This is a genomic window from Reyranella massiliensis 521 (assembly GCF_000312425.1).
In the GTDB taxonomy this organism is placed as follows: domain Bacteria; phylum Pseudomonadota; class Alphaproteobacteria; order Reyranellales; family Reyranellaceae; genus Reyranella; species Reyranella massiliensis.
The window spans coordinates 5,221,711-5,332,652 of the sequence record NZ_HE997181.1 but is presented as its reverse complement, the minus strand read 5'-3'; the positions used below and the strand labels follow the sequence as shown (position 1 = coordinate 5,332,652).

The window sequence follows — 110,942 nt, the reverse complement described above, 5'->3', positions numbered from 1 at the left end:
CGCCTTCCCCACCGTGGTCTGGGCGCTGGCCCACTTCCACGACTCGCGCGGCAAGGCCGACTTCGCGACCTATTCCAACCCTACGGGCGATCTCGCCCGCATGTGGCCGCCGCGCAAGCCGAACGGCGTCTAAGGAGAAGCCTCAGCTTCCGCGGGCGAAGGGATTGTCGTCGCCGTCCCAGTAGCGCTTGAGCAGTGGGATCTGGAAGAAGGCGAAAGCGAGCGTGAGCGGGAAGCTCAGGAACATCTTGCTGGCGATCCAGGTCTCGGTCGGGAAGTTGCGCCACATCACTTCGTTGACCGCGGCCAGCACGAAGAAGAACACCGTCCAGCGCAGGGTAAGCTGATACCAGCCTTCGTTGGTCAACTTGAAGGCGGCACCGAACAGCGGCTTCAGCAGCGGCTTCTTGAACAGCAATAATCCGCCACCCAGGATGACGCCGAACAGGCAGTTCACGATGGTGGGCTTCAGCTTGATGAAGGTGTCGTCCTGCAGCCAGATCGTGAGGCCGCCGAACACCAGCACGAAGAAGCCGCCGACCAGCGGCATGATCGGCCAGCGCTTCTCGAGCATGCGGTAGCAGGGCAGCGCGATCGCGGTCGCGACGATGAAGACGCCGGTGCCCCAGTAGATGCCCCAGCGGCTGTTGGCGACGAAGAACAGGATCAGCGGCCCCAGCTCCAAAGCCGTGGCGTAGAGCTTGCGTGCGCCGTTTTCCTCACCTGCCCGTTCGTTGCTCATGCACGCTGCCTCATGCCTGTTGCCTTAAGCCGGCAGTCCCATCAATCCGCGGGCAAAGGCCCGCGCCTCGAACGGCCGCAGATCGTCGATGCCTTCGCCGACGCCGATGGCGACGACGGGCAGTTTGAATTTCTCGGCCAACGCCACCAGGACGCCGCCCTTGGCGCTGCCGTCGAGCTTGGTCAGTACCAGCGCATCGACCGGCGACATGGTCTTGAAGGTCTCGACCTGAGCATGGGCATTCTGGCCGGTGGTGGCATCGAGCACCAGCAGGCAGGAATGCGGCGCGTCGGGATCGAGCTTGCGGATCACGCGCACGATCTTGGCCAGCTCTTCCATCAGATTGGCCTTGTTGTGCAGGCGTCCGGCCGTGTCGATCAGCAGCACGTCCGTCTTCTCGGCACGCGCGCGCTCCAGCGCCTCGTAGGCCAGGCCCGCGGCATCGGCGCCGGTAGGCTTCGAGATGACAGGCACACCCGCGCGATCGCCCCAGACCTTGAGCTGCTCGACCGCGGCGGCGCGGAACGTATCGCCCGCGGCCAGCATCACCGAACGGCCCTCGCCCCTGTAGAGACTGGCGAGCTTGGCGATGGTCGTGGTCTTGCCGCTGCCGTTCACACCGACCACCAGGACGACATGCGGCTTGCGGGCCGCGTCGATGGCCAGCGGCACCGCGACCGGCTGGAGGATTTCGGCGATATCGTCGGCGAAGGCGGCGCGCACCTCCTCGTCGGTGACTTCCTTGCCGAAGCGCTCCTTGCCCAGCTTCTCGACCAGCCGCGCCGCGACCGTCACACCGAGATCGGCCTGGATCAACGCATCTTCGAGTTCGTTCAGCGTCTCCTGGTCGAGCTTCTTCTTGGTGAAGAGGCCGGTGATGCTCTCGGTGACGCGCTTGGTCGACTTGGCGAGCCCGTCGCGCAGCCGCGACAGCCAGCCCTTCTTCTCGACCTCGGGTTCCTTCTCGACCTCGGGCTTCTCGACCTCGGGCTTCTCAACCTCGGGTTCCTTCTCGGCCACCGCTTCGACAGGGGCCGTCTCGGGCTGCGGCGCCGTCCGCACCGGCTCGCTCGGCGACGGAGCGACCTGTGTCTCGGGCTCGGCCGCGACGGCCGGCTCTACCGGCTCGGTTTTCTCGATCTCAGGCTCGGCCGGCTTGGGCGTCTCGACGGCCGGGGTCCCCCGGGAGCGAAACCGCGCAAACCAGCCCTTCTTCTCGGGTTCCGTCTCGCTCATGCCAACAGCCCCGGCGAAAGCTCGCCCGTGTAGGCGACTGCGATGCCGCCGGTCATCATCACATGTCCGTCGCGCAGCCACTCGATACCGAGCGTGCCGTGTTCCATCACGACATCGACCGCGCGGCCGGTGAGGCCACGCCGCGCCGCGGCGACGCCGGCGGCACAGGCGCCTGACCCGCAGGCCAGCGTCAATCCCGCACCACGCTCCCAGACCCGCAGCCGGAGCCGGTTCTCGCCGATCACCTGCGCGACGCCGATATTGGCGCGCTCGGGAAAGAAGCGGTCATGCTCCAGCTTCGGCCCCAGTTCGGTGATTGCGATCGCGTCGAGATCGTCGACGAAGAAGGTGGCGTGCGGATTGCCCATGCTGGTGCCGACGGGATCCTGCAGAGGGCCGAGCCCCACCGGCATGTGGTTGGTGTCGCATGCGGTGGCGACCGGGATCTCGCGCCAGTCGAGGCGCGCCAGACCCATGTCGACCGAGATCACCGGCAGGCCGTTGCTGCCCTTGCCGGTCTTCTGCGACTCGAGCAGGCCGGAGATCGTTTGCACCGTCACCTGGTCGGTCTTGTGCTCGTCCATCACGACGGAGGCGACGCAGCGCGTGGCGTTTCCGCAAGCGCCGGCCTCGCTGCCGTCGGGATTGTAGATGCGCATGAAGACATCGGCGTCGCTGTCGGTCGGCGGCTCCAGCACGATGAGCTGATCGCAGCCCACGCCCAGCCGCCGGTCGGCGATGGCGCGCCGACGCGCCGGCGTCAGATCGAGCGGCGTGGCACGCGCATCGAGCACAACGAAGTCGTTGCCCAGTCCGTGCATCTTGAGGAACGGTGTCCCGGTCATTTGCGCGCTATATGGCGGTTCGTCCCGGCCAGCGCAACGCGCGCGGCCGGACCTGGCCGGCGTGCGGCCCGCCGATTTCGCGCACATCGAGCGTCGCCAGGCGCTTGGTGTAGATCGTGAGATGCAGGATACCCAACGCCTCGTAGGGCATCGCAGGCTCCACGAACAGGCCGCGTGCCGCGTCCCAGGCTGGCGTGGCGTGATGGACCGGCCAGTTGCAGCGGCTGGGCAGCGGCTCGTGACGGAGGCCCTTGTCGTAGACCAGCACGTTGAGCGCGAGCTGGTCCGTGAGATCGGTCGAGCGCTGCAGGGCTGCGTCGTAGACGTCGGCCCAGCCCGCCCAGTGCGGCGCATCGGCGGCAAGCGCGAAGACGCCGGCATTGATCATCGGATAGCGGATCAGCCGTTCCGCCGTCTCCTTGTCGAAGCAGGCCTCGTAGGCCGCCCCGCAGACCGCGGAGAATTCACCCCACGCATGATGATAGTGACGCATCGAGCGATGGATCTCCGGCGCGACGGCCAATGCGCCGGTACGCGCTGCGGTCAGGAACAGGTCGATCGCATCCCCCTGCTGCACCCAGCAATCGGCGTCGATCCAGAAATAGAGATCGAAGCCCGGGAAGTAGCGCGGCAGGAAGGGCCGCGCCGTCAACGCCTTGTAGCCATCCTTGAGTGCGGCACGGCCCGGGAACGCGAAATCCCATTGCGGCACGACCAGTTCGGCGCCCTGCTCTCGACACCAGGCGCGCTGCTCGTCCGTGAGACCGCAATCCAGCACGCCCAGCGCCAGGGCACGGCCTCCCGGCGTCGCCCGCAGCGAGGCGATGCAGTCGTGCATCAAGTCGAAGTAGGCGGCGTCGCCGCCCGTCAGGGCAATCGCTCTTTCGCTCACCGGAGGGACCTTGGCCGAACAGGGCTTTGCTGTCGCCTGCCATTCCGCCACAGTCGCGGCAACGTCGAATCGATGGGAAGAAACCGATGGCCAAGCATGTCGACTACTATGTCTCGCTGAACTCGCCCTGGACCTATCTCGGAGCCAAGCGCTTCGAGGCGATGACCAAGAAGTACGGCGCCGAAGTCACCATCTGGCCGGTCGATTTCGGTTCGGTGTTTGCGGTTTCGGGTGGCCTGCCGCTGCCCAAGCGCGCGCCGCAGCGTCAGGCCTATCGCATGATGGAGCTGAAGCGCTGGCGCGATCATCTCGGCGTGAAGACGACGCTGGAGCCCAAGTACTTTCCCGCCAACGAAGTCCCGGCCGCCAAGTGCGTGATCGCCCTGCGCGAACAGGGGCGCATGGCCGATGCCATCAAGCTGGCGCATGCCGTGCTGACCGGCCTGTGGGCGGAGGAGAAGAATACCGGCGATCCCGCGACACTGAAGGAAATCATCGCGGGCTGCGGCCTCGATGCCGACGCCGTCGTCGCGGCGAGCGAAGCGCCGGCGCTTGCCGACAAGCGCGAAGCCTATACCAAGCACGCCATTTCCCAGGGTGTGTTCGGCGCGCCGTCCTTCGTGATCGACGGCGAGATCTTCTGGGGCCAGGACCGTCTCGACTTCGTCGACCGCAAGCTGGCGTCTTAGGTTCTAGGTTCCCGCGAGGTACGCCGCGCCCAGCACCGCGAAGGCATTGTTGATCATGTGCGTGATCAACGTCGGCCACAGCGAGTTGGTGCGCCAGCGCAGCCAGCCGAACCAGAAGCCCAGGGGAAGAACGAGGACGATGTGGGCGGGTTCGGCATGGGCCGCGGCGAAGGCCAGCGAGCTCACGAGGAAGGCCGGCAGCGGCCCCCATCGTCCGGCGACCCAGCCGTAGAGCAGGCCGCGGAAGACCAGCTCTTCGACCGCAGGCGCCAGCACGGCCAGCACGAGAAGCGTCGGGATCAATACCGAAGGATCCCGCACGGAGTCGGTAACTTGTCTGACCCCTTCGGGCTGGACGCCGGTCTGGCTGACGGCAAAGGACAGGACCGTCGTACCGACCACGCCCAGCACGACGGGCCGCCAGCCCACCGGGCGCAGCCCCAGCGCCCGGGCGCCGTCTGCAAGGCCGAGCGGGGATACCGAAATCAGGACAGCCGCCAAGCCTGTTCCGAAGAAGACCGTCAGCAGCGGCAGCAGGGAACGATCCGGCAACAGCCAGATCGCCGCCGTCCCAATCAGGGCCCCGACCCCCAGAAAGGTCAGGATCGACCATCCGGGGACCGGATATAAATCCTTCTGGAACAAAGAGTTAGAAGAGCCGCTCAAGCGTTTTGACTCCTTCCGCGGCAGGCCTTATACCCCGCCCGCTCAATCGGTCGTGCCGATTTACAAGGTTCCCCCTCCGGGGAGCTCCGCTGATCCGCGAAGGTTCGCGCATCGGCGCGATACGTCTTTGAGCGAACAGGAGCGCGATGTTCGAGGGTCTGAGTAAACGCTTGGGCGATGTGTTCGACCGGCTGCGGGGGCGTGGAGCGCTCACCGAGGCCGATGTCGACGCGGCCCTGCGCGAAGTCCGCACCGCCCTGCTCGAAGCCGACGTGGCCCTGCCCGTTGTCCGCCAGTTCATCGACGAAGTCCGTCCCAAGGCCATCGGCGCCGATGTGATCCGCTCGGTCACGCCCGGTCAGATGGTGATCAAGATCGTCAACGACCACCTGGTCGAGATGCTGGGCGGCACCGTCTCCGACCTCGATCTCGGCGCCGTGCCGCCGGTCGTGATCCTGATGGTCGGCCTGCAGGGCTCGGGCAAGACCACCTCCTCCGCCAAGATCGCCTACCGCCTGAGCCAGGGCCCGCAGGGCATGGCCGCCGAAATGTTCGGTGGCACCTTCGCCACGCGCCGCAAGGTGATGATGGCCTCGCTCGACACGCGCCGCCCGGCCGCGCAGCAGCAGCTCAAGATCCTGGGCGAGCAGACCGGCGTGCCGACGCTGCCCATCGTGCCGCTCGAAATGCCGCTCGCCATCACGCGGCGCGCGCTCGAGACCGCCAAGCGCGAAGGCTTCGACGTCCTGATCCTCGACACGGCGGGCCGGCTCTCGATCGACGAGGAGCTGATGAAGGAGGTCGCCGACATCAGCGACCTTTCCAAGCCCAAGGAAACGCTGCTCGTCGCCGACGCCATGACCGGCCAGGATGCGGTGAACGTCGCCAAGGCCTTCAACGAGCGCCTGGCCGTCACCGGCATCGTGCTGACCCGGGTCGATGGCGACGCCCGCGGCGGTGCGGCGCTCTCGATGCGCGCCGTCACCGGCCGTCCGGTCAAGCTGATCGGCGTCGGCGAGAAGTTCGACGCGCTGGAGCCGTTCCATCCCGACCGTATCGCCAGCCGCATCCTCGGCATGGGCGACATCGTCTCGCTGGTCGAGCGCGCCGCCGAGACGATCGACAAGGAAGACGCCGAGAAGCTCGCCGCCAAGGTCCGCAAGGGTCAGTTCGACATGGACGACCTGCTGAACCAGCTCCGCCAGCTGCGCAAGATGGGCGGCCTGTCAGGCCTGATGGGCATGCTGCCGGGCGCCATGCAGGCCAAGGCCGCCATGTCCAAGGCCAAGATCGACGAAGGCCAGCTCAAGCGCCAGGAAGCGATCATCCTGTCGATGACGCCCAAGGAACGGCGCAACCCCGACGTCATCCACGCCTCGCGCAAGAAGCGCATCGCCAAGGGCTCGGGCGTGCAGGTGCAGGACGTCAACAAGCTGCTCAAGCAGCACGCCGACATGCTGAAGATGATGAAGCGCGTCAACAAGCTCGGCGACAAGGGATTCATGCGCAGCCTCGGAGGCATGGGAATGCCGCCGGGTTTCCCGCGCTGAAGAATTAGTGAACGCAACGTATCCGACGAATCGAAAGACAAAGAGAGGATTTGAAGAATGCTAGCAATCCGCATGACCCGGCACGGCACCAAGAAGCGGCCCTACTTCCACATCGTCGTGGCCGACTCGCGCAGCCCGCGCGACGGCCGCTTCATCGAGAAGGTCGGGACCTACAATCCGCTGCTGCCGCGCGAGCATGCCCAGCGCATCACGCTCGTCACCGAGCGGATCGCCCATTGGCTGAAGGTCGGCGCGCAGCCGTCCGACCGCGTCGCGAAGTTCCTGTCGCAGGCCGAGCTGATGCCGCCGCGCGAGCGCCGCGAGCAGACCAAGAAGAACCAGCCCCGCGCCAAGGCGCAGGAGCGCATGAAGGCCGAAGCCGCCGCCAAGGCAGCGCCGGCGGCCGAGGGTGAAGCCGCCGCGAGCTGATGAGCGCGTGCTCCGATGAGTGAGGGGCGCGTCCTGCTGGGCGTCGTCGCGGCACCACACGGTGTACGCGGCCTGGTGCGCATCAGGAGCTTCACCGAGGACCCGATGGCCATCGCCTCCTATGGCGAGCTGTCGGACGAGACGGGGAAGAAGCGGTACCGGGTCGAGGCTCTCAGCGCCGTCAAAGGCGCGGTGCTCGCCCGGATCGAGGGCGTAGCCGATCGAACGGCGGCCGAGGCAGTGCGGGGTTTGCGGCTCTATGTGGAGCGCGAGCGGCTGCCGGCGACGGGCGAGCGGGAGTGGTACGAGGCGGACCTGATCGGTCTCGCCGCGGTCGGCCGGGACGGCCGGGATTGGGGGAAGGTCATGGCCTTCCACGATTTCGGCGCCGGGCTGACGATGGAAGTGTCGGGAGGCAGCGCATCGAGGCAATCGGTGATGCTGCCCTTCACCGACGAGGCGGTGCCCGAGATCGACGTCCCGGGCGGCAAGATTGTGGTCGATCCACCGGCGGGAGTGCTGCCGGGCGGGTCAACGAAGGAGGCGTAAGGCAACGTGTGGCGCGCAACGGCGCTGACGCTCTTTCCGGAGATGTTCCCGGGGCCATTGGGCGAGAGCCTGGCCGGACGGGCACTGAAGGAAGGCGTATGGTCGTTGCAAGCGGTCGATATCCGGCGGTTCGCCAAGGATCGCCACGGCACGGTCGACGATGCGCCCTTCGGGGGCGGCGCCGGCATGGTGATGAAACCGGACGTGCTGTCGGCGGCGATCGAGGCGGTCGCCGAGCCGGGAGTGCCGAAGATCCTGCTTTCGCCAAGAGGCGCGCCGTTCAGTCAGGCGCGCGGGCGGAAGCTGGCGGCGGGGCCGGGCGTGTTGATGGTGTGCGGGAGATTCGAGGGCGTGGACGAACGCGTCATCGAGGCTCATGCGCTGGAGGAGATTTCGGTCGGGGATTTCGTGCTTTCGGGCGGCGAGATCGCGGCCATGGCGGTGATGGATTGCTGCGTGCGGCTGCTGCCCGGGGTGATGGGCGCGCCGGACTCGGCGAGCGAGGAGAGTTTCGAGGACGGATTGTTGGAGTACCCGCACTACACCCGGCCCGCGACCTGGGCGGGGCCCGATGGAACCGAACGGCGCGTGCCGGAGGTTCTGGTCTCGGGGCACCACGGCAAGGTCGCCGACTGGCGGATGAAGCAGCGGGAAGAGATCACGCGGCGGCGCCGGCCCGATCTATGGGCAGCGCGCCGGACCGCGGCGGGAAACGAAGAGAAGTGACGAAAGGATGGATGCGATGAACATTCTCGATACGCTGGGCCAGGCCCAGATGGAAAAGGTGATCGCCGAACGGCCGGTGCCGCGCTTCGAGCCGGGCGACACCCTCAAGGTGCACGTGAAGGTGCAGGAAGGTAACCGCGAGCGCATTCAGGTCTACGAAGGCCTGTGCATCGGCCGCAAGAACGACGGGATCAACTCCTCGTTCACCGTGCGGAAGATCAGCTTCGGCGAAGGCGTGGAGCGCGTGTTCCCGCTCTACAGCCCGGGCATCTGGGAAATCGAAGTCGTCCGCAAGGGCATCGTGCGCCGCGCCAAGCTCTACTACCTGCGCGATCTGCGCGGCAAGGCCAGCCGCATCGCCGAAGACGTCGAGGCCCAGCGCGAGCTGGCCGAGCTGAAGACGCCGCGCCGCGAGAAGCTCAAGAAGGAAAAGCCCAAGGAAGAGAAGAACGTCCGCGCCGCCAAGGGCGGCGGCAAGAGGTAGGTGCACCATGGCGTCCCGCAAGAAGGCGGCTACGCCGCCTGTTGAGCCCCCCAAGCCGCGCACTCTTTTCGAGAAGATCTGGGATGCCCATGTCGTCGATCGTCAGGACGACGGCACCTGCGTGATCTATATCGACCGTCACCTCGTGCACGAGGTGACGAGCCCGCAGGCCTTCGAGGGCCTGCGCATGGCCGGCCGTCCCGTCCGCCGGCCCGACGCCACCATCGCCGTGGCCGACCACAACACGCCGACCACCGACTTCAGCCAGGGCATCGAAGACGAGGAGTCGCGCATCCAGGTCGAGACGCTCGAGAAGAACGTCGCCGAGTTCCATGTGCCCTACTTCGGCCTGAACGATGCCCGTCGCGGCATCGTGCATGTGATCGGTCCGGAGCAGGGCCTGACCCTGCCCGGCATGACGATCGTGTGCGGCGACAGCCATACCTCTACGCACGGGGCCTTCGGCGCGCTGGCGTTCGGCATCGGTACGTCCGAGGTCGAGCATGTGCTGGCGACGCAGACGCTGATCCAGAAGCCGGCCAAGAACATGCGCGTGTCGGTCGAGGGCAGCCTGCCGCTGGGCGTCACGCCGAAGGACGTGATCCTCGCCATTATCGGCAAGCTCGGCACGGCCGGCGGCACCGGCTACGTGATCGAATATGCCGGCCGCGCCATCCGCGAGATGACGATGGAAGGCCGCATGACGGTCTGCAACATGTCGATCGAAGCTGGCGCTCGTGCCGGCCTGATCGCGCCGGACGATACGACCTTCAAGTATCTCGCCGGCCGGCCCTTCTCGCCCAAGGGCGGCGCCTGGGATCTGGCTCTCAGCCAGTGGCGTCGCCTGCCGAGCGACAAGGGTGCGCACTTCGACATGCAGCTCGACCTCAACGCCGCGGACATTCCGCCGATGGTGACCTGGGGCACCAGCCCGCAGGACGCGCTGCCGATCACCGACGTGGTGCCGGACCCGGCTAATGCGCCGGACGAAAACCGTCGCGAAGCCTGGGCCCGCTCGCTCGCCTACATGGGCCTGACGCCCGGCATGAAGCTGGTCGACGTTCCGATCGATCGCGTCTTCATCGGCTCGTGCACCAACGGCCGCATCGAGGATCTACGCGCCGCGGCGGCAATCGCCAAGGGCCGCAAGGTCGCCTCGAACGTTTCGGCGATGGTCGTGCCGGGCTCGGGCCTGGTGAAGGCCGAAGCCGAGAAGGAAGGTCTCGACAAGATCTTCATCGAGGCCGGTTTCGAGTGGCGCCTGCAGGGCTGCTCGATGTGCCTCGCCATGAACGCCGACCGTCTCGATCCCGGCCAGCGCTGCGCCTCGACCTCGAACCGCAACTTCGAGGGCCGTCAGGGCCGCGGAGGCCGCACCCATTTGGTGAGTCCGGCCATGGCCGCGGCCGCCGCGATCAGGGGCACGCTCGCCGACGTCCGCGACTTCCAGTAAGTCGCGCAACGGGAGACAGAGTATTTCGTGGGCGGTGCAGCGATGCACCGCCCATTTTCTTTGTTCACGGGCAGCGCTTCCTTCGCTGTGGTAAGATGATGCCGCAAAACCAAGGGGAGACTGCCATGGCAAGCGTTCCTGACTCAGGTCCTGCCGCACCGCCGCCGCCACCCGTATGGAATGCCCAGCCCGCGGGACAGGGCCAGGTTGCCTATGGCGGCTTCTGGGTGCGTTTTCTAGCCTACATCATCGACAGCATCCTGCTTAACATCGTGATTGGCATCATTGCCGCGATCATGGGCGTGAACATCTTCGATATGAATCCCGAGGATGCCGCCGACTTCAATCCAATGTTTTCTGTAGTCGTGGTGGTTATCGTCTGGCTCTACTTCGCTCTCATGGAAAGCTCCGAACGCGGCGCAACGCTCGGCAAGATGGCGCTCGGCCTGCGGGTGGTCTCCAACAGCGGTCAGCGCCTCAGCTTCCTGAATGCCACCGGCCGCTACTTCGCCAAGATCCTGTCGGCCATCATCCTGTGTATCGGCTTCCTGATGATCGCCTTCACCGATCGCAAGCGCGGCCTGCACGACATGATCGCCGGGACTCTGGTCGTCAAATACCCCTAAGTACCGCGTCCTGAAGGTCGATATGGCAAGCGTTCCGAATTCGGGTCCCACGGCGCCACCGCCGCCAGTCTGGGACGCCCGGCCGGTCGACCTGCAGGTCCACTATGCGGGATTCTGGATCAGGACGGCCGCCGCCATCGTCGACGGCCTCATCCTGGGCGTCATCGCCCAGGTCTTCGGCTACTTCGCCGTCGAGCCGAAGGCACTCCCCGCTCTCCCCAGCGCCCAGAATACCCAAGCCTTCTACAATTACATTCAGGCCACCGTGCAGGCGGCCGCCCCCGTCCAGCAGATCGTCTTCTCCGCGGTCCTGTGCTGGGCCTATTTCGCCTTCCAGGAGAGTTCCACCGCGCAGGCGACCCTCGGAAAGCGGGCCCTGGGGCTTCGCGTTTCGACAGTCGAGGGCGGGAGACTGAATCTCGCCAAGGCAAGCCTGCGCGCCTGGCCGATCTACCTTCCAGGTGCGGCCCTCCTGCTCGGCACCGGTATCGCCTCCCTCGTTTATCTGGTGGCCATCGTAGCCTGCCTGGTGGTCGCGTTTTCGAGCCGCAAACAGGGCATCCACGACCGGATGGCCGGAACGATCGTCACCCGCATCTGAGCTTTCCGGGCGTTCGCGGCCCGCGACCCGCAAGCGCTTGACCCAGCGGGCGAAAGACCGTTAATTCCGGCCTTTCGCGAGGGAAACTCATGGAAAAGTTCACGACGCTGCGCGGCGTGGCAGCGCCGCTGCCGATGGTCAATGTCGACACCGACATGATCATTCCCAAGCAGTTCCTGAAGACCATCAAGCGCACCGGCCTGAAGGAAGGGCTGTTCTACGAAATGCGCTGGACGGCCGACGGCCAGAAGAAGGACTTCGTCCTCGACCAGCCGGCCTACCAGAACGCCAAGATTCTTGTGGCCGGCCCGAATTTCGGCTGCGGCTCGAGCCGCGAGCACGCGCCCTGGGCACTGCTAGACTTCGGCATCCGCTGCATCATCTCCGAAGATTTCGCCGACATTTTCTATAACAACTGCTTCAAGAACGGCATCCTGCCGATCAAGGTCTCCAAGGAGATCATCGCCAAGCTGATGGACGATGCGAGCCGCGGCTCCAACGCCGTCATCGAGGTCGATCTCGAGAAGCAGGAAATCAAGGGTCCCGACGGCGGCACCGTCCGCTTCGAGATCGACGCCTTCCGCAAGCATTGCCTGCTGAACGGCCTCGACGACATCGGACTGACGATGGAGAAGAAGTCGGAGATCGACGATTTCGAGCGCCGTCAGCGCGAAGACCAACCCTGGTTGCACGGCGCCGCCTAAGTCGCGCCGCACCTCCGACCACGACGAAAAGAGAAACAGGACAATGGCGTCAAATCGCAATCTGCTCGTGCTGCCCGGTGATGGCATCGGCCCCGAGGTGATGAACGAAGTCCGCAAGATCATCGCCTGGATGGGCAAGAAGCGCGCGGTAGGTTTCGACATTACGGAAGATCTGGTCGGCGGCGCCGCCCTCGACAAGCACGGCGTGCCGCTCACCGACGACGCCATGAAGACCGCGCTGGAGGCCGATGCCGTGCTGTTCGGCTCGGTCGGCGGCCCGAAGTGGGACAATGTCGAGTTCGACAAGAAGCCCGAGCGCGGCCTGCTGCGCCTGCGCAAGGAAATGGACCTCTTCGCCAACCTGCGCCCGGCCAAGGTGTTCGATCCGCTGGTCGATGCCAGCTCGCTGAAGCCCGAGATCGTCAAGGGTCTCGACATCATGATCATCCGCGAGCTGACGAGTGGCGTCTATTTCGGCGAGCCGCGCGGCCGCACCAAGCTCGCCAACGGCGACTTCGAAGCCTTCGACACCCAGCGCTACAATTCGAGCGAGATCCGCCGCGTCTGCGCCGTCGCCTTTGAGCTGGCGCGCAAGCGCAGCAACAAGGTCTGCTCTTCGGAGAAGGCCAACGTCATGCACACCGGCGTGCTGTGGCGCGAGGAAGCGACCAAGCTGCACAAGGAGAAGTATGCCGACGTGCAGTTGAGCCACATGTATGCCGACGCGCTCGCCATGCAGCTCCTGCGTTCGCCCAACCAGTTCGATGTGATCGTGACCGACAACCTGTTCGGCGACATCCTGTCCGACGAAGCCTCGATGCTGACCGGCTCGCTGGGCCTTCTCCCGTCGGCTTCGCTCGGCGCTGCCGACGCGACCGGCCGGCGCAAGGCAATGTACGAGCCGATCCACGGCAGCGCCCCCGACATCGCGGGCAAGGGCCTGGCCAATCCGATCGCACAGGCGCTCTCCTACGCCATGATGCTGCGCTACTCGTTCGACCTCGACAAGGATGCGGACCTCGTCGAGAAGGCGATCGAGAACGTGCTGGCCGCAGGCTACCGTACCGGCGACCTGCTCGTGGGCAACACGGACGGCGTGAAGAAGGTCGGCACCCAGGAAATGGGCGACGCGATCATCAAGGAACTCGACCGGCTGGCCTAAAGGCCTACCGGCCGCCGTCGATCGCCTGATCGACGGCCGATGCGAACAGACTCATATCCTTCGGCGCGAGATCGGCCACGGCGCGCATCTCGAAGCCGGCATGGCGCCAGCGGGCGATGGCAAAGCCATCGCGCTCGCCGATCTGGGGCGCAGCGTCGCCCGGCGTCGAGGCCGGCCACAAAGACAGCGCCACACGATGCTGGTTGCGGCGATAGACCAGCACGGCGATCCGGCGACCGCCCAGAACGTCGACTCTGCCGCCCAGCAGTGGAAAGCCCGATGCTGTAAGGTCGTAGACTGGCGGCGCATAGTCGATGCGGCCGGCAAACCACGGCTTCACCGTGTGCTGATCCGACGAGGCAACCTCGACCGGGCGATCGCCCAGGCCGACGCGAAGATAGCCGGCGATCAGTTCGTCGGTCTCTCGACTGCCTTCCCGCCCGATGAACCGGCCGCCCATCCAGCCCACGCCCACCGCCAGCAGAAGGCTGGCCGCGAGCGCCATGCGGCGCGGCCAGACGCGCGGAACCGGAACGGGGACCGGGACCGGCGTATCGACGCGGAGTTCGCGCTCGATGCGGGCGCGCAGCAGGTCCGGTGCGCGGGCCGTCGGCAGGTCGCGGATCAGCGCCCGCTGCGTTTGAAGGCGTTCGAGTTTGGCACGACACTCCGGGCACTCCGCAAGCGCCGCCTCGAAACGCGCGCTCTCGCCGGCCGGCAGTTCGCCATCCAGGTAGGATTCGACCATCGCCTCGCAGGTCGGGCAATCCATGGTCACTCCTTTCCCAACCGGCCGCCGAGTTCGACGGCCAGCTTTTCGCGCGCCCGCGACAGGCGCGACATGATCGTGCCGATCGGCAGATCGAGGATCGCAGCGATGTGCTTGTAGGAAAGCTCCTCGATCTCGCGCAGTACCAGCACTTCACGTGACTCCTCGGGCAGCGCCGCCAGCGCCGCCGCGATCTGACGCCGCCGATCACCGGCCAGCGCGCTTTGCTCGGGATCAGGGCCGGCATCGACGACGCTCTCGGCTTCATCGAGCGGCACTCTCTCGCCGCGACGGGCGAGCCGCATGTCGCTCCAGGTGTTGCGTACGATGCGCAGCAGCCAGGGCCGCGCCTCCTCGCCGCGAAAGGCGTGGAAGTAGCGCAGCGCCCGCAGCATCGCTTCCTGCGCCACGTCCTGCGCCTCGACCGGATCGCGTGTCAGCCAGCGCGCAAAGCCGTAGGCAGCATCGAGATGCGGCAGCATGACGATGCGGAACCGCTCCAGGGCTTTGCCGTCCGGTTTCGGCGCCTCCGACATGCGACCCATAGGACATCAATACCGGCGTACCGTCGATTTTATTCCCGCGGGAATAGCGCCCCTCCCCGTCCGGTAGGTCGGGTATGGCCCTTCGAGATCCAGCCGAGCCGGGAGGTCCTCCATGCAGCCGCAAGATCGTCGCGCATTCCTGAAACTTTCCGGCCTCGCCGGTGTCGCCTTTGCCTCGGCGCTGTTCCCCGGACATCCGGCGTCGGCGCAGGCCGCCGACTTTCACTTCATCCAGTTCTCCGACACCCATTGGGGCTACAAGGGCCCGGCCAATCTCGACGCCGAGCACACGCTCGAGAAGGCCGTCGCCACGGCGAACGCACTGCCCAACCAGCCGGACTTCATCGTCTTCACCGGCGACCTCACCCATACGACGGACGACCCGGTGGAACGGCGTGCGCGCATGAAGCGGTTTCGCGAGATCGTCTCGGCGCTCCGGGTCAAGGACGTGCGCTTCATGCCGGGCGAACACGATGCGTCGCTCGACAAGGGCGAGGCCTACAAGGAGTTCTTTGGCGCCCCCTACTACACGTTCGACCACAAGGGCGTGCATTTCGTCGCCCTCGACAATGTCTCGGACCCGGCCGCGAAGCTCGGCGACGAGCAACTCGCCTGGCTGGCGGCCGATCTGAAGCAGCGCCATGCGGACGACCGGATCGTCGTGCTGACGCATCGTCCGCTGTTCGACCTGATGCCGTCGTGGGACTGGACGACAGCCGACGGCGCCAAGGCCATCGACCTACTGATGCCCTACCAGAACGTCGTAGTGTTCTATGGCCACATCCATCAGGAGCACCACCAGAACACCGGCCATATCGCCCATCACGCGGCGAAGTCGTTGATCTTCGCACTGCCCGCACCCGGCTCGCAGCCCCGGCGCGCGCCGCTGCCCTACGATGCGGCGAGCCCCGGCAAGGGACTCGGGGTGCGCGATGTCGCCATGGCACAGACCGCCAAGCTCACCGAAGTCGGCATCAGCGGAGCGTGAGATGATGGGGCGTCGCGTATTCCTGCTGGCCGCGGTGGCAACTGCGGCCAGCACGGCAAGACTCGTCCAGGCCGGAACGAACGAAGTCCGCATCTCGGCCAAGAAGTTCGAGTTCAATCCTGCGGAAGTCCGGCTCAAGCTCGGACAGCCGGTAGTCCTGATCCTCACCTCGGAGGACCGCATTCACGGCTTCAAGGTGCCCGACCTTGGCCTGCGTGCCGAGATCGTACCCGGCCAGGAGACCAGGGTTGCTCTAACTCCGGACAAGCCGGGTCCTATCGTATTCTTCTGCGACGTCTTCTGCGGCGAGGGTCACGAAGAGATGGGCGGCACGCTCATCGTCGAGGCGTAACGCACCCCGACCTCATTTCAGGAGCGATCCGAGCACGCCACGCAGCACGGCGCCCCCGACACTGGCGCCGATGGTCGCTGCCTTGCCTTTGCCGAACACGGCCTTCGCGGCCTCGCGTGCCACCACGGTCGTGACGCTGCGGCCGGCGGCCTTGGCGATCGTGACACCGACCGAATCGCGCGGCCGACCGACCGGCCCCCGCGGCTTCGGCTCGGGCGCCGACGCTTCCGTCTGGGCCTTCTTCAGGCGTGGCTCTGGTCGCGGAGCCGGTGAGGACTCCGCCGGAGGTGGCGGCGGCGGCGGCGGCTGTGGCGACTGCGAACGCGGCCCCCACGGACCTGTAGTTGCTGGCACAGTAGGCGGCACCGACCCATATTGCCCGCGCCGCTTCAACACCTCGCCGCTCGCCGGTGCGGACGGAGCGGCCGTTTCATCGGCAGGGGCCGTCTGCGCACCCGCCGTGACGCGGCCCGTCAGCACCTCGTAGGCCGACGCACGGTCGACCACCTTGTCATACTTGCCGGCAATCGGGCTGGCCGCGATTACGGCCGCGCGTTCGGCGTCCGTCGCCGGGCCGATGCGACCGCGCGGCGGTGCAACGAAGCAGCGCTCCACCGGCGTCGGCACACCCTTGGCATCGAGGAAGGAAACCAGCGCCTCGCCGACGCCCAGCTCGGTGATCGTCTGCGCCGCGTTGAATTTCTTGTTGGGGCGGAAGGTCTCGGCTGCAACCTTCACGGCCTTCTGGTCCTTGGGCGTGAAGGCGCGCAGCGCGTGCTGCACCCGGTTGCCGAGCTGGCCGAGGACCGATTCCGGAATATCGAGCGGGTTCTGGGTGATGAAGTAGACGCCCACGCCCTTGGAACGGATCAGGCGCACCACCTGCTCGATGCGGCTGAGCAGCGCCTTGGGCGCATCGTCGAACAGGAGGTGCGCTTCGTCGAAGAAGAAGACGAACTTCGGCTTGTCGAGGTCGCCGACCTCGGGAAGCGTCTCGAACAGTTCCGACAGCAGCCAGAGCAGGAAAGTGGCGTAGAGGCGCGGGCTCTGCATCAGCCGATCCGCTGCCAGCACGTTGATCGCGCCGAAGCCCGACGGGTCGCAGCGCATCATGTCGGCCAGCGTCAGGGCCGGCTCGCCGAAGAAGCCGTTCCCGCCCTGCTGATCGAGGGTCAGAAGCTGGCGCTGGATGGTACCGACCGTCTGCTTGCTCACATTGCCGAATTCGGTGGTGAGGCTGCCGGCATTCTCGGCGACCCATTGCAGCATCGCCTGCAGGTCCTTGAAGTCGAGCAGCAGCAGGCCCTGTTCGTCGGCCACCTTGAAGACGATGTTGAGTACGCCTTCCTGCGTGTCGTTGAGCTGCAGCAGGCGTGCCATCAGCACGGGGCCGACCTCGCTCACGGTCGTACGGATGGGATGGCCCTTCTGGCCGAACAAATCCCAGAAGATCGTGGGAAAGGCGTGCCCGGTATAGCCGTCGATCTTGAGCTGTTGGGCGCGCTCCACGGCCTTCGGATTGTCGCCTCCCTTTTGGGACACGCCCGACAGATCGCCTTTGACGTCGGCCATGAAGACGGGCACGCCGAAGGCGGAGAACCCCTCGGCGATTGTCTGCAGGGTCACGGTCTTGCCCGTGCCGGTCGCGCCGGCGATCAGGCCGTGCCGGTTGGCGTACTTCAGCAGGAGATATTGATCGGCATCGCTTTCGCCTACGAAGATCGCCGCATTCTCACTCATGCCGTCTCCCTCGCTTGTAGACGCGACTTTAGCTAAACAGCGCGCTCCATTGTAGGTTAGTCCGCATGTCCCTGCCCCGTCTCGCCCTGGCCGTCATCGGTGATGAAATCGGCCCCTCGCTCGATGAAATGATCTCCTTCTGCCAGGAGCACGAGGTTCGCCGCCTCGATATGCGCACGGTGGGTGGCCGCAATCTGCTGAGCATGACCCTCGAAGAGGCGAGCAGCATCGCCCGCGCCATCGAGAAGGCCGGGCTCCAGGTCCCGACTTTCGTTTCGCCGCTGCTCAAGTGGCCGGCCCAGGGCAAAGGGACAGAGGACGGTGGCAAAGTCGACTTCGCCTTCGATCCGACGGATTGCCCGGCCGACGATCCGCTGGTCCATGCTTTCGATCTCGCGATCATGCTGGGCGCCAGTCGCATCCGGGTTTTCAGCCATCTGCGCTATCCCGGCTACAAGCCGCAGGACCTGTTCGGCCGCTTCGAACGGTTGATCGATCTCGCCGCGACCTACTCCGTCACTGTCGAGCTCGAGAACGAACCTGTGTGCAACATCGCCACCGTGACGGATCTGGCCGAGCTGTTCGCGTCCATGGCCGACGCGATAGCGCCCAATCCCATGCCCCTGGCGTTTCGCCCCTTGGTCGATATCGGCAATGCCTGGGCAGCGGGCAAGCCGCCAACCGATGCCGAGATCGCCGCACTCGCGCCGCGCACCGATCTCATCCATCTCAAGGACCGGGACTCGGCGGCCAAACGCACCGTGCCGCTGGGCGACGGCGACATTCCCTGGGCCCGCGAACTCCAACGCCTTCTCACGGCAGCGTCGGAGGGGCCCACGCGCGAGATCGTGGCCAGCATCGAGACGCATTGTCCGCAGGATGGCCGCAATGCCACCGCCCGCTCGGTCGCGGCCCTGCGCCGGATTGCGAGCGAGATCGGCGTCGAAATCGTCTAAGCCGGCGTCACGATGAAGCCGGCGCGCGGGAAATGGACGACGACGTCGCCTGCGCGTTCGTCGTTGCGGCCGATCGAAATGCGGTCCGGCGTCAGGCCTACCAGCGTTCCCGTCACCGGCACCTTGCCGGTATCGTCCGGCGTGACGCTGATCGTCTGACCAGCCTTCAGGCCGCTGGGATCGCCAGCATCGACACTACAGGCTGCGGGCTTTGCCGCTTTGGCAACGGCCAGCGCATCGGCCGAGCTCATCTCAGTCGGGTTGCCGCTGCCGATTGCTTTCATCCGCTCCGACCAGGCCGTAAGGCGCGGCAGGCGGTCGAGCGGCGGTACGACCTTGCCGCCGCCCAAGCGCTCTTTGATGAACCACACCGGATTGTAGAGCGCACAGTCCGCCAGGCTCGGCGCCGCTCCCAACAGATAGGCGCGGCCATCGCCCAGCATTTCCTCGGCCAGCACGAGCTGGGCATAAGTCTGTTGCGCCGCGAACGGCGCCGCGGCCTTGAGCTTTGCCGGCTCGAAGGAGCGGCCGGAGAATTCGCTACGATCCCTATGGAAGGCCTCTGGCAGCTTGTCGCCGATCGCGCCCATGACGACGCCGACTGCGGCCCAGAAGATGTTGCGGTCGATCCACATGGCGAGCGCCCGCGCTTCGCCTTCCTTGCCGGGCGGCAGCAACGGCGGCGTGGGCACGCGCTTCTCGATTTCCAGCATGATGAGCTGCGTATCGCAGTAGATATCGGCGCCGACCTGCAGGACCGGCGTCTTGCGATAGCCGCCGGTAAGCGGCATCAGGTCCGGCTTCGGCATGATGTTGGGGATGGTGACCGACTTCCATCCCAGCTTCTTGAGGCCGAAGGCGACCCTGACCTTCTCCGAGAAGGGCGAGGTCGGATAGTGATGCAGGATCAGGTCGGCCATGTCATCTCCCTAGGAACGCAGCGCCTTTATGTTGGCGGCGTACTTGTCCGGCCCGCCGCCGAATACCGCGGTGCCGGCCACCAGCACATCGGCGCCGGCCTTGATGCAACGCTTGGCCGTCTCGACATTGACGCCACCATCGACTTCGAGATCGATCGACTTGCCCAGCGCATCGATCGCCTTGCGCAGGGCGGCAATCTTGGCGAGCTGGCTTTCGATGAAGGCCTGGCCACCGAAGCCCGGATTGACGCTCATCACCAGCACGAGGTCGAGATCGCCCAGCACATGCTCGATGGCCGACAGCGGCGTCGCCGGATTGAGGACGGCGCCCGCCTTCTTGCCCAGGCTCTTGATGAGCTGGATCGTGCGATGGATGTGCGGCCCCGCCTCGGGATGGAAGGAGATCACGTCGGCGCCGGCCTCGACAAAGGCTGGCACCAGCGGGTCGACCGGCGAGATCATGAGATGCACGTCGAACGGCTGCTTGCTGTGCTTGCGCAGCGCCTTCACCACCATCGGCCCGATCGTCAGATTGGGCACGAAGTGGCCGTCCATCACGTCGACATGGATCCAGTCGGCGCCGGCGGCGGTGATCGCCTCGATCTCGCGACCCAGGGCCGCGAAGTCGGCGGAGAGGATCGACGGAGCGATGCGGACAGGCTGTTGCGGCATTGAGGCCTCGAAGTCGCGCTCAGGTGCCGGGACGCGTCGGCGCGTCCCAGCCCTTACGGCGGAAGGGGTTGGTCGGGAAGGTGCCGAGCAGCTTCAGTTCCTCGGAGAAGAAACCCAGCTCCTCGAGCGCGAGATGGACGCTGCGCTGCTCCGGATGGCCTTCGACCTCGGCATAGAACTGCGCCTGCTCGAAGCGTGCGCCGGAGAGATAACTCTCGAGCTTCACGATGTTGACGCCGTTGGTCGCAAAGCCGCCGAGCGCCTTGTAGAGCGCCGCGGGCCGGCTCTTCACCCGAAAGAGGAACGCCGTCATGCACTGCACGGTGCGCCAGTCGAGCGTGGCGTGGTCGCGCGAGAACACCAGCATGCGCGTGGTGTTGTGATCGGCATCCTCGATGTTCTTGGCCAGAACCTTGAGATTGTAGATCCGGGCGGCCAGCGACGAGGCGATGGCGCCGACGGTCGGATCGCCGATCTCGGCAATCTCGCGCGCCGCACCCGCCGTGTCGGCATGCACCAGCGGCTCGAAACGATGCTTCTTCAGGAAGTTGCGGCACTGCGCCAGCGCCTGGACGTGGCTCTTGACGGTCTTGATCGACTTCAGCGAGGCGCCGGGCAGCGCCACCAGGCAGTGCTCGACCCGCTGGAAGTGCTCGGCCACGATCTTGAGCTTGGTGTGGGGCAGCAGGCTGTGCAGGTCGGCGACACGGCCGGCGATCGAATTCTCGACCGGGATGATGGCCAGCTCCGCCTTGCCGGCCTGGACCGCCCCCATGGCCGTTTCGAAGGTCGGGCAGGGCAGCGTGGTCATGTAGGGAAAGGCCGCTCGGCAGGCCATGTCCGAGTTGGCGCCGGGTTCGCCCTGGAAGGCGATGATGTTGCTGGCGGCGGCTTTGCCGCCGCGCGTTTTGGCTGTCTGCCGGGCCATATGCCGAAATTCTCCCCGCGTTCTGAGGCTCCTCGATAGGCGAAAAACCTTGTAGTTTCCGGTACTTGCGACGTTCCGCCGCGCGAGCCTGCCGGTGCGATGGGATACTACTGGCGGCGTCGCGGGCGTGCTACAGCAGCGTCCGAAGAATTTGCCGTTTCGGGATTTGATTATGGCCAGTTTCAATACGATTGCGGGCTGCGTTTTGGCCTCGGCCCTCTTCGCAATGGTGGTGGGCAAGGTTTCCAATGCCGTCGTCCATCCGCACAAGCTGGACAAGCCGGCCCTCGCCGTCTCCAACGACGCACCGACGCAGACCGCCGCGGCGCCGGCAGCCATCGAGATCCCGCCGATCGGCCCCAAGCTCGCCAGCGCCAATGTCGACGCCGGCAAGGCTATCTTCATGAAGCAGTGCTTCACCTGCCACACGGTCGACAAGGGCGGCGCCAACAAGGTTGGCCCGAACCTGTGGGACGTCGTCGACCGCAAGAAGGCGAGCCACGCCGGCTTCAGCTACTCGTCGGCCCTCACCGCCAAGGGCGGGGAGTGGACCTACGAGGATATCGATCACCTGATCTTCAAGCCGAGCGCCTATGCACGCGGCACGAAGATGGCCTTCGCCGGTCTGCCCAAGGAGCAGGAGCGCGCCGACGTGATCGCCTATCTGCGCACGATGGCCGATACCCCCAAGCCGCTGCCGTAAGCAGGAATAGGACGTGGCCGGGTCGGTTCCCGCCGAGCTGGTCGCGCTCGCCAACAGCCTCGCCGACGCCGCGCGCCCGATTGCGGCACGCTATTTTCGCACCCCCGTTACGGTCGACGACAAGTCCGACCAGAGCCCCGTCACCATCGCCGACCGCGAGGCGGAGACCGCCATGCGCGAGCTGCTGGCACGCCATGTGCCGGAACATGGCGTGTTCGGCGAAGAACACGGCGCGGTTCGGACCGACGCCGAGTATGTGTGGGTGCTCGATCCGATCGACGGCACCAAGGCCTTCATCACCGGCCTGCCGATCTTCGGCACGCTGATCGCCCTCTTCCATCGCGGCAGGCCCGTGCTCGGCATCATCGATCAGCCGATCCTGCAAGAACGCTGGCTTGGCGTGAGCGGCGAGCGCTCGACCTTCAACGGCAAGCCGATCTCCGTTCGCCCCTGCCCGAAGCTCGCCGACGCCTACATGTATTCGACGGCGCCCGGCATGTTTCCGGCGGGCTATGCCGGACCGCACCGCACCCTGACCGAGAAGGTGAAGTACTTCCGCTGGGGCGGGGACTGCTACGCCTATGGCCTGCTGGCATTGGGCCATGTCGACCTGGTCGTCGAAGCGAGCCTCAAGCTCTACGATTTCGCAGCCCTCATTCCGGTCATCCAGGGCGCCGGCGGCCTGATCACCGACTGGAAAGGCGGCGAGCTTGGCATGCGTTCCGACGGCGCCGTGGTGGCGGCGGGCGATGCCGCGCTTCACCGCGCCGCCATCGAGGTCCTCTCGGCATAGGTTGCGCGATCGATATCGAACCACGCGATATCGGTGAAGCCCTTGTAATCGACCCTCTTGCGATAGGTGAGGCCGATGCGCCTCATCACGGCTTGCGACGCCGCATTGCTTTCGAGCGTGATGGCGAAGATCGAACCGAGGTCGAGCGCGCCGAAGCCATAGTTGAGCGCCGCCTCGGCGACTTCCGTTGCATAGCCCTTGCCCCAAGCCTCGGGGTGGAGCGCCCACAGCACCTCGACGGCGTCGAATTCGGGAACGTAATTCAGCCCCCCGTGGCCGATCAGCTTCGCGTCGAGGAAGACCCCCCAGGGCGCCAGCCGCCGCTCCTGCCAGGAGGCGGCGAACCGGTCGATCGTGGCGCGCGCCGCGGCGAGGAGAGCGCTTTCATCCTGCTTGCCCGGTGCAGATGGCAGCCATTTCGCCACCTCGGGGTGAAAGCGCATGGCGGCGTAGTCTTCGGCGTCGTCGGGTAGCAATGGGCGCAAAGCGAGACGGTCGGTTCTGAGAATCGTCATGATGGCTGACTTTACACAACTTTACCGCTGCGCCACGCGGCCGATACGGCCGCCCTCCATATCGGTGGCACGGGGAACCCCCCGAACCGAAGGAGACAGACATGACGACCCTTTCCCTCAAGACCGTGATGGCCGCCCTCCTCGCCGGCAGCCTCGCCGTCACCGCCGGCGCTCCGGCCTTTGCGCGTGGCGACGGCATGTCGTCCGATCCCGCCAAGTTTCAGGAGCGCATCGAGAAGCGCGTCGACAAGGCGCTGAACGGTACCGATGCCACGCAGGACCAGAAGAAGCAGATCACCGGCATCCTGCAGGCTGCCTTCAAGGACATGAAGTCCCTGCACGAGAAGCGCGCCGAAAACCGCAAGGCGATGCGCGCGGCGATGGAAGCCGCCACCATCGATCCGGCCAAGATCGAACAGATCCGCCAGGACCAGATGAAGGTGGCCGACGAAAGCTCCAAGCGCTTCACCAAGGCACTGATCGACGCCGGCAATGTGCTCAACGCCCAGCAGCGTCAGGCCTTCTTCAAGACCTGGGGCGATCATCACTGGGGCGACCATCGCGGCCACAAGAAGGGCTAACGCGCGATGATGACATCAGGGTCGCGCCGGCCCGATACTGAAGCGATGGCCGCGCGAATCCTGATGATCGACGACGACGACCGCCTCGCCGGGATGGTTCAGGACTATCTCGGCGGGGCGGGCTTTCGTGTGACGGTCGCCGGCACGGCGAGCAACGGCGAAGCGTTGCTGAAGCGCGAAGCCTTCGACGCATTGATCCTCGACCTGATGCTGCCCGATGCCGACGGCCTCGATTTCTGCCGCCGGCTGCGCCAGTCGAACGACGTACCGATCCTGATGCTGACGGCGCGCGGCGAGCCGATGGATCGCGTGGTCGGCCTCGAACTCGGCGCCGACGACTATCTCGCGAAGCCGTTCGAGCCGCGAGAGCTGCAGGCACGACTACGCGCCATCCTGCGTCGCAGGGGCACGACCGTGGCCGCGGATGTGCTGCGTTTCGGTCGACTCGAGATCGACAAGGGCTCGCGTGTCGTGAGGATCGACGGCGAGGAGCGGCCGATCACCTCGTATCAGTTCGCGCTTCTGCTGGCGTTGGCCGAACGCGCCGGCCGCGTGTTGTCGCGCGATGCGCTGATGGATCTGTTGAAGGGCGAGAAGCTCGAAGCCTTCGACCGTTCCGTCGACGTCCACATCTCGCGCATCCGCGCCGCCATCGAAGACGATCCCAAGAAGCCGCGCCGCATCCTGACGTTGCGCGGCACCGGCTATGTCTTCGCCAAGGACCAGGACCGTTAGTCCGTGCAGCGCCTCTATCTCCAGTTCTACGTCACCATCCTCGTCGTGCTGGCGGTGTTCGTGGGAGCGGCGGTGCTGCTGTGGCGCTTGGCCGACGACGACAATCGCACGCCGCAGTATCTCGATGTCGCCGCCGAGCTGACCGGCGCGCTGCTGCCCGACATCGCCGCGCCCAAGCAGGATCAGCAGCGCGCCATCGAGGTACTGCAGCGCAAGCTGCGCTTCGACATCGCCCTCTACGAACCCGATGGCGATATGATCGCGATGGCCGGCAAGCCGCCGCCGCGCTTCAATCCCATGCACGCGCGCACCGGCTGGCGGCGTGGCCCGGGCGGCCCCAACTTCACCTTACAGCTTCCCGACGGACGCTGGCTGGTCGCCCGCCAAGTCCGTGAACGGCCCAACCCGGCGCTCTGGATCGCCGCGGCGCTCGGCTTGGTGGCCATTGCTGTCGCAATCGCCGCCTATCCTGTCGTGCGTGGCCTGGGCCGCCGCCTCGAACGCCTCAAAGCGGGTGTCGAACAGTTGGGAGGCGGCGATCTTTCGGCGCGCGTGCGAGTGGAAGGCCGCGACGAAGTCGCCGCATTGGCAGCGAGCTTCAATCGGTCGGCCCAGCGTATCGAAGAGCTGGTGGCCGCCCATCGCCTGTTGCTCGCCAATGCCAGCCATGAATTGCGCACGCCGTTGGCGCGCATCGCCGTCGCAGCCTCTCTCCTGGGCGAGAATGCCGACGCCAAGACGCGCGATTCCCTGAAACAGGACGTCGCCGAACTCGATCAGCTCATCGAACAGATCCTGCTGGCGAGCCGTCTGGAGGCGCTGCCCAACTTGGAGCGGCGTGAATCCGTGGACCTGTTGGCGCTCGCGGCCGAAGAAGCCTCGCATTACGACCTCGAAGTCGACGGGGAGCCGGTGACGGTGTCGGGCGATCGCCTGCTGCTGCGTCGGTTGATCCGTAATCTGGTCGAGAATGCCCTACGCTATGGTGGCAGCGGTCCGGTCACCGTCACCGTCACGCGAGAAGGCCACCGCGCCGTGCTCGATGTCTCCGACCATGGCCCCGGCGTGCCGGAAGCCGAGCGCCAGCGCATCTTCGAACCTTTCTATCGACTGGCCGGCGGGGCCGAGACGGGCCGCGGCAGCGGGCTGGGTCTTGCCCTGGTCCTCGACATTGCCCGCCGTCATGGCGGCGACGCCGTATGCCTCGCCGCAGAGGGTGGCGGCAGCCGCTTCAGGGTCGACCTGCCAGCAACTGGTGAGGAAGAATAAGAGTTTCCGTCGCGCTACACAGGACGTCCGGCCGTTGTCGTTGCAGGTGACCGAGTATTTTCATTGGCGAAGCCGCAGGTCGAAAGCGGCCTTCATGGCACCGCCGTCAAAGACGCCCTAAGATCGCCGGTGAACGATCGTTTACCGGAGGAGCGGCCCTATGGATTTCAACATTCCCGCCGATATCGCGGCGTACCTGACCGAACTCGACGCCTTCATCGAGCGCGAAATCCGGCCCCTGGAGCGCGAGAACGACAATATCCGCTTCTTCGACCATCGCCGCGAGCACGCGCGCACCGACTGGGACAATGACGGCCAGCCGCGCCACGAGTGGGAGGAGCTTCTGGCCGAGATGAAGCGCCGCGCCGACAAGGCAGGCCATCTGCGTTTCGGCTTGCCGAAGGCGCTGGGCGGCAAGGACGGTTCCAACCTCGCCATGGCGATCATCCGCGAGCATCTCGCGCACAAGGGGCTCGGCCTGCACAACGACCTGCAGAACGAGAGCTCGATCGTCGGCAACTTCCCGGTGGCCCTGCTGCTGCACCGCTTCGGCACGCAGGAACAGAAGGACCGCTACATCGAAGGCATGTTCAAGGGGACGGAGCGTATCGGCTTCGGCCTTACCGAGCCGTTGCACGGCTCCGACGCCACGTTCATGGAAACCACCGCCGTCAAGCAGGGCAGCGACTGGGTGATCAACGGCATGAAACGGTTCAACACCGGCATGCACACCGCGACCGTCGATCTCGTGTTCGCCCGGACCTCGGGCAAGGCAGGCGATGCGCGCGGCATCTCGGCATTCCTCGTGCCCGTGAAGTCGCCCGGCTTCAAGATCGAGCACATGTGGTGGACCTTCAACATGCCGAGCGACCATGCCGAGGTGTCTCTGACCAACGTGACGGTGCCGAATTCGACCATGCTGGGCGATGAAGGTCGCGGCCTCGACGTGGCGCAGACCTTCGTGCACGAGAACCGCATCCGCCAGGCCGCCTCCAGCCTCGGTGCCGCGCAGTACTGCATCGACATGTCGGTGGCCTATGCCAAGAACCGAAAAGTTTTCGGCAAGGCGCTGGCCACCAACCAGGCGATCCAGTTCCCGCTGGCCGAGCTGCACACCGAAGCCGAGATGACGCGCGGACTGGTGCGCAAGACCGCCTGGCATCTCGACCGCGAGCACCACATGAACGTGAGCGAGTGGGTGGCAATGTCGAACTACCGCGCCAACCGGCTGGTATGCGACGCCGCCGATCGTGCCATCCAGGTTCACGGCGGCATCGGCTATTCGCGCCACACGCCGTTCGAACACATCTATCGCCACCACCGCCGCTACCGCATCACCGAAGGCTCGGAGGAGATCCAGATCCGCCGCGTCGCCGGCGCGCTGTTCGGCTTCTGGGGCGCACAGAAGGCTTCGACGGCGCCGCGCTCGTAGGTGACGTCCGTCACTAGAGGCGTCGGATGAAGGGACATCGCTACACCGGCGATGCCCTGATGCTTGGCACGGCGCTGCTCATGGGCTCGAGCTATCCCTTCGCCAAGGATGTGCTCGCGGTCATGAGCCCGCTGCTCTACAGCGCCTCACGCTACCTGATCGCGGCTGTCTTCCTGTTCGCTGTACTGGCGCTGCGGCGCCGGCCCATGGCCCTGTCCCGGCGCGACTGGGTGCCGATGATCCTGCTGTCGATCATCGGCGTCACGATTTTCCAGGCCTGCTGGGGGCTCGCCATGGCGCGCAGCGCGCCGTCGGTCGGTTCGATCGTCATGACCACCACCACGGCCTTCTCGGCCATCCTTGCCTGGTTCGCCGGCCGGCGGCTTTCCGTGCTCGGCTGGGCCGGCATCGCCGTGGCGTTTGCGGGCGTCGTGCTGGTGGTGAACAACAGCCTGACCCGCTTCACCCTCTCTTTCGGCAGCCTCGACGGCACCCTGCTCTGGATGGTCTCGGCCTTCGCCTGGGCGCTCTATGTCGAGCGCGGGGCGCCCTATAGCCAGCGGCTGGGAGCCCTTCAGGTCATGGCCTGGACGACCCTGATCGGTTCCCTGATCCTGATGCCCTTCGCCCTCGCCTTCGACTCCCTCCGTGAATTCGCACGGCTCGACGACCGGCTCCTGGGATTCTGGCTCTATACGGCGATCTTTCCCGTGGGCGTCGCCTTCCTCGGCCTCACCGCCGGGCTGGAGCGGCTGGGGGTCAGCCGGGTCATGGTCTACATGTACCTGATCCCCGTGGCGGGTGTGGGCTTGTCGGCCGCCTTCTTCGGCGATCCCCTCACCGCAGCCCGCGTGATCGGCGGCCTGATCGTGTTGCTGGGCGTCATTCTGACGCGCGTCGCGCTCGACCGTGCCGCTCGCGTTCCTGTATGAACGGGGCGCAACCGAGAGGACTCACGATGGCCCCCAAGGCCGCAAAGAAAGCGCCTGCCAAGGCTCCGGCCAAGACCACGCCGCCGTCCCAGCCCCTCACGACACCGGGCACCGGCGGGCGGCGGGCCTATGTCGCGCGGGCCACGAAGGAAACGAGCATTGCTGCCGCCATCAATCTCGACGGCACTGGCAAGTACGACATCAAGACCGGCATCGGCTTCCTCGACCATATGCTGGAGCAGCTCTCGCGCCACAGCCTGATCGACATCACGCTGCGCGCCGAAGGCGACCTGCACATCGACTACCACCACACCACCGAAGACGCCGGCATCGTGCTGGGCGAGTGCCTGAGCAAGGCGCTGGGCGACCGTGCCGGCATCCGCCGCTACGGTTCGGCACACATCCCGATGGACGAGACCCTGACCGAGGTAGCGCTCGACGCCTCGAACCGGCCGTACCTGATCTGGAAGGTGAACTTCTCCAAGCCCAAGCTCGGCACCATGGACACCGAGCTGTTTAAGGAGTGGTTCCAGGCCTTCGCCCAGCTCGGCGGGCTGACCCTGCACGTGTGGAACCATTACGGCGACAACAACCACCATATCGTCGAAAGCTGCTTCAAGGGCCTCGCCCGGGCGTTGCGGGTCGCGGTCGAACTCGACCCGCGCCAGCTCACCGCCGTGCCCAGCACCAAGGGCGTACTTTAAGCCTCATGACCGTCGCCATCGTCGACTACGGCTCCGGCAACCTGCGGTCCGCTGCCAAGGCCTTCGAACGCGCCGCCCGCGAAGCCGGGACGCACGAACGCATCCTTGTGACCGCCTCGACGCGCGACGTGATCGAGGCCGCTCGCATCGTGCTTCCAGGCGTCGGTGCTTTCGCCGACTGCCGAGCTGGCCTCTACGGCGTGCCGGGCATGGTCGAGACGTTGCAGCGCGAGGTCATCGAGCGCGGCAAGCCCTTCCTCGGCATCTGCGTCGGCATGCAGCTCATGGCCACGCGCGGCGTCGAGTACGGTGTACATCCCGGACTGGACTGGATCGCGGGCGACGTGGTGCGCATCGAAGCCAAGGGACAGACGGGCAAGGACCATCTCAAGATCCCCCATATGGGCTGGAACGAGCTGGACGCCCTCAAGCCGCACGCCCTGCTCGAAGGCATCGCCCCTCGCGACCATGCCTATTTCGTGCACTCCTTCCAGCTCGCCGCCAGCAGACCCGAGACAGTCCTTGGCCAGACCGACTATGGCGGACCGATCACGGCCATCGTCGGTCGCGACAATCTCGCGGGCACGCAGTTCCACCCCGAGAAGAGCCAGGCTACCGGCTTGCGCCTGATTGCCAACTTTCTGCGCTGGCAGCCCTGAGCCGGTAACCGATCACCCGCGGCGGCATTAGTCTTCTGCATTCCGGAAAAGCAGGAGAAGCCGATGCATGTCCGCGCGATGTTCCTGAGCCACCCGCATCCCAGCCGCAGCCCTGCCGGCGACGCGCTGATCAGTTGCATCGAAGCCTGCTTCGATTGCGCCCAGACCTGCATCTCCTGTGCAGACGCCTGCCTCGGCGAGAAAGGGGTAGCAGGATTGAGCCAGTGCATCCGGCTCAACCTCGACTGCGCCGATGCCTGCACTGCCACCGGGTCGGTTCTCACCCGCCGCACTCACACCAATCCCGCCCTGATCCGTCGCATGATCGAGACCTGCGCCGAGCTTTGCCGGGCCTGTGCCGATGAATGCGAGCGGCATGCCGAGGAACACGGGCATTGCCGCCTCTGTGCAGAGGCCTGTCGCGACTGCGAGCGCGCCTGTGCTGCGACGGCCACGTCGCTCGGCGCTACGGGCCCCTAGTTCGAGGGAAGCCGAGCTTCGATTGCTCTACCCCGGCACGGTCGATATCGTCGGCCTGTGTCGAAGTCGGTCTTCTCTTCTACCGCCCTGCTGGTAGCTCTTTGCCTCTTCTCGATCCCCGCCGAAGCGCAACGGCAACAGCAGCAGGCCGCGACACCGAACTTCCAGAACGGTGCCGTTTGGCTGACGCCGGCTATTGGTCTGCGTTATCGCATCGACGATCGCTGGTCGTTCCAGATGGACACCCAGTTGCGCTTCGACAGTGCAAACGGCGTGTTGCGCGACGTCCAGGTGCGGCCGGGCTTCGAATACACTCTGTCCCCCAACTGGGCGGTTGCTGCGGGCTATGTCCAGTTCCAGCGCTATCTCACGGGCCAAACCGCGTCGCGCGGCCCCTTTCAGGACATCCTCTATCGGGCGCGCATCGACAATCTGCCCATCGCCGGCCGCTGGCGCTGGGAGGAGCTGTTCTTCGACAACGGCACCTACCTGATCCGCACCCGGCTGCTCGCTGGCGTGCGCATTCCGATCAAGGACACGCCGTGGGAGCTGGCCTTTTCCGATGAGGTCTTCATCAATGTCGGCAACAACGGGCCAGGCCGGGTGCAGGGCTTTGCTCAGAACCGTGCCTATGCAGGCTTTGGTCGCCAGCTCACGCGCGGGAGCAAGGCCTCACTGGGCTACGAGCTCGACACGTTCAACGCGCCGGGCATCGTCCGCAACGTGCACAATATCAAGCTGAACGTGGTCTTTGACCTGAACTGAGACCGAGCGCAAGAGCCCGCTCGGCGGCCCGGGGCCGAGCCGGACGATGCGCATTTTGTGCAGCAGCATCCCACATCAGGCGCGGATCGAAAGCCTCGGCAGCAAAGATGGTGACGATCACGACGGCGCAGAAGGCCAGGGCGCCGGCACCCGGATCGATGGTGACGGCGCTGCCGAACTGCACCAAAGCCCCCAGCAGGGACTCCATGAAAATGTCGACCATCGACCATCGGCCGATCCAGGCAACGATGAAATAGAGACGCGTGCGCTGACGCAGCAGGACTCCGGCCGCCTCGGCAGTGCCCGTCAGCTTGGTCGCCGAGATCATCGCGGCCAGTCCGAGCAGCTTGAAAAGAGGCACCAGTACGCTGGCAAAGAACACAAGCAGCGCCAGCGGATACATCTTCGAGGAGACCAGTTCCTCGACGCCGCCCATGATGGTGCTGGGCGATCCGGAACCGAGCTGGATGACCGTCAGCACCGGATAGACGTTGGCGGGCACGTAGAGGATGGCCCCCGCGACGACGAGGGCGATGGTACGGCCGATGGCGTCGGGCTTGCGCTCGTGCACGATGGAACCGCAGCGCGGACACCGGCCGCCATACTCGGCCGGCATGCATACCAGGTGACAGTTCTCGCACCCTGCGGCGCCCGGGCGATGCTCCATGGGTGCAACGGCCGGCATCGGGGCATGGGTCTGGCCGCGCCGCTCGATTTCTTCCCAGACCGCCTGCGGATCGAGAGCCAGTTCGGCCCAGACGATGACGACGGTAAGGATGCCAAGCGCATAGACGGCCGGCCCGAGGTCGATCGTCACCATATCGCCGAGCTTGGTGTAGGCCACGAACACGCCCAGCAGCAGCACCTCGAGCATCGACCAGGTGCCGAGCTTGCGCGAGATCAGAAAGACGCCGCGCAGGTTGGGCGGCAGCGTCTTCATGCGCAACCCGACCAGCACGTAGAGCGTGCCGGCGAACTTGCCGAACGGCGCCAACGCCGTCGTGAAGGCAACCGCGATGGCCAGCGGCCACAGCCCATGACGTACCAGTTCGCCTGGCCCCGAAAGCAGGGTGGTCTCGTGCACGATGCCGGCGGTCGAGACCTTCATCAGCATCGCAAGCCAGAGCACAGCGAACAGAACCAGCGACGCGAAGGTCAGCGCCAGGCAGTGGCCCGTCGGATCTGCACGCGTGGCCCTGAGCGGCGTGCCGCAGCGCTCGCAATCGGAGCGCATGTTGGCTTCCATCGCCGGCACGATCTGGAACAGCCCGCAGCCATGGCACTCGCGCAGCTGCGGTCCGGTGACCAGGGCCGTCGGGCCGGAGGGGACCATCTACTGGAGCATCGCCGCAATGCCGTCCGCGAGCTCGCCCAGGGCGTCGCTCATGGCGGCGACATGGCCCGCGGTGTCGGGAGTCGGCACGGGCTTGCTGATCGAGAAGCTGCGCACCGCCGAGCGGGTCGGCCGGTTGAACTGCACGGCGACCTGGGCCAGCAGGATCACCGAGCCGGCCTTGTCGGCATCAAGGCGCTGGAGATCGACCCCGACGGTGGCATTGGGGTCCAGCGTGATCGAGCCCGCCTCGCCATAGACCTTCGAGTTGGGCAGACGCTGTGAAAGGTCGAGCACCAGGATACGGCCCAGCATGCCGCCGAGCGGCTCTCCCCACCAGGAATTGGCCCGGACATCGAGCTTGAAGTCCTCCGTCGACCGCACGATTTCCTTGCGGTCGAGATAGCCCGGCAATCCGATGTCGCGCACCTGCACGATAGCGGGGCCTCGCGACAGGGTCGAACCTGGCCGCACGGCCAGGGTATAGAGCCCCGGTTCCGGCGAGGCGCCGCAGGCCGCAAGCACGGGTGTCGCGAGAACGGGCACGACAAGAGCGCCGAGGCGGCGGCGGCCGAGGTAGTGGGTGGTCATTCCTTGCCCGTGTTGGTGCGGCCCTGGATCAGGGCTTCAGGGTGGCGCGTCAGCAGATCGCTCAAGGCCCTGATCGAGCGGGCCGCGTCGGTGAGCTGCGGGATCAGCCGGTCGAGATCGCGGTGGAACTTGGACTGGTCGCCATAGCCCTTGTCCACCGACCCGATCAGGCGATTGGCCTTGGTGACGGCGTCCTGCAACTGCTGGGCGATTTCGGGCAAGCGCCTCAGGGCGGGCGTGGCGTCCTTGTCGAGCTTGCGGGCGATGTCCTGCACGTCGAGCATCGCCTTTTCCAGCGCCGCCAGGGTCGCCTTGATCTGCGGTCCGTTCACCGTGTTGTCGATGCCAGTGGCCGCGTTGACCAAGCTGTTGCCGATGCGGTCGAAGTCGATCCGGTTGATCTTGGACAGCAGCTCGGATGCCGCCCGCGTGATGCTGTCGAAGCCGCCGACCTCGGCGCTCGGGATCACATAGTGATCGCCGACCTTGCGCAATTCGCCGGGCTTGGCGTCGGGCACCACCTGGAAGGCCACGATCTTCGCCCCGGTGATCAGGCTCGGCGACTCCAGCGTGGCGCGCAGGCCGCGCTGGATCATCTGCTCGGCAATCTTCTCGGGTTCCATTCCCTGCGCCTTGGCGAGATTGGCCACGCGGCCGGCCTCGACACGGTAGCGGACAGGAGCCAGGACGCGGTCGGTCTGCTGATCGAAGACCAGCCCGACATCGGTCACCTCACCGATCTTGAGACCATGGAACGTGACATCGGCACCCGGCGTTAGGCCGGCCACAGATCCGGGGAAATAGGACACCAGCTTGATCTGCTCACCGAAGCCGGCCGCTTTGGCCTGATCGAGATTCTTGAAGAGCTCGAAGGCCTGATCGGCCTTGGCGATCGGCTGTGTCGAGCCCTGCGGCGTATCGAAGGCGATGCCACCCAGCAGCACGGCGCGCAGCGATTCGAGCTGGACGTCGATACCGTCCGACCCGAACTTGATCGAGACGCCCGAAGCATCCCAGAAACTCGAATCGTTGCGTACGTACTGGTCAAACGGTGCACGGACGAAGGCATGGATGGTCACGCTGTTGGCGAGATCATGCAGGTCCCAGCCCAGGACCGTGCCGACGTCGATATCGCGGAAGAAGACCGGCGCGCCGAGGCTGATCGAGCCGAGCCGCTTGGTGTTGAGCCGAAAGGTCGTACCCTTGGCCGACGCCTGCAGAACCGGCGGGTCCTGCTGACCTACGAAATCGTGCTGCGGGTTGCCGCCTCTAGCGTCTGGCCGCATGCCGATATAGGAGCCGGAGAGGATCGTATCCAGGCCCGACACGTTGCCGGCGAAGAGCTGCGGTTTCACCACCCAGAAGATCGTCTTGTCGGTGAGCAACGACTCGGCCTCGCGCACCGTCTCGATGGTGACCAGCACATTCGCCAGGTCGGGCGCTATGGCGATGCTCTTGACGGTACCCATCACGACATTGCGGTACTTGAGCTGCGATTGGCCCGGCGTCAGGCCCGCCGCCGTATCGAACGAAATGGTGATCGTGGGGCCACGCTTGGAAAAGGTGTCCCAAGCGAGATAGAGCGCAATCAGTGCCGTCAGGAACGGCACGATCCAGACTAGAGGTATGCGGCGGCGGTGGCGGACCGGGGCGGCTGGAAGGACTTGGCTACCGCCAGAGGCGGTCGATGATGGTCCGGACGGGGCTTGCTCGCTCATCGTTCCTCGACTGCCCCCTGATCGTTCGAGCGGGCCTTTCAGCGCTCGCGATCGTCAATATCACGAGCCAGGACCTCGCGCTTGCCGACATGGTTGGCGGGGCTGACGACCCCCTCGCGTTCCATGCGTTCGACAATGCGGGCGGCCCTGTTATAGCCGATCTGGAGGTAACGCTGGATAAAGCTTGTGCTGCACTTGCGCTCGCGGGCGACCAGGGCAATAGCCTGATCGTAGAGCTGGTCGCTCTCGCCTTCCTCGCCGCCACCGGGCAGTCCGGCCGCCTCGGCCTCGCCTTCGGGGTCGTCGGTAACGGCGTCGATATAGGCCGGCGCGCCCTGCGCCCTGAGATGGCGCACCACCTCCTCGACTTCACCGTCACTGACAAACGGGCCGTGCACGCGGGCGATCTTGCCGCCGCCGGCCATGTACAGCATGTCGCCCTGGCCCAGCAGCTGCTCGCCGCCCTGCTCGCCCAGGATGGTGCGGCTGTCGATCTTCGACGTCACCTGGAATGAAATGCGGGTCGGGAAGTTGGCCTTGATGGTGCCGGTGATGACGTCGACCGAGGGGCGCTGGGTGGCCATGACGACGTGGATGCCGGCGGCGCGCGCCATCTGCGCCAGGCGCTGGACGGCCGCCTCGATCTCCTTGCCGGCGACCAGCATCAGGTCGGCCATCTCGTCGATGATGACCACGATGAAGGGCAGCGGCGTGAGGTCGATCTCCTCGTCCTCGAAGGTCGGGCGACGGGTCTCGGGATCGATGCCGGTCTGGACCTTGCGCGTCAGCGCGCCGCCCTTGCGGGCCGTCTCGACGAGCTTCTCGTTGTAGCCCGCGATGTTGCGCACACCGACCGAGCTCATGGCGCGATAGCGGTCTTCCATCTCGCGCACCACCCACTTCAGCGCCACGATCGCCTTGCGCGGCTCGGTGACGACGGGCGTGAGCAGATGCGGGATGTCCTGATAGACGCTGAGTTCCAGCATCTTGGGATCGATCATGATGAAGCGGCAGCGATCCGGCGGCAGCCTGTAGAGCAGCGACAGGATCATGGTGTTGACCGCCACCGACTTGCCCGAGCCGGTGGTGCCGCCAATCAGCAGATGCGGCATGCGGGCCAGGTCGGCAATGACCGGATCGCCGCCGATATCCTTGCCCAGCGCCAGCGGCAGGCCGAGACGGTTGTCCTCGTAGTTGCGCGTCGAGAACAACTCGCGCAGGAACACCGTCTCGCGCTTGGCGTTGGGCAGCTCGATGCCGATTACGTTGCGGCCCGGCACGGTGGCGACACGCGCCGACACCGCGCTCATCGAGCGGGCGATATCATCGGCGAGGCCGATAACCCGGCTCGACTTTGTGCCCGGCGCCGGCTCCAGTTCGTAGAGCGTCACGACCGGGCCCGGCCGTACTTTCACGATCTGGCCCTTGACGCCGAAATCCTCGAGCACGGTCTCGAGCAGGCGGGCGTTCTGCTCCAGCGCTCCCTCGTCGATCTTGGGCTCGTTGGTGACGCGCGAGGGCAGCGACAGGATATCGAGCGGCGGCAGCTTGTATTCGTTGCCGAGATCGAGCTCGCGCTGGCCGGCCTTGGCGGCGCGCTTGCCCTGAGCGGCAGCCGACTTGCGCGGCACGATCTTCACGCCGCTGGGGGCTGCCGGTCCTGCCTGGACGGGCTGCTCGGCTTCGAGCGCATCGGGAGCGAAGGGATTTTCTTCGTCGGCTTCGGAGGGCGCTTCGTTAGCTGGAGCAGCCGTGCCCTCGTACGCCTGCTGCTGTGGCTGGGCTGCAGGAGCAACGGGTATGGCCGTGGGCTGCACAGGCTGCGCAGGTGCCTCGAACGCCGCCATCACCGGCTCGACACGCTCCGCCCCCTGCGGCGCCACTGTCGTGGAACGGCGCATGAACGGCTCGATGCGCAGGCCCGAAAGCCGGCTGAACAGGGTCCGCTCCTTGACCGACTCCACCACGGGTTCCACCGGGGCTTCGTGCGGCGCAGTCGCATACGCCTCCGGCGACACCGGCGTCTGCGGGATATCCGGCGTAGGCCGTTCGATCGGTGCATAGGGCGCATCGACCATCAGCGATTCGCGCGACGGGATCGGCGCACCATCCTCGGGAATCTGCTCGTAGCGGGTGTCGAAATCGCCGGGCTTGTAGTGGCTGGCGTCGATCTCGCCGGGAATCTCGGCATAGCCGATAGACGGCGACGGCAGATCGGCCTCTTCGTCGAGCGGCTGCGGCTTGCCGCGCCACAGGCCGACCGCGGCCCGCACGCCCCAGACGCCCCACAGGAAGGGCGCGCGCAGGATGCGGAAGATCAGCGGCAGGTCGGTGCGGTTCATGCCCAGCGCCGGCGCCATGGCAATGAAGGCGAGCGCCGCGCAGGCCGGCTCGATCAGGGTGAGCGTACCGCCGCTCGAATGGGTCAGCACCAGCTCGCGGAAGCGGCCGACCAGCGCCAGGCCCACGAGCCCCCCGGGGCCGGCATGGGTGGCTGCACTCCCGACGTCGCCCAGGCCGACGCAGGCCACGCTCATCATCAGGAGAGCCAGCAACAGCAGCGACAGTCTCAGGCCGAAGAAGCCGAGATGGTGGGTACGCACCATGCGCACGCCCCACGTGATGAAAGCGACCGGCGCCAGGATGATGGCGAGGCCGAAAGTCTGCAGCAGCAGATCGGAAATGTAGGCGCCGGGCAGGCCGAGCAGATTGTTGGGGGGGCGCGCCGTGGCGTGGTTCAGCGAGGGGTCGCCGGGGCTATAGGTGAACAGCGCGATCATCAACGCCAGGCCGAAAGCCGCAGTGGCCACGCCGACGATCTCCATCATGCGGCGACGCAGGAAGTCGCGCCCGCCTTCCGGCAGGATCGACGTTCTGGGCTGCAACGCTGACGACAGACTCAGCATGGCCATACGCGAAAGCGCTCCCTAGAGAACGGCCGCGAGGCGCGACAGGCCCTCGCGGGTGGTCTTTTCGTCGTGCACCAGCGCCACGCGGATGTAGCGCTGCGCGGTATTGATCCCGTTAGTCTCGCGGCAGGCATAGGCGCCCGGCAGCACTTTGACGTGTGCCTCGCCCCACAGCTTGCGCGTCGCGGCCTCGCCGTCACCGACGTCCAGCCACAGGAAAAAGCCGCCGCCCGGCGTGTAGTAGGCGAAGCGGTTGTGCAGAATCTGCTCGGCGACTTTGAAGTTCTTGCGATACCACTCGCGCGTCTCGACCGGATGCGCCTCGTCGCGCCACAGAGCGGCCGATGCCTTCTGTACGGCAAAGGGAATCTGCGGTCCGCCATAGCTGCGCCAGCGCAGCACCATCGCCACCAGCTTCGGGTCGCCCGCCAGGAAGCCGGAGCGCAGGCCTGCCGCGTTCGAGCGCTTGGAGAGCGAATGGAAGACCGCGAGATTGCGGAACGGATCCTTGCCGCCGGTTTCGTCGATCTGCACCGCAACTTCGAGGGCGCCCGGCGGAGCATCGCCCGTGTAGATTTCGGCATAGCACTCGTCGACCGCCAGCACGGTGTCGTACTTGCGGCAGAGACGCAGCAGCTTCTTCAGATAATCTTTGCTCGCGATCGCGCCCTGCGGATTGGCCGGCGAGCAGAGATAGACGACCGACAGGCGCTGCCACGTCGCTTCGTCGAGGCTCTCATAGTCTGGCAGGAAGCCGTTGGATTCCTCGGCGTTGACCAGCAGCGGCTCGCCGCCCGACAGGACCGCACCGCCGAGATAGGCCTGATAGAACGGGTTGGGCAGCGCCACGATCGGCTTGCCTCCGCCCTTCTGCTGCGGCGTCGCCACCGTCGAGATGATGTAGACGCCTTCCTTGCTGCCGGCCGTCGGATGAACATGCACGTCGGGATTGAGCAGGCCCTTGGGCAGGCGATAACGGCGGGTCAGCCATTCGCAGATGGCGAGATTCAAGTCGGGCAGGCCCTGATTGGGCGGATAGCGGTTCCAGCCGTCGATCTCGTCGTTGACGATCTGGCGCGCGAAAGCGGGCATCGCGCCCTGGGGCTCGCCCACCGACATGTTGATGAGAGACAGGTGCGCCGGCGGCGCGATCGGGGCGATGAGGCTATTCAATCGCGCAAACGGAAAATCGGTCAGCGTCTCAGTCAGGCGCGGATTGAACATCTTGCCATCCAATGGGGCCGGGGCCCGGCCAAACAAACCAATAGCGCCGCCGGGAGGGGACCCGGACAGCTTAAACAGCCCCTATTCTATGAAACAAATTACCCAATAACAACAAGGGAATAGGTCATTTTCTTGAGATGATGGAAGGGGTTGGGTGGGAGACCCGCTCCCACCCACCATCTCTAGGTCGGTCCTCTCACCTACCTTGCTCAGATCCCGGCCGGCATGGTGCCGAAGCGGCCCTTGTTGAAGTCTTCGACGGCCTGCCTGATCTCGGCTTCGCTGTTCATCACGAACGGACCGTAACCCACGACGGGCTCGTCGATCGGCTCGCCGCTGAGCAGCAGCACCGTGGTGTCGCTCTCGGCCTCGAGCGTGAGGCTGGTGCCCTTAGGGTCGAGCACGACCAGCTTGGACTCCCCGACGGGCTGTCCGTCGTTGACCCTGAGGCTCCCCGTCAGCACGGCGAGAGCCGCCGTATGGCCGTCGGCAAGGTCGAGCGTCACGCGCCCACCCCTCGCCAACCGCACGTCCCAGACGTCGATCGGCGTGAATGTACGCGCCGGTCCGCTCTTGCCGGCGTAGCTGCCGGCGATCACGCGGACCCGACCGGCCCCCTCGGGCAGCGGCACCGACGGGATGTCGGCATCGACGATCGCCTGATAGCTGGGCGGGGTCATTTTGTCCTTGGCCGGCAGATTGACCCAGAGCTGGACCATCCGCAGCGTGCCGCCCTTTTCGCTAAAGGTGGGCGAGTGAAACTCCTCGTGCAGGATGCCGCTGCCCGCGGTCATCCACTGCACGTCGCCCGGACCGATGACGCCGCCCTGGCCGGTCGAATCCCTATGCGCGACCTCGCCTTCGTAGACGACCGTCACGGTCTCGAAGCCACGATGCGGATGCTGGCCGACGCCGCGCGGGAGCAAAACCGGCTCGAAGTGCGTCGGCCCGGCATAGTCGAGCAGCAGGAACGGGCTCAGCCGCGCGCCAAGGCCATCGTACGAGAACAGCGAGCGTACCGGGAAGCCATCGCCCACCCAGTGCTGATTCGGGTTGCCATAAACACCCAGAACTTTCTTCATGATCCTCTTCCTTGCAGGTCGGCGCCTGCGGTCTGTGTGGACTGAAGATGGGTCCGCCCCCTAAGCGCCAGTAGATTGCCTGGCGGCACGCAGCGTCCTACGAATCGGACGATGGAAGACCTCAACGACCTCTACTACTTCGCCCAGGTGGTCGAGCATGCGGGCTTCGCGCCGGCCGCGCGGGCGCTGGGCATGCAGAAGTCGAAACTCAGCCGCCGCATCGGCCTGCTCGAGGATCGGTTGGGGGTTCGCCTGATCCAGCGGTCCAGCCGCAGTTTCTCCGTCACGGAGATCGGCCAGGAATACTATCGTCAATGCCGCGCCATGCTGGTCGAGGCCGAAGCGGCACAGGCCGTGATCGATTCCGTACGCTCCGAGCCGCAGGGCGTGATCCGGATGAGCTGCCCGCCCGAATTGCTCGACTACCATTTCGGCGATCTGATCGCGCGCTTCATGGCTGGGCATCCAAAGGTCCAGGTCCACCTCAAGGCGTTAAACCGCAAGGTCGACCTGATCGCCGAGGGTTACGATCTCGCCATCCGGGTCGGCGCCGAGGCACAGGACCAGTCCGACCTCGTGATGCGCAAGCTCGGCGAGAATGGGCAGGGGCTGGTGGGCAGCCCCGCGCTGCTGAAGGGCTGCCCGCCCACGGTGGCCCCGACCGACCTCAGCACCATTCCCAGCCTCGATCTCGGGCTGCCGCAGGATGCGCACATCTGGCACCTCGAACATACGGACGGCCGCACCGTGGAGGTCCACCATCAGCCGCGCCTCATCACCGACGACCTGGCCACGCTGCGCGCCGCCGCCCTGGAAGGCGTCGGCGTGGCGCAGATACCGACCCTGATGGTCGAGGGCGATATCGCCGCGGGCCGGCTGATCGACGTGCTGCCGCACTGGCGGCCGCGCAACGAGATCGTCTATGCTGTCTTCCCGTCGCGGCGCGGCCTGCTGCCCTCGATCCGCGCCCTGCTCGACTTCCTTTCCGACGAATGCCGGCCTCACCGTCCGTAGCCGGGCGCGACCGTCTTGCTACTGCACGCGCTCGCCGTGCAGCGCAGTGTCGAGGCCCTCGACCTCTTCGTCGCGGGTAACGCGCAGGCCGATCGTGGCGTCGATGACCTTGAGGATGATCCAGGTCGCCACGCCGCAGAAGATCCCGATGGCCACGACGCCATAGATCTGAATGAGGATCTGTCCGCCGTGGCCATCGACCAACCCGACCGGCTGGCCCTTGGCGACATCGTTGATCGCCCTGGTGGCAAACACGCCGACCAGGATCGAACCCAGGATGCCGCCGACGCCGTGGACGCCGAACACATCGAGCGAATCGTCGTAGCCCAGGCGGGTTTTCAGCACGACGGAAGCCCAGTAGCAAACCGCGGCCGCCGCAACGCCGATCACCATGGCCGCCCACGGTTCGACATAGCCGGCGGCTGGCGTGATGGTGCCGAGGCCGGCGACAGCGCCTGTGAGGATGCCGAGAACCGACGGCTTGCCGCGCGCCACCCATTCGATCGCCATCCAGACCAGCGCCGCCGAGGCCGCCGCGACATGAGTGTTCAGCATGGCGCTGCCCGCCAGCTCGCCCGAGGCCAGCGCAGAACCGGCATTGAAGCCGAACCAGCCGACCCACAGCAGCGACGTGCCGATTAGGGTGAGCACCAGATTGTGCGGCGCCATGTATTCCTGGCCGTAGCCCACGCGCTTTCCGATCACCAGGCAGCAGACGAGTGCGGCGATGCCGGCGTTGAGATGGACGACGAGGCCGCCCGCGAAGTCGAGCACGCCCGCAGCGCCGAGGAAGCCGCCACCCCATACCCAGTGCGCTACCGGCACATAGACGAACAGCAGCCACAGGCCCATGAACCACATCATCGCCGAGAACTTCATGCGCTCGGCGAAGGCACCGGCGATGATGGCCGGCGTGATGACGGCGAAGGTCGCCTGATACATCAGGAAGACGTTTTCGGGCACGGTCTTGGCGAGATCGTGGACGCTGCCCAGCAAGCCCTTGCCGAAGGCGCGCGACAGGGAGCCGATGATGCCGTTCAGCCCCCCGCCGTCGGTGAAGGCCAGCGAATAGCCGACCACGAACCACAGCACCGTTACCAGGGCCGCGACGGCGACAGCCTGCACCGCCGTCGCCAGCACGTTCTTCTTGCGCACCATGCCGGCATAGAAGAGCGCCAGGCCGGGGATGTTCATCATCAGCACCAGCACCGTGGCCACCAGCAGCCAGGCGGTGTCGCCCGTGTCAATCTGGGGCTTGTCCGCCGCCGACACCGTGGGGGCGGCCGCCAGCACGCACACCAATGGCGCGCCGATGCGCAGGACAATCTTGTGCATGCGTCCCCCCCCGTGTCTTCGATCTTTGTTGTCTTTGTCTTGCCTGTCCTTGTCCTGCGCGACGTTCGGGCCTTCTGTCTCCGCCTAGAGTGCGTTCGAGCCCGATTCACCCGTGCGGATGCGCACGGCCTGTTCGACAGGAGTGACGAAGATTTTGCCGTCGCCGATCTTGCCGGTATGGGCGGCCTTCTGGATGGCCTCGATGGCGCGCTCGACCTGACTGTCGTCGACCACGATCTCGATCTTCACCTTGGGCAGGAAGCTCACGAGATACTCGGCGCCGCGATAGATCTCGGTCTGCCCTTTCTGGCGGCCGAATCCCTTCACCTCGCTCACGGTGAGGCCCGAAACCCCCACGCCGGTCAGCGCGTCGCGCACTTCGTCGAGCTTGAACGGCTTGATGATGGCGGACACGAGTTTCATCTGCTTCCCCTTTGGATTTTCCGGCTGTCGGGCACAGACTGGCGTGGGACGTCGGCGGCGTCAATTTCACGTAAAAATAGGCCCGGCGAGGGACTCGCCGGGCCCAGGGCGCCGCCGCGACACGGAAGCGGCGGAGGATGGGGAATCAGGAGGAAAGGTGGTTCCCTATCACTGAGAGTGAGAGGACTAGTGGATCGTCTCCCCGTGTTCGTTGATGTCGAGACCTTCGATCTCTTCCTCGGTCGTGACGCGCAGACCGATCAGGGCATCGACGATCTTGAGGATCACGAACGTTGCCACGGCACACCAGGCGATGCAGACCAGCGTACCCCAGAGCTGCGTCAGCACCTGCCCCGCATTGCCGTCGATCAGGCCCTTCTTGCCGTCGCCGCCGATCGCCTCGAGGGCGAACACGCCGGTCAGGATGGCGCCGACGAATCCACCGACGCCGTGTACGCCGAAGGCGTCGAGCGAGTCGTCGTAGCCCATCGCCTTCTTGAGCCCCGTAGCGCCCCAGAAACAGACCAGGCCGGCGACGATGCCGATCGCCAGTGCGCCCATAGGATTGACGAAGCCCGAAGCCGGCGTGATGGCCACCAGGCCGGCAACCGCGCCGGAGATGATGCCGAGAACCGACGGCTTGCCGCGCGTTACCCACTCCGCAAAAATCCAGGCGAGTGCCGCAGCGGCGGAGGCGAACTGCGTAACCGCCATCGCCATGCCGGCATTGACGTTGGCGCCGACGGCGGAGCCGGCGTTGAAGCCGAACCAGCCGACCCACAGCAGCGAAGCGCCGATCACCGAGTAGACCAGGTTGTGCGGCGCCATGTTGTCGGTGCCGTAACCCTTGCGCTTGCCGAGCACGAGCGCGCAGACGAGGCCCGCGACGCCCGCATTGACGTGCACGACGGTGCCGCCGGCGAAGTCGAGGACACCCCAGTCGCCGAGGAAGCCGCCACCCCACACCCAATGGGCGATCGGCGCATAGACGATCAAAGACCACAGCGCCATGAACCACATCATCGCGGAAAACTTCATGCGCTCGGCGAAGGCACCGGCGATCAGTGCCGGCGTGATGATGGCGAAGGTGAGCTGGAAGCAGAGGAAGACCGTCTCGGGGATCGTCTTGGCGAGGTCATGAACGCTGTCGAGGCCGAGACCTGCCATGAAGACGCGGCCGAGGCCGCCGACGATCGTGCTGCCCGGCGTGAAGGCGAGGCTGTAGCCCACGATCAACCAAAGGACCGAGATCAGACAGGTGATGGCGAAGCTCTGCATCACAGTCGACAGCACGTTCTTCTTGCGCACCATGCCGCCGTAGAACAGCGCCAGACCCGGAATCGTCATCATCAGAACGAGTGCCGTCGAAGTAAGCATCCATGCCGTGTCGCCCGTATCCAGCTTCGGCTTCTCGTCGGCCGCCAGTGCCAGCACCGGCAGAAGGAGCGCAGCCGTCGCCCCCAGGCCGGCAAGCACTGAATTGGTCTTGAACTTCATCTTTGTCCCCTAGGCTTTTTCCGTTGGATTTCGAGTTGTCGATGTCGGCGTGCGGATCACAGCGCTTCGGTGCCGGCCTCTCCGGTGCGGATGCGAACCGCCTGCTCGACCGGCAGGACGAACACTTTGCCGTCGCCAATCTTTCCCGTGCCGGCAGCCTTGCAGATCGTCTCGACGGCGCGCTCGATCATGGCATCGTCGATCACGACCTCGATCTTCACCTTGGGCAGGAAGCTCACGGCGTATTCGGCGCCGCGATAGATTTCGGTCTGGCCCTTTTGCCGCCCGAAACCTTTCACTTCGCTCACCGTCAGGCCCTGGATGCCGAGGGATGTCAGTGCATCGCGGACTTCGTCCAGTTTGAACGGCTTGAAGATTGCCATGACCATTTTCATCTGAATCTGTCCTCCACTGGGAGTCCGCCCCAAAGCTCGAGAGATGGGCAGCAAGAGTCGTGCCAACCTCGCAGACGGTCCAAATGGCGCGTGGCATGGTGTTTGCGACACACGATTCGAAATGGGTCTTTCAGCTTTTGGGGATGGTCGTGTTGCTTAAAAAGATTGCTGTCGTCGGCGTGGCACTGTTCACAATCTGCGCATCGGCCGCCGCCTATGCCCAAGGCACGCCGGATCCGGCGGCGCCGGCGGCACCGGATACGCCGCCCGAGAAGGAAGTCTGGAAGGGCCCGTTCGGCGGAACCTTCACCGCAGGCTTCGCCTTCCTCAACGACTATTCCTATCGCGGCATCTCACAGACCCAGCGGCAGGTCGCCGTCCAGGCCTCCTTCGGATACGAAACCGCCCCCGTCTCCGAAAAGGTCCCGCTGTCCGCCTATGTCAGCGCCTGGGGGTCCAACATCAACTTCCCAAACACCGGCGCCTCCGTCGAAATCGACCTCAATGCCGGCCTCCGCCTAAAAGCCCTCGACGACAAGCTCACCTTCGACCTCGGCTATATCCGCTACAACTATCTCGGCGCCCCCGCCGACCTCTACTTCGACTTCAACGAGTTCGGCCTCGTCGCCGGGTACGATTTCGGCGTCGCCCAGCTCCAGGCCGCCGTCCGATACAGCCCCAACTTCTTCGCCAACTCCGGCAACGCCTGGTACAAGTGGGCCCAGCTCACCGTTCCCCTGCCCTTCATCCGCGTCAACGAGAACGTCGCCTTCAAAATCGTCGGCAGCATCGGCAACCAGTATGTCGAGCGCTACGCCAACTACGGCATTCCCAACGACAACTACTGGGACTGGCAGGCCGGCATCGTCGTCAACGTCTACGGCTTCGACCTCTCCGCCATCTACACCGGCACAAACCTCTCCGTTCAGGACTGCCTCGGCACCCAGAACTGCGCCTCCCGCGTCATCGTCGGCATCTCAAAGTCATTCTAAGGAACGTCGATCTCCGCCCTAGAGGGTTGCCGCCCCAGCGGGCGGCTGCCATCTATGGTGGATGAATAAGGATCGGTTCGATCTTGCGATAGTGGGCGCCGGCCTCAACGGTAGCCTGCTGGCGCTGGCCGCCGCCGAAGCGGGGCTCTCCACCGCCCTGATTGATCGCGTGGCGCTCACCACCATGAGCCAGGCCGCGTTCGATGGCCGCACCACGGCCGTGGCGTATACCAGCCAGCGCCTGTTCGCCGCACTGGACGCATGGGAGGAGGTCGCGCCCGAAGCCGAGCCAATCCTCGATATCCGCATCTCCGATGCAGGCCACGACGGCCGTGCCAGTCCGCTGTTCCTGCATTTCGATCATCGCGAGGCGGCAACCGGAGGATCCGAACCGGCCCCGATGGGCTGGATCGTCGAGAACCGCTTCCTGCGCGCCGCTCTGCTGCGGCGGCTGGCTGCCTGCCCGCAGGTCGAGCTGATTGCTCCCGACGAAGTCATCGACAGCAAGCGCGACCTCGACACGGCCGAACTTACGCTGAAGAGCGGGCGTCGCATCGCCGCACGGCTGATCGCCTCTGCCGAAGGCCGCTTCGGCTCGATGCGCGAAGATGCAGGCATCGGCGCGCGCGCCTGGTCGTACAATCAGATCGCCATCGTGCTCGTGGCCAAGCACGAACGGCCGCATCGCGGTGTGGCGCAGGAGAAGTTTCTACCCGGCGGCCCGTTCGCCATCCTGCCGATGACCGATGGCCCTTCGAGCGACGGATCGACCGTCGAACATCGCTCGTCGATCGTCTGGACCGAACGCGCCGATCTCGCGCGCCGCCTGCTCGAACTCGACGCACCGCGCTTCCAGGCCGAGTTCGCCCGCCGCTTCGGCGATCATCTCGGCGCCGTCGCGCCCATTGGTCCGCGCTGGTCGTATCCGCTGAGCCTCGTGCATGCCGAGCGTTATGTCGACACGCGGCTGGTGCTGGTGGGCGATGCTGCCCACGGCATCCATCCCATCGCGGGCCAGGGCTACAATCTCGGCGTCCGCGATATCGCGGCCCTCGTCGAAGTCCTGGTCGACGCCAAGCGGCTCGGCCTCGATGTCGGCGGTGCGGACACACTGGAGCGCTACGCGCAGTGGCGCCGCGCCGACAACTTCGCCATGGTCGCCGCCACCGATCTCCTGAACCGGCTGTTCTCCAACGACATCAAACCGCTGCGCTTCGCGCGCGACCTCGGCCTTGCCGCCGTGAACCGCGTGCCGTCGTTGCGCCGCTTTTTCGTTCGCCATGCGATGGGTCTGGTCGGCGACCTGCCCAAGCTGATCCGGGGCGAGCGGCCCTAGACTTAACGGGTTCACAGCCCTATCTCAGGGGCCACTTTCGAGGATTTCGCATGGCCAATCCCCAATCATCGGCGCAGGTGCCCGTCACCGTACTCACCGGCTATCTCGGTGCCGGCAAGACCACCCTTCTCAACCGCATCCTGAGCGAGCAGCACGGCAAGAAATACGCCGTCATCGTGAACGAATTCGGCGAGCTTGGCGTCGACAACGACCTCGTGGTGAACGCCGACGAGGAAGTGTTCGAGATGAACAACGGCTGCATCTGCTGCACCGTGCGCGGCGACCTGATCCGCATCATCGAAGGCCTGATGAAGCGCAAGGACAAGTTCGACGGCATCCTGGTCGAGACGACCGGCCTCGCCGATCCGGGCCCTGTGGCGCAGACTTTCTTCACCGACGACGACGTGAAGGCCCGCACCCGGCTCGACGCCATCGTGACAGTGATCGACGCCAAGCACTTCTTTGGCCAGCTCGAACAGGGCTCCGAGGCCGAGCAGCAGGTGGCGTTCGCCGACGTCATCCTGCTCAACAAGACCGATCTCGTGAGCGCCGACGAACTCAAGAAGGTCGAAGACAAGATCCGCGGCATCAACCGCTATGCTCACATCTTCCGCACGCAGAAGAGCCAGATCGAGCTCGACGCCATCCTCGACAAGGGCGCGTTCGATCTCGGCCGCATCCTCGAATTCGAACCGGACTTCCTGCACGCCGGCCACGACCACAATCACGGCGACGAGGTGGCCAGCCTCTCTATCTCTGCTGACCGGCCTGTCGATCCCGACAAGTTCCAGAAGTGGATGGGCGCGCTGCTGCAGATCAAGGGCCCCGACATCTTCCGCAGCAAGGGCATCCTGGCGATCGACGGCGCACCGCGACGCTACGTCTATCAGGGCGTCCACATGATGATGGACAGCGACTGGGGTTCGCCCTGGAAGGACGGCGAGGTGCGTTCGAGCAAGCTGGTCTTCATCGGCCGCAACCTCGACGGCGACAACCTGAAGCGCGGCTTCGAAGACTGTCTGAAGTAGTTTGATTCCGTGAAGCTCGATCTCGCCAATCCGGCCTGGCAGCAGACGCTGCCACCGGCCCGTTCGCTTGCGACCGACGCGCCAGTCGCCGCCTGCGCCTTCAGCCGCGACGGCAACACGGTGGCCTTTGCCTTGGGCGATGGCCAGGTCCGCCAGATGCCGGCCGACATCAAGGCCTCCGTGCCCGATGCCACGCCGGCGCTGCACAGCGGCGTGGTGATGGCGCTGATCGGCGATCCGACCGGCGACGGCTTTATCAGCGGCGGCGACGATGGCCGCGTTCTGCGCGTGGCGCTCGACGGCACGGCGACCGAACTGCTGGCCCAGAAGGGAAAATGGGTCGAGCACCTCGCCGCCCATCGCAACGGCGCGGTCGCCGCCGGCGTCGGCCGCGCGATGTTCGTGGTCAGGGACGGCGAAGTCCGCGAGTTCGGTCCGCACCAGAGCACGGTGGCCGGCCTCGATTTCAGCAAGGACGGCGGCCGCGTCGCCTGTGCCCACTATGACGGCATCACCGTGTGGAGCATCGGCCAGGTGGTCCTGCCGCCGCGCCGCTTCGCCTGGCGTGGCAGCCACGTCGCGTTGAAGTGGAGCACCGACGGCAAGTTCATTGCCACGGGCACGCAGGAGAACGACATCCATGTCTGGCGCGTGGCACAGGCCACCGACATGCGCATGCAGGGCTACCCTGCCAAGGTAAAGTCGCTTTCCTGGACTGCCGACGCGCGCTTTCTCTACACCTCGGCGCAGCCGGTCTTCACGGCCTGGCCGTTCTCCGGCAAGGGACCCGAGGGCAAGCCGCCGCTGCAGTTCGGCGACGAAGGCGCGGGCTTGATGACCGTCGTCGCGGCCCATCCCACGGCTGAATTCGTGGCGGGCGGCTACGACTCCGGCGAGCTGCAGCTCGGCGACATCAAGGCCAAGCGCTCGGTCGTGCTCAAGATGGCCGATGGTTCGGCAATCACCTGCCTCGCCTGGGCGCCCGACGGCTTCCGTCTCGCGGTCGGCAACGACCGCGGCGATCTTCTGGTGATCGACCTCAGGCGTTAGCTAGCCGCGCCGCACCAATACACGGTGCGACAGGAAGCAGAGCACACCCGCGACACCCATCGCCGTCGTCATGGGCGCAATAGTGCCGTCGAAGGTCTGGCCGACGGCGGCGCCGAACGCCGCTCCGATGCCGAAGGTCAATACGCCCATCAAAGACGATGCCGTGCCGGCCATGTGCGGATACCGCTGCAGCGCGAGCGCCGTGGCGTTGGGACCGATCAAACTAAGCGTCGCGATCTGGGCAACGAAGCACACCAGAAACGGAATCAGGCCGATCGTGCCGTAGGAGGCTTCGATCCACCCCAGCACGGCGGCGGTCACGCCGGCGAAAGCGGGCGCAAGCACGCCGTAATGCAGGATGCGGCTGGCCCCGACCTTGGGCACGAAGCGGGCATTCAATAGACTGCCGACGGTCATGAAGACGACCATGCCGCCGAACACCAGGCCGAAGTCGCGCGGCGCGATGCCATAGCGCTCGATGAACACGAACGGCGAGCCCGAGATGAACGAGAACAGAGCGGCGAACATGAAGGCGCCGGTGAAGGCGTAGCCCATGAAGGCGCGATGGCGCAGCAGCTCGCCAAAGCGCTTGACCACCAGCAACGGTTTGAGCGGCTGACGGTATTCCGGCTTCAGGGTCTCGGGCAGGCGCCACCAGGCGATCAGGAACCCGAAGACGCCGACGCCCGCCAACGCCCAGAAGATCGCGCGCCAGCCGGCGAACCACAGGATCTGGCCGCCGATCAGCGGCGCCAGCATCGGTGCAATCGACGTTGCTGCCAGCATCAACGACATGGCGCGCGCCGCCTCGTCGCGTTCGGCCATATCGCGCACCATGGTGCGCGCCAGCACGACGCCGCCACAGGCCGCCAGCCCCTGCAGGAAACGCAATGCGATCAACTGCCCGGCAGAGGCGGCGAAGGCGCACCCGATGCTCGCCAGTACATAGACGACCAATCCCGACAGGATGACCGGCCGCCGCCCGAAGCGATCGCCGGCCGGACCGTAGAAGATCTGGCCGAAGCCGAAGGCCACCATGAACATCGACAGGGTGAGCTGGATGTCGCCAACGCTGCCTCGCAGGTCGACGGCAATCACCGGCAGCGCCGGCAGATACATGTCGATCGAAAGCGGCGTGAAGGCCGACAACAGCGCCAGTACCGCCAACAGCAACGGGGTGAGGGTCGGGCGGGTGGTCGTGGTCATTTTGAGGAGATCATGTGCGCGGTGGCTCTAACGGCAATTCCCGCCCGACACCATGCTATAAGCGGACCATGTCTTCGCTGCCTGACCTGTCAGAAACGCAGATCCGCCGATATGCCCGTCATATCGTGCTGGCGGAAGTCGGCGGCATCGGACAGTCGCGGCTGATTGCCGCCAAGGTTCTGGTGATCGGCGCCGGCGGCCTTGGCACACCCCTCCTGCAGTATCTCGCGGCGGCCGGTATCGGCACGCTGGGTGTGATCGACCATGACACGGTCGATCTTTCCAACCTGCAGCGACAGGTGATTCACCGCACCAGCGACGTGGGCATCTCGAAGGTCGAGAGCGCCCGGCGTGCGCTGGGCGACATCAACCCCGAGGTCCGGGTGCAGGTCCACGACGAACGCCTCACCGCCCAGAACGCCGAGCGCATCATCGCGGGCTACGACGTCGTGGCCGACGGCAGCGACAACTTCGCCACGCGTTATCTCCTGAACGACACCTGCTATCGCCTGAAGAAGACTCTGGTCTCGGCGGCGATCCTGCGCTTCGACGGCCAGGTTTCGACCTACAAGGCCTGGCAGGGCGCAGGCCATCCCTGCCTGCGTTGCCTCTTTCCGGTGGCGCCGTCGGAAGATGCCGTCCCGAGCTGCGCCCAGGCCGGCGTGCTGGGGGCACTGGCCGGCACGCTGGGCACGCTGCAGGCGACAGAGGTCGTAAAGGAAATCCTCGGCGTCGGCCGTTCGCTCTCGGGCCGGCTGCTGATGTACGACGCGCTCGGGGCGTCCTTCGACGAAATGACGATCGCCAAGCGTCCGGACTGCCCGACCTGCAGCATCGAGACGGGCGGTGCCGCATGAGCGACGGCGGCATCTCGGTCATCCTGCGCACCGGCGACTATGAAAGCGCCCACTATGCGCTCGCGCTGGCTGCGGCTGCGCTGGCCGTGAACAAGCCGGCCGTACTTTTCTTCACCATGGCCGGCATCCGTGCCCTGCAGAGCCCGCCCCCTCCCCTCGACGACTGGGATCGCGATGCCCGTAACCGCGCGCGCGGCGTCGGCGACTTCGAGACCCTGCTGCAGGCCTGCGTCGAGCTTGGCGCGCGCTTTATCGTATGCGAAATGGGTTTGCGGTCGCTCGACATCGACCGTGCGAGCCTCAGGGCCGACGTGCCGTTCACGGTCGCCGGTATCGTGACCTTGCTGGAACAGACCAAGCCGGGCATGCACCTCGTTTCACTGTGACGTATCGGGAGAGTTCATGACATCCGCCGCCTTCGACGTGCTGGGAATCGGTAACGCCATCGTCGACGTCCTGAGCAGAGCCGACGATTCCTTCCTCGGCCAGCATGGCCTGGTGAAGGGCAGCATGATGCTGATCGACGAGGCACGAGCCGAGACGCTCTATGCGGCCATGGGTCCGGGCGTCGAGATTTCCGGCGGCTCCTGCGGCAACACCATGGCAGGCGTCGCCTCGTTCGGCGGCAAGGGCGCCTATATCGGCAAGGTCCGCGACGACCAGCTCGGCGCCGTGTTCGGCCACGACCTCAAGGCGACCGGCGTCTCCTTCGAGACGGCTGCCGCCACCTCGGGTCCCGCGACCGCGCGCTGCCTGATCCTGGTGACGCCCGACGCGCAGCGCACCATGAACACCTATCTCGGCGCCTGCACCGGCCTCGGCCCCGCCGATATCGACGTCGCGCGCGTGGGGTCGGCGCAGGTGACCTATGTCGAGGGCTATCTGTGGGATGCGCCGGCTGCCAAGCAAGCCGTGCTCAAGGCGTTCGACGCCGCCCACGCGGCCGGCCGCAAGGTCTCGATCACGCTCTCGGATTCCTTCTGCGTCCATCGCTATCGCGAGGAGTTCCGCGACCTGATCCGCACCAAGGTCGACATCCTGTTCGGCAACGAAGCCGAGATCAAAGCGCTCTACGAGGTCGAGACGTTCGAGGAGGCCCTCGAAGCCACCCGCAAGGAAGCCAAGATCGCCGCCCTGACGCGCAGCGAGAAGGGGTCGGTCGTGATCAAGGGCAGCGAGACCTACGCCGTACCGGCGGCTCCCGTCGCCAAGGTCGTCGATACGACGGGCGCAGGCGACCTCTACGCCTCCGGCTTCCTGTTCGGCTTCACCCAGAACAAGCCGCTCGCCGAGTGCGCCCGGCTGGGCGGCATCGCCGCCGCCGAAGTGATTTCCCATGTCGGCGCCCGGCCCGAGCAGGCGCTGAGAAGCCTCATTTGAGCGGTCCCGCCGCCGCCGACACTCGCGCCGACAAGGGTTGGCGCGAGTCGCTCGCGACCTACACGCATCCGCGTGTCGTCACGTTCCTGTTCCTCGGCTTCTCGGCCGGGCTACCGTTCCTGCTGGTCTTCGCCACGCTGTCGGCCTGGCTGCGCGAGTACGGCATCAGCCGTACCGCCATCGGCTTCATCAGCTGGATCGGCATCACCTACTCCTTCAAGTTCGTATGGTCGCCGGTGGTCGATCGCGTCCCGCTGCCGCTGCTCACGCGCTGGCTGGGACGCCGCCGCTCCTGGATGCTGCTGGCACAGGCGGGTATCGCCGGCGGCCTCCTCGGCATGTCCTTCTGCGACCCGCGCACAGATCTCTGGGGTCTGGTCGTGCTGGCGCTGGTCGTGGCTTTCTCCTCGGCCACACAGGATATCGCCCTGGACGCCTTTCGCATCGAGGCGACTGACGCCAGCCTGCAGGGCGCCACGGCCGCCACCTACCAGCTCGGCTACCGTATCGCTGTGCTCGCCGCCGGCGCCGGCGCGCTCTACATCGCCGAGTTCGGCTCCTGGCCCATCGCCTACCAGTCCATGGCGGCGCTCGGCCTCGTTGGCATCATCACCACCCTGATCGTCAGCGAGCCGGAAAGGCAGGTCGCCGCCGGTACCTCGGAACTCGAAGGCAAGGTCGCGACCTTCGCTGCCGGTCTCGGCACGATGCCCATGTGGGTGCGCAAGGCGCTGATCTTCGTCTACGGCGCCATCGTCTGCCCGTTCGTCGATTTTTTCGCACGCTACGGCTGGATGGCGGTCGTGCTCCTGTTGTTCATCGGCCTTTTCCGCCTTTCCGACATCGCCATGGGCGTGATGGCGAACCCATTCTACATCGACATGGGTTTCTCGCTGTCGCAGATCGCCAACGTCTCCAAGATCTACGGCTTTGTGATGTCGATCCTGGGCGCGCTGCTGGGGGGCGTGCTGGTCTTCCGCATGGGCGCAGCGCGGCTGCTTGCGCCCGCCGTCTTCCTGATCGCGGTGAGCAACCTGACCTTTTCGTGGCTCGCGCTGGTCGGCCAGCCCGACACCCTGATCCTCACGGTTGCGATCAGCGTCGACAATCTGGTCGGCGGCATGTCGGGCTCGATCTTCATCGCTTTCCTGTCGGGCCTCACCAACACAGCCTACACCGCGACGCAGTACGCGCTCTTCACTTCCATCATGACCCTGCCGGGCAAGCTGATGGGCGGTTCGTCGGGCTGGATCGTCGACAAGCTGCAGGCGGAGTTCTCGTCGGCCCACAAGTTCGGCGGCTACGCGATCTTCTTCCTCTACACCGCGCTGCTCGGCCTGCCCGCGCTCGTGCTGGCGATGATCGTCCGGCGTCGCTTCGAAAAAGAAACCCCTCCTTCCTGAAGAAGGAGGGGCTAGTCGTTCGGCCTCGGGTGTCGTCCGAGCCGGGGGAACCGACCCATTCCGAAGCGGAGGCGTGGGGCGCCGGACTTGGAACGGGCGAGCCTCGTGTAAGGCGTGGACGCTACAAAACCGTTACCGCCCATGTGGAAAACCCTTGCTCGAAGGGTCACCCGGCGGGTCAGCCCGGCGTGGCGTCCAACGCGTAGCCGGCGGCGCGAACGGTACGGATCACGTCGACCTGGCTCTCGCCGTTCAAGGCAATGCGTAACCGGCGAATATGCACGTCGACCGTGCGGGCCTCGACATAGACGTCCTTGCCCCAAACCGCGTCGAGAAGCTGCTCGCGCGAGAAGACGCGACCGGGATGCTCCATGAAGTGGCGCAACAGGCGGAACTCCGTCGGCCCGAGATGGATCGGCTTGCCCCCCCGTGTCACGCGATGCGCCACGAGATCCATGACGATATCGGCATAGGACAAGGCCTCATCCGCCAACGCGGGCCGGATGCGCCGCAACACGGCACGAATGCGCGCCACCAGTTCGGTCGGCGAGAAGGGCTTGGGCACATAGTCGTCGGCGCCGGCATCGAGGCCGCGCACGCGATCGCCCTCTTCGCCGCGCGCCGTCAGCATGATGATCGGCACGTTGGCGGTCGCGGTCTGGCGGCGCAGCTGACGGCAGACTTCGATGCCCGACATCAACGGCAACATCCAGTCGAGCAGGATGAGGTCGGGCACGTCTTCCTGGACCGCCCGGAGCGCTTCCTCGCCATCGAAAGCAACATCGACCTTGAAGCCCGACTGTTCGAGATTGTACCGCAGCAACTCGACCAGCGCGGTCTCATCTTCGACGATCAGCACGCGCGGCCTCATCGTGGCGGCCTGAGCGTCGCGGCGGGCAGGAGTCACGGCGGTCATGCTCACGATGCGTTACTCGTCGTGTAAAGGGAGGCACTGCCCTTCGGCCGCGCCTCGTCGAAGCCGTGGCCGGTGGCACGGAAGCTCACCAGCTCGGCAATATTGGTCACGTGATCGCCGGCGCGTTCGATGTTCTTGGCCATGAACAGAAGATGCGTGCAGGCGGTGATCGTACGCGGATCTTCCATCATGTAGGTCAGCAGGTGGCGAAACAGGCCGGTGTAGACCTGGTCGATCTCCTCGTCGCGCTGCCAGACATCGTAGGCCTTGGCGACATCGCCATGCGCAAAGGCGTCGAGCACATCCTTCAGCGCCGTGCGGACAAGGCGACCCAGTCGCTCGATGCCGGTCACGGCCGAAGGCGGCGCAACGCCCTGGCTCAGCACGATGCTGCGCTTGGCGGTGTTCTTGGCATAGTCGGCGATACGCTCCAGCGCTGCCGCGATCTTGATCGAGGACAGGATGACGCGCAGGTCGACCGCCATGGGTTGACGCAGCGCGAGAAGCTGGACCGTCTGCTCCTGCACCGCCACGTCGAGGGCGTCGACGCGGGCGTCCTCGGCGATCACCCTTTCGGCAATCTCGGTATCGCGGTCGCGTAGCGCCACGAGAGATTGAGCAAGCTGATTTTCGGCAAGACCACCCATCTCGCTGATGGTGGCGCTCAACCGCTCCAGCTCTTCGTCGAAGCGCTTCAGAGTATGTGCGGGCATGTTCTATCCCCTCTTCTGGTCTTGTCCGATCCGCCGGCCCAACTCAGCCGAAACGCCCGGTGATATAGGCTTGGGTGCGCTTGTCCTTCGGTGTCGTGAATAGCGTCGCCGTGGCGCCGAATTCGATCAGCTCGCCGAGATACATGAAGGCGGTGAAGTCCGAGACGCGCGCCGCCTGCTGCATGTTGTGGGTGACGATGACGATCGTGTAGTCCTGCTTCAGCTCGTCGATCAGCTCCTCGATCTTGGCCGTCGAGATCGGATCGAGCGCCGAACAGGGCTCGTCGAACAGGATGACCTCGGGCTTCACCGCAACGGTGCGCGCGATGCACAGGCGCTGCTGCTGACCACCCGACAGGCTCTGACCGTTGGCTCCGAGCTTGTCCTTTACTTCGTCCCACAGCGCGGCACGGCGCAGCGCCTGCTCGACACGGCCGTCGAGCTCCGAGCGCGGCAGGCTTTCATAGAGCCGGATACCGAAAGCGATGTTCTCGTAGATCGACATGGGAAAGGGCGTCGGCTTCTGGAACACCATGCCGATACGGGCGCGCAGCAAGTTGATGTCCTGGTCGGCGCGCAACAGGTTGTCGCCGTCGAACTGCACTTCGCCGGCGGCGCGCTGGCCCGGATAGAGGTCGTACATGCGGTTGAGCACACGCAGCAGGGTCGACTTGCCGCAGCCCGACGGACCAATGAAAGCGGTCGTCTTATTGGCATAGAGCGACAGCGTGATGCCCTTCAGGGCGCGGCTGTCGCCGTAGAAGAACTCGAGGTTGTTGATCGAGATCTTGGGCGTGAGCTTCGACGTGTCGAGGCTTGCATGGCTGGCGACGGGAGCGGCAAGGCTCGGCCCGCCGGAAGAAGCAATGCTCATTACTGTTTCCTCGTGGAGGTGAGGGATCGGGCAAAGATGGAGAGGGCGAGAACGGTGGCGGTGATCAGGAGAGCGCCAGTCCAGGCGAGCTTCTGCCATTCTTCATAGGGTGACAGGGCAAACTGGAAGATGACCACCGGCAGGCTGGGCATCGGCGCGTTCATGTTCATGCTCCAGAACTGGTTGTTCAGAGCGGTGAACAGGAGCGGCGCCGTCTCGCCGCTGATGCGGGCGATTGCCAGCAGGATACCCGTCACAATGCCGGCTTGAGCAGCGCGGTAGGCGATCCGCATGATCATGAGCGAGCGCGGCAGCCCGATCGAGGCGGCCGCCTCGCGCAGCGTGTCGGGCACCAGGCTCAGCATGTCCTCGGTGGTGCGCACCACGACGGGGATCACGATGACGGCCAGGGCCACGGCGCCGGCATAGCCGGAGAAGTGGCCCATCGGCGCCACCATCACCTCGTAGATGAACAGGCCGATCACGATGGAAGGGGCGCTGAGCAGGATGTCGTTGATGAAGCGCACGACGTTCGAGAGCTTGTCGTGGCGCCCATATTCGGCAAGGTAGGTGCCGGCCAGAATGCCGATCGGCGTGCCGATGATGACCGCCAGCACCGTCATGATCACACTGCCGACAATGGCGTTCGCCAGGCCGCCGGCAGCGCCGGGCGGCGGCGTGTTCTCGGTGAAGACGGAAAGCGACAGGCCCGACAGGCCGTGCACCAGCAGCACGCCCAGGATCAGAACGAGCCAGCCGAGGCCGAAGATCGTCGCAGCCACCGCCAGGCCTTTGGCGATGGCGTTGCGGCGGCGACGGCCGGCGTAGAGCGAATTCGCAGTAGCGGACATGGCGTTACCCCACCCTGTTCAGGCGCGCCAGCAGGTAGCGGGCAATGGCGAGCACGATGAAGGTGATGAAGAACAGGATCAGGCCGAGGGCAATCAGCGACGAGGTGTAGAGATCGCCGACCGCTTCGGTGAATTCGTTGGCGATCGAGGCCGAGATCGTCGTGCCCGGCGCCAGGATCGAGGCGGAGACCTTGTGGGCGTTGCCGATCACGAAGGTCACGGCCATGGTTTCGCCGAGCGCGCGACCCAGGCCCAGCATGAAGCCGCCGATCACGCCGACCCTCGTGTAGGGAAGGATGACGTTGCGGAACACTTCCCAGGTCGTGCAGCCGACACCATAGGCCGCTTCCTTGAGCACAGGCGGTACGGCGGAGAAGACGTCACGCGAGATCGAGGTCACGAAGGGCAGCACCATGATCGCGAGAATGAGGCCCGCCGTCAGCACGCCGATACCGTAAGGAGGCCCTTCGAACAGCGTACCGAGGACGGGAACGCTGCCGAAGGTGTCGATCAGGAAGGGCTGGACGTACTTCTGTAGAAAGGGCGCGAAGACGAACAGACCCCAGATGCCGTAGATGATGCTGGGAATGCCGGCCAGCAGCTCGATGGCGATGCCGATCGGGCGGCGCAGGACCATCGGGCAAAGCTCGGTCAGGAAGAAGGCCACCATCAGACCGACCGGCACGGCGATCAGCATGGCGATGAAGGACGTGACCAGGGTGCCGTAGATCGGCGCCAGTGCCCCGAATTTCTCTGTGACGGGGTTCCAGGATTGGCTGGTGAAGAAGGAGAAGCCGAAAGTGCCGAGCGCAGGCGCGGCACCGATGATCAGGGCGATGATGACCCCGCTCAGCAGCGCCAACACTGTGAGGGCCGCGCCACGCGTCAGGCCATGGAAAATCCGGTCGTTCAGTCTCAACCGTCGCAAGACGGCGGCACGCGACGACGACGCTCGGGTCGTCATGCTCGTGTCTGCCAGAGCCACTTCGCTCACGTCACGCCCCTTCGAATCCATGCCCCTCCCCCTGCCGCTCCGTCCGGGCACGCTCGGATGGAGAGGACGAATGGAGGGCGGATGGGAACCACCCGCCCCCCGCGAGCCTCAGTTGGTCGGCGAGAACAACGGCTTGCCGCCAGCGTCCTTGATCTCTGCAGACCACATCTTCTGAATATCGGCGACGACGTTGGCCGGCATCGGCACGTAGTCGAGCTCTTCGGCCGACTTGTCGCCCTTGGCGTAGGCCCAAGCAAAGAACTTCAGCGCCTCGCCCGTGGTCGCCGCGTCAACCGGCTTCTTGTAGATCAGGATCCAAGTCGCCGCGGTCATCGGCCAGGACTGATCGCCGGGCTGGTTGGCCAGGATCACGCCATAGCCGGGCTGCGACTTCCAATCGGCGTTGGCAGCGGCCGCCTGGAAGGTGGCCGACGTCGGCGCAACCGTCTTGCCCGCCTTGTTCACCATATTGGTGTGGGTGAGCTTGTTTTGCTTGGCATAGGCATACTCGACGTAGCCGATCGAGCCCTTCGTGTTGGCCACGTTGTTGGCGACGCCTTCGTTACCCTTGGCGCCGATGCCGACCGGCCATTCGAGCGCGGTGGCGACGCCGACTTTCGACTTCCACTCCGGGCTGATGTCGGCGAGGTAGTAGGCAAAGTTGAAGGTCGTGCCCGAGCCGTCCGAGCGGCGCACCGGCACGATCGCCTGCTTGGGCAGCTTGGTGTTCGGGTTGAGCTTGGCGATGGCAGCATCGTCCCAGCTCTTGATCTGGCCCATGTAGATCTTGGCGAGCGTCGCACCGTCGAGGGTGAGTTCGCCCGGCTTGATGCCGTCGAGGTTCACGACCGGCACGATGGCGCCCATCACCATCGGGAACTGGGCGAGGCCCGACGCATCGAGGTCCTTGCCCGGCAGCGGCGCGTCGGTGGCGCCGAAGGTCACGGTCTTGGCCTTGATCTGCTTGATGCCGCCGCCCGAGCCGATCGACTGGTAGTTGAGACCGACGCCGGTCTCCTTCTTGTAGGTATCGGCCCACTTGGCATAGATCGGGTACGGGAAGGTCGCGCCGGCACCGGAAATGTCGGCGGCGTACGCGGCAACCGACGAGAACGCGAGCGCCGCGGTCGTCAGGGCAATTTTGGCGAAGTGCACAGGGTTCTCCTTCGATGAATTCCGAAGCGCCTTTCCCCTAGGAGCCGCACGTCACTGTCATATGACTCTTATATGACACTTCAATGACACCGCCGGCCACGAACTGGGGGTGAATGCTGCAGACACCCGACAACACACTGATAAATAACGATATTCCATTCTGTCGGCGACGCCACGCTTTGTGACAGAAAGACGACTGGCCGAAACGCTTGCCATCGTTAGCGTCGCGCTTCTGCTGCTAGCGGGCCGGCCGTTGGGGACAAACCAGCACCCGTCACAGGATCTTAATCCCATTCCCTCGGAACGGTAACGTACCCTGCCGATGGTGCAGCTCGTTTCAAGAGCACACCATGTCTTGCAGAGAATCCGACACCGAGGCCGTCGATCGCCGCCGCCGGTGGCTTTCCATTTTGGCAAAAGCCCCCGAGGCCCGTCTCGACACGCTATGGCAGGCGCTGGGCCCTGTCCCTGCCTACACCATCCTTCGACGACCCGAGACCGGGCTCGTCATGCTGCACGGCCGTATCTCGGGCAATGGCGCCCCTTTCTGCGCCGGCGAGATGACGGTGACGCGCGCCGCCGTCCGGTTGGAAACAGGTGAAGTCGGCTTCGGCTATGTGGGCGGCCGCCATGTCCGTCAGGCCGAGATCGTGGCCGCCATCGATGCGTTGGGCCAGCGCGAAGCGTGGCGCGACAGGCTCGAGACCGGGATCGTGTCGCCGCTCACCGACGAAGTCCAAGCACGGCATCGCCTGATCGCGGCACGCGCCGCGGCGACCAAGGTCGAATTCTTTACCGTCGCGCGCGAGGCCGGCACATGAGCGGCACGCTGAGCTCCCTTTCGCCGGGCCTCGCCGATCCTTCGCACGACGCCCAGCAATTCTTTCGCGGCGTGCTCGACGCTTTCAGCCATCCCGGCCGCATCGTGACCCTGGCTGATGCGCCGCAAGGTCCCGGCATGATCTCGCCCGCCGTCGTGGCCTATCTGCTGACCCTGGCCGATCGCGATACGCCGCTCTGGCTGATGCCTGCGTTCGACACGGCAGAGGTCCGCGACTACCTGCGCTTCCATACCGGCGCGCCGATTGTCGAAGATCGTGCAGCCGCGACCCTGGCCGTTCTACCTTGCGACGATGCCGATCCCTTCGAGGGCTTCGCGATCGGCACCGACACCTATCCGGATCGTTCGGCCACCTTGTTGATCGAGGTGCCGGCTCTCGGTGCCGGCCCGCGCCGCACGGCGCGCGGTCCGGGCATCGATGGCGAGACCGAACTCGTCATTGCCGGACTGGATGACTGGTTCTGGCGGCAATGCGCCACCAATCACGCGCTCTTCCCCTGCGGCGTCGACCTGGTCTTCACCTCAGGGTCCCAGCTTCTCGCGCTGCCGCGCAGCATCTCCGTGGAGGTCTCGCCATGTACGTCGCGGTGAAGGGTGGCGAGACCGCCATCGCCCATTCGCTCGACCTGATTGCCGACCGGCGCCGCGGCGACCGCGACCTCGCCGAGCTTTCCCTGGAGCAGATCGACCAGCAACTTGGTCTCGCCGTCGACCGCGTGATGACCGAGGGCTCGTGCTACGACCGGCGCCTGGCGGCGCTGGCCATCAAGCAAGCGCGCGGCGATCTGATTGAAGCGATCTTCCTGCTGCGCGCCTACCGCACGACCTTGCCGCGCTTTGGTGATTCCGAGCCGCTCGACACGGCGCGCATGGTGGCGGAGCGGCGTATCTCGGCCGCCTTCAAGGATGTGCCCGGTGGCCAGGTGCTGGGGCCGACTTACGACTACACGCACCGCCTCCTCGACTTCTCGCTGGCTGTTGCCGCAGACCGTCCAGCGGCACCGACCGCGCCTGCCGATACCGCGCACGCGCTACCGCATGTTGGCGACATCCTGGCCCGCGAAGGCCTGCTCGAACCGCCCCCGGAAGCCTCGGGCAAACGGCCCGATGATCTCACGCGCCAGCCTCTCAGCCTGCCGGCGGACCGGCCGCTGCGCCTGCAGAACCTGGCGCGCGGCGACGAAGGCTTCCTGCTGTCGCTCGGCTATTCCACCCAGCGCGGCTACGGCAACAATCATCCGTTCGTCGGCGAGATCCGCTACGGCCATGTGCCGGTCTCTTTCGTGCCCGAGGAGCTGGGCTTCGCCATCGAGATTGCCGAGATCGACGTCACCGAGTGCGACATGGTCAACCAGTTCGCCGGCTCGCACGACGTGCCGCCGCAGTTCACCCGCGGCTATGGCCTCGCCTTCGGTCACGCCGAGCGCAAGGCGATCGCCATGGCCCTGGTCGACCGCGCGCTGAGGGCTCGCGAACTTGCGGAAAGCGCTGACTCGCCGGCCCAGGACGAAGAATTTGTTCTGGCCCACTCCGACAATGTCGAGGCTTCGGGCTTCGTGCAGCACCTCAAGCTTCCGCACTATGTCGACTTCCAGTCGGAACTCGTAGTGGTGCGGGCTCTGCGCGCCGAGGTCGAAGCGCGCAAGCAGCGCGCGGCCGAGGATCGCGCGGCTCTCAGCCAGGCGGCGGAGTAGGCCATGCCCGACATCAACATGACCGAGGGCGCGTACAACTACGCCTATCTCGACGAGCAGACCAAGCGGATGATCCGCCGCGCCATCCTGAAGGCGGTGGCCGTGCCGGGCTATCAGGTGCCGTTCGGCGGGCGCGAGATGCCCCTCCCTTACGGTTGGGGCACCGGCGGGATCCAGGTGACGGCCGCCATCATCGGTCGCGACGACACGCTGAAGGTGATCGACCAGGGCGCCGACGACACGACCAATGCCGTGTCGATCCGGCGTTTCTTCGCGCATGTGGCTGACGTCGCTACGACGACTCGCACGGAAGAAGCCACCATCATCCAGACGCGCCATCGCGTGCCGGAGACGCCGCTCAAGGACGGCCAGATCCTGGTCTTCCAGGTGCCGATCCCCGAGCCGTTGCGCATGCTGGAGCCGCGCGAGACCGAGACGCGGACGCTACACGCCCTGTCCGAATACGGCGTCATGCAGGTGAGCCTTTACGAAAGCATCGCCCGGCACGGCCGGATCGCGAAGTCCTACAGTTATCCGGTGATGGTGAACGGGCGCTACATCATGAGCCCTTCACCCATCCCGAAGTTCGACAATCCCAAGCTCGACCGCAGCCCCGCCCTTCAGCTCTACGGCGCCGGCCGCGAGAAGCGCATCTACGCCGTGCCGCCCTACACGCCGGTGAAGAGCCTCGACTTCGACGATCATCCCTTCGAGATCGAGCGCTGGAGTGAGTGCTGCGCCTTCTGCGGCTCCACCGAGAGCTTTCTCGACGAGATGATCGTCGACGATGCCGGCAAGCGTCTGTTCGTCTGTTCCGACACCGACTATTGCGAGGGACGGCGATGAACACGCCGGCGCTTTCGCCTCCCCTCCTCTCGGCCCGCAACATCACCAAGCGCTTCGGCGGCCGCATCGCCTGTCACGATGTGAGCTTCGACCTGTGGCCAGGCGAGGTTCTGGGCATCGTGGGCGAATCGGGGTCGGGCAAGACGACCCTGCTGAACTGCCTGGCTGGCCGCCTCTCGCCCGACGAAGGCTCGGTCACCTACGAGACAGCATCGGCCGGCACCGTCGATGTCCATCGCCTCTCCGAAGCGCGCCGCCGCCTGCTCACGCGCACGGAATGGGGCTTCGTGAACCAGGATGCGCGCGAGGGATTGCGCATGGGCGTGAGCGCCGGTGCCAATATCGGCGAGCGGCTGATGGCCGTGGGCGCGCGCCACTATGGCGAAATCCGCGGCACCGCCGCTGATTGGCTGGGGCGCGTCGAAATCGACGCCGACCGGCTCGACGACCGGCCGACCACTTTCTCCGGCGGCATGCGCCAGCGTCTGCAGATCGCCCGCAACCTCGTGAGCGGGCCACGGCTCGTGTTCATGGACGAGCCGACGGGCGGCCTCGACGTCTCCGTACAGGCGCGCATCCTCGATCTTCTGCGCGGCCTCGTCGAACGGCTGCATCTGTCCGCCGTACTGGTGACCCATGATCTCGGCGTGGCCCGGCTGCTGACCCATCGGCTGATGGTGATGCAGGGCGGTGCCGTCATCGAGGAGGGCCTGACCGATCAGGTCCTCGACGATCCGCAGCACGCCTACACGCAGATGCTCGTCGCCTCGATCCTGCCCGTATGAGCCACCCCGAAAAGAGTTGCGAAGACCCAACCATGCCACCCGCTCTGCGCGTCTCCGGTCTCGCCAAGTCCTTCGTCGTCCACGCGCACGGCGACCTCGCCCTTCCCGTGCTGCACGACGTATCGCTTGCCGTGTCGCCGGGCGAATGCCTGGCTCTCGTCGGCCCCTCCGGAGCTGGCAAGAGCACCCTGTTGCGCTCGCTCTACGGCAACTATCGCGCTGATGCCGGCTCCATCCGCGTTCGACAGGACGATGCCTGGACCGAACTGGTAGGCGCCGAACCGCGCACGGTACTCGACGTGCGCCACCGCACCATGGGCTTCGTCAGCCAGTTCCTGCGCGTGATCCCGCGCGTTGCCGCCGTCGACGTCGTGGCCGAACCGCTGTTGCGTCGGGGCGTCGACGCGACCGAGGCGCGTCACCGCGCCGAGTTCCTTTTAGGCATGCTGGGCATTCCCGCCCGCCTGTGGGCGCTGCCGCCTGCCACCTTCTCGGGTGGTGAGCAGCAGCGCATCAACATCGCGCGGTCGCTGATCGTCGACTATCCGATCCTGCTGCTCGACGAGCCTACGGCTTCGCTCGATGCCGCCAATCGCGACGGGGTGGTCGAGCTGATCTGCCAGCGCCGCGATGCCGGCGCGGCCGTCGTCGGCATCTTTCACGACACCGGCGTGCGCGATGCCGTGGCTACCCGCATCCACGAAGTCCTTCCCCCTGCGTCCCCGGCTGGAGCACCGCCATGCGTAGCGAAACCGTCCTGACCAACGCCCGTGTCGTCACCGCCGACGCCGAGTTCGACGGCACTGTCGTGCTGCACGACGGGCGCATCACCGAAGTCGCGGCAGGCCGCAGCCATATCGCCAGTGCCATCGACCTGGAGGGCGACTATCTCCTGCCCGGCCTGGTCGAGCTGCACACCGACAACATGGAAAAGCACTTCGCGCCGCGGCCTGGCGTGAAGTGGCCGAGTGTCTCGGCCGTCATGGCGCACGACACACAGATCAGCGCCGCTGGCATCACCACCGTCTATGATTCGCTGGCGCTGGGCGACGTGCACGGTAACTCGGACCGGGTGCAGAATCGCGAACGCATGATCGAGGCGGTCTGCGTCGCGGCCGACCGGCAGATGACTCGCGCCGAGCATCGCATCCACCTGCGCTGCGAGATCTCCGCCGACGACGCCGTCGAGGCCGTCGACAAGTGGATCGACCTGCCTCTGGTCGGCCTCGTCTCGATCAACGATCACACGCCCGGGCAGCGTCAGTTCCTCGATCCCGAGAAGCTGAAGCAGTATTACAAGGGCAAGCACGCGATGACCGACGACCAGTTCGAGGAATTCGCGATCCGCGTCACCGAGCTGCATCACCGCAATGCCGCCCGGCACCGCGGCGAGATCGTGAGCCGCGCCCACGCACGTGCCCTGCCGATCGCCAGTCACGACGACGCCACCGAAGCCCACGTCAAGGAAGCCGTCGCGAACGGCATGACCATTGCGGAGTTCCCGACCACGCGAGAGGCGGCCCAGGCGTCGCGCGATGCGGGCCTCGCCGTACTGGTCGGCGCACCCAACCTCGTGCTGGGCGGTTCGCACTCCGGCAACATCGCCGCCATCGACCTGGTGCGCGCCGGCCATGCCGAGATCCTGTCCTCCGACTATGTGCCGGCGAGCCTGATGGAAAGCGTCTTCAAGCTGCCTGCCGCCGGCGTCGGCATCTCGCTGCCGCAGGCGGTGCGGTTGGCATCGCTCAATCCCGCCAAGGCCGTCGGTCTCGGCGACCGCGGCGAGATAGCCGCCGACCGCCGCGCCGACCTTGTGCGTGTCCGCGCCGTCGACGGTGCTGCCGTGGTCCGTGCCGTCTGGCGCGAAGGCGACCGCGTCGTCTGAGGGTGCCCGACATGGATGGCACCCTCGTCTACGTCATGGGCCCCTCGGGCGCCGGCAAGGACTCCGTGCTGGGGCGCGCCCGCGCGCTGCTGCCGGCGGACGCGCCGGTCGTCTTCGCCCATCGCTACATCACGCGGCCGTCGGACATGGGCGGCGAGAACCATGTCTCGTTGAGCCGTGCCGAGTTCGCGACACGCCTCGCCCACGGCCTCTTCGCCTATCACTGGCATGCGCATGGCAACGACTATGGTGTCGGCCGCGAGATCCACGACTGGCGGCGCGCCGGCATGGCCGTGGTGGTGAGCGGCTCGCGCGATCACTTTCAGAAGACCGGCGGCCTTGATTCGCTGGCCCGCCCGGTACTGATCACCGCCTCGCAGAGGCGTCTTGAGCAGCGTCTGGCCATCCGGGGTCGCGAGACCGCAACTCAGGCGGCGGCCCGGCTCGACCGCGCCGACGCCTACAGGATCGACGATCCGCGACTGACGACGATCGTCAACGATGGCCCTCTGGACGAAGCGGCAACCCGCTTCGTCACGCTGCTTGCCACACTTGCGTACTCAGGCGACGTCCTCCGCCGAGCCTGAAGCGCGCCAGCACCGAGAAGGGCCGGCCCTGGCCAGACTGGCGGAAGACACAAAGGTCGCGCACCGCCAGCGGCCGGTCGATTTCACCACCAAAGCGGCGGCGCAGCTCCGCGAGAACCATCTGGCGTTCTCGCTCGTCGGGCAGACGGCCGCTCAAGGTGAGGTGGAAGCGCCAATGCTCCAGCACATAGGGATAACCCCAGCGCACCAGTAGATCGTCCTGGCGCTGCGACAGGCCCGAGCTGCGCCGGCGCGCCAGTTCGGCCTCGTCGGCCGGCCGGCGGAGCTCGTCGAACTCGACGACGCATTGGTCGGCAAGATCGTGAAGCTCGGTACAGCGCGCGCCCGGAACCAGGGCAAGGAAACCCGATAGCTCGGCCAGCTCCATCGTCGGCACGGTGATTGGCCGCTGGCCCACGGCGAAACGCCCAACGGCGTCGAGCAGGTCGCGCTCCGTGGCGCCGTCAGCGAGCGCGATCGGGGCTTTCAGGGTGCCGTGAAACCCGTAGAGCCGGGGTTCGGCAACGATGGCGGCCAGCCGCTCGTAGGCGATGCCGGCCACCGGAACGAGAGCGCGGCTCTGGCCCGTTTCGGCATTGCGGCCCAGCCATTGAGTTGCGGCGCGGGCCAGCGGTTCGTCGGCTCGCGGCGCGTAATAGAGGGCGTATCGGGGCGTTTCGGCCGGATCGGAAGGCAGATCGGTCAAACGGCTCCTCCTCCACGCCGGCCGATCATGGCAAAGCGCAGCTTGCTCGAAAGGAAGTCGATAGCGGCCACAGCCACCAGGATCATCAGGACGATGAAGGAGGTCTGTTGCAGCTCGAGGGTTCGGATTGCTTCGGCGAGATGCAGGCCGATGCCGCCTGCTCCGACGATGCCGATGATCGAAGCCGACCGCGTGTTGGACTCGAAGTAGTAGAGGATCTGGCTCATCAGCACCGGAAAGACTTCGGGCAAGATGCCGAAGCGAATGCCGAGGATATGGCTGCCGCCAGTCGAGGTGATGCCTTCGACAGGCTTGCGGTCCGCAGCCTCGATCGCCTCGGAGAAGAGCTTGCCGAAGCTGCCGATGTCGGCGGTCATGATGGCGAGCGCTCCGGCGAAGGGTCCGAGGCCGACGACGTTGATCCAGATCAGCGCCCACACAAGGATATCGACGCTGCGGATCGTATCGAGAGAGCGGCGCGACAGGAAACGCACGACACGTTGAGCCGTCACGTTGCGCGCCGCCAGCAGGGCGACCGGCAGGGCCACCACGGCCGCCGACAAGGTGCCGAGCAGGGCAATGGCCACCGTCTCCAATAGCGAGATCGAGTAGGTTTTGACGTGAGCCCACGAACCTGGGTCGGGCGGCAGCATGAGGCTCACGATCTCGAACAGCCGTCCCAGGCCGGAAAGCAGGGTGCCATCGAAGAAGCCGAGACGCCCCATGGCGTAGATCAGCAGAGCGAACAGGCCCAGGCCAATCGCTGCCATGGTGAAACGGTTGCGGTCGAAGCGCTGGAAATGTTCGGGATAGCGCTGGCGCATGGGCGGCGTCGGGGACGACATCAGGACTTCCCTTCCAGACCAATCAGGCGATGCCGGGCCTTGGACGTAAGCATGTCGATCACCGCCACCGTCAGCAGGATCAGCACCAGAATGGCGGAGACGTCCGAGTAGTAGAACTTGCGGATGGCCTCGACGAGGTCCTGGCCGATGCCGCCGGCGCCGACGAACCCCATGACGGCCGCCTCGCGCACGTTGATCTCGAACCGCAGCAGCGTGTAGCTGGTGAAGTTCGACATGACCTGCGGCAGCGCGCCGAAACGCATGGCGACATGCCAGGACGAGCCGGTCGACGACACACCCTCGACCGGCTTCATGTCGATATTCTCGATGACCTCGGCAAAGAGTTTGGTGAGCACGCCGAATGTGTGGACGATGACGGCCAGCACACCCGCCATCGGGCCGAGCCCGAAGGAAATGACGAAGATCAGCGCCAGCACCAGGGTCGGCACGGTACGGCAAACTTCACCGAAGCGGCGCACGACGACGCGCAGCCAGCGCGACGGCGCCACGTTGGCCGCAGCCAGAAAGGCCAGGACAAGGGCCACGCCCGCCCCCAGCACGGTGCCGACATAGGCCATGAGCAGGGTTTCGCCGAGCAGCCTCAGCCAGCGCGGCAGACCCCAGAACCACTCGCCGAGGTCGGTCCAGACCGGCTGTCCACTTTCGAGAAAGAACAGCCGTACGATGTAGCTCGGGAAGCGATGAATGTTCGCCGCGAGCTTGGAGAGCGAAACCTCGGCCGAGACCGAGGCCAGCAGAATTGCCACCACGACACACGCCAGGATCAGCAGCGTGTGCCGGCGACGGCTGCGAACCGACGCATTGTAGGCTGCCAGCAAGGGCTGGAGCTGCGCCTCGGGCAGCCGGACGACGTGCGTACTCACTCGAGCGATGCGCCCGGGACGACGAACGCTTGGTTCAGCTCTTCTGCTTGCGCAGCTGGTCGACGAACTTGATCAGCTCGACCACCGGCTCATAGGTCTTGGCGTCAACCTTGGCGAAGCCGCGGTCCTTGCCGTCGGACAGCTTGTCGAAGGCGGCCTTGGCCTTGGTCGGCGCCTCGTCGAACGCCTTGACGATGGCCGCCTTGAGATCGGGCGGCAGGCTGGCGAGGTAGGCGAAGGGCGAGTTGGGGATCAGGTCCGACTTCGAGATGATGCGGAAGTCGTCCAGTTTCGCGAGGCCCTTGGATACCATGCGCGTCAGGTTCGAGTCGTTCTCCGCATTCCACCAGTTGGCGGCGGCATCGACCGTCTTCTGCTGCAGCGCGATGATCGCATTTTCGTGGCTGCCCGTATACGTGACGCGCGCGAAGAACGTGTCCGGGTTGATCTTGAGCTTGTTCAGGGTGAAACGCGGCACGTTGTTGCCTGAGGTCGAGTTGGGATCGACCAGGCCCAGGTTCTTGCCCTTGAGGTCTTCGATCGTCCTGTAGGGGCTGTCGGCGCGCACATAGAAGACCGAGTGGTAACCCATCGTGCCGTCGTTGTTCACGGTCGTGACGAAGGGCTCGACCTTCACGCCGGTGACGATGGCGCGAGCGTAGGAGGCGGGGCCGTAGCCGGCGAGATGGATGCTGCCGTTGCGCTGGCCTTCGATCACCGCGGCATAGTCGTTGGCGATACGAAGAGTCACCTTCGTGCCGAGTTCCTTCGACAGATACTCGATGAACGGGCCATAGCGCTCGGTGACGCCCGACGCGTTCTCGGCCGGAATGACGGCGAACACCAGTTCGGGATAGGCGCTGCGCCAGCTTTGGGCATGGGCGGCACCGGCAAACGAAACAGCGGCGAGGGCAGCGCCTAGCGCGAGACGACGGGTAAGCATGATTGTTCTCCTTGGAAAGACGCAGCAACGCGAGAGAGATCAGGAGCCCGCGAGGGCAAAGCCCGGCCGGATGCCAGCCGGCAACATCGGGGGCGGAGCGGCATGGCCGACCACATCGCCCGCCTCGAGCCCATAGAGATCGCGGGCCGTGGCATCGGTGAGGGCGGCCGGAGCACCGTCGAACACCACCCGGCCGCCGGACATGCCGACCAGCCGGTCGCAGTAGCTGCGCGCTAGATCGAGGCTGTGGAGGTTGCAGATCACGGTGATGCCGAGATGGCGGTTGATGTGCTGCAGCGCATCCATCACCACCTGCGTGTTGCGCGGATCAAGCGAGGCGATCGGCTCGTCGGCCAGCACGATGTCGGGTTCCTGGACCAACGCGCGGGCGATGGCGACCCGCTGCTGCTGGCCACCGGACAGGGTCTCGGCGCGCTGGCCGGCCAGCCGCGCCATGTCGAGGCTCTCGAGTGCCGACAGCGCCTGCGCCTTCTCGTCGTCGGTCCACATCTTCAGAAGCGCGCGCGAGGGTGGCATATGGAAGGCGCGACCCATCAACACGTTGGTCAGCACATCGAGCCGGCCCGCAAGGTTGAACTGCTGGAAGATCATGGCGCATCGCGCCCGCCAGGCCCGCAGCGGGCGACCACGCAGGGCTGTGATATCAGTGTCGCCGAACAGGATGCGGCCGGACGTCGGCTCGCCCAGGCGATTGATCATGCGCAGCAAGGTCGACTTGCCGGCGCCGGACCGGCCGATCACGCCGACAAGCTGACCAACGGGCACGGTGAGAGACACGCCGTCGACGGCATGCTTGCCGCCAAAGCTCTTGGTAATCCCTTCCAGTCGCAGCACCGTACCCCCAACCTGCCCAAGGCGTTGCCCAGTCGGTGGGTAGCGGCCACAGGCTGCGATGGCGCTACGGTTCGATTACAAAGAAAAGACGATCGGTGGAGAAGAGCTATCGCACGGCGGGCAAAGTCACCGTAAACGTCGAGCCCTTGCCGGGACTGCTCTGGATGTCGAGCCGGCCGCGATGGCGGTTGACCACATGCTTCACGATGGCCAAACCGAGACCCGTTCCGCCGAGCTGGCGCGAGCGCGCGGTATCGACCCGATAGAAGCGCTCGGTGAGGCGCGGCAGATGGGTAGCGGGAATGCCATCGCCCTCGTCGCTCACGGCGACAGCCACCCGATCCGGGCCAACCGGACGCACCGCAATCCGTACGGCCGTGGCCGGCCGTGCATACTTCACGGCGTTGTCGATCAGGTTCTGAAACACGATCGTGAGCTCGTCGAAATCGCCGACGGCCGGCGGCAGTGCTGGGTCGAGGTCGAGCTCGATCTTCACGTTGCGCGAGGAGGCCTTGAGCTGCAGCAGATCCATTACCGAATGCAACACACGGCCGAGATCGACGGCGGCATCCGGCCGCGCGTGCTCGTGCTGCTCGATGCGCGACAGCATCAGGAGATCGTCGACCAGCCGGCGCATCCGGTCAGCCTGCTCGGCCATGATGCCGAGGAAGCGCTCGCGCGCCGCGGCATCGTCGCGCGCCGGCCCGCGCAGGGTTTCGATGAAGCCCGCGAGGCCCGCGATCGGCGTCTTGAGCTCGTGACTGGCATTGGCCACGAAATCGGCGCGCATGCGCTCGGCGCGGCGCAACGCCGTCGTATCGTGCAGCACGATCAGCGCCAGCGAGCCGTCAGCCGCGGCGCGCGGTAAGCGGCGCAGATGGGCGATGAGGTCGAGTTCGGGCGGTCCAGCCAGCGCCAGCTCCACCGCGATCTGGTCGGCCCTGGAGAAGTTGCCGTCGGCGCCCGTTTCGAGCAAGGCATCGACGGCCGCAAGAAGTTGCGGCTGGCGCAACACCGTCGATAGATCGCGTTCGGGGCCAACAGCGCCGAGCAGCGAAGCAGCCGCAAGATTGGTGCGCACGATTCGGCGCTGGCGATCGACCGAAATCAGCGGATCGGGCAGGCCGTCGACGATCGCCTGGGCGGAAGCCGCCAGATTGTCGATAGAAGCGCGTTGGCGGCGCCAGCCGACCGCCAGGGTCGCCGCCGCCGTTGCCAGTTCCTCGGTGGCCGGCGCGAACGAGAGCCGCGGCATGACCGGCTCGCGCTCGTCGGAGAGTTCGCCGACGAAGCGGGCAAAGCGCGCCAGCGTGCCGAGATAGCGCTGCACCAGCAGCCCGGTGAGGAGGGCGATGCCTGCCATGGCAATCAGCGTGGCGCGACCATTGAGCTCGCCCACGCCGTAGAGAATGACGAGCGCGCCCCAGGATGGGGCCAGCACCACCGCGTTGGCGAGGAGCGTGCGGCGCAAGGGAATCGCCTGTTCGGCCATGCCCCGACTATAGCCCGGTTTGTTAACCGGCTAAGTCGGTCCGTTCGTTAGGCGAGGTGCAAAGAAGCGGATGGCCAGGAGGCCAAAGACAAAACCAGCGATATGCGCCACCCAGGCAATCGACTCGCCGCCAGCTCCGGGCGCACCACCGAACAGGCCAAAGAAGACGTTGAGACCAATCCAGATGGCGGCAACCGGCAACAGCGAGGTCAGGCTGCCGACGTAGCGCATCAACATGAGCACGGCGCCGAAGACACCGCTGATCGATCCCGAAGCGCCGACCACGGGATCGGGCGAGCCCGGATAGACCAGGATGTGCACGAAGCCCGACACCACACCGCACACCAAGTAGAACAGGACAAACCGCTTCACGCCCAGCAGCCGCTCGACCGGCGCGCCGAAGGCCGCCAAGGTCAGCATATTGATGCCGAGATGCATCCAGCCGCCATGCAGGAACTGATAGGTGATGGGCGCCACGATGAGCGAAAGGAGATCGTGGTTCGGGTCCGACGTATAGGCGGCGGGGACCAGCCCGAACCGCAGGATGATCTCCTGGTCGGCCTGTTCACCCAGCAGTTGGCGCAACAGCTGGACGGCGACGTTGATGCCGATCAGCCAGAGTACGGCCGGCGGCAGGTTTATCGCCCGCTCGCTCGTGCCGCGCCCCCGTCCCGGACGGTCGCCGTCATCGAAAGGCATCAGAGACTCCGTAAGAAACAACGTCGTGCAACGGCTTGCTTAGCGGTTTAGCCGGCGTGAGCCCAGCCCAAGAAAAGGACCGCCCGGTGTCAAAGCTGGCAAGCCGCACAGGGTTGCCGCACTCCTCATTTCACAGAATGGATTACCCGCCGCCGCCGCGGTCCGACCGAAAAACAGCAAGATTTCGTCCGGAACGGCGAAAAACCGGGCATGCTCGGTGTTTTTCGGCCCCCGGAGGAGAGGGCGGATAGTCAGCCGGAACGCTGCCATCGATGTCACCCAGGCGATGACATCGAAGGACGAATTGACCTAGGGGAGCCCGAAGATCAGGTCTTCGGTCCGCCCTGGCCCAGGGCCCGCAGCCTGAGGCGCAGTGCGTTCAGCTTGATGAACCCTTCGGCGTCGCGCTGATCGTAGGCGCCCTGGTCTTCCTCGAAGGTCACGTGCTGCATCGAGTAGAGAGACTTGGGCGACTTGCGGCCGACGACCGTGGTGTTGCCCTTGTAGAGCTTGAGCCGCACCGTGCCGGTGACGTTCTCCTGGCTCTTGTCGATCAGGGCCTGGAGCATCTCGCGCTCCGGCGAGTACCAGAAGCCGAAATAGACCAGCTCGGCATACTTCGGCATCAGCTCGTCCTTGAGGTGCCCCGCACCGCGGTCGAGGGTGATCGATTCGATGCCGCGATGCGCCGCGTAGAGGATCGTACCGCCCGGCGTCTCGTAGATGCCGCGGCTCTTCATGCCGACGAAGCGGTTCTCGACCAGGTCGAGGCGGCCGATGCCGTTGGCCTTGCCCAGCTCGTTCAGCTTGGTGAGCAGGGTCGCGGGCGACATCTTCACGCCGTCGATGGCGACAGGATCGCCCTTCTCGAAGTCGATGGTGATGTAGGTCGCCTTGTCGGGCGCGGCCTCGGGCGAGATGGTGCGCTGATAGACGATCTCGTCGGCCTCCTCCCAGGGATCTTCCAGGATCTTGCCCTCGCTGGAGGAGTGCAGGAGGTTGGCGTCGACCGAGAACGGCGCCTCGCCGCGCTTGTCCTTGGCGATGGGAATCTGATGCGTCTCGGCGAACTCGAGCAGCTTGGTGCGCGAGGTGAGTTCCCACTCGCGCCAAGGCGCGATCACCTTGATGTCGGGCTTCAGCGCATAGTAGCTGAGCTCGAAGCGGACCTGGTCGTTGCCCTTGCCGGTGGCGCCGTGACAGACGGCATCGGCGCCGACCTCGCGCGCGATCTCGATCTGGCGCTTGGCGATCAGCGGCCGGGCGATCGAGGTGCCGAGCAGGTACTGGCCCTCGTAGAGGGCGTTGGCACGGAACATCGGAAAGACGAAGTCCTTCACGAACTCTTCGCGCACATCGTCGATGAAGATGTTCTGCGGCTTGATACCCAGCAGTTCCGCCTTCTGACGTGCCGGCCCGAGCTCCTCGCCCTGGCCAAGGTCGGCGGTGTAGGTCACCACCTCGCAGGCATAGGTGGTCTGCAGCCACTTCAGGATCACCGAAGTGTCGAGGCCGCCGGAATAGGCCAGGACGACCTTCTTGATGTCGCCCTTCCTGTGGGGGCCGGTATAAGAAACGCTCATGCTGGCGGCTTTCGTGTCCGTTCGGTGAAGGCGCGCGAATATAGCGGCCGACCCCGTTGGGGCAAGGGTGCCGCAAAGTCGCTATAATGGGCAGAACAGTTCCGTCGCACATGGTTTCCGCCCTCGACCGCCTGAGCTACGCCGCCCGCCAGACCGCGCGGGTCGCTTGGTATGCCGGCCACTATGCGGCCGGCCGCCGCCTGCTGAAGCCCCTGCCGAAGCCTGATTTTCCCATAGGGCCGACCCCGACCCGGGCCGAGCTGACGGCCGACCTGCGTGGCCTGTTCGAGCGGGAATGGCAGGATATCGCGGCCGGACTGTTTGCCGCCCCCACCCTGCCCGGCCCCGATCCGGCCGAGCTGTTGCGCCGCAGCGCGCTCTATTTCCGCGACCTACCCAAGGTCGACGCCCGCCGCCACGGCCGCATCAACGACGAGCCGAACCACCACGAAGCCAATGCGCACCTGCCGCGCTACTACCGGCAGAATTTCCACTTCCAGAGCGGCGGCTGGCTCACTGAGGAGTCCGCGACGATCTACGACACGCAGGTCGAGGTGCTGTTCACCGGCGCCGCCGACGCCATGCGCCGACGCATGCTGCGGCCGATCGCCGAATGGATGAAGGGACGCCGCCAGCGCGAGGTGCTGGGTCTCGATATCGGCTGCGGCACCGGTCGGCTGCTCGCCTTCCTGCATGGCGCCTGGCCGGGCATGAGGCTTACCGGCATCGACCTCAGCGCGCCTTACCTGGAGGAAGCCCGCCGTCTCATCGGCCGCACCGCGCGCGTAAAGCTTCTCGAGGCCGCGGCCGAAGCGTTGCCCTTCGACGATGCCAGCCTCGACCTCGTGGTCTCCTCGTTCCTGCTGCACGAGCTGCCGAAGAAGGTTCGCGCCGAGGCCCTGGCAGAGATGGCGCGCGTCGTGAAGCACGGCGGGCTGGTCGTGATCGTCGAGTCGATCCAGAAGGGCGACAAGCCGGACTGGGACGGCCTGCTCGACCTCTTCCCCTACTACTTCCACGAGCCGTATTACGCGGAGTATGCGAACGGCAGCATCGACGCCTGGTGTAATGCGGCAGGGCTGAAGCCGGTCGCCAGCGAGCGGGCCTTCCTCGCGTGCGTCAACGCTTACACGAAGGGCTGAGGCCCGATTAGAGAACGACCTTTTCGCGCCGGCCGCGCTGGCTCGCGCTCTTGAGCTGGCCGCAGGCAGCGAAGATGTCGCGGCCACGCGGCGTGCGCACCGGCGCGCTGAGGCCGCCGTCGTTCACGATCTCGGCGAAGCGATGGATGCGATTGTTGGAGCTGCACTCGTAAGGAGCGCCCGGCCACGGGTTGAACGGGATCAGGTTCACCTTGGCGTGGATCGGCTTCAGGATACGCACCAGCTCTCGGGCATCGGCGTCGCTGTCGTTGACGCCTTTCAGCATGGCGTATTCGAAGGTGATGCGCCGGCTGTTCCGGGCGCCGGGATAGGCGGCGCAGGCGGCCAGCAGCTCGGCGATCGGCCACTTCTTGTTGATCGGCACCAGCGTGTCGCGCACCTCGTCGTTCACGGCATGCAGCGATACCGCGAGGTTGACGTCGAGCACGTCGCCCACCTTGGGAATCATCGGCACGACGCCTGAGGTCGAGAGCGTGATGCGACGACGACTGAGCGCGATGCCCTGCTCGTCCATGACGATCTTCAGCGCGGTCGCCACATTGTCGAAATTGTACAGCGGCTCGCCCATGCCCATCATGACGATGTTGGAGAGCATGCGCGTCGTCTCGGTCGGCGTCGGCCATTCGCCGTAGCTGTCGCGCGCCACCATAAACTGACCGACGATCTCGTCCGGCGCCAGGTTGCGCACCAGCGGCTGGGTGCCGGTGTGGCAGAAAGTGCAGGTGAGCGTGCAGCCGACCTGGCTGGAGACGCAGACCGACCCGCGATCCTGCTCCGGAATGTTGACCGTCTCGGCCTCGTTGCCGTCGGGGAATCGCAGCAGCCATTTGCGCGTGCCGTCGACCGAACGCTGCTCGGTCACGATCTCGGGGCGCGCGATGACGAAGAGCTCGGCCAGCCGGTCGCGCGTCTTCTTGGCGATGTTGGTCATGCGCTCGAAATCGGTGACGCCATGCCAGTAGATCCACTGCCAGACCTGACGCGCGCGGAACGGCTCGAGCCCCGCCTCGACGAGCGTCGTCTTCAGATCGTCGCGCGACAGGCCGATCAGGTTGCGGCGCAGGTCGTTGCGGCCGTGCGCGGGGCGCGGCTCGACGATTTGCAGCGGTTCGGAGGGCAGAATGGCCATGGAGCGCGTGAGATAGTCGCGCCGCCCCTCCGGCGCAACTACGCGAGAGCATTTCTCAGCCAGCCAAGCTCGGCAGGCTGAAAAATGCTTGGGCCAATCTATTGTTTTGCCTCGGCTTTTTGCCGCAGGCGCTGGCGGCGCTTGTACATCGGCTCGCCGAATACCGGCAGCTCGACCGCCTCCGTGGGCGCCCCCTCGGCAACCGGGCGCGGGGCGTGGCGGCCAAGGCTCACCAGCCGGTCGTACATGACCAAGGCCCCGGCGACGCCGAGATTGACCGAAAAACGCATCGGAATCTTCACGATGTAGTCGCAGAGAGACTGCACATCCTTCGACAGCCCCTCCCGCTCGGCGCCCAGGATATAGGCGGCCTGGCGCGGGTGCCGGAAGGTCGGCAGTTCGATCGCATCGTCGGTGATCTCGATGCCGATCAGCCGGCAGCCCACAGGCAGGCGGAAGCTTTCGAGGTCGCCGAAATGGTAGGTCGGCACCGAGCGTGGCGTGTCGGAGGTATCGCTATGGCCGCCTTCCCGCCGGTTGTACTGGGCGCGAAGCGTGAACACGAAGGCTGCATCGAAGGCATGGGCGGTCCGGAACAAGGTCCCCACGTTCACAGCCTTGCTGATGCCTTCCACACCGATACCGAAATAGCCTTTCATGGCCCCCTGATTTGTTGCACTAATGATTCGCTGGCGCCGCCGCCCTCCCGGTAGCGCCCCGCCCGTCGTCAAACAAGGCCCGAATGACCGTACCGTCGCCGTTGGATGAAGTCCGCGCCCAATACGAAGCGTTGCCCTATCCGGCGCGCGACCCGCGCGACGAGGCAATCAGGCTGGTCACGGGCACACCGAGCCACATCCTCGAAATCAACCACTACCTGTTCTCGGGCCGGCTGAATTTCATCCGGCCCTTTCGGGCGCTCGTGGCCGGCGGCGGCACCGGCGATGCCTGCATCATGCTGGCCCAGCAACTCGTCGACAGGCGCTGTCCTGGCGAGGTGGTCTATCTTGACCTTTCTACGGCGTCGCGGCAGGTCTGCGAGGCCCGCGCCAAGGCCCGCGGCCTGCGCAACATCCAGTTCCTGACCGGCTCCCTGCTCGACCTGCCGTCGATGAAGATCGGGCAGTTCGACTACATCGATTGCACCGGTGTGCTGCATCACCTGCCCGACCCGACAGCCGGCATGCAGGCACTGGCGAGCGTCCTGCACCCCGAGGGCGGCATCGGCGTCATGCTCTATGGCGAATACGGCCGCAGCGGCGTCTATCCCTTGCAGCAGATGCTGCAAACCCTGGCGCCGCTGTCGATGGCGCTGGAAGACCGGCTGGCGATGGCCAAGCGGCTCATCCGCTTCCTGCCCACCACCAACCTGTTCCGCCGCAATCCCTACCTCAACGATCACGTGACCGGCGGCGACGCGGGCCTCTACGACCTGCTGCTGCACAGCTGCGACCGGGCGTTCACGGTGCCGGAGATCAGCGCGATGACCGCCGCATCCGGCCTGCGCGTTGTCGCCTTCCTGGAGCCGGTGCGCTACGAGCCGGCCACCTACATGAGCGATCCGGTGATCGCCCGGCAGACCAGTTCCCTGCCGTTGATCGAACGCGCCGCCTTCGCCGAACGGCTGGCCGGCAACCTGCGCACCCATATTTTCTATGCTACGCGCGCCGGCTTCGACACGGTGGCACGGCCCGAAGACACGTCGGCGATCCCGGTCCTGCGCGAAATGGATGCGCAGAAGCTCGCCGCCGGCCTGCAGCCGGGCGCCCCCTTGATCGCCAACCTCGATGGCTTCCCCTGGCGGGCCCAGCTTCCGTCGCTGGCGCCGCGCATCGTCTCGCAGATCGACGGCCGTCGTACTGTTGCCGAGATCTACACGTCGCTCGGCGCCCAAGGCGGGCTGCCGCAGTGGGAGGATTTCTACACACAGTTCGAAGACCTCTACGTCAAGCTGAACGGCGTCAACCACCTGCTGCTGCGCTTCCGCACCTAGGCGCCCATCATGACCGGCCCGATGAGCGGCAATGTCCTCGCCATCGCGCTGGGCAACTCGTTCCTCTGGTCTACCTATCTCCTGTTCACACGCCATGTCGTCAGCGGCGCCCATCTCGACGCCTGGGCCTATACGCTGGTGCAGCTCCTGAGCGCCGGCCTTGCCATGCTCTGGGTCGGACGCCGGACGCCCGGAAGCTGGCGCGACCTGCTGGCGCCGTGGACGATCAGCTACGCCTTCATGCGCGTCGTCATCAACGGCGCCACGTCGGCCGCCATCGTCTGGCTCGCCGTCACGCAGAGCACCCTGATATCGACCATGAGCGTGCTGATCGGCGCCGCCGCCGGCTGGCTCCTGACCCGCCAAGCCCCCGCGAGGCGCGACTGGCCGGGCCTGCTGCTGCTCGCCGCCGGTATCGTGTCGTTCGTGCTGGCGCTGGCTTCGGACACGGCTTGGCGGGGCGTCGCCTGGCTGGTCCTTTCCGAGACCGTCGCCGTCGCGGCCTCGTGGATGATTGCCTACCACCCCCGCAATCGCGAGACCGACCCGGCCGCGCGCAGCCGTTTCACCGGCGAGATCCTGGTCGCCGCATCGCTGGCGTTGATCTTCGTCTGGTCGCTGGCCGGTCTGCTGGGCGTAATCGCCTCGCCCTGGGCCGGTGGCGGCGACGCCTTCGGGCGCGTCGAACTCTGGGTCTATGCCATCATCGCCGGCGTGGTGTTCCGCGCCCCTGGAACCTGGCTCGGCTTCTGGACCATCAACCGCTCGGGCGTTCAGACCTATCTGATTGCGCTGACCGCCATGCCCTTCTTCGCCATCGTGCTGGAAGCCGCCGCCGCCCAGGTCGGCTGGCTATCGCCCCCGAACCTGTCGAAGGGCGAATGGCTCTCCGCCGCCGTAATTCTCGGCGGCGCCGTATGGCTGATCGCAGCCCGCCTGCGCGCACCTACTTCTTGAGGGCATCCGGATTGAGGACGTTGATCGGCTTGCCGTCCAACCAGGCTTCGATGTCCTCGATCGTGCCCTTGTAGAAGTAGCGATAGCTGTCCTCGACCACGTAGCCCAGGTGCGGCACCAGGGTGACGTTCTCCAGCTTGGTCAGCGGGTGCCCGGCCGGCAGCGGCTCCTTGTCGTAAACGTCGAGGCCGGCGTGGGCGATCGTGCCGTTCCTGAGGGCCGCGATCAGCGCCGCCTCGTCGACGATCGGGCCGCGCGACGTGTTGATCAGGATCGCCGTCTTTTTCATCTTCGCCAGCTCGGCCGCGCCGATCAGCCCGCGCGTGCGATCCGACAAAGCAAGGTGGATCGAAATGAAGTCCGAGGTCGAAAGCAGCTCGTCTTTGCCGACGTACTTGACCCCGATGGCGCCGGCTTTCTCCGCCGTGAGATTCTGGCTCCAGGCCACGACCTCCATGCCGAAGGCCTTGGCATAGCCCGCGACGCGACTGCCAAGCTTGCCGAGGCCCAGAATGCCGAGCCGCTTGCCCTCCAGCACATTCATCTGCTGGATGCCGTCATGCCAGCCACCACTGCGCATCAGCCGCTCGGCCTTGGCAAGGTCGCGCGCGCAGGACATCAGAAGCGCCCAGCCCAGCTCCGCCGTGGGCGCATTCGAGCCGCCGCCCGGCGTCGTGGAAATCGGAATGCCGCGCTCGGTCGCGGCCTTGTCGTCGAGGCTTGCCGCCCGGGCGCCGGTCAACACCATGAACTTAAGGTTGGGCAGCTTCTCGATCAGCGCCCGCGGAAACGCCGTGCGCTCGCGCAGCAAGCCGAGAATTTCGAAGGGCGCCAGCTTTTGCGCCGCGTCATCGACCGACGCGAAAGGTTCGTTGAAGACGGTGATCTCGATGCCGCGCTTGCGCAGGCGGTCCCAGTCGCCCAATCGCAGAGCGACCCTCTGATAGTCGTCGAGCAGGGCGAGCTTCATCGTTTGCGGCATGGCGTTTCCTGGGAGAGAATATCGTTGCTGGCACTATAGCCGCAGGAGGCGGTTGTGAGCATCACGGTTACGCCAACGCATCCCGAGTTCGTTGCCGAGATTGCCGGCGTCGATCTCGGTGCCCCGCTGGGGCCGGCCGATCGCGACGCTATCGAAGCTGCCATAAACCGCTACGCTGTCGTCATCTTTCACGACCAGAAACTGGACGACGAACGGCAGGTCGCCTTCGCGCGCCACTTCGGCCCCGTCGAGGCCTCTGCCGCGAAGCTCCGGCAACGCGACATCAAACACCGCCTGTTAGCGGACGAGATCGCCGACATTTCCAACCTCGACAGCAACGGCAAGGTGCTCGAAGCCGATTCGCGCCGCCGCCTCGACGGGCTGGGCAACCGGCTCTGGCACACCGACGCCTCATTCCGCCGCGTGCCGGGCGCCCTTTCCATGCTCTATGCCCATGTCATTCCGGACGAAGGTGGCGACACGGAATTCGCGGACATGCGCGCCGCCTATGACGCGCTGCCCGACCGGACCAAGCAGGAGCTGGAAGGTCTCGTCGCGGAGCATTCGATCTGGCGTTCGCGCGAACAGCTCGGCGTCGTGAAGTACAGCGCGGAAGAACTTGCCTCCCTGCCGCCGGTGCCACAGCGCGTCGTACGCACCCATCCCGGCTCGCATCGCAAGACGCTCTACCTCGCGTCGCACGCCTCGCACATTCTCGGCCGGCCCGTCGCCGACGGTCGTCTGCTCCTGATGGACCTGATCGAGCACGCAACCCAATCCAGGTTCACGTACTCGCACGCCTGGAAGCAGGGCGATCTGGTGATCTGGGACAATCGCTGCACCATGCATCGCGCCCGGCCGTTCGACACGAGCAAAGTGCGCGACCTGCGGCGGGTCACGACGCGCGACGTCGCTTCGACACTCGAACAAGCCGCTTAGGCTTTCCCGATGAAATGCCCGACCGGCGTCCGGTTAGCGGCGAGTGGGATGCGGTCAGTCTGCTGAAAACGGTCTAAGCCGCGATGTTGTCGATCAGGCGGGTGCGGCCGAGCCGCACCGCGGCGATGACACGAGCCGGCCCTGAAACCTTCTCCAGTGGCTCCAGGCTTTCGGCATCGACGACCGTCAGATACTCGATCTTGTCGAAGCCGCCGGCCAGCAATGCCTTGGAAGCCTCAGCCGTGGCTGCCGTACAGGACGCCCCCGCACGAACTGCCTTCGCGACCGCATTGAGCTCGCGATAAAGGCCGGTGGCGACAGCGCGTTCCGTCGGATTCATGTAACGGTTGCGCGACGACATCGCGAGGCCGTCCGCTTCGCGCACGGTCGGCATGCCCACGATCTCGAACGGCATGGAAAGATCGCGCACCATGCGCTTGATCACCTGGAGCTGCTGGTAGTCCTTCTCACCGAAGAAGGCCCGATCGGGCATCGCCATCAGCAGCAGCTTGGAAACGACGGTCGCGACACCTTGGAAATGACCGGGACGCAACGGACCGCAAAGCCCGTCCGTAATACCTGTCACCGTGACGGTCGTGAGCTGTTGCCCAGGATACATCTCGTCCTTGGACGGCGCGAAGACGATGCGGCAGCCAGCGTCGCGCAACTTGTCGAAATCACCCTGCTCGTCGCGGGGATACGCTGCGAAATCCTCGTTGGGGCCGAACTGCGTCGGATTGACGAAGATGCTGGTCACGGGAATGTCGCCGCGCTCGAGCGCGCCCTTCACCAGGCTGATATGGCCTTCGTGCAGGGCACCCATCGTCGGAACCAGACCAACCGTGCGGCCAGCCTTGCGGAAGGCGGCAACGGTGCGACGCAGATCCGCCACCGTACGGACGACGGCGAGGCCCTGTTCCAAAGTAGGATCGTTCGAGCTTTTCACGCTCGTGGTTAAGCACACCGTGCCGAGACCGCGCAACCTGCGCCGTCAGTCGAGTTTCGCCTTCAGGGTATTCCCGACCTGCTCGGCAATGCGATCCGCCGCCAGACTCTGGCCATACTCGGTCCAATGCGCATCGGACTTGCGATAAGTATCGACCCGGCCGGCGAAGGCCGGCCGCAGATCGACAAACGGTACATCAGTGCCACGAAGGGCCTGCACGAGCCGCTCATGCATCGCGTCGCAATGCAGATACCAACTGTAGTAATGCGGCCAGGGTGACCAGAAATCGACGAAGGCCGGATCGACTCCGCCCGTTGGGATGACGAAGAGTGAAAACGGGACACCGCGCTCGCGCGCCAGACGATGCATGGCCACCAGCCACGACAGAGTCCCGTCGATAACGCTCTCGTGGAGGGCGGCATCGGCTTGCTGAATTGTCGTGATGCTGTTGAACGATGTCGGCTTAAGTTCGGCACGCAGAATGAGATTGGGCAACCAGCCAGCGAGATATTCCTGATCGTCCAATCTGGCTGCAAACAGATCAAACAGCCGCCCATCGCCCCGCGCCAGAATCTCTCTAAGTTTCTGCTCCGGCACATTCGGGTAGTAGTGCCGCTTCATGTGCTGCGCGAGCTTCGTCAGCCCCTGTTCCTTGGGTTCCTTGACGATCTGCTGCAGGGTCGCGAACTCACCTTCAATCGGCTCGTTGCTGTTCAGCACCTCGGACAGGCGCAACCGATTGACCAGCAGCCAGTTGGTATGCGGCATCACGCGGCCGACAATCGAACGGCCAGGCGATTCGTCGAGCAGCGGCGGCAGCCATTCCCACCGGAAGTTGCTGTCGAACAGGAAATCGTTGCCCGAGAAGAAGAACACCGACACGGCGTCCGGCGACAGCGGAAGCGCCACGTCGCGCAGGCGATAGTAGTAGCTTTTCGGATTCGTCCCGCTGATCCCGAAATTGACCGCTTCGACGGTCTTCTTGCTTTGCCTCAGAAGACGCTCTTCCACGGCCTCCGGCAGGCTTTGCCGCAGCGACTGGAATTCCACAAAGCTGTCGCCGACGAAGACGGTCCGCACCGTTCCGGCCGGCGCCGGGCCAAAGACATGCTCGCGGTCCCGCATGCCCCACGAGTTGAACGGCGCCACCATCCACGCCGGCAGATCGGCGCCCGGCGGAAAGCTGTTGACCGGCGGTATCGACCGGAGCGCATAGGCCGGCCAGGACGGGCTAAAGAAAGTGGCGATAACCTCGATGCCCACCAGGGTCACGGCGGCCAGGATTGCGAAGTAGATCGAGCCGAAGACCAGCGTCTTGGTTCTCATGCCCATCGCCATCTAGCGGCCGTTACCGAAGAACTTGCCCAGCCGGACCAGCACGCCACGGTTGTCGTCCTGGTTTTCCTCGCCGATCGTATCCTTGTCCTCGCTGCGGTTCATGTCGGCGATGCCGGCCTCGAACAGGGCGAGTGAGTGATTGAAATGCCCTGTGCCTATGGCGGTGCAGAGCTCGTCCTGCCGGGTCAGCATCTCCTTGTGAATGAGCTGCAGGATATCGCGGTTGATCGCCTTCCAGTCGTTACGCGACGTCGCGAAGGTGCCGCCGACGACCGATCCCGTGGAGTGATTGTTCTTGCCATGCATCCGATACGCATAAAGCGACTCGTGAATGGCGATGCCGCCGGCGATGAGCACACCGAATGTCGAAAGATAGTGATCGAGGTAGAGCCGCAGGGCTTCGTCGGTTTCCGGGTAAATCAGGTCGATCAGGCCGCGCCGAAACATCATGGAGGCCATGCTGTTGCAAGACCAGGTCGGCGACCATTCAGCATGGAGCGTCAGGCTGGACTTGAGCGGAAAGCTGGCCGCCCCCTTCGCTGCGTCGATCGCCGGCGCAGCCCCCGGCTCGATCGGACGATGGGGCGGATCGCCCACCGGCCGCTCGAACCACCAGGCCGTTCCGGCCAGCAGCTCGCCGTCGCCATTGATGACATGGGAATCGCAGTAGGTGAACCCGACAGGGAAGTCGGTGTTGAGGTGGGCGGCCAGATGTCGTTCGACGAATGTCTCGTGCCAAACATCGTCGCCGTCGAGAAAGCAGATGAAGGGCGTGCCGAGTTCGCCGAGACCGCGTCGAGCGGCTCCGGTCTGCCCGAGATTCAAAGCCAGCGGCACGAAACGAAACCGCCGGTCCTTCAACCTCGCCAACGTTTCCTGGATCGCGTCGACAGTGCGGTCTTGCGACGCGTCGTCGACGATGACGATATCGAGATTGTGGACTGTCTGCCGCGCCACCGATTCGATGGCTTGGGCGATATAGGCCGCACAATTGTAGCTCGTGACGACGACGCCGACCGGCGGCAGTTTCACTTCGGGCATGATGACGGGCGCAATCAGGCGGCCTTGGCGAGAACATCCGGCGTCCGCTCACGGGGGACGGCCACGATGTTGGGCGAGACGGCCGCTCCCTCTTTCATGATCTCGACACCACCCGTATGCGCCGAGAAGACGAGAATGTCGTAGCCGAATTCGGAACGGAGCAGAGAGAGAAGCTCTTGCACGCTGGTGCCCTGCGCCTGCAGCGCCGGTTCGTTGGCTTCGAGGAGAAGAAGCGGCCGCGACGACATCAACACCTGCCGGGCGCCCTGCAGAACGCCCACTTCGGCACCTTCGACATCGACCTTGATGAAGTCGACACGCGGCAGGGCGCGACGCTGCACGACGTCGTCCAAGGTTTCGACGGCGACCAGTTCGGAATCGACGGCCAGCACGTCGTCATAGGCGAAAGTGCCGAAGGTATTGTGACCGGCATGCAATCCATGGGCGATCTTGAGGTTTGCCTGGCCTGCAACGGCACCGAGCGCCGACGGCCATACCGTGACATTCGACAGTTTGTTGCGCTCGATGTTGCGCGTGAGATTTGTGCGCTCGCGCGAACTCGGCTCGACGGACAGCACACGCCCCGACGGGCCAACGCGGCGAGCGGCGAAGACGGTGTAGAGACCGTCATTCGCCCCGACATCGACGACCGTCATGCCCGGCGCAAGCACGCGGTCGATGAAGGCAAACTCGTTGGGCTCGAAAGATCCGCTGACATAGAGGCAAAGGCTCTGGTCGTTGCCCAAGGTGACGTCAACAGTCGTGCCGGCGTACCACGGCACACGCAGCGGCACGCGGAGCTTTCGCTCCAGCGCGAAGTCCCACAGCGCCGCGCGGCGCAGCGCCGTCCAGCGGCGCTCGATGAAATATTCGGCGGCGAAGGTCCACCCTGGATACCGTTCGAGCCGCGGCCGGCCACGCGACCACAGGCCCGCGTAGAGCTTCCCCACCGTGGGCGCATTGACGAGAAGCCAGCACCCCAGCCTGTCGAGGGAATTGCCGACTTTCCACCGATAGTCGGACCAGACTTTGGCAAAGCCCCGAGGGGGATCGGCAAGCATCATCACTTCAACAACCAACGGGCAGAGCGGCGCGAATGCGCAATGATATTGGTTCGGGCACGGCGGCAAAAGCGGTCTCGGCCCGACAATACGCAGCCCATCGAGCAAACCCAGAAATTCTTTTGCAGCGCACAGCTACTGCGGCCACGTCAGGGAACGCTTGAAACACGATTGTGGGAAAATTCGGATGATTCGCGCCCAATGCGCCAGCGGGGGGCTTCGATCAAGACCCCTGGTACCCTTAGATCAATGGAGCGGGCGAAGGGATTCGAACCCTCGACCCCGACCTTGGCAAGGTCGTGCTCTACCCCTGAGCTACGCCCGCGCTCCGATCCGGCTGGGTAGGTCGCCGGAAGGCGGCGTTGATAGGGCTTTTCCACCGTCTTGGCAAGAGCCCGACACGACCTCAGCCGCGTGCCAGCAGCCGCTGCAGATATTTGCCGTATTCGCTTTCGCGGATCGGCTGGATCAGCTTCTCGAAGGCACCATCGTCGATATAGCCCCTGCGCCAGGCGATTTCCTCGGGGCTACCGATCTGCAGGCCTTGCCGATCTTCAACCGTCTCGACGAACTGGGCGGCGCGCAACAGGCTCGACGGCGTCCCGGTATCGAGCCAGGCATAGCCGCGGCCCAGCTTCTCGACCGTGAGCCGGCCTTCCTTCAGGTAATGTGCGTTGATGTCGCTGATCTCGAGTTCGCCACGCGCCGATCGCGGAATCTGGCCGGCGACATCGCAGACGTCCGAATCATAGAAATAGAGGCCCGTGACCGCCCAGTTCGACTTGGGCTGCTTGGGCTTTTCGACGATGTTGAGGGGCCGGCCTTGAGCGTCGAACTCCACGACGCCATAGGCCGAAGGATCGGCCACCCAATAGGCATAGACCACTGCCCCCTTTCCTTGGGCGCCACGCTCCGCGACCGCCGGCAGTGAATCGCCGTAGAAGAGATTGTCGCCCAGGATCAGGCCGACGCGCGAGCTGCCGATAAATTGGCGGCCGATCAGGAACGCCTCGGCGATGCCGCCAGGCTTGGGCTGCGGCTCGTAGCTGATATCGATGCCCCATTGACGGCCGTCGCCGAACAGCCGGCGATAGGCCTCGACGTCGCCCGGGTTGACGATCAGCAGAATGTCGCGGCACCCCGCCAGCATCAGCGTGGTCAGCGGGTAGTAGACCATCGGCTTGTTGTAGACCGGCAGGAGCTGCTTGTTGGCCGCCCGCGTCATGGGGTAGAGCCGCGTGCCGCTGCCGCCCGAGAGAATGATTCCCTTCATTCGAGCCATGTAAGACGAGCCCATGCACACCCCGCAACAGTTATTCGACCGCCTCGAAGCGCTGGGCATCGCCCACCGTACCGTCGAACATCCCCCCGTCTTCACCGTGGAGGAGGCAAAGGCACTGCGCGGCAACCTGCCCGGCCATCACATCAAGAACCTCTTCTTGCGCAACAAAAAGGAGGAGATGTGGCTGGTCGTGGCCCTCGAAGACCGTGCCGTCGACCTCAAGCGGCTGGGCGAAGTGCTGGGCGCCGGCCGCCTCTCCTTCGGCAGCCCCGACCGGCTGCGCCGCCAGCTTGGCGTCGAACCGGGTTCGGTGACGCCTTTGGCCCTGATCAACGACGGTTCGCGGAGCGTGCGCCTGGCGCTGGACCGCGGACTGGTCGAAGGTGGGCCGGTGAACGCCCATCCGCTGGTCAACACCATGACCACGGCGATCGCGACCGAGGATCTGCAGCGGTTCTTCGCGGCCACCGGCCACGTGCCGCTGTGGCTCGACTTTCCGCCGTAGTGTTATATCATAACATAATGCTGATCCGTGCTCTTTCCCTGGCTCTCTGCCTGGGCGCTCTCCTGTCCGGTGGACCACCGGCCTCCGCCCAAACCAAGATCAAGGCCGTCGCGACCTTCTCGATCCTGAACGACCTCGTGGCCGAAGTGGCGGGAGACCTCGCCGAAATATCCACTCTCGTCGGCGCCGATGTCGATGCCCACACCTACCAGCCCCGTCCCGCCGATGCGCGCGCCCTCGCCGAAGCCCGCGTTCTGGTGAGCAACGGCCTGGGTTTCGAAGGCTGGATCGACCGGCTGGCCAAGGCAGCTCCCTTCAAGGGACGGGCCATCGTCGCAACAGTCGGCGTCCCGACGCTCGAAGCGGCGCCGACGCCGGGCCATAGCCACGCCCACGGTCCCGATCCGCACTGCTGGCAGGATGTGGGCCGTGTCCGCGTCTATGTCGCGAACATCGCCAAGGGCCTCTCCGAAGCCGATCCCGCGAATGCAGCCCGCTATCGCGAGCGCGCGGAACTCTACGACAAGCGGCTGGCCGAGCTCGATGCCTGGGTGAAGCAGGAGATCGCCAAAGTACCGGCCGAGAAACGCAAGGCGATCACCGGCCATGATTCATTTCGTTACTTCGCCGCGGCCTATGGCGTGCAGTTCAGGTCGCCGCGCGGCTACAACACCGGCAGCGAGCCCTCCGCCAAGGATGTCGCGGTACTCATCCGCCAGGTGCGCGACCAGGGCATCAAGGCGCTGTTCGTCGAGAACATGACCAACCCCGGCCTGATCGACCAGGTCGCGCGCGAATCAGGCGGCGTCGTGGGCCCGCGCCTCTACAGCGACGCGCTATCGGGCCCCAATGGGCCGGCGCCGACCTACGAGAAGATGATCCGGCACAATGTGACGGCGCTGGTCGCCGGCATGCTGAAGAACTGAGAACGGTGGTTCAGACCGCCACGTAAGGCAGGCCGGCGACACGACGCGCGGCTTGCAGCGTATTGTACATCAGGCAGGCCACGGTCATCGGCCCGACGCCGCCCGGCACCGGCGTGAGATAGCCGGCCACCTTCTGCGCTTCGGCAAAGGCGACGTCGCCGACCAGGCGGCTCTTGCCGTCGGCGGTCGGGATGCGGTTGATGCCGACGTCGATCACAGCGGCGCCCGGCTTGATCCAGTCGCCGCGTACGAACTCCGTCCTGCCGATGGCCACCACGAGAATGTCGGCCTGTCGGCAGAGCGCCGGCAGGTCGCGCGTGCGCGAATGGGTGATCGTCACCGTACAATCGAGGCGCAACAGAAGCTGCGCCACCGGCCGGCCGACCAGATTCGAGCGGCCGACGACGACGGCGTTAGAGCCAGCCAGGTGCCCTAGCGCATCCTGCAGCAGCATCGTGACGCCGAGCGGTGTGCAGGGAACGGGGAAGTCCAGCGGTGCGCCCGGCGCGATGGAGCCCAGCCGTCCGACATTGACCGGGTGGAAGCCGTCGACATCCTTGGCAGGATCGATGGCCAGCAGCACCTTGGCCGTGTCGATATGCTTGGGCAGCGGAAGCTGGACCAGGATGCCATTGACCGCCGGATCGGCGTTGAGCTCGGCGATCACCGCCAGCAGCTCTTGCTCCGTGGTCTCCGCCGGCAGCTTGCGGTCGAAACTCGCCATCCCCAGTTCGACGGCCAGTTTGCCCTTGCTGCGCACGTAGACCTGGCTGGCCGGATCGGCGCCGACCAGCACTGTCGCCAGCCCAGGCTTGGGACCGCCCCCGCCAACGTAATCTGCCACGCCAGCCCCTACGCGCTGGCGCAGGCCCATAGCGAACGCCTTGCCGTCGATCAACTTTGCATCAGCCATGCTTGCGCACCCATTCGGCTATCCGGTCGGCGAGCACGGCGACATCGCCTGCCACACTCACGGTCTTGTCTCGCGCCGTCACCCCGCGCACCACATCGAAGCTGGACTTCGGCAGACGCCATGCTTCGGCGAGCAGCGCGATCACGGCGGCGTTGGCTTTGCCATCCTCGGGGGGAGCCGTCACTGCGGCCTTGAGCGCACCCTCGGCAGTCAGCTGAAGCGCAGAGCGGCGGGCGCCCGGCTGGGCGCGCAGCTGGATCGTGACGCCGTCCCTGGCACGCCGCAGGAAGGTCGGATCGCTCAGCGGATCAGGGCCGGCCAGACATACTCCCACAGCAGGCTGCGCAGGAAGAACAGGCCGAGCAGCAGGATCACCGGCGAAATGTCGACGCCGCCGAGATTGGGGAGCATCCGCCGAATCGGACGCAACACCGGCTCGGTCAGCCGAAACAGCATGTCGACGACCACCCGGATGAACTGATTGCGGACATTCACCACGCCGAAGGCCACCAGCCAGCTCATGATGGCGCTCGCGATTACGACCCAGGTGTAGATGTCGATTACGCTATCGATCAGCTTCGCCAGCGAGATCATCGGCTCCCCGTCTGTCAAAACCGGCGAGCCGCCGGCCGCGCGCACCCTACTCGGGTGAGATTGTCGATCACAAGCCTATTTCAGGCTCGCGTCAGGGCGAGTTCGACGCTGCCGAGGCGGATGGTGCGGGCTGCGCTGATGTCGCGCGGACCGTGCTCGGGCAGCAATCGGGCGCCGTCGATGAAAGTGCCGCCGGGACTGCCGAGATCCTCCAGGCCGAGCCGCTGACCCGCCGTCATGAGGCGGGCATGCGGTTGCCCGACCGAGGGGTCGGGCACGCTGAGATCAGTCGGCGCCGCGGCAAGCGCGCCCGTCAGGGCGTAGGTCGCGGGGCCGCCGTAGACGGCCAGCGAGACCGTGCTGCCGTTGGCGAGCACGCCGGTAAGTTTCCAGCCGCGGCCGTCGGGCAAGGCGGCCAGCGGCGGCGCCAGGGCAGCCGGCCCGGCCGGCGGCGACGATCCGCGCGGCGGAGACGGTGCATAGCCCTGCGAGGCGGACGCAGGTTCGTCGCGCGGCCAGCGCATATAGGCGAACACCCAGAGAAGGATGAGGGGGATGATGGCCCCGACGGCGGTCAGGCTGAGCAGGATGGAGCCCAGCCCGGTCCAGCCCGGCAGGCCGGCCTTCTCGACGATCCGCCACGCCATCCAGCCGGCCAGCACGGTGCCGATCAGGGCAAAGGCGCCCGTGATTCCGAAAAAGCCCATCAGGGCCGCAATCTCGGCGCCCATCTATCGACCTAGCGGAAACACTTGCCGCCGTGCTTCGCCGTTCGGCCAGTCGCTGAAGGCCAGCACGCCCATGACGATGAACGAGCCGATCAACGGCACCAGATGGAACAGCGCCAGCGCGCCGGAGAAGCCCGCGCGCTGGCAGATGCGCCAGGTCGGGATGATCAACAGCAACGCCACCAGAATGTGGCCGATCACGACCGAGAACAGCAGTACCGCGCTCAATCCCAGCAGCCAGCTCACGGGATCACCCATGTTCGTCCATCAATCTTCTTGGTTCACAGGCAGCGGCCGATCAAGCCAGCGCCACGACTTCGATCTCGACCATGACGTCGCGCGGCAGGCGCGCCACTTCGACGGTCGAGCGTGCGGGCGCCGCGCCGCCGAAATATTCCGGCCGGCCGTAAACCTCGTTCATGGCGACGAAGCTGTCCATGCTCTTCAGGAACACGGTGGTCTTCACGGCGCGGTCGAGCCCGCTGCCCGCCTCCTTCAGCACCGCCTGCAGGTTCTTCAGCACCTGATGCGTCTGCTCCGCAATGCCGCCCTCGACGATGTCGCCGGTCTTGGGGTCGAGCGGGATCTGGCCAGCGCAGAACACCAGGCCGTTGGCGACGATGGCCTGCGAATAGGGGCCGAGCGCCTTGGGCGCCGCTGCCGTCTGTACTACTTTCTTGGCGTTGGCCACGGGTCTACCTTTCGATTCGATACGCGGGAAGATGTCCGGGCCGGACGCTAACACACGCCGGTTTGCTTGACAGGTGGCCCCGCAAGCCTTATCCGCGCGGTTCTCCGGGTCGGAGGGGGCTGTAGCTCAGCTGGGAGAGCGCCTCGTTCGCAATGAGGAGGTCAGGGGTTCGATCCCCCTCAGCTCCACCAACCGCCTTGACCCGCGTCGCTGGCCACATTTTCTGGCCTGCCGCACCCCGCCGCGGCACTATTGCAGTAGATGCGCAGACGCAAACGTCCCACTCCTGCCGATCTCGGCCTTACCGCTGATGAAGGCCGAATCCTCGGAGCCTTGAAGACGCCGCAGCGCATTCAGGAATTCGTCGTGGGTCTGCATGCCAATTTCGAGCACAACGGCGACACGCTGCGTTCCGTGCGCGGTGCGCTGCGCCATCGCGAAGCCCATTGCCTCGAAGCGGCCTTCGTGGCGGCCTGCGCGCTCTGGCTGCAGGGCGAACCGCCGTTGGTCATGGATCTGACGGCAGCCAAGGACGATTCAGACCACGTCGTCACCCTGTTCCGGCGCAACGGCTGCTGGGGCGCCATCTCCAAGAGCAACCATGCCTGGCTGCGTTGGCGCGACCCAGTCTATCGCAACCTGCGCGAACTCGCGATGTCGTACTTTCACGAGTATTTCAACAATGGCCGCAAGACGCTGCGCACTTATTCGGTCGCGTTCGACCTGCGCCGCTTCGTGCCGGAGACCTGGATCACCGGCGAGGAGAATTGCTGGGACGTCGGCGCCGCCCTGGACGATGCACGCCACTATCGCCTGATCAAACCGGCCCAGATGCGTTGGCTGATGCCGCCCGACGCCACCGTGCTGCGGGCCGACGACCTCGTTCAATACGAAAGCCGCGATCGCAAGACGGCCCGCAAGTACTAGGGAGCGCCACCATGAGACGAACCATCCTGATATTGTTGCTGGTCCTGTGCGGCGTCACACCGGCGGCCGCGCAGATTCCCCCTGAATGGCAGGCTGGCGCGCAGGCGGTGATCGGCGAACTGGAACGCGATCAACCGCAGATCGCCGCCAAGCCGTGGGGATCGGAACTGACGCAGGGCTGGCACCTGGCGCGCGCCTGGCGCAAGCACAACAATGGCAATGTCGAGATCATTTTGGCGGAGTATCTGACATTCGTTGCGCTTTGCCGCCGCGGCTGCGCCGGCAGCACGGTCGAAGGCCAAGGCTATATCGGCGTCGCCGAGCAGGTGAAGGGCCTGCGCAGCCAGAATGGCGGCCCCTATGCGCTGGCGAGCAACGCCCATGCCTGGCTCGCCGCCCTGCCCGATCCCACGGGTGCCGCGAAGAAGAATGCCGCGATGTGGGACAAGGACCCCGACGTGGCAGCGGCGGATTTCGCGACCGGCAACATCTATGCGCTGGCCTGGTTGCTCGCGCGCAACCGTCCGACCCCCGCGGAACAGGCCGACACCTTCGCGCGCTTTGCCCTCTTCGTGCAGGGCAAGGCCTGGATCGGCGAGCGTTGCCTCGACATTTCTAAGGTGGCGACCGTGCTCGACGCACCGCCACGCATCGATACGTGCAAGTGAACCAGGGCCAATAAGAAAGGGGCGCCAATGGCGCCCCTTTCAAATTCCACGGATCGCGCCGCTATTCGGCGGCGATCGCGTCCTTCACGAACTTCTTGGCGTCGAAGTCTTCGGCGACCTTCATGTCGTTGCCGATCAGCTTCTCGACGTCGATCTTGGCGTATTCCATCACACCCATGTCGCCCAGTGCCTTCTGCACCTTCGGTCCGAACAGGCCGATCTCCTTCAGGATCGGCACGATACGGGTGAAGAGACGCGAGCGGAACGCCTGCATGGAGCCCGAGTTGTAGGCGTATTCCATGAGCTTATCGACCGGCAGGCCGGAGCGCATCCAGACCTCGGCCTGGTTGAAGCGATCGCGCATGAAGTAGAGCGCCTCGACGGTGAACTCCTCGCGCTCCGCCCGTTCGTGGTCGGAGAGGTGCGGGTAGTATTCGCGCAGCGCCATGCGGCCGAAAGTGACGTGCCGCGCTTCGTCCTGCATGACATAGGCATTCACCGCACCGGCCAGATTGTTCTTGGCGGTGTCGCGAATGCGCTGGAAGGCGGCGAGCGCCAGACCTTCGATCAGCACCTGCATGCCGAGATAGGTCATATCCCAGCGGCGATCGGTCAGCGTCTGCTCGAGCAGGTTCTTCAGCGAATCGGTGATCGGATAGGCCGCCTTGAACTTCTCATGGATCAGTCGCTTGTAGCTCTCGACGTGGCGCGCCTCGTCCATCACCTGCGTAGCCGCATAGAACTTGGCGTTCATGTCCGGCACGGTGTTCACGATCTTGGCGGTCGCGATCAAAGCGCCCTGCTCGCCGTGCATGAACTGGCAGATCGAATGGCACTGCAGGTTGAAGCGCAACCAGTTCTTTTCCTTCTCGGTCATCTTCTCCCAGAAGGGAGAGCCGTAGATCGGAATCGACTCGTCGGCCATGCCCATCGGGTTGTCTTCGAACAGCTCCTGACTCCAGTCGATACGCGTGCTGGTGTCCCACTGCTGCTGCTTGCCCTTTTCGTAAAGATTCAGGAGGTCGGCCGAACCGTCTTCGTATTCCCAGTTGAAGGCGATCTCGGTAGCGCCATCGAACTTCCAATTCGTGACTTCGACCGGCAGCTGATAAATCTTTTGCGTCGTCATGGGCTCTTGACCTCCTGGCGCTGAACCTAGTCCCATCCCCTGACGGAGCAGTAAACATGACGCTCCGTTCATTTTTCTGAGCGGAACCTATCACAGTCTGCTAGGAGAGTCCCGCACGGAAATCGGGGTTTTTGAGAACGGATTTATCGATGTCCTACAACAGCCTGCGCATCGCCAAGATCATCCAGGAAACGCCCGATGCGCGCTCCTTCGTCTTCGAAATTCCGGCCGATCTGGCCGAAAAGTACCGCTACAAAGCCGGCCAGTTCCTGACCTTCCGGGTGCCCCACGCGGACGGCGCCTTCAACCGCTGCTACTCGCTGTCGAGTGCCCCTGAGACCGACGGCCTGCCCAAGGTGACGGTGAAACGCGTCAAGGGAGGCAAAGGCTCCAACTGGTTTCATGATTCGCTGAAGGAGGGCGGCACGCTCGACGTGCTGCCGCCGGCCGGCCGCTTCGTGCTGGGCCAAGGCGAAGCCCCCCTGCTGCTGTTGGGCGGCGGCAGCGGCATCACGCCGATGATGTCGCTGATCAAAAGCGCCCTGAAGTCGGGCAAGCGCCGTATTCGCCTCTTCTATGCCAATCGCGACAAGCCGTCGGTGATCTTCGACGCCGAGTTCGAGGCGCTGGCCCAGGCTCACCCCGGGCGGCTCGAAGTCATCCATCACCTCGATGCGGTTCAGGGCCTGACCAAGCCCGAGGAAGTCGTCGCCGCCGTCAAGGGCTTCGAGAACGCCGAGGCCTATCTCTGCGGTCCCGGCCCCTTCATGAACATGGTCGAGGCGTCGCTCCTTGCTGCCGGCATGCCGCGCGAGCGGGTGCTGATCGAGCGCTTCGAGGCATCGGGCAACGACGCCGTTCCGGTCGAGCCGCCGGCAGAAGGCGACGTGATCCCGAGCGAGATCGTCATCCATTTCGAGGGCAAGGTGCACAAGGTGCCCTACCGCAAGGGTCTCACCATTCTCGAAGCGGCGCGCGGCGCAGGCCTCAATCCGCTCTCCTCCTGCGAGGAGGGGTTCTGCGCCTCGTGCGCGGCCAAGCGCATCAAGGGCAAGGTCGTGCTGGCCAAGAACGACATCTACACACCCGACGATCTCGCCAACAACTGGATCCTGACCTGCCAGGGCCATTGCTTCGGGCCCGAGGTCGAGATCACCTACGACGTGGTGTAGCGATTCGCATCGAACCCGTTACCCAGGCGGCTCTGCTGACGGTCGTCGCCGGCATCGCCGACGCCGTTGGCTACATCACCATGGGTGGCGTGTTCGCCGCCAACATGACCGGCAACACGGTCCTGGCCGGCATCGATCTCGCCCGGACCGACTATGTCGGCGCCTGGCATCACCTGACGCCGTTGGCCGCTTTCCTTGTCGGCGCGATGATGGCGCGCGCGCTGCTTCGCCTGCGGCGATCGCCGGTAGCTGGCCTATTGATCGAGGCGGCCATCATCGCAGGCGTAGGCTTCTTCGATATCGGCGAGGAGGCTGCCGTGATGATCGTCGCGCTTGCCATGGGTATCCAGGCCTCGACGATCACCAGCTTTGCCGGCAGTGCCATCAGCACCGTCGTGGTGACCAGCACGCTCGCCCGAACCGCCGATGCCATCGTCGACTGGATGTGGCCGGGCGCCGACGTCAAGCCGCCGTCGGCGATCAACGCCGTGCTGATGACGCTCACCTGGAGCGGCTATCTCGTGGGCGCCGTGATCGGCGCAATGCTGGTCGCGCACGTGGCCTATCCGCTGCTGGTGCCCGCCGGATTGCTGCTGATTGTCCTGCTGTTCGACCTGACGAAGCCGCGACCTACATCGGCGGCATGAGGCCGTTCTTGCCGTAGGCGATGCGCGAAGCTGCCAAGGTGCCATCGGTCCGCATCTCGGCAGCGCCGATGAAGATGCCTGTGCCGGGCTTCAGGTCAGCCTTGTCGCCCGGTGCGTAGACGACCACGACGGTCTCGGGCGTCACCACCACCTTCTTCTCGCCGTCCTTGTACTTGACGGTGAGCGTGTCGCCGTCGGTGCCAGTCACCATCTGCTCGACATTGGCGTTGGTCATGGTGGCTTGTGGCTGCAGATCCCACGGCCGATGGCCTTCGCCCGCACCACGCATCGACTCGGGAAAGATGTGCACCTCGATTGCGTGCAGGCTGCCGTCAGCCTGCGGCAACGCACTCGCCCCCACATAGGTGCCCGGCTTGATGTCGGTGACGTCGGCCTTGACCATCGCAACGACCGAGAGCGCGTCGCCTGTCACGATCTTCAGATCTGCCCCGTCGCGCGACTTTACGAGGAGCAGCGGCCCCTCGACCTTCTCGATCGTGCCACGCACGCGCATGGTCTCCTGCGCCTGAAGCGGCAGGGCGAAAGTGCAGACGGAGAGAAGCGAAATCAGGAAAGGACGGCGCGATACACTGGACACGGCGGCCTCCTGAAAGGAAGCCGCACGCTAACGCATCGCCCGCGTCGCGGGAGATCAACAGGCGGTGACTGGATAGTTACTCCGCCGCGATTGCCCGCTCGACAAACATCTTCTTGTCGAACTCCTCGGCGACCTTGCCGTCGTTGGCGAGCTGCTCGGCGACGTCGACCTTGGCGTATTCCATCACGCCCATCTCGGCAAAGGCCTTCTGCACCCGCGGCCCCCACAGGCCGATATCCTTGACCGTGGGCACGACGCGGCTGAACAGCCGGCCGCGGAAGGAATTCATCTGCTTGGAATTGTAGTGGATTTCGTCCAGCACCTTGGCCGGCAGGCCGAGTCGCTCCCATACTTCGGACTGATTGAAGCGATCGCGCATGAAATACAGCGCTTCGACCACGAACTCCTCGCGCTCGTCGCGTTCGGCCTCGGAGAGGTGCGGATAGTACTCGCGCAGGGCAAGACGGCCGAACGAGACATGGCGCGCCTCGTCCTGCATCACATAGGCGTTCACCGCGCCGGCCAGCGTATTGCCCGACTTGTCGCGGATCGACTGGAAGGCCGCGAGGGCTAGCCCTTCGATCAGCACCTGCATGCCGAGATAGGTCATGTCCCAGCGGCGGTCGGTCAGCGTCTGCTCCAGGAGCTTCTGCAGCGCCTTGTTGATCGGATAGGCGAGTTGGAACTTCTCGTGCAGCAGGCGCTTGTAGGCCTCGACGTGGCGGGCCTCGTCCATCACCTGCGTGGCGGCATAGAACTTGGCGTTCATGTCCGGCACGGTGCCGACGATCTTGGCGGTCGCGATCAGCGCGCCCTGCTCGCCATGCATGAACTGCGAGATCGAATTGGCCTGGAGATGCTGGCGCAGCCAGCCCTTCTCCTTGTCGTTCATCTTGTTCCAGTAGTCGGTGCCGTAGATCGAGATCGCCTCGTCCTTGAGCTCCATCGGATTGTCCGGATTGAGTTCCAGCGACCAGTCGAGCCGCGTGCTGGCATCCCACTGCTGCTGCTTGCCCTTCTCGTAAAGCTCGAGCAGCGGCGCGGACCCGTCGTCGTATTCCCAATTGAATTGGAGATCCGTCGCGCCATCGAACGTCCACTGGGTCACGTCGACGGGCAAGGCGTAGATCCGTTGCGTGGTCATGGCGCTGTCCCTCCCGGGCTCATTCTTGGGTTCCTGTCTCCCAGAAAGATGACGCCTTGTTCAATTTGTGGCAAGTCCCCTCTCGCATTAGGCAAATAGCGGCCGATCAGGGCTGGAGGCGGTAGCCGCCACGGTCGGTGATCAGGATGGCCGCACTGGCCGGATCCTTCTCGATCTTCTGCCGCAGGCGATAGATATGGGTTTCCAGCGTGTGGGTGGTGACGCCAGCGTTGTAGCCCCAGACCTCGTTCAACAGGATGTCGCGCGCCACCGGCCGATCGCCAGCGCGGAAGAGGTATTTCAGGATCGAGGCTTCCTTGTCAGTCAGCCGGACCTTCTTCTTGCCGCCCTTCTCCATCAGCATCTTGGCCGCTGGGTGGAATTCGTAGGGGCCGATGGTCATCACGGCATCTTCGCTGCGCTCGTGCTGGCGCAGATGGGCGCGCAGCCGGGCGAGCAGGACGTTGATGCGAAACGGCTTGGTCACATAGTCGTTGGCGCCCGATTCGAGGCCAAGAATGGTGTCGGCATCGCTGTCGGCGGCCGTGAGCATGATGACCGGGGCCCGCACACCCTGCCGGCGCATCAGCTTGCAGAGTTCCCGCCCGTCCATGTCGGGCAGGCCGATGTCGAGCAGGATCGCGTCGAAATGCGCGAGCTTGGCCTTTTCCAGCCCTTCCGCCGCCGTGCTGACCTGGATGGTCGTGAAACCATCATAGAGGTCGAGTTGCTCCGCCAGCACCGTGCGCAGCGACTGGTCGTCGTCGACCAGGAGAATCTTCTTGCCGCGATTGTTTACGGACATGCTTGTGCCACCTGCCAGCCATCCCAAAGTCACTCTATCCGGTACGATTTGGACACAAAAGCGGCCCGCTTCAGTAAAATCCCGCCGGCATGGTAGATAGAAGCATGAGTCCCGGTTCCGTTCACTCTCGCACCGCATCTGCAGTCGCCGCCGTCGAGCGCTCCATGGCCGAGCTGCGCCGCGGCGGCATCGTCGTGCTGCGCGGCGAGGACGGCAGCGGCGGCCTTGTCATTGCCGCCGAATCCTGCGGCCCGCGCGCCCTGCAGCGCCTGCAGGGCCTGGCCCAGAACGCGCCCGTACTGGTCACCACGCGCCGCCGCGCCGAAGCGATCGGCATGGATATCCCGCCGCATATCGCCGGCGGCATGGGCGAAACCAACAAGCCGATCACGCTCGACCTGCCCGAAGGCGTGCCGGTCGACATCATCCTGCGGCCGCACGAGACCGAGAATGCCGGCCGCCATGTCGCGCTGCGCCACCTGTCGCGGCCGGTCGCCAGCCACGCGCCGCAAATTGCCGAGACGGCGATCGAACTCGCCAAGCTCTCTCGTCTGCTGCCCGCCGTCGTGCTGGGACCGCTCAGCCGCGATCCCGGCAACAAACGGCGCGAGTGGGCGCGCGAACAGGACATCGTCTATGTGGATGCCACCGATGTCGCCGCCTACGAAGAGACGGCGTCTCGCAACCTGCAGCAGGTGGCGCAGGCGCATGTGCCGCTGGAAGGCGCCGAGAATGCCCGCATTCTGGCGTGGCGGCCGAGCGACGGCGGCAAGGAACATCTCGCCATCGTAGTGGGCGAGATCGACCCCACCGAGCCGGTGCTGATCCGCCTGCATTCGGAATGTTTTACCGGCGATCTTCTGGGATCGCTGCGCTGCGACTGCGGCGTGCAACTGCGCGGGGCCATCGCCCAGATCGCCCAGCATGGTTCGGGCGTCCTTCTCTATCTCGCGCAGGAGGGGCGCGGCATCGGCCTCGTCAACAAGCTGCGCGCCTACGAATTGCAGGACGACGGCTTCGACACGATCGACGCCAACGAGCAGCTGGGCTTCGATGCCGACGAGCGTATCTACGCACCGGCCGCCACCATGCTCACCCGCATGGGCATCAAGCGCGTCCGGCTGATGACGAACAATCCCGAGAAGATCGCACAGCTCGAACGCTACGGCATCGAGGTCGTCGCGCGTGTGCAGCACTCATTCCCATCGAACGGCCATAACGAGAATTACCTTCGCACCAAGGCTGAGCGAGCAGGCCATCTGCTCTAAACAAGCGACTGGAGGAAACGGTAATGGTCAAGATGCGTCGCCGCGATTTCGCGGCCGTCAGTGCTGCCCTCGTTTTCGCGCCATCTATCGTACGTGCGCAGAAGAAGTACGATCCGGGCGTCAGTGACACCGAAATCAAGCTCGGCCACACCAATCCCTATAGCGGGCCGCTTTCCGCCTACGGCGTCATCGGCAAGGCCGAAGCGGCTTACTGGCAGATGGTGAACGACAAAGGCGGCATCAACGGCCGCAAGGTCAACTTCATCACCTACGACGACGGCTACTCGCCGCCCAAGACCGTCGAGATGGTGCGCAAGCTCGTCGAGGACGACAAGGTCTTCGCGATCTTCCAGCTCCTGGGTACGCCTACCAACACGGTGGTGCACAAGTATCTGAACCAGAAGAAGGTCCCGCAGCTCTTCGTCGCCACGGGTGCTTCGAAGTGGGGCGATCCGAAGAACTTCCCGTGGACCATGGGCTGGCAACCCGACTACGCGACCGAGGGCGGCATTTACGCCAAGCACATGCTCAGCCAGCACAAGGGCGAGAAGATCGCCGTCCTCTGGCAGAACGACGACTCGGGCAAGGACTATGTCGCTGGCTTCATGAAGGGCCTGGGCAAGGAGAACGAGAAGATGGTGGTCGCTTCGGTGAGCTACGAGGTCACCGACCCCACCGTGGACAGCCAGATCATCCAGCTCAAGAATTCCGGCGCCACCGTGTTCTTCAACGATGCAGCGCCCAAGGCGGCCGCGCAGGCGATTCGCAAGGTAGCCGAACTCGGCTGGAAGCCGGCGCATTATCTCACCAACGTCTCGGCTTCGGTTACGTCGGTGTTGAAGCCTGCAGGCTTCGACGCCAGCCAAGGCATCATCACGGCAGCCTACCTCAAGGATCCGACCGATCCACAATGGGCCAGCTCCCCCGATTTCATCGAATGGAAGGCCTGGATGGCCAAGTACCACCCGACGGGCAATCCGTTGGACTCCTTCAATGCCTACGGCTACGCCGTTAGCGCCACCATGCACGACTGCCTGAAGCGCTGCGGCGACGAGCTGACGCGCGCCAACCTGATGAAACAGGCGGCCAGCATGAAGCGCCTCGTCGTGCCGATGCTACTACCAGGCATCACCATCAACACCAGCCCCACCGACTACTATCCCATCCAGTCCGTGCGGCTGCAGCGCTTCAAGAGCGAGACGTGGGAGCTGTTCGGTAATGTGCTGAGCAACGAGAGCGTCTGACCGGCGGGTACGATCCCGCCACGAGATTGAATGCACGGACTGTGCGTCGGACTGACGCGCGCACGATTATTTTATGATGAGAATGGCATGGCGGATGCTTAGTTCGGTCCATGACTGAACGAGATGTCCGGGCTCAATGCCATTCCGCCTGACTCGCCGAGCCTGGATGACGGGCGCCGGCGCCGCCGCCCTTGCAGCAACGGCGTATGGAACGGCGCACACGACGGTCCGGACATCGCCGCCCACTCGCCGAGCCGCAACGGGTTTCCCGGATGGCTTTCGCTGGGGAACGGCGACGTCGTCCTACCAGGTCGAGGGTGCCACCCAGGTCGACGGCCGCGGTCCTTCGATCTGGGACACGTTCGCTCGGGAGCCCGGCCGCATTCGCGACGGCTCGAGCGGCGAGACCAGCGTCGATCACTATCACCGCTACAAGGAAGACGTCGCGCTGATGAAGTGGATGGGGGCGCAAACCTATCGCTTCTCGATCGCCTGGCCGCGCGTGTTTCCCGACGGCCGGGGCAAGGCCAATCCCAAGGGCTTTGACTTCTACGACCGCCTGGTCGACGAGCTGCTTGCCGCGGGCATCGAACCCTTCGCGACGCTCTATCACTGGGACCTGCCGCAGACCCTGCAGGAGCGCGGCGGTTGGGAGTCGCGCGACACCGCCGAGGCCTTCGGCGACTACGCGTCCCGTGTCGCCAGCAAGTTGACGGATCGCGTGCGTCAGGTTTTCACGATCAACGAGATGCAGACCTTCGTAGAGCAAGGTCATCGCAGCGGTGTGTTCGCCCCAGGCCTCAAGCTCGACGGCGCCCGGCTCAACCAGGTCCGCCATCACGCCGTACTGGCGCACGGCCTCGCCGTCCAGGCGGTGCGCGCCAGCGGCCGGCGCGGCACCAGGGTCGGGCCGGCGGAGAACATCGCTACGGCGGTCCCCGCGATCGAAACGGTCGAGAACATCCGCGCGGCCGAACTGGCAACACGCGAACTGAACGCGCCCTACCTCACGGTGATGATGGAGGGCCGCTACACCGATGCCTATCTCGCCGCAGCCGGCGCCGACGCGCCCCGCTTCACGCCGCAGGACCTGAAGACGATCTCCAGCAAGGTCGATTTCGTCGGCCTGAATGTCTACGCCCCCAGCAAGTACGTTTTGGCCAGCGAGGCGGCGCCCGGCTTCGTCGAGGTGCCGCTCCAGGCGTCGCATCCACACATGGCGTCGCCCTGGCTGACCCTCGGACCGGAGGTGCTCTACTGGGCGCCGCGGCATGCCGCCAACCTTTGGAAGGTGAAGGACATCTTCATCACCGAGAACGGTGCATCGGCCACCGACGAGCCTGCCACCGATGGTACGGTCTACGACGTCGATCGCGTGATGTACCTGCGCAACTGCCTGATGCATTTGCAGCGCGCTACCGACGCAGGCGTCCCGGTGCGGGGCTATTTTCTATGGAGCCTGCTCGACAACTTCGAGTGGGCCGACGGTTACGCAACGCGCTTCGGCATCGTCCATGTCGACTATGCGACCCAGAAGCGGACGCCGAAACTCAGCGCTTCGTTCTATCGCGAGGTCATCGCCCGCAACGCACCCGCGTAGGAACCGGGAAAATCAGCTCCGCCGCGGGACCGCGGTGGCACCGCTCAGCAGGGCATCCATCATGAGCCGCCGCGAGTTCTCCAGATGCCGGCGCGCGACGCGCTCGGCGGCCGCCCCATCGCCGCTGCCCAGCGCCTCGATCAGGTCGCGATGATCGCCGCCGATCGACTTGACGCGTTCGATGACGAAGGTGAGCAGATGCATTGTTCTCTGGCTCTCCTCGAGCAGCGTCGCCACGATCTGGGTGAGCCGTTCGTTGCCGGCCGCCCGTGTGATCTCGATATGAAAGGCGTTGTTCACCTCGATCCAGCGGCGTTCGCTGCGGCGGTCGCCGGCCCGGATCCCGGCGGTGATGCGGTCCTGCAGCTGGTTCAGAAGGGTGATGTCGGCACGACCGGCCGCCAACCGCGCCGCCACCGGCTCCAGGATCAGGCGCACGCCGAAGACTTCGTTTAGCGATTCGATGGAGAGCGGCGCCACCGTATGGCCCTGACGCGGCCGGGCGATCACCAGTCGCTCGCGCGACAAGGCCGCCAGCGCCCAGCGAACTGGCGCCTTGCCAACGCCATACAAGTCGGCAAGCTGGCTTTCGCTGCAGGATTCACCCGGCACGAAGACGCAACCGATGATGTCCCGCCGGATACGCCGGTAGATTTCCTCGCCGAGCGAACTGGCTGCGGCGGTCATCTTGCGCTTGCCGCGCAGCTTCGACGCCATAGACACCATCCTTGCCCGGAAATCTCGCCTTGAGGAACGACCGGCCCGTGACATGTCACAGGTCGGTCGTTCCATCAACTATAATACCCATTAGACAACCATCTTGGACCGGCGAAACGAGTGCTACCAACCTTTCCTTGACTCGTGACATGTCACGATGCTTTCGTTCGCGACAAGCAACTTCTGGTGCGAAACGGTGATACCGTCATGCAAGGAGCCTGCCGACGGATATCACTCTCGCCTGGAGGCGGGAATTTGGACATTCATTCTACGAACATGATGAAGGTTGGAAAACGTTTCCTCTCATGAGCCAAACGACCGGGAATATAAAAAAAACTGACGTGAGCGGCGTGCCAAGATACGCCACATCAGTCGGCAAAAGGGGTTCTGCATGACATTGCCAGCGGCGACGCTCGATCACGTGGTCATCAATGCGCGCGACGATATGGATCGCGCGGCCGACATCTATCGCCGGCTGGGTTTCACCCTTACCGAGCGCGGTTACCATTCGCTGGGTTCGATGAACCATCTCGCGATGTTCGGCACGGATTATCTCGAGCTGATCGCGATCCCCAAGGGCGCCACTGGCGGCCGCCTGGACCTGCTCGACTTCTCCTATGGCTTGAATGGCCTGGTTTTCGGCTCCGAGGACTCCGCCATCACCTACGGCGCCCTGGCCAAGGCCGGCGTGCCGGTCGAACCGCCGGTCGAGTTCACGCGCCCGGTCAAGGTCGACGGCGCCATGCGCGACGCACGCTTTCGCACGGTGCGCATGAAGGCAGGTGTCGTACCCTACGGCCGCGTCTACTACTGCCATCACTTCACCCGCGATCTCGTCTGGCGCGATGAGTGGCGCCACCACGCCAACGGCACGGTGGCGATCGCGCGTGCGTTGATCGTCGAGGCCGACCCGGCAGCGGGCGCCCAGCTCTATGCTGACATGTTCGGAAAAGAGTCGGTGCGCGACATCGAGGGCGGCAAGACGGTCGTCGTCGGCAATTCACGCTTCGACATCGTCACAGAGGCCCGTCTCAAGGCGGAATTCGGCGATGCGGTTCCCGAGTCCGATGGCCGCAAGGCTTACATGGCCGGCCTCACCTTCCGCACGACGTCGGTCGCCAAGGCGGCACGTGCCTTGCAGGAAGGAAAGATCGGCGGCGTGACCGAGAGTGCCGGCCGGCTCGTCGTACCGGCAAAGCAGGCGCTGAATGCCGTGCTGGAGTTCATCGAATAGCCGGAAAGCGCGATCAACAAAGCCGCGCCGAGCCGTTGAACGGGTCGGTCGGCGGCCGAGAAAGGGCACATGGAATACTACGATTGCTTCGCGGCGAGCTATGCCAACGCGCGCGCGAAATTCCTGAAGGCGGCGACGGCGGCGAAGGCCGACGTCCGCTCCTATATCCATCCCGCGAAGAAAGCCCCGGACGGCGGACCGCTGGCGATCGACGTTGCCTGCCTCGGCGATCGCAAAGCGCCGCGGCAAGCCCTGTTCGTGAGCGGCACGCACGGCCAGGAAGGCTTCTCCGGCTCGGCAGTGCAGATCGGCTGGTTGATGAACGGCGGCGCCGAGCGCCTGCCCGACGGCGTCGGCGTCGTGCTGGTGCATGGCCTCAACCCCTACGGCTTCGCCCACTTCACGCGCACTACCGAGAACAACGTCGACCTCAACCGCAACTTCGTCGATCGCGATGCGGGGGCCACGCCCGACAATCCCCACTACGAGACGCTGCATGACGGCCTACTGATCCGCGACTGGACCGATGCCGAGAATGCCAGGGTCAACAGTGTCCTCGAAGGATTCGCGAAGGCCAACGGCCAGGACACGTTGTTCGACACTCTGGCGCGCGGTCAGTACCGGCACCAGGACGGGCTGATGTTCGGTGGCAAGGACCGGGAATGGTCCAACCGCACGCTGGAAACGATCGTCCAGGAGACCTTGTCGGCCGCCGAGCGCGTGGCCTTCATCGACTGGCACACCGGCATCGGCGACTACGGCAAGCCGTTCTTCCTCTGCTTCAACGAGGCCGGCGGTCCGTTGTTCGCCCGTGCTTGCGACTGGTGGGGCAAGGAGAATGTCGACGGCGTGCGGCCGCACGGCATGGCGCGGCCGAACTATACCGGGCTGGTCTTCCACGGCGTGCAGCGCTTCCTCGGCAATCGCCCGATGTGTGGCGCCGTGATCGAATTCGGCACGCGTGGCGTCAACATGCGCCGCGTGCTGCGGCTCGACCAGTGGCTGCGCCGCCAGCACGGCCTGGATCCCGACACGCGCGCGACCCTGCAGGCCGACATGATGGACGCCTTCTGTCCGTTCGACGGTCAGTGGCGCCAGGACACGCTCGATACCGGCCTCGAACTCACCGACCAAGCGATTGCGGGACTTGCGAAATGGTAACGATCAAGTGGGACAATCAGGGTGATGCGATCTCGCGCGACGTGCCGCCGAGCGGCGTGGCGCTGATCGATGTCGGCGGTAACAACGCCGAACGCACCTATACCTATGCCGATCTGCTGCGGCTGAGCGGCGCCGTCGCCCGCGGGCTCCTGAAGCGCGGTCTGCAGCGCGGCGACCGCGTGGCCATCCTGTCCGCCAACCGCGCCGAGTTCCTGTTTACCTTCCTGGGCACCATGCAGGCCGGCCTGGTCTCGGTGCCGGTGAACTACAAGCTGCCGGCCGAGACCGTCGCCTACATCGTGGGCGACTGCGACGCCAAGCTGGTGATCGGCGACGACCAGCGCCTGGCCCTTGCACCCGATAGCGTACCCAAGATTTCGTTCGACCGGGATTTCGCCGACCTTCTGGACGAAGGCCCCTTCACGCCGCTGGCAATGAAGGGCGAGGAACCGGCGATGTTCCTCTACACCTCGGGCTCGACGGGCCGCCCCAAGGGGGTGGTGCTGTCGCACTACTCGCACCTCTGGGCGATCAGCCAACGCCAGCGCCGCGGGGGCGCGTTCGGCCAGCGCTCCATCGTGGCGGCACCGCTCTATCACATGAACGGTCTCGCCATGTGCCAGACCACCTTCTCCCACGGCGACACCGTGGTCCTGCTGCCGCAGTTCACCGCCAAGGGCTACATCGAGGCAGCCGCCGCGCATCGCGTCGCCTTCCTCACTTCGGTCCCGACCATGATCGCCATGATGCTGCGCGAGCGCGAGCTGCTGGCGAAGAACGACCTGTCGGCCGTCGAGGCCGTCCGCATGGGCTCCGCGCCGATCACGCAATCGCTGATCGACCAGGTCCGCAAGGTTTTCCCGACGGCGCAGATCAGCAATGGCTACGGCACCACCGAGGCCGGTCCCGTGGTTTTCGGCCCGCATCCCGACGGCATCCCGCAGCCCGAACTCTCGACCGGCTATCCGCATCCCACCGTCCAGCTCCGTCTGGTGCGCGACGGCAAGGAAGTGAACGACGAAGGCGTGCTCGAGATGAAGTGCGGCGCCCTGATGACGCACTATCACAAGCTGCCCGAAGTCACGGCCAAGGCGATGACGCCGGACGGCTACTACCGGACCGGTGACGTCTTCCGCCGTGACGAGAACGGCTTCTTCTTCTTCGTGGGCCGCGCCGACGACATGTTCGTCTGCGGCGGCGAAAACATCTATCCGGGCGAGGTCGAGAAGATGCTGGAGCGCCACCCCGGCATCCATCAGGCCGCGGTGATCCCGATTCCCGACGAACTCAAGGGCCACAAGCCGATCGCCTTCGTCGTCAGGACGCCCGACGCCACGCTCGACGAACAGGCCGTGAAAACCTACGCGCTCGCAAATGCGCCGGCCTACCAGCATCCGCGGCGCGTGATCTTCGTCGAGGAGATGCCGCTTGCCGGCACCAACAAGATCGACAAGCGCGCGCTTGCCCAACGAATCCCAACTGGAGAGATATGAAATGAAAGCAGCAGTTGTCCGTGAGCATGGCGGGCCGGACCGCCTGGTCTACGAGACCGGCTTCCCCGACCCGACGCCGGGCGAAGGCGACGTGATCGTCGCGGTCAAGGCGTCGTCCCTCAACTACCACGATGTCTTCACCCGCCGCGGCATGCCCGGCATCAAGGTGCCGATGCCGGCGATCATGGGCCTCGACGTGGCCGGCGAGATTGCCGAAGTGGGCCCCGGCGTCACCGGCTGGAAGAAGGGCGACCGTGTGCTGGTCGATCCGATCAACCGGGTCGAAGGCGGCCTGATGGGCGAGACAGTGCATGGCGGCCTGGCCGAGCTCTGCAAGGCGCGCGCCCACCAGCTCATCCGGATCCCCGACGGCGTGAGCTTCACCGATGCGGCGGCCCTGCCCGTGGCCTACGGCACGGCGCTGCGCATGATGGTGACCAACGGCCAGGTGGCCAAGGGCGAGAAGGTGCTGATCCTGGGCGCCTCGGGCGGCGTCGGCGTCTGCTGCCTGCAGCTCGCCAAGCTCGCAGGCGCCGAGGTCATCGCCTGCGCCGGCACCGATGCCAAGGCCAAGCGCCTCGCCGAACTCGGCGCCGACAAGACGATCAACTACATCGAGAAAGATTTCATGAAGGAAGTCTTCGCGATGTACGGCAAGCCGACGCGCCGCGGCTCGGGCACCGACCAGGGCCTCGACGTGGTGGTGAACTATACCGGCGGCGACACCTGGGTGAACTCGCTCAAGTGCCTGAAGGTCGGCGGCCGCTTGCTGACCTGCGGCGCCACGGCCGGCTACGATCCGAAGGAAGATATCCGCTTCATCTGGACCTTCGAGCTGAAGGTTCTGGGGTCCAACGGCTGGGTCCGCTCGGACATCGAGAAGCTTCTCGAGCTTGTTCAGAGCGGCAAGCTCAAGGTACTGGTCGACAAGGTCTTCCCGCTCGCCGAGGCTCGCGAGGCACTGCGCGTCATCGAGGATCGCGAGGTGTTCGGCAAGATCGTGGTGACACCATGAGCAAGGACAACGGCGAAAAGCTACAGCCGCTCACCGCCCAGGAAATGCAGGCGCAGCTCGACCGCTCGCCCTTCATCGCCTTTCTCGGCCTCAAGGTGACGGCAACGGATCCGGCGCGCGAGGAGGTCACCATGACCTGCACGATGAAGCCGGAGTTCGAGCGCGGTGCCGGCTCCGGCCAATGGCATGGCGGCCCGATCGCGGCGATCATCGACACGGTCGGCGATTATGCACTGGTGATGGCACTGCGCCGCGGCCTGCCGACGATCAATTTCCGCGTCGACTATCTGCGACCCGCGATCAAGACCGCGCTCACCACGACAGCGCGGGTGCGCCGCGCCGGCAAGAGCGTCGGCGTCGTCGATGTCGATGTCTACAACGACCAGAAAGCGTTGGTGGCCGTCGGCCGCGCAACCTACTCGACGTTACCGGCCTAGCACCGCCCTTCTCGACCTCCCCCGCCCGCCGGGGGAGGTGGCTGAGGGTGGCGGACGGCCGGCAGGTATGAAGATTGCTTCGTCATCGGACAACGAAACATGAAAGACAACGCGGAAGGCACCGCGGACGACAACGGGGAAGACTAGGGGAAACGGAGGGGTTCATGAGCAACAACGACTACATTACACGGCGCATCTTCAGTGTCGGCGCCATGGCAACCGGAATTGCGGCGGTAACGCCGGCCTTTGCACAAGGAACGCCGGCGCAAGGCACCCCCAAACGGGGCGGCACGCTGGTGGCAACCTGGGGCGGCGGCGAGCCGCAGGCCTGCTACGTACCGGCGGGCGGCGGGTCCAGCCCGACCTTCTCCTCGTCGAAACTCTTCGAACGTCTGGCCAATCGCAACATGGACGGTGTCTTCGAAGGCGCCCTGGCGGAGAGCTGGAAACCGTCGGCCGACTTCAAGTCCTACACCATCAAGATCCGCAAGGGCGTCAAGTTCCACGACGGCAAGGAGATGACCGTCGACGATGTCGTCTATTCGATCGGCGAGATCTGGAAGAAGTACGCAGCCGCGTCGGCGATGACCGACTTCGTGAGTGTCGAGGCGCCGGACGCCGATACCGTGGTCATGACCTATTCCAAGCCGACGCCGGAATTCTTCTTTGCGTCGACCTTGTCGGCCAACGTCAACTACATCCTGCCCAAACACATCTACGCCGGCAGTGACCCAATCACCAATCCGGCGAACAACGCACCGATCGGCACGGGTCCGTGGAAGTTCAAGGAATGGGTGCGCGGCAGCCATTTTGAGTACGTCAAGAACGAGAATTACTGGCAGAAGGACCTGCCCTATCTCGACCGCCTGATCATCCGCTACGTGCGTGATCCGGCCGGCCGGGCCGCGGCCATGGAGGCGGGCGATATCCATATCGGCGTCTTCAACCCGATCGCTCCGCCGGACATCAAGCGTCTGACCGCCACGGGCAAGTTTGTGGCCACGTCCAAAGGTTACGAGGAGGCAGTGTGGTCGACCACGCTGGAGTGCAACATGCGCAACCCGGTCTTCGCCAAGCGCGAGGTCCGGCAGGCCATCTTCCACGCCATCAACCGCGAATTCATCGCCAAGACTGTCTACTACGGTTACGCCCGGCCGGGCACGAGCCCGATCTATTCGCCAAACAAGGAATTCTTCACGGCCGATACCTACAAGACCGGCTTTGATCCGAAGAAGGCGGCGGCGCTCCTCGACGCGGCGGGCTTTCCGAAGAAAGCCGACGGCAAGCGCTTCACCGTGAACCTACTGGCGGCGGGCTGGTTTTCCGACAACGGCAAGGTCGGCGCCTACGTCAAACAGGCGCTCGAGGATGTCGGGGTCGGCGTCACGCTTTCGGTGCCCGACCGCCCGACCTCGATCAAGCGCATCTACACCGACTACGACTTCGACCTGGCAATCTCCAACCAGGCCAATCCGTCGGAGCCGATTCCGACCACGACCCAGTATTTCACCACCGACGGCATCAAGAAGGGCGTGCCCTTCCGCAATGCCAACGGCTACTCCAACCCCGATCTCGACGCCCTGGTCGACAAGATCAAGGTCGAGACCGATCCGGTGAAGCGCAAGGCTCTGGTGGTCGAGTTCCAGAAGATCACCACCCAGGAGGCGTCGCTACTGCCACTGACCGAGCTGGAATCGATCACGGTCGCCAGCACCAAGGTGCAGAACCACTCCAACGACCCCAACTACCTCGCAGCCGGCTGGGCGGACATATGGCTGGCGAGCTAAAGGAGGCGGGCTCGGCTGCCGCTCCCGCCGTTCCTCCCGCTCCCGCCGCCGTCCTCCATCCGTCGAGCGCCCTTCCTCGCTCGGCGGCAGCTCGGACGAAGGGCGGGTCCTCCCGCCGGATGGCGGCGCTCAAGCTCCTGCGGCGACGGCTGATCCAGGCCGTGCCGCTGATGCTGGGTGTCGTGATCATCAACTTCGGCCTGATCCAGCTCGCGCCCGGCAGCTTTCTCGAGCTGATGACGGCCGAGAACCAGGTGAGCGACCCTGCCACCATCGAGCTCCTGCGCAAGACGTACGGGCTCGAGGATCCGGTCTGGATGCAGCTCCTGAAATATATCTGGGCGCTGCTGCAGTTCGATTTCGGCTTCTCCTACCGACAGAACATGCCGGTGATCCAGGCGATCTGGATGCATCTGCCGGCAACTCTGCTGCTGATGGTGTCGAGCATTACCCTCGCCGTCTCGGTCGGCGTCGCCGCCGGCGTCGTCGCCTCGATGAAGGTCCGCACTTTCTGGGACAGCCTGGTTTCAGTCGCGGCCATGTTCTTCTACGCTGCACCGAGCTTCTGGCTCGGCATCATGCTGATCGTGCTGTTCTCCGTGAAGCTCGGCTGGTTGCCGGTCGGCGGCATGATGAAGATCGGCGGCGGCGGCGGGATACTCGACATCCTGCACCACCTCATCCTGCCGACTCTGGCGCTCGGCCTGTTCTATGCCGCGACCTACACCCGCGTCATGCGATCCTCGATGCTGGAGGTGGCACAGGCCGACTTCGTGCGCACCGCGCGCGCCAAGGGGCTCAGCCGCAACAAGGTGACGATCAACCACGTCCTGCGCAACGCACTGCTGCCCGTCGTCACCATTCTCGGCGTACAGATGGGCACCGTGCTGGCCGGCAGCGTGGTGATCGAGAGCGTGTTCAGCTGGCCCGGCATCGGCTCGCTGCTGTTCGACAGCGTGAGCTCGCGCAACTACCCCGTGGTGCTCGGCATCATG

General features: G+C 65.3%; 119 protein-coding genes and 2 tRNA genes (2 of these 121 only partly in view). 64 read left to right on the top strand and 57 right to left on the bottom strand.

The features are described from left to right. Positions 1–133: the end of an NUDIX hydrolase gene (locus BN60_RS26045; protein WP_020699124.1), read on the top strand. It extends 491 nt beyond the left edge of the window; only the last 133 of its 624 coding nucleotides appear in the window; its start codon lies beyond the left edge, outside the window; it ends in the stop codon at positions 131–133. A 9-nt stretch (positions 134–142) separates the two neighbouring features. On the opposite strand, the gene BN60_RS26040 is transcribed toward BN60_RS26045, so the two are convergent. Genes BN60_RS26040 through BN60_RS26025 form a run of 4 tightly spaced genes read right to left on the bottom strand, consistent with a single transcriptional unit; the run spans position 143 to position 3,715 of the window. Then, positions 143–742 carry a septation protein A gene (locus BN60_RS26040; protein WP_020699123.1) on the bottom strand — a complete coding sequence of 200 codons (600 nt, stop codon included), beginning with the start codon at positions 740–742 and terminating at the stop codon, positions 143–145. 24 nt (positions 743–766) lie between these two features. Continuing rightward, positions 767–1,978, bottom strand: a complete 1,212-nt coding sequence (ftsY, locus tag BN60_RS26035) for a signal recognition particle-docking protein FtsY (protein ID WP_020699122.1) — start codon at positions 1,976–1,978, stop codon at positions 767–769. Further along, complete coding sequence (gene dapF / locus BN60_RS26030; protein ID WP_020699121.1) at positions 1,975–2,823, bottom strand: diaminopimelate epimerase; 849 nt, start codon at positions 2,821–2,823, stop codon at positions 1,975–1,977. The genes ftsY and dapF overlap by 4 nt, the downstream gene beginning before the upstream one ends. A gap of 7 nt (positions 2,824–2,830) precedes the next feature. Beyond that, positions 2,831–3,715, bottom strand: a complete 885-nt coding sequence (locus BN60_RS26025) for a hypothetical protein (RefSeq protein WP_020699120.1) — start codon at positions 3,713–3,715, stop codon at positions 2,831–2,833. Between the two features lie 86 nt (positions 3,716–3,801). Here BN60_RS26025 and BN60_RS26020 point away from each other — a divergent pair, with 86 nt between their 5' ends. Next, entirely contained in the window at positions 3,802–4,404 is a 603-nt protein-coding gene (locus BN60_RS26020) for a 2-hydroxychromene-2-carboxylate isomerase (RefSeq protein ID WP_020699119.1), read from the top strand. A gap of 3 nt (positions 4,405–4,407) precedes the next feature. Here the strand turns inward: BN60_RS26020 and BN60_RS26015 are convergent, their stop codons facing one another. Then, positions 4,408–5,070 (bottom strand): CPBP family intramembrane glutamic endopeptidase, encoded by a 663-nt coding sequence (locus BN60_RS26015; protein WP_177324864.1) that lies wholly within the window; start codon positions 5,068–5,070, stop codon positions 4,408–4,410. A 146-nt stretch (positions 5,071–5,216) separates the two neighbouring features. Here BN60_RS26015 and ffh point away from each other — a divergent pair, with 146 nt between their 5' ends. The 10 genes from ffh to leuB all read left to right on the top strand — a co-directional run bounded on the left by ffh (position 5,217) and on the right by leuB (position 13,354). Further along, positions 5,217–6,620, top strand: a complete 1,404-nt coding sequence (ffh, locus tag BN60_RS26010) for a signal recognition particle protein (RefSeq protein ID WP_020699117.1) — start codon at positions 5,217–5,219, stop codon at positions 6,618–6,620. Between the two features lie 57 nt (positions 6,621–6,677). After that, complete coding sequence (gene rpsP, locus BN60_RS26005; RefSeq protein WP_020699116.1) at positions 6,678–7,049, top strand: 30S ribosomal protein S16; 372 nt, start codon at positions 6,678–6,680, stop codon at positions 7,047–7,049. Between the two features lie 15 nt (positions 7,050–7,064). Next, the gene (rimM, locus tag BN60_RS26000) at positions 7,065–7,598 is read left to right on the top strand and encodes a ribosome maturation factor RimM (protein ID WP_020699115.1); all 534 of its coding nucleotides are present in this window, start codon (positions 7,065–7,067) and stop codon (positions 7,596–7,598) included. Between the two features lie 42 nt (positions 7,599–7,640). Then, a complete protein-coding gene (gene trmD / locus BN60_RS25995) occupies positions 7,641–8,324 on the top strand; it encodes a tRNA (guanosine(37)-N1)-methyltransferase TrmD (protein WP_051150333.1) in 684 nt (227 codons plus the stop codon). Between the two features lie 16 nt (positions 8,325–8,340). Continuing rightward, on the top strand, positions 8,341–8,808 hold the full coding sequence (rplS, locus tag BN60_RS25990) for a 50S ribosomal protein L19 (protein ID WP_051150332.1): 468 nt from the start codon (positions 8,341–8,343) through the stop codon (positions 8,806–8,808). Positions 8,809–8,815: 7 nt separating this feature from the next. After that, positions 8,816–10,261, top strand: coding sequence for a 3-isopropylmalate dehydratase large subunit (gene leuC, locus BN60_RS25985; RefSeq protein WP_020699112.1), 1,446 nt, complete (start codon positions 8,816–8,818; stop codon positions 10,259–10,261). Positions 10,262–10,386: 125 nt separating this feature from the next. After that, positions 10,387–10,887 (top strand): RDD family protein, encoded by a 501-nt coding sequence (locus BN60_RS25980; RefSeq protein WP_020699111.1) that lies wholly within the window; start codon positions 10,387–10,389, stop codon positions 10,885–10,887. A gap of 22 nt (positions 10,888–10,909) precedes the next feature. Beyond that, entirely contained in the window at positions 10,910–11,488 is a 579-nt protein-coding gene (locus BN60_RS25975; protein WP_020699110.1) for an RDD family protein, read from the top strand. Positions 11,489–11,577: 89 nt separating this feature from the next. Further along, a complete protein-coding gene (gene leuD, locus BN60_RS25970) occupies positions 11,578–12,192 on the top strand; it encodes a 3-isopropylmalate dehydratase small subunit (protein ID WP_020699109.1) in 615 nt (204 codons plus the stop codon). A gap of 43 nt (positions 12,193–12,235) precedes the next feature. Further along, positions 12,236–13,354: a 3-isopropylmalate dehydrogenase gene (gene leuB / locus BN60_RS25965; RefSeq protein ID WP_020699108.1), complete on the top strand. Its 1,119-nt coding sequence runs from the start codon at positions 12,236–12,238 to the stop codon at positions 13,352–13,354. Positions 13,355–13,358: 4 nt separating this feature from the next. On the opposite strand, the gene BN60_RS25960 is transcribed toward leuB, so the two are convergent. Next, positions 13,359–14,126: an anti-sigma factor family protein gene (locus BN60_RS25960; protein ID WP_020699107.1), complete on the bottom strand. Its 768-nt coding sequence runs from the start codon at positions 14,124–14,126 to the stop codon at positions 13,359–13,361. A 2-nt stretch (positions 14,127–14,128) separates the two neighbouring features. Then, positions 14,129–14,668 (bottom strand): sigma-70 family RNA polymerase sigma factor, encoded by a 540-nt coding sequence (locus BN60_RS25955; protein WP_020699106.1) that lies wholly within the window; start codon positions 14,666–14,668, stop codon positions 14,129–14,131. Between the two features lie 112 nt (positions 14,669–14,780). Here BN60_RS25955 and BN60_RS25950 point away from each other — a divergent pair, with 112 nt between their 5' ends. Beyond that, a complete protein-coding gene (locus BN60_RS25950) occupies positions 14,781–15,656 on the top strand; it encodes a metallophosphoesterase family protein (RefSeq protein ID WP_020699105.1) in 876 nt (291 codons plus the stop codon). A gap of 1 nt (position 15,657) precedes the next feature. After that, positions 15,658–16,008, top strand: coding sequence for a cupredoxin domain-containing protein (locus BN60_RS25945; protein WP_020699104.1), 351 nt, complete (start codon positions 15,658–15,660; stop codon positions 16,006–16,008). Between the two features lie 12 nt (positions 16,009–16,020). On the opposite strand, the gene BN60_RS25940 is transcribed toward BN60_RS25945, so the two are convergent. After that, positions 16,021–17,748, bottom strand: coding sequence for a helicase HerA-like domain-containing protein (locus BN60_RS25940; protein ID WP_020699103.1), 1,728 nt, complete (start codon positions 17,746–17,748; stop codon positions 16,021–16,023). A 65-nt stretch (positions 17,749–17,813) separates the two neighbouring features. Here BN60_RS25940 and BN60_RS25935 point away from each other — a divergent pair, with 65 nt between their 5' ends. Next, positions 17,814–18,704, top strand: a complete 891-nt coding sequence (locus BN60_RS25935; protein ID WP_020699102.1) for a sugar phosphate isomerase/epimerase family protein — start codon at positions 17,814–17,816, stop codon at positions 18,702–18,704. On the opposite strand, the gene BN60_RS25930 is transcribed toward BN60_RS25935, so the two are convergent. Genes BN60_RS25930 through BN60_RS25920 form a run of 3 tightly spaced genes read right to left on the bottom strand, consistent with a single transcriptional unit; the run spans position 18,701 to position 21,224 of the window. Beyond that, entirely contained in the window at positions 18,701–19,624 is a 924-nt protein-coding gene (locus BN60_RS25930) for a glutathione S-transferase family protein (RefSeq protein ID WP_020699101.1), read from the bottom strand. The two genes, BN60_RS25935 and BN60_RS25930, sit on opposite strands and share 4 nt — an antisense overlap. A 9-nt stretch (positions 19,625–19,633) precedes the next feature. After that, a complete protein-coding gene (rpe, locus tag BN60_RS25925) occupies positions 19,634–20,296 on the bottom strand; it encodes a ribulose-phosphate 3-epimerase (RefSeq protein ID WP_020699100.1) in 663 nt (220 codons plus the stop codon). Between the two features lie 19 nt (positions 20,297–20,315). Continuing rightward, a complete protein-coding gene (locus BN60_RS25920) occupies positions 20,316–21,224 on the bottom strand; it encodes a prephenate dehydratase (protein ID WP_020699099.1) in 909 nt (302 codons plus the stop codon). Between the two features lie 172 nt (positions 21,225–21,396). Here BN60_RS25920 and BN60_RS25915 point away from each other — a divergent pair, with 172 nt between their 5' ends. Both BN60_RS25915 and hisN read left to right on the top strand, forming a co-directional pair. Beyond that, entirely contained in the window at positions 21,397–21,927 is a 531-nt protein-coding gene (locus BN60_RS25915) for a c-type cytochrome (RefSeq protein ID WP_020699098.1), read from the top strand. Between the two features lie 13 nt (positions 21,928–21,940). Further along, complete coding sequence (gene hisN / locus BN60_RS25910; protein ID WP_020699097.1) at positions 21,941–22,720, top strand: histidinol-phosphatase; 780 nt, start codon at positions 21,941–21,943, stop codon at positions 22,718–22,720. Here the strand turns inward: hisN and BN60_RS25905 are convergent. After that, complete coding sequence (locus BN60_RS25905; RefSeq protein ID WP_020699096.1) at positions 22,687–23,235, bottom strand: GNAT family N-acetyltransferase; 549 nt, start codon at positions 23,233–23,235, stop codon at positions 22,687–22,689. The genes hisN and BN60_RS25905 overlap by 34 nt on opposite strands. Before the next feature lie 101 nt (positions 23,236–23,336). Between BN60_RS25905 and BN60_RS25900 the strand changes: the two genes are divergently transcribed. The 9 genes from BN60_RS25900 (at position 23,337) to BN60_RS25860 (ending at position 30,792) form a co-directional block, all read left to right on the top strand. Continuing rightward, positions 23,337–23,816, top strand: coding sequence for a Spy/CpxP family protein refolding chaperone (locus BN60_RS25900; protein ID WP_020699095.1), 480 nt, complete (start codon positions 23,337–23,339; stop codon positions 23,814–23,816). A 45-nt stretch (positions 23,817–23,861) separates the two neighbouring features. Beyond that, positions 23,862–24,551 carry a response regulator gene (locus tag BN60_RS25895; protein WP_020699094.1) on the top strand — a complete coding sequence of 230 codons (690 nt, stop codon included), beginning with the start codon at positions 23,862–23,864 and terminating at the stop codon, positions 24,549–24,551. A gap of 3 nt (positions 24,552–24,554) precedes the next feature. Then, the gene (locus BN60_RS25890) at positions 24,555–25,820 is read left to right on the top strand and encodes a sensor histidine kinase (RefSeq protein ID WP_020699093.1); all 1,266 of its coding nucleotides are present in this window, start codon (positions 24,555–24,557) and stop codon (positions 25,818–25,820) included. Positions 25,821–25,980: 160 nt separating this feature from the next. Beyond that, positions 25,981–27,252 (top strand): acyl-CoA dehydrogenase family protein, encoded by a 1,272-nt coding sequence (locus tag BN60_RS25885; protein WP_020699092.1) that lies wholly within the window; start codon positions 25,981–25,983, stop codon positions 27,250–27,252. 26 nt (positions 27,253–27,278) lie between these two features. Continuing rightward, the gene (locus BN60_RS25880) at positions 27,279–28,184 is read left to right on the top strand and encodes a DMT family transporter (RefSeq protein WP_020699091.1); all 906 of its coding nucleotides are present in this window, start codon (positions 27,279–27,281) and stop codon (positions 28,182–28,184) included. A 26-nt stretch (positions 28,185–28,210) separates the two neighbouring features. Continuing rightward, complete coding sequence (gene hisB / locus BN60_RS25875; protein ID WP_020699090.1) at positions 28,211–28,888, top strand: imidazoleglycerol-phosphate dehydratase HisB; 678 nt, start codon at positions 28,211–28,213, stop codon at positions 28,886–28,888. A 5-nt stretch (positions 28,889–28,893) separates the two neighbouring features. Then, positions 28,894–29,547: an imidazole glycerol phosphate synthase subunit HisH gene (hisH, locus tag BN60_RS25870; RefSeq protein WP_020699089.1), complete on the top strand. Its 654-nt coding sequence runs from the start codon at positions 28,894–28,896 to the stop codon at positions 29,545–29,547. A gap of 63 nt (positions 29,548–29,610) precedes the next feature. Next, complete coding sequence (locus BN60_RS31905) at positions 29,611–30,027, top strand: four-helix bundle copper-binding protein (protein ID WP_020699088.1); 417 nt, start codon at positions 29,611–29,613, stop codon at positions 30,025–30,027. Between the two features lie 57 nt (positions 30,028–30,084). Beyond that, a complete protein-coding gene (locus tag BN60_RS25860) occupies positions 30,085–30,792 on the top strand; it encodes a DUF2490 domain-containing protein (RefSeq protein WP_020699087.1) in 708 nt (235 codons plus the stop codon). Here the strand turns inward: BN60_RS25860 and BN60_RS25855 are convergent. The 6 genes from BN60_RS25855 to BN60_RS25830 form a co-directional block, all read right to left on the bottom strand. Continuing rightward, entirely contained in the window at positions 30,761–32,125 is a 1,365-nt protein-coding gene (locus tag BN60_RS25855) for a paraquat-inducible protein A (RefSeq protein WP_020699086.1), read from the bottom strand. The genes BN60_RS25860 and BN60_RS25855 overlap by 32 nt on opposite strands. After that, positions 32,126–32,716 (bottom strand): PqiC family protein, encoded by a 591-nt coding sequence (locus BN60_RS25850; protein ID WP_020699085.1) that lies wholly within the window; start codon positions 32,714–32,716, stop codon positions 32,126–32,128. It abuts the gene before it with no gap. Continuing rightward, positions 32,713–34,326, bottom strand: a complete 1,614-nt coding sequence (locus tag BN60_RS25845) for a PqiB family protein (RefSeq protein WP_020699084.1) — start codon at positions 34,324–34,326, stop codon at positions 32,713–32,715. Before BN60_RS25845 ends, BN60_RS25850 begins: the two co-directional genes overlap by 4 nt. 146 nt (positions 34,327–34,472) lie before the next feature. Continuing rightward, positions 34,473–37,346: a DNA translocase FtsK gene (locus tag BN60_RS30030; RefSeq protein ID WP_020699083.1), complete on the bottom strand. Its 2,874-nt coding sequence runs from the start codon at positions 37,344–37,346 to the stop codon at positions 34,473–34,475. A 15-nt stretch (positions 37,347–37,361) separates the two neighbouring features. Beyond that, complete coding sequence (locus BN60_RS25835; RefSeq protein WP_020699082.1) at positions 37,362–38,567, bottom strand: aminotransferase class I/II-fold pyridoxal phosphate-dependent enzyme; 1,206 nt, start codon at positions 38,565–38,567, stop codon at positions 37,362–37,364. Between the two features lie 209 nt (positions 38,568–38,776). After that, positions 38,777–39,649 (bottom strand): pirin family protein, encoded by an 873-nt coding sequence (locus BN60_RS25830; protein ID WP_020699081.1) that lies wholly within the window; start codon positions 39,647–39,649, stop codon positions 38,777–38,779. A 111-nt stretch (positions 39,650–39,760) separates the two neighbouring features. Between BN60_RS25830 and BN60_RS25825 the strand changes: the two genes are divergently transcribed. After that, positions 39,761–40,663, top strand: a complete 903-nt coding sequence (locus tag BN60_RS25825; RefSeq protein ID WP_020699080.1) for a LysR substrate-binding domain-containing protein — start codon at positions 39,761–39,763, stop codon at positions 40,661–40,663. 18 nt (positions 40,664–40,681) lie between these two features. Here the strand turns inward: BN60_RS25825 and BN60_RS25820 are convergent, their stop codons facing one another. The 4 genes from BN60_RS25820 to BN60_RS25805 form a co-directional block, all read right to left on the bottom strand. Then, the gene (locus tag BN60_RS25820) at positions 40,682–41,998 is read right to left on the bottom strand and encodes an ammonium transporter (RefSeq protein ID WP_020699079.1); all 1,317 of its coding nucleotides are present in this window, start codon (positions 41,996–41,998) and stop codon (positions 40,682–40,684) included. A gap of 84 nt (positions 41,999–42,082) precedes the next feature. After that, positions 42,083–42,421 (bottom strand): P-II family nitrogen regulator, encoded by a 339-nt coding sequence (locus tag BN60_RS25815; protein ID WP_020699078.1) that lies wholly within the window; start codon positions 42,419–42,421, stop codon positions 42,083–42,085. Positions 42,422–42,607: 186 nt separating this feature from the next. Continuing rightward, positions 42,608–43,918 carry an ammonium transporter gene (locus tag BN60_RS25810; protein WP_020699077.1) on the bottom strand — a complete coding sequence of 437 codons (1,311 nt, stop codon included), beginning with the start codon at positions 43,916–43,918 and terminating at the stop codon, positions 42,608–42,610. Between the two features lie 56 nt (positions 43,919–43,974). After that, on the bottom strand, positions 43,975–44,313 hold the full coding sequence (locus BN60_RS25805) for a P-II family nitrogen regulator (protein ID WP_020699076.1): 339 nt from the start codon (positions 44,311–44,313) through the stop codon (positions 43,975–43,977). Positions 44,314–44,465: 152 nt separating this feature from the next. Here BN60_RS25805 and BN60_RS25800 point away from each other — a divergent pair, with 152 nt between their 5' ends. The 4 genes from BN60_RS25800 (at position 44,466) to BN60_RS25785 (ending at position 48,719) form a co-directional block, all read left to right on the top strand. Continuing rightward, entirely contained in the window at positions 44,466–45,305 is an 840-nt protein-coding gene (locus BN60_RS25800; RefSeq protein WP_215905941.1) for a TorF family putative porin, read from the top strand. A 61-nt stretch (positions 45,306–45,366) separates the two neighbouring features. Next, on the top strand, positions 45,367–46,641 hold the full coding sequence (locus tag BN60_RS25795; protein WP_020699074.1) for a UbiH/UbiF/VisC/COQ6 family ubiquinone biosynthesis hydroxylase: 1,275 nt from the start codon (positions 45,367–45,369) through the stop codon (positions 46,639–46,641). 50 nt (positions 46,642–46,691) lie between these two features. Next, the gene (locus BN60_RS25790; protein WP_020699073.1) at positions 46,692–47,669 is read left to right on the top strand and encodes a CobW family GTP-binding protein; all 978 of its coding nucleotides are present in this window, start codon (positions 46,692–46,694) and stop codon (positions 47,667–47,669) included. 9 nt (positions 47,670–47,678) lie between these two features. Then, positions 47,679–48,719, top strand: a complete 1,041-nt coding sequence (locus BN60_RS25785; protein ID WP_020699072.1) for a WD40 repeat domain-containing protein — start codon at positions 47,679–47,681, stop codon at positions 48,717–48,719. On the opposite strand, the gene BN60_RS25780 is transcribed toward BN60_RS25785, so the two are convergent. After that, positions 48,720–49,925, bottom strand: coding sequence for a Bcr/CflA family multidrug efflux MFS transporter (locus BN60_RS25780; RefSeq protein WP_020699071.1), 1,206 nt, complete (start codon positions 49,923–49,925; stop codon positions 48,720–48,722). Between the two features lie 68 nt (positions 49,926–49,993). On the opposite strand from BN60_RS25780, the gene BN60_RS25775 reads away from it, so the two are divergent. From BN60_RS25775 to BN60_RS25760, 4 genes are read left to right on the top strand one after another with little or no spacing between them, the layout of a single operon-like run. Beyond that, the gene (locus tag BN60_RS25775; protein WP_020699070.1) at positions 49,994–50,782 is read left to right on the top strand and encodes a HesA/MoeB/ThiF family protein; all 789 of its coding nucleotides are present in this window, start codon (positions 49,994–49,996) and stop codon (positions 50,780–50,782) included. Further along, positions 50,779–51,168, top strand: coding sequence for a DsrE family protein (locus BN60_RS25770; protein WP_020699069.1), 390 nt, complete (start codon positions 50,779–50,781; stop codon positions 51,166–51,168). The genes BN60_RS25775 and BN60_RS25770 overlap by 4 nt, the downstream gene beginning before the upstream one ends. 16 nt (positions 51,169–51,184) lie before the next feature. Further along, entirely contained in the window at positions 51,185–52,162 is a 978-nt protein-coding gene (locus tag BN60_RS25765; RefSeq protein ID WP_020699068.1) for an adenosine kinase, read from the top strand. Then, positions 52,159–53,565 carry an AmpG family muropeptide MFS transporter gene (locus BN60_RS25760; protein ID WP_020699067.1) on the top strand — a complete coding sequence of 469 codons (1,407 nt, stop codon included), beginning with the start codon at positions 52,159–52,161 and terminating at the stop codon, positions 53,563–53,565. Before BN60_RS25765 ends, BN60_RS25760 begins: the two co-directional genes overlap by 4 nt. 178 nt (positions 53,566–53,743) lie before the next feature. Here the strand turns inward: BN60_RS25760 and phoB are convergent, their stop codons facing one another. The 6 genes from phoB to pstS form a co-directional block, all read right to left on the bottom strand. Then, entirely contained in the window at positions 53,744–54,436 is a 693-nt protein-coding gene (gene phoB / locus BN60_RS25755; RefSeq protein WP_043286839.1) for a phosphate regulon transcriptional regulator PhoB, read from the bottom strand. Between the two features lie 47 nt (positions 54,437–54,483). Beyond that, complete coding sequence (gene phoU, locus BN60_RS25750; RefSeq protein WP_020699065.1) at positions 54,484–55,194, bottom strand: phosphate signaling complex protein PhoU; 711 nt, start codon at positions 55,192–55,194, stop codon at positions 54,484–54,486. A gap of 43 nt (positions 55,195–55,237) precedes the next feature. Then, a complete protein-coding gene (pstB, locus tag BN60_RS25745; protein ID WP_020699064.1) occupies positions 55,238–56,068 on the bottom strand; it encodes a phosphate ABC transporter ATP-binding protein PstB in 831 nt (276 codons plus the stop codon). After that, entirely contained in the window at positions 56,068–56,919 is an 852-nt protein-coding gene (pstA, locus tag BN60_RS25740) for a phosphate ABC transporter permease PstA (protein ID WP_020699063.1), read from the bottom strand. The genes pstB and pstA overlap by 1 nt, the downstream gene beginning before the upstream one ends. 4 nt (positions 56,920–56,923) lie before the next feature. Continuing rightward, the gene (gene pstC / locus BN60_RS25735) at positions 56,924–57,883 is read right to left on the bottom strand and encodes a phosphate ABC transporter permease subunit PstC (RefSeq protein WP_043286837.1); all 960 of its coding nucleotides are present in this window, start codon (positions 57,881–57,883) and stop codon (positions 56,924–56,926) included. A 138-nt stretch (positions 57,884–58,021) separates the two neighbouring features. After that, positions 58,022–59,068, bottom strand: a complete 1,047-nt coding sequence (pstS, locus tag BN60_RS25730) for a phosphate ABC transporter substrate-binding protein PstS (protein ID WP_020699061.1) — start codon at positions 59,066–59,068, stop codon at positions 58,022–58,024. A 350-nt stretch (positions 59,069–59,418) separates the two neighbouring features. On the opposite strand from pstS, the gene phnG reads away from it, so the two are divergent. From phnG to phnN, 8 genes are read left to right on the top strand one after another with little or no spacing between them, the layout of a single operon-like run. Continuing rightward, positions 59,419–59,889 (top strand): phosphonate C-P lyase system protein PhnG, encoded by a 471-nt coding sequence (phnG, locus tag BN60_RS25725; RefSeq protein ID WP_043284348.1) that lies wholly within the window; start codon positions 59,419–59,421, stop codon positions 59,887–59,889. Beyond that, complete coding sequence (gene phnH, locus BN60_RS25720) at positions 59,886–60,500, top strand: phosphonate C-P lyase system protein PhnH (RefSeq protein WP_020699059.1); 615 nt, start codon at positions 59,886–59,888, stop codon at positions 60,498–60,500. The genes phnG and phnH overlap by 4 nt, the downstream gene beginning before the upstream one ends. Beyond that, positions 60,485–61,603, top strand: a complete 1,119-nt coding sequence (locus BN60_RS25715; protein WP_020699058.1) for a carbon-phosphorus lyase complex subunit — start codon at positions 60,485–60,487, stop codon at positions 61,601–61,603. The genes phnH and BN60_RS25715 overlap by 16 nt, the downstream gene beginning before the upstream one ends. Positions 61,604–61,621: 18 nt before the next feature. Continuing rightward, positions 61,622–62,449 carry an alpha-D-ribose 1-methylphosphonate 5-phosphate C-P-lyase PhnJ gene (locus tag BN60_RS25710; RefSeq protein ID WP_051150328.1) on the top strand — a complete coding sequence of 276 codons (828 nt, stop codon included), beginning with the start codon at positions 61,622–61,624 and terminating at the stop codon, positions 62,447–62,449. Next, on the top strand, positions 62,446–63,234 hold the full coding sequence (phnK, locus tag BN60_RS25705; RefSeq protein WP_020699056.1) for a phosphonate C-P lyase system protein PhnK: 789 nt from the start codon (positions 62,446–62,448) through the stop codon (positions 63,232–63,234). The genes BN60_RS25710 and phnK overlap by 4 nt, the downstream gene beginning before the upstream one ends. Before the next feature lie 32 nt (positions 63,235–63,266). Continuing rightward, complete coding sequence (gene phnL, locus BN60_RS25700) at positions 63,267–63,995, top strand: phosphonate C-P lyase system protein PhnL (protein ID WP_020699055.1); 729 nt, start codon at positions 63,267–63,269, stop codon at positions 63,993–63,995. Continuing rightward, entirely contained in the window at positions 63,974–65,119 is a 1,146-nt protein-coding gene (locus BN60_RS25695) for an alpha-D-ribose 1-methylphosphonate 5-triphosphate diphosphatase (protein WP_020699054.1), read from the top strand. Before phnL ends, BN60_RS25695 begins: the two co-directional genes overlap by 22 nt. Before the next feature lie 11 nt (positions 65,120–65,130). Beyond that, a complete protein-coding gene (gene phnN / locus BN60_RS25690; RefSeq protein ID WP_020699053.1) occupies positions 65,131–65,706 on the top strand; it encodes a phosphonate metabolism protein/1,5-bisphosphokinase (PRPP-forming) PhnN in 576 nt (191 codons plus the stop codon). Here phnN and BN60_RS25685 read toward each other — a convergent pair. From BN60_RS25685 to BN60_RS25650, 8 genes are all read right to left on the bottom strand, one after another. Next, positions 65,654–66,412 carry a DUF1045 domain-containing protein gene (locus BN60_RS25685; RefSeq protein ID WP_020699052.1) on the bottom strand — a complete coding sequence of 253 codons (759 nt, stop codon included), beginning with the start codon at positions 66,410–66,412 and terminating at the stop codon, positions 65,654–65,656. The two genes, phnN and BN60_RS25685, sit on opposite strands and share 53 nt — an antisense overlap. Further along, complete coding sequence (phnE, locus tag BN60_RS25680; protein ID WP_020699051.1) at positions 66,409–67,257, bottom strand: phosphonate ABC transporter, permease protein PhnE; 849 nt, start codon at positions 67,255–67,257, stop codon at positions 66,409–66,411. Before phnE (BN60_RS25680) ends, BN60_RS25685 begins: the two co-directional genes overlap by 4 nt. After that, complete coding sequence (gene phnE / locus BN60_RS25675; protein WP_020699050.1) at positions 67,257–68,141, bottom strand: phosphonate ABC transporter, permease protein PhnE; 885 nt, start codon at positions 68,139–68,141, stop codon at positions 67,257–67,259. Before phnE (BN60_RS25675) ends, phnE (BN60_RS25680) begins: the two co-directional genes overlap by 1 nt. 34 nt (positions 68,142–68,175) lie before the next feature. Next, the gene (gene phnD, locus BN60_RS25670; RefSeq protein WP_020699049.1) at positions 68,176–69,084 is read right to left on the bottom strand and encodes a phosphonate ABC transporter substrate-binding protein; all 909 of its coding nucleotides are present in this window, start codon (positions 69,082–69,084) and stop codon (positions 68,176–68,178) included. A gap of 39 nt (positions 69,085–69,123) precedes the next feature. Continuing rightward, positions 69,124–69,939, bottom strand: coding sequence for a phosphonate ABC transporter ATP-binding protein (phnC, locus tag BN60_RS25665; RefSeq protein WP_020699048.1), 816 nt, complete (start codon positions 69,937–69,939; stop codon positions 69,124–69,126). Positions 69,940–70,045: 106 nt separating this feature from the next. Further along, entirely contained in the window at positions 70,046–71,431 is a 1,386-nt protein-coding gene (locus BN60_RS25660; RefSeq protein ID WP_020699047.1) for an ATP-binding protein, read from the bottom strand. Positions 71,432–71,461: 30 nt separating this feature from the next. Beyond that, positions 71,462–72,130, bottom strand: coding sequence for a rhomboid family intramembrane serine protease (locus BN60_RS25655; protein WP_020699046.1), 669 nt, complete (start codon positions 72,128–72,130; stop codon positions 71,462–71,464). 326 nt (positions 72,131–72,456) lie between these two features. Beyond that, positions 72,457–73,713, bottom strand: a complete 1,257-nt coding sequence (locus BN60_RS25650; RefSeq protein ID WP_020699045.1) for an argininosuccinate synthase — start codon at positions 73,711–73,713, stop codon at positions 72,457–72,459. Between the two features lie 110 nt (positions 73,714–73,823). Here BN60_RS25650 and BN60_RS25645 point away from each other — a divergent pair, with 110 nt between their 5' ends. Continuing rightward, the gene (locus BN60_RS25645; protein ID WP_020699044.1) at positions 73,824–74,855 is read left to right on the top strand and encodes a class I SAM-dependent methyltransferase; all 1,032 of its coding nucleotides are present in this window, start codon (positions 73,824–73,826) and stop codon (positions 74,853–74,855) included. Positions 74,856–74,862: 7 nt separating this feature from the next. Here BN60_RS25645 and rlmN read toward each other — a convergent pair whose 3' ends face one another. Together rlmN and BN60_RS25635 are read right to left on the bottom strand one after the other, a co-directional pair. After that, positions 74,863–76,005 carry a dual-specificity RNA methyltransferase RlmN gene (gene rlmN / locus BN60_RS25640; protein ID WP_020699043.1) on the bottom strand — a complete coding sequence of 381 codons (1,143 nt, stop codon included), beginning with the start codon at positions 76,003–76,005 and terminating at the stop codon, positions 74,863–74,865. Positions 76,006–76,103: 98 nt separating this feature from the next. Beyond that, on the bottom strand, positions 76,104–76,664 hold the full coding sequence (locus BN60_RS25635; RefSeq protein WP_020699042.1) for an RNA methyltransferase: 561 nt from the start codon (positions 76,662–76,664) through the stop codon (positions 76,104–76,106). Between the two features lie 83 nt (positions 76,665–76,747). On the opposite strand from BN60_RS25635, the gene BN60_RS25630 reads away from it, so the two are divergent. Then, positions 76,748–77,998 (top strand): class I SAM-dependent methyltransferase, encoded by a 1,251-nt coding sequence (locus BN60_RS25630; RefSeq protein WP_020699041.1) that lies wholly within the window; start codon positions 76,748–76,750, stop codon positions 77,996–77,998. 9 nt (positions 77,999–78,007) lie between these two features. Next, positions 78,008–78,955, top strand: a complete 948-nt coding sequence (locus tag BN60_RS25625) for an EamA family transporter (protein WP_020699040.1) — start codon at positions 78,008–78,010, stop codon at positions 78,953–78,955. Here the strand turns inward: BN60_RS25625 and BN60_RS25620 are convergent. Beyond that, positions 78,945–79,937 carry a D-2-hydroxyacid dehydrogenase family protein gene (locus BN60_RS25620; RefSeq protein ID WP_020699039.1) on the bottom strand — a complete coding sequence of 331 codons (993 nt, stop codon included), beginning with the start codon at positions 79,935–79,937 and terminating at the stop codon, positions 78,945–78,947. The genes BN60_RS25625 and BN60_RS25620 overlap by 11 nt on opposite strands. Before the next feature lie 54 nt (positions 79,938–79,991). Here BN60_RS25620 and BN60_RS25615 point away from each other — a divergent pair, with 54 nt between their 5' ends. Next, on the top strand, positions 79,992–80,876 hold the full coding sequence (locus BN60_RS25615) for a TauD/TfdA dioxygenase family protein (RefSeq protein ID WP_020699038.1): 885 nt from the start codon (positions 79,992–79,994) through the stop codon (positions 80,874–80,876). Positions 80,877–80,949: 73 nt separating this feature from the next. On the opposite strand, the gene panC is transcribed toward BN60_RS25615, so the two are convergent. From panC to rfbA, 6 genes are all read right to left on the bottom strand, one after another. After that, on the bottom strand, positions 80,950–81,822 hold the full coding sequence (gene panC / locus BN60_RS25610) for a pantoate--beta-alanine ligase (RefSeq protein ID WP_245539842.1): 873 nt from the start codon (positions 81,820–81,822) through the stop codon (positions 80,950–80,952). A gap of 45 nt (positions 81,823–81,867) precedes the next feature. Beyond that, positions 81,868–82,974, bottom strand: coding sequence for an SGNH/GDSL hydrolase family protein (locus tag BN60_RS25605; RefSeq protein WP_177324862.1), 1,107 nt, complete (start codon positions 82,972–82,974; stop codon positions 81,868–81,870). 186 nt (positions 82,975–83,160) lie between these two features. Continuing rightward, positions 83,161–84,201 (bottom strand): glycosyltransferase, encoded by a 1,041-nt coding sequence (locus tag BN60_RS25600; RefSeq protein WP_043284345.1) that lies wholly within the window; start codon positions 84,199–84,201, stop codon positions 83,161–83,163. A gap of 14 nt (positions 84,202–84,215) precedes the next feature. Then, on the bottom strand, positions 84,216–85,265 hold the full coding sequence (locus BN60_RS25595) for an FkbM family methyltransferase (RefSeq protein WP_020699035.1): 1,050 nt from the start codon (positions 85,263–85,265) through the stop codon (positions 84,216–84,218). A 247-nt stretch (positions 85,266–85,512) separates the two neighbouring features. Next, positions 85,513–85,587: transfer RNA gene (locus tag BN60_RS25590), tRNA-Gly, on the bottom strand. An 81-nt stretch (positions 85,588–85,668) separates the two neighbouring features. After that, complete coding sequence (gene rfbA, locus BN60_RS25585) at positions 85,669–86,535, bottom strand: glucose-1-phosphate thymidylyltransferase RfbA (protein ID WP_020699034.1); 867 nt, start codon at positions 86,533–86,535, stop codon at positions 85,669–85,671. Positions 86,536–86,557: 22 nt separating this feature from the next. On the opposite strand from rfbA, the gene BN60_RS25580 reads away from it, so the two are divergent. Both BN60_RS25580 and BN60_RS25575 read left to right on the top strand, forming a co-directional pair. Beyond that, on the top strand, positions 86,558–87,049 hold the full coding sequence (locus tag BN60_RS25580; RefSeq protein ID WP_020699033.1) for a prolyl-tRNA synthetase associated domain-containing protein: 492 nt from the start codon (positions 86,558–86,560) through the stop codon (positions 87,047–87,049). Positions 87,050–87,066: 17 nt separating this feature from the next. Further along, on the top strand, positions 87,067–87,975 hold the full coding sequence (locus BN60_RS25575; protein ID WP_020699032.1) for a metal ABC transporter solute-binding protein, Zn/Mn family: 909 nt from the start codon (positions 87,067–87,069) through the stop codon (positions 87,973–87,975). Between the two features lie 10 nt (positions 87,976–87,985). Here the strand turns inward: BN60_RS25575 and folD are convergent, their stop codons facing one another. The 6 genes from folD to BN60_RS25545 form a co-directional block, all read right to left on the bottom strand. Continuing rightward, the gene (gene folD / locus BN60_RS25570; protein WP_020699031.1) at positions 87,986–88,888 is read right to left on the bottom strand and encodes a bifunctional methylenetetrahydrofolate dehydrogenase/methenyltetrahydrofolate cyclohydrolase FolD; all 903 of its coding nucleotides are present in this window, start codon (positions 88,886–88,888) and stop codon (positions 87,986–87,988) included. Next, positions 88,881–89,222 carry a DUF167 domain-containing protein gene (locus tag BN60_RS25565; protein ID WP_020699030.1) on the bottom strand — a complete coding sequence of 114 codons (342 nt, stop codon included), beginning with the start codon at positions 89,220–89,222 and terminating at the stop codon, positions 88,881–88,883. Before BN60_RS25565 ends, folD begins: the two co-directional genes overlap by 8 nt. Beyond that, the gene (locus tag BN60_RS25560) at positions 89,189–89,482 is read right to left on the bottom strand and encodes a YggT family protein (RefSeq protein ID WP_020699029.1); all 294 of its coding nucleotides are present in this window, start codon (positions 89,480–89,482) and stop codon (positions 89,189–89,191) included. The genes BN60_RS25565 and BN60_RS25560 overlap by 34 nt, the downstream gene beginning before the upstream one ends. Before the next feature lie 80 nt (positions 89,483–89,562). After that, the gene (locus tag BN60_RS25555; protein WP_020699028.1) at positions 89,563–90,213 is read right to left on the bottom strand and encodes an FHA domain-containing protein; all 651 of its coding nucleotides are present in this window, start codon (positions 90,211–90,213) and stop codon (positions 89,563–89,565) included. After that, the gene (locus BN60_RS25550) at positions 90,214–90,468 is read right to left on the bottom strand and encodes a hypothetical protein (protein ID WP_020699027.1); all 255 of its coding nucleotides are present in this window, start codon (positions 90,466–90,468) and stop codon (positions 90,214–90,216) included. Between the two features lie 40 nt (positions 90,469–90,508). Further along, positions 90,509–90,901 (bottom strand): RidA family protein, encoded by a 393-nt coding sequence (locus tag BN60_RS25545; RefSeq protein ID WP_020699026.1) that lies wholly within the window; start codon positions 90,899–90,901, stop codon positions 90,509–90,511. A 115-nt stretch (positions 90,902–91,016) separates the two neighbouring features. Between BN60_RS25545 and BN60_RS25540 the strand changes: the two genes are divergently transcribed. The 3 genes from BN60_RS25540 (at position 91,017) to BN60_RS25530 (ending at position 92,496) form a co-directional block, all read left to right on the top strand. Beyond that, a tRNA-Ala gene (locus BN60_RS25540) sits at positions 91,017–91,092 on the top strand. A 70-nt stretch (positions 91,093–91,162) separates the two neighbouring features. Further along, positions 91,163–91,828: a hypothetical protein gene (locus tag BN60_RS25535; protein WP_148283524.1), complete on the top strand. Its 666-nt coding sequence runs from the start codon at positions 91,163–91,165 to the stop codon at positions 91,826–91,828. An 11-nt stretch (positions 91,829–91,839) separates the two neighbouring features. After that, positions 91,840–92,496, top strand: a complete 657-nt coding sequence (locus BN60_RS25530; RefSeq protein WP_020699024.1) for a hypothetical protein — start codon at positions 91,840–91,842, stop codon at positions 92,494–92,496. Between the two features lie 61 nt (positions 92,497–92,557). Here the strand turns inward: BN60_RS25530 and BN60_RS25525 are convergent, their stop codons facing one another. After that, entirely contained in the window at positions 92,558–93,625 is a 1,068-nt protein-coding gene (locus BN60_RS25525; protein ID WP_020699023.1) for a ferritin-like domain-containing protein, read from the bottom strand. A 149-nt stretch (positions 93,626–93,774) separates the two neighbouring features. Here BN60_RS25525 and BN60_RS25520 point away from each other — a divergent pair, with 149 nt between their 5' ends. After that, complete coding sequence (locus tag BN60_RS25520) at positions 93,775–94,797, top strand: ferredoxin--NADP reductase (protein ID WP_020699022.1); 1,023 nt, start codon at positions 93,775–93,777, stop codon at positions 94,795–94,797. Beyond that, complete coding sequence (locus tag BN60_RS25515) at positions 94,755–95,444, top strand: YoaK family protein (protein ID WP_177324861.1); 690 nt, start codon at positions 94,755–94,757, stop codon at positions 95,442–95,444. Before BN60_RS25520 ends, BN60_RS25515 begins: the two co-directional genes overlap by 43 nt. Here BN60_RS25515 and BN60_RS25510 read toward each other — a convergent pair. The 3 genes from BN60_RS25510 to BN60_RS25500 form a co-directional block, all read right to left on the bottom strand. Then, a complete protein-coding gene (locus BN60_RS25510) occupies positions 95,428–96,042 on the bottom strand; it encodes a DUF5666 domain-containing protein (protein ID WP_020699020.1) in 615 nt (204 codons plus the stop codon). The two genes, BN60_RS25515 and BN60_RS25510, sit on opposite strands and share 17 nt — an antisense overlap. Positions 96,043–96,118: 76 nt before the next feature. Beyond that, positions 96,119–97,186, bottom strand: coding sequence for a ferritin-like domain-containing protein (locus tag BN60_RS25505; protein WP_020699019.1), 1,068 nt, complete (start codon positions 97,184–97,186; stop codon positions 96,119–96,121). Between the two features lie 106 nt (positions 97,187–97,292). Then, positions 97,293–97,991, bottom strand: a complete 699-nt coding sequence (locus BN60_RS25500; RefSeq protein WP_020699018.1) for a response regulator transcription factor — start codon at positions 97,989–97,991, stop codon at positions 97,293–97,295. Between the two features lie 104 nt (positions 97,992–98,095). On the opposite strand from BN60_RS25500, the gene ribA reads away from it, so the two are divergent. From ribA to BN60_RS25485, 3 genes are all read left to right on the top strand, one after another. Next, positions 98,096–99,259 carry a GTP cyclohydrolase II gene (gene ribA / locus BN60_RS25495; protein ID WP_215905940.1) on the top strand — a complete coding sequence of 388 codons (1,164 nt, stop codon included), beginning with the start codon at positions 98,096–98,098 and terminating at the stop codon, positions 99,257–99,259. 23 nt (positions 99,260–99,282) lie between these two features. Next, complete coding sequence (locus BN60_RS25490) at positions 99,283–100,503, top strand: ABC transporter substrate-binding protein (protein ID WP_020699016.1); 1,221 nt, start codon at positions 99,283–99,285, stop codon at positions 100,501–100,503. A gap of 136 nt (positions 100,504–100,639) precedes the next feature. Continuing rightward, the gene (locus BN60_RS25485; protein ID WP_020699015.1) at positions 100,640–102,103 is read left to right on the top strand and encodes a GH1 family beta-glucosidase; all 1,464 of its coding nucleotides are present in this window, start codon (positions 100,640–100,642) and stop codon (positions 102,101–102,103) included. Positions 102,104–102,115: 12 nt separating this feature from the next. Here BN60_RS25485 and BN60_RS25480 read toward each other — a convergent pair whose 3' ends face one another. Beyond that, positions 102,116–102,820 carry a GntR family transcriptional regulator gene (locus tag BN60_RS25480; RefSeq protein WP_020699014.1) on the bottom strand — a complete coding sequence of 235 codons (705 nt, stop codon included), beginning with the start codon at positions 102,818–102,820 and terminating at the stop codon, positions 102,116–102,118. A gap of 391 nt (positions 102,821–103,211) precedes the next feature. Between BN60_RS25480 and BN60_RS25475 the strand changes: the two genes are divergently transcribed. The 7 genes from BN60_RS25475 to BN60_RS25445 form a co-directional block, all read left to right on the top strand. Next, entirely contained in the window at positions 103,212–104,054 is an 843-nt protein-coding gene (locus BN60_RS25475) for a VOC family protein (protein ID WP_020699013.1), read from the top strand. A 69-nt stretch (positions 104,055–104,123) separates the two neighbouring features. Continuing rightward, positions 104,124–105,215: a M14 family metallopeptidase gene (locus BN60_RS25470; protein WP_020699012.1), complete on the top strand. Its 1,092-nt coding sequence runs from the start codon at positions 104,124–104,126 to the stop codon at positions 105,213–105,215. Continuing rightward, complete coding sequence (locus BN60_RS25465; protein WP_020699011.1) at positions 105,209–106,708, top strand: class I adenylate-forming enzyme family protein; 1,500 nt, start codon at positions 105,209–105,211, stop codon at positions 106,706–106,708. Before BN60_RS25470 ends, BN60_RS25465 begins: the two co-directional genes overlap by 7 nt. A 1-nt stretch (position 106,709) precedes the next feature. Further along, entirely contained in the window at positions 106,710–107,723 is a 1,014-nt protein-coding gene (locus BN60_RS25460) for a zinc-binding dehydrogenase (RefSeq protein ID WP_020699010.1), read from the top strand. Then, positions 107,720–108,160: a PaaI family thioesterase gene (locus tag BN60_RS25455; RefSeq protein ID WP_020699009.1), complete on the top strand. Its 441-nt coding sequence runs from the start codon at positions 107,720–107,722 to the stop codon at positions 108,158–108,160. The genes BN60_RS25460 and BN60_RS25455 overlap by 4 nt, the downstream gene beginning before the upstream one ends. 164 nt (positions 108,161–108,324) lie before the next feature. Further along, the gene (locus BN60_RS25450; protein WP_020699008.1) at positions 108,325–109,947 is read left to right on the top strand and encodes an ABC transporter substrate-binding protein; all 1,623 of its coding nucleotides are present in this window, start codon (positions 108,325–108,327) and stop codon (positions 109,945–109,947) included. A gap of 119 nt (positions 109,948–110,066) precedes the next feature. Next, positions 110,067–110,942 carry the 5' portion of an ABC transporter permease gene (locus tag BN60_RS25445; protein ID WP_020699007.1) on the top strand. The gene runs 87 nt beyond the window's last position, so the window shows 876 of its 963 coding nt (coding positions 1–876); the start codon lies at positions 110,067–110,069; the stop codon falls past the right edge of the window.

Coding starts and splice junctions, on each gene's coding strand:
- BN60_RS26040 (WP_020699123.1), bottom strand. CDS start 742: ATGAGCAACGAACGGGCAGGTGAGGAAAACGGCGCACGCAAGCTCTAC.
- ftsY (WP_020699122.1), bottom strand. CDS start 1,978: ATGAGCGAGACGGAACCCGAGAAGAAGGGCTGGTTTGCGCGGTTTCGC.
- dapF (WP_020699121.1), bottom strand. CDS start 2,823: ATGACCGGGACACCGTTCCTCAAGATGCACGGACTGGGCAACGACTTC.
- BN60_RS26020 (WP_020699119.1), top strand. CDS start 3,802: ATGGCCAAGCATGTCGACTACTATGTCTCGCTGAACTCGCCCTGGACC.
- ffh (WP_020699117.1), top strand. CDS start 5,217: ATGTTCGAGGGTCTGAGTAAACGCTTGGGCGATGTGTTCGACCGGCTG.
- rpsP (WP_020699116.1), top strand. CDS start 6,678: ATGCTAGCAATCCGCATGACCCGGCACGGCACCAAGAAGCGGCCCTAC.
- rimM (WP_020699115.1), top strand. CDS start 7,065: ATGAGTGAGGGGCGCGTCCTGCTGGGCGTCGTCGCGGCACCACACGGT.
- trmD (WP_051150333.1), top strand. CDS start 7,641: ATGTTCCCGGGGCCATTGGGCGAGAGCCTGGCCGGACGGGCACTGAAG.
- rplS (WP_051150332.1), top strand. CDS start 8,341: ATGAACATTCTCGATACGCTGGGCCAGGCCCAGATGGAAAAGGTGATC.
- leuC (WP_020699112.1), top strand. CDS start 8,816: ATGGCGTCCCGCAAGAAGGCGGCTACGCCGCCTGTTGAGCCCCCCAAG.
- BN60_RS25980 (WP_020699111.1), top strand. CDS start 10,387: ATGGCAAGCGTTCCTGACTCAGGTCCTGCCGCACCGCCGCCGCCACCC.
- BN60_RS25975 (WP_020699110.1), top strand. CDS start 10,910: ATGGCAAGCGTTCCGAATTCGGGTCCCACGGCGCCACCGCCGCCAGTC.
- leuD (WP_020699109.1), top strand. CDS start 11,578: ATGGAAAAGTTCACGACGCTGCGCGGCGTGGCAGCGCCGCTGCCGATG.
- leuB (WP_020699108.1), top strand. CDS start 12,236: ATGGCGTCAAATCGCAATCTGCTCGTGCTGCCCGGTGATGGCATCGGC.
- BN60_RS25960 (WP_020699107.1), bottom strand. CDS start 14,126: ATGGATTGCCCGACCTGCGAGGCGATGGTCGAATCCTACCTGGATGGC.
- BN60_RS25955 (WP_020699106.1), bottom strand. CDS start 14,668: ATGGGTCGCATGTCGGAGGCGCCGAAACCGGACGGCAAAGCCCTGGAG.
- BN60_RS25950 (WP_020699105.1), top strand. CDS start 14,781: ATGCAGCCGCAAGATCGTCGCGCATTCCTGAAACTTTCCGGCCTCGCC.
- BN60_RS25945 (WP_020699104.1), top strand. CDS start 15,658: ATGATGGGGCGTCGCGTATTCCTGCTGGCCGCGGTGGCAACTGCGGCC.
- BN60_RS25940 (WP_020699103.1), bottom strand. CDS start 17,748: ATGAGTGAGAATGCGGCGATCTTCGTAGGCGAAAGCGATGCCGATCAA.
- BN60_RS25935 (WP_020699102.1), top strand. CDS start 17,814: ATGTCCCTGCCCCGTCTCGCCCTGGCCGTCATCGGTGATGAAATCGGC.
- BN60_RS25930 (WP_020699101.1), bottom strand. CDS start 19,624: ATGGCCGACCTGATCCTGCATCACTATCCGACCTCGCCCTTCTCGGAG.
- rpe (WP_020699100.1), bottom strand. CDS start 20,296: ATGCCGCAACAGCCTGTCCGCATCGCTCCGTCGATCCTCTCCGCCGAC.
- BN60_RS25920 (WP_020699099.1), bottom strand. CDS start 21,224: ATGGCCCGGCAGACAGCCAAAACGCGCGGCGGCAAAGCCGCCGCCAGC.
- BN60_RS25915 (WP_020699098.1), top strand. CDS start 21,397: ATGGCCAGTTTCAATACGATTGCGGGCTGCGTTTTGGCCTCGGCCCTC.
- BN60_RS25905 (WP_020699096.1), bottom strand. CDS start 23,235: ATGACGATTCTCAGAACCGACCGTCTCGCTTTGCGCCCATTGCTACCC.
- BN60_RS25900 (WP_020699095.1), top strand. CDS start 23,337: ATGACGACCCTTTCCCTCAAGACCGTGATGGCCGCCCTCCTCGCCGGC.
- BN60_RS25895 (WP_020699094.1), top strand. CDS start 23,862: ATGGCCGCGCGAATCCTGATGATCGACGACGACGACCGCCTCGCCGGG.
- BN60_RS25885 (WP_020699092.1), top strand. CDS start 25,981: ATGGATTTCAACATTCCCGCCGATATCGCGGCGTACCTGACCGAACTC.
- BN60_RS25880 (WP_020699091.1), top strand. CDS start 27,279: ATGAAGGGACATCGCTACACCGGCGATGCCCTGATGCTTGGCACGGCG.
- hisB (WP_020699090.1), top strand. CDS start 28,211: ATGGCCCCCAAGGCCGCAAAGAAAGCGCCTGCCAAGGCTCCGGCCAAG.
- hisH (WP_020699089.1), top strand. CDS start 28,894: ATGACCGTCGCCATCGTCGACTACGGCTCCGGCAACCTGCGGTCCGCT.
- BN60_RS31905 (WP_020699088.1), top strand. CDS start 29,611: ATGCATGTCCGCGCGATGTTCCTGAGCCACCCGCATCCCAGCCGCAGC.
- BN60_RS25855 (WP_020699086.1), bottom strand. CDS start 32,125: ATGGTCCCCTCCGGCCCGACGGCCCTGGTCACCGGACCGCAGCTGCGC.
- BN60_RS25850 (WP_020699085.1), bottom strand. CDS start 32,716: ATGACCACCCACTACCTCGGCCGCCGCCGCCTCGGCGCTCTTGTCGTG.
- BN60_RS30030 (WP_020699083.1), bottom strand. CDS start 37,346: ATGGCCATGCTGAGTCTGTCGTCAGCGTTGCAGCCCAGAACGTCGATC.
- BN60_RS25835 (WP_020699082.1), bottom strand. CDS start 38,567: ATGTTCAATCCGCGCCTGACTGAGACGCTGACCGATTTTCCGTTTGCG.
- BN60_RS25830 (WP_020699081.1), bottom strand. CDS start 39,649: ATGAAGAAAGTTCTGGGTGTTTATGGCAACCCGAATCAGCACTGGGTG.
- BN60_RS25825 (WP_020699080.1), top strand. CDS start 39,761: ATGGAAGACCTCAACGACCTCTACTACTTCGCCCAGGTGGTCGAGCAT.
- BN60_RS25820 (WP_020699079.1), bottom strand. CDS start 41,998: ATGCACAAGATTGTCCTGCGCATCGGCGCGCCATTGGTGTGCGTGCTG.
- BN60_RS25815 (WP_020699078.1), bottom strand. CDS start 42,421: ATGAAACTCGTGTCCGCCATCATCAAGCCGTTCAAGCTCGACGAAGTG.
- BN60_RS25810 (WP_020699077.1), bottom strand. CDS start 43,918: ATGAAGTTCAAGACCAATTCAGTGCTTGCCGGCCTGGGGGCGACGGCT.
- BN60_RS25805 (WP_020699076.1), bottom strand. CDS start 44,313: ATGAAAATGGTCATGGCAATCTTCAAGCCGTTCAAACTGGACGAAGTC.
- BN60_RS25795 (WP_020699074.1), top strand. CDS start 45,367: ATGAATAAGGATCGGTTCGATCTTGCGATAGTGGGCGCCGGCCTCAAC.
- BN60_RS25790 (WP_020699073.1), top strand. CDS start 46,692: ATGGCCAATCCCCAATCATCGGCGCAGGTGCCCGTCACCGTACTCACC.
- BN60_RS25780 (WP_020699071.1), bottom strand. CDS start 49,925: ATGACCACGACCACCCGCCCGACCCTCACCCCGTTGCTGTTGGCGGTA.
- BN60_RS25775 (WP_020699070.1), top strand. CDS start 49,994: ATGTCTTCGCTGCCTGACCTGTCAGAAACGCAGATCCGCCGATATGCC.
- BN60_RS25770 (WP_020699069.1), top strand. CDS start 50,779: ATGAGCGACGGCGGCATCTCGGTCATCCTGCGCACCGGCGACTATGAA.
- BN60_RS25765 (WP_020699068.1), top strand. CDS start 51,185: ATGACATCCGCCGCCTTCGACGTGCTGGGAATCGGTAACGCCATCGTC.
- phoB (WP_043286839.1), bottom strand. CDS start 54,436: ATGAGGCCGCGCGTGCTGATCGTCGAAGATGAGACCGCGCTGGTCGAG.
- phoU (WP_020699065.1), bottom strand. CDS start 55,194: ATGCCCGCACATACTCTGAAGCGCTTCGACGAAGAGCTGGAGCGGTTG.
- pstB (WP_020699064.1), bottom strand. CDS start 56,068: ATGAGCATTGCTTCTTCCGGCGGGCCGAGCCTTGCCGCTCCCGTCGCC.
- pstA (WP_020699063.1), bottom strand. CDS start 56,919: ATGTCCGCTACTGCGAATTCGCTCTACGCCGGCCGTCGCCGCCGCAAC.
- pstC (WP_043286837.1), bottom strand. CDS start 57,883: ATGACGACCCGAGCGTCGTCGTCGCGTGCCGCCGTCTTGCGACGGTTG.
- phnG (WP_043284348.1), top strand. CDS start 59,419: ATGTCTTGCAGAGAATCCGACACCGAGGCCGTCGATCGCCGCCGCCGG.
- phnH (WP_020699059.1), top strand. CDS start 59,886: ATGAGCGGCACGCTGAGCTCCCTTTCGCCGGGCCTCGCCGATCCTTCG.
- BN60_RS25715 (WP_020699058.1), top strand. CDS start 60,485: ATGTACGTCGCGGTGAAGGGTGGCGAGACCGCCATCGCCCATTCGCTC.
- BN60_RS25710 (WP_051150328.1), top strand. CDS start 61,622: ATGACCGAGGGCGCGTACAACTACGCCTATCTCGACGAGCAGACCAAG.
- phnK (WP_020699056.1), top strand. CDS start 62,446: ATGAACACGCCGGCGCTTTCGCCTCCCCTCCTCTCGGCCCGCAACATC.
- phnL (WP_020699055.1), top strand. CDS start 63,267: ATGCCACCCGCTCTGCGCGTCTCCGGTCTCGCCAAGTCCTTCGTCGTC.
- BN60_RS25695 (WP_020699054.1), top strand. CDS start 63,974: ATGCGTAGCGAAACCGTCCTGACCAACGCCCGTGTCGTCACCGCCGAC.
- phnN (WP_020699053.1), top strand. CDS start 65,131: ATGGATGGCACCCTCGTCTACGTCATGGGCCCCTCGGGCGCCGGCAAG.
- phnE (WP_020699051.1), bottom strand. CDS start 67,257: ATGTCGTCCCCGACGCCGCCCATGCGCCAGCGCTATCCCGAACATTTC.
- phnD (WP_020699049.1), bottom strand. CDS start 69,084: ATGCTTACCCGTCGTCTCGCGCTAGGCGCTGCCCTCGCCGCTGTTTCG.
- BN60_RS25660 (WP_020699047.1), bottom strand. CDS start 71,431: ATGGCCGAACAGGCGATTCCCTTGCGCCGCACGCTCCTCGCCAACGCG.
- BN60_RS25655 (WP_020699046.1), bottom strand. CDS start 72,130: ATGCCTTTCGATGACGGCGACCGTCCGGGACGGGGGCGCGGCACGAGC.
- BN60_RS25650 (WP_020699045.1), bottom strand. CDS start 73,713: ATGAGCGTTTCTTATACCGGCCCCCACAGGAAGGGCGACATCAAGAAG.
- BN60_RS25645 (WP_020699044.1), top strand. CDS start 73,824: ATGGTTTCCGCCCTCGACCGCCTGAGCTACGCCGCCCGCCAGACCGCG.
- rlmN (WP_020699043.1), bottom strand. CDS start 76,005: ATGGCCATTCTGCCCTCCGAACCGCTGCAAATCGTCGAGCCGCGCCCC.
- BN60_RS25635 (WP_020699042.1), bottom strand. CDS start 76,664: ATGAAAGGCTATTTCGGTATCGGTGTGGAAGGCATCAGCAAGGCTGTG.
- BN60_RS25630 (WP_020699041.1), top strand. CDS start 76,748: ATGACCGTACCGTCGCCGTTGGATGAAGTCCGCGCCCAATACGAAGCG.
- BN60_RS25625 (WP_020699040.1), top strand. CDS start 78,008: ATGACCGGCCCGATGAGCGGCAATGTCCTCGCCATCGCGCTGGGCAAC.
- BN60_RS25620 (WP_020699039.1), bottom strand. CDS start 79,937: ATGCCGCAAACGATGAAGCTCGCCCTGCTCGACGACTATCAGAGGGTC.
- BN60_RS25605 (WP_177324862.1), bottom strand. CDS start 82,974: ATGGTGGCGCCGTTCAACTCGTGGGGCATGCGGGACCGCGAGCATGTC.
- BN60_RS25600 (WP_043284345.1), bottom strand. CDS start 84,201: ATGCCCGAAGTGAAACTGCCGCCGGTCGGCGTCGTCGTCACGAGCTAC.
- BN60_RS25595 (WP_020699035.1), bottom strand. CDS start 85,265: ATGATGCTTGCCGATCCCCCTCGGGGCTTTGCCAAAGTCTGGTCCGAC.
- rfbA (WP_020699034.1), bottom strand. CDS start 86,535: ATGAAGGGAATCATTCTCTCGGGCGGCAGCGGCACGCGGCTCTACCCC.
- BN60_RS25580 (WP_020699033.1), top strand. CDS start 86,558: ATGCACACCCCGCAACAGTTATTCGACCGCCTCGAAGCGCTGGGCATC.
- BN60_RS25575 (WP_020699032.1), top strand. CDS start 87,067: ATGCTGATCCGTGCTCTTTCCCTGGCTCTCTGCCTGGGCGCTCTCCTG.
- folD (WP_020699031.1), bottom strand. CDS start 88,888: ATGGCTGATGCAAAGTTGATCGACGGCAAGGCGTTCGCTATGGGCCTG.
- BN60_RS25560 (WP_020699029.1), bottom strand. CDS start 89,482: ATGATCTCGCTGGCGAAGCTGATCGATAGCGTAATCGACATCTACACC.
- BN60_RS25555 (WP_020699028.1), bottom strand. CDS start 90,213: ATGGGCGCCGAGATTGCGGCCCTGATGGGCTTTTTCGGAATCACGGGC.
- BN60_RS25550 (WP_020699027.1), bottom strand. CDS start 90,468: ATGGGTGATCCCGTGAGCTGGCTGCTGGGATTGAGCGCGGTACTGCTG.
- BN60_RS25535 (WP_148283524.1), top strand. CDS start 91,163: ATGCGCAGACGCAAACGTCCCACTCCTGCCGATCTCGGCCTTACCGCT.
- BN60_RS25530 (WP_020699024.1), top strand. CDS start 91,840: ATGAGACGAACCATCCTGATATTGTTGCTGGTCCTGTGCGGCGTCACA.
- BN60_RS25525 (WP_020699023.1), bottom strand. CDS start 93,625: ATGACGACGCAAAAGATTTATCAGCTGCCGGTCGAAGTCACGAATTGG.
- BN60_RS25520 (WP_020699022.1), top strand. CDS start 93,775: ATGTCCTACAACAGCCTGCGCATCGCCAAGATCATCCAGGAAACGCCC.
- BN60_RS25505 (WP_020699019.1), bottom strand. CDS start 97,186: ATGACCACGCAACGGATCTACGCCTTGCCCGTCGACGTGACCCAGTGG.
- BN60_RS25500 (WP_020699018.1), bottom strand. CDS start 97,991: ATGTCCGTAAACAATCGCGGCAAGAAGATTCTCCTGGTCGACGACGAC.
- ribA (WP_215905940.1), top strand. CDS start 98,096: ATGAGTCCCGGTTCCGTTCACTCTCGCACCGCATCTGCAGTCGCCGCC.
- BN60_RS25490 (WP_020699016.1), top strand. CDS start 99,283: ATGGTCAAGATGCGTCGCCGCGATTTCGCGGCCGTCAGTGCTGCCCTC.
- BN60_RS25485 (WP_020699015.1), top strand. CDS start 100,640: ATGCCATTCCGCCTGACTCGCCGAGCCTGGATGACGGGCGCCGGCGCC.
- BN60_RS25480 (WP_020699014.1), bottom strand. CDS start 102,820: ATGGCGTCGAAGCTGCGCGGCAAGCGCAAGATGACCGCCGCAGCCAGT.
- BN60_RS25475 (WP_020699013.1), top strand. CDS start 103,212: ATGACATTGCCAGCGGCGACGCTCGATCACGTGGTCATCAATGCGCGC.
- BN60_RS25470 (WP_020699012.1), top strand. CDS start 104,124: ATGGAATACTACGATTGCTTCGCGGCGAGCTATGCCAACGCGCGCGCG.
- BN60_RS25465 (WP_020699011.1), top strand. CDS start 105,209: ATGGTAACGATCAAGTGGGACAATCAGGGTGATGCGATCTCGCGCGAC.
- BN60_RS25460 (WP_020699010.1), top strand. CDS start 106,710: ATGAAAGCAGCAGTTGTCCGTGAGCATGGCGGGCCGGACCGCCTGGTC.
- BN60_RS25455 (WP_020699009.1), top strand. CDS start 107,720: ATGAGCAAGGACAACGGCGAAAAGCTACAGCCGCTCACCGCCCAGGAA.
- BN60_RS25450 (WP_020699008.1), top strand. CDS start 108,325: ATGAGCAACAACGACTACATTACACGGCGCATCTTCAGTGTCGGCGCC.